This window comes from Psychrobacter sp. 16-MNA-CIBAN-0192, assembly GCF_040309565.1.
In the GTDB taxonomy this organism is placed as follows: Bacteria; Pseudomonadota; Gammaproteobacteria; order Pseudomonadales; family Moraxellaceae; genus Psychrobacter.
The window spans coordinates 173,014-288,356 of the sequence record NZ_JBEOOX010000002.1; the positions used below are offsets into that span (position 1 = coordinate 173,014).

A 115,343-nucleotide genomic window follows, 5' to 3' on the forward strand; every position below is an offset into this window, starting at 1 on the left:
CCTGACGAACTATTAAATAGTGTGTATGCCGATGATTGGCAAGTGATATTGCAACCTGAGCAATTTGAATCGGGCGTTGGTAGTCTTGCCACCGATATTATGGCGTGTAGTGTGGCAGTACATGTGTTGAGCCAATGTGTCACCCGTAAAAGTATCAATCAGAGTTATAGCGCTGAGCAAATTTGTCAGTATGTGCGTAGCTATATACTGAGCCAAGTTTGTCGCACGCCAGCGTTACGCTATCAATATCGTCAAATCCGACTGTTTGCTGGACATATTATCGTGGCAGCGCAGCATTTAGGTTGGGAGTTACAGATAGCGGAAGATGGTCAGTGTTATTTTAATCTCTCCTCACGCTGTGGTCTGCTCACGCGCTATGCCAATATGCAAGATTATGCTATCAATGGTTGGTCAAGCTGACCAATAATGCGTACAATAATGCAAAAATTTTCCCTATAGGAATGCCTTATGCACACCCCATCATTTACCGCTCATGATTTTATTCAACTCGCCTTAGACAACCAAGTTTTAAAATTTGGTGAATTTGTGCTGAAATCCGGTCGAGTCAGTCCGTATTTTTTTAATGCAGGCTTATTAGCAACGGGCGAGATGCTGTCGTTATTGGCGCGTGGTTATGCCGATGCTTTAGCGGAGCAAATGCAGAACTCAGGAAGTAACAGTAAAGAGTTGGTTATCTTTGGTGCTGCGTATAAAGGTATTCCCTTTGTCGCGGCAACCGCACAAGCATTATGGCTGCATCATAGTATCAATGCTGAGTGGGGTTATAACCGTAAAGAAGTGAAAACTCATGGCGAAGGCGGTAATTTGGTTGGCGCTGATGTGAGCGGTAAAGCCGTTTGGATACTGGACGATGTCATTACCGCAGGTACGGCAATGCGAGAAGTCATTGAAATTTTAGAAACCGCAGGCGCAAGTGTTGCCGGTATTCTCGTGGCATTAGACCGTAAAGAAAAAGGACAAGGCGAGCTTTCTGCCATTCAAGAACTGGTTGCCAATTTACAAGTGCCGGTAAGTGCGCTGGTTAATATGGATGACTTAATCGGTTATTTAGCCGATGAACAAAGCGCCCATCAAGACGCCACCGAAATTGCAGACCAACTAGCAAAAATGCAACATTACCGCACTCAATATGGCGTATAAATCACCGATTGTTTTTGCTTTATTATTTATAACTACATTATTCGTAACCACGGTACGCAAAACCACCACCCTTAAGTGAGCCGATCATGAGTCAAGCTGCCCCGTTAGCGTCAGATAGCCATTCTGTAAATAGCCGTTCTTTAAACATACTGGTCATCATGGATCCTATTGAACGGATTAATTATAAAAAAGACACCAGTCTGGCGATGATGTGGTCAGCGCAAGACCGCGGGCATACGTTAGGCTATTGTCAAATTCATGATTTGTGGCTTGACCGTGGTCAATTAATGATTGATTCGCAAACGGTAACGGTCAAACGTGACCCTGATGATTTTTATACCTTAAGCGAAAAAGCCACTTGTCCAGTTACAGACTATGATGTGATTTTAATGCGTAAAGATCCGCCGTTTGATATGCGTTTTACTTATGCCACTCATTTATTAGACCATGCCAAAGCAGCAGGCGTGCTCGTCGTCAATGACCCAAAAGCGATACGCGACTGTAACGAAAAGCTGTTTGCCACTTGGTTTAGTGACTATATGAGCCCAACGATTGTCACTAGTAAACAGGTACATATCCGTAAGTTTATCGCTGAGCAGCAAGATGTGATTGTCAAACCGCTTGATGGTATGGGCGGTACGGGTATTTTCCGCCTGACAGCTGACAGTCACAATATTGGCGTCACGCTTGAGATGTTGACTGAGCTTGAAACCTTACCGATTATGGCGCAGCGCTATTTGCCTGAAATTAAAGAAGGCGATAAGCGCGTACTGATTGTTGATGGTGTGGTCATTGATTACTCGTTAGCGCGTATTCCAACCAAAGGCGAAACGCGTGGCAATTTAGCGGCAGGCGGAAGCGGGGTAGCCATGCCATTGACCGATATCGAACGCCAAGTGGCGCATGTTGTCGCACCCATTGTCAAAGAAAAGGGATTAATGTTTGTCGGACTTGATTTGATTGGCGGACGTATTACTGAAATCAATGTCACCAGTCCGACTTGCGTGCGCGAGATTGACGACCAATGCGGCACCGATATCGCCACTGACTTTATCAAAGCCGTAGAAGCAAAATTTTAATTTATTACTAAACTTGAGCGCTAAAAGCTTACTCAATATGCATCGATATCTCTTAAGCGCTCATGTTATAAAGCGCGGCTGAATTCGAAACACTAGGAATATAGCAAATCAAGAATTAGACGCTTAATTCGCTATAAAACGCTACATGTCGCGCCTTGATTTCCTCTATACTATGCGGGCTTTACGGCAGGGCTTTTTATTGGACAAATGGTTCAAGAATAAGCATGGTAAAGCCACTGATTACTCATTAAAAAAAGATAAGAAAGGCTAAGAGCAATGAAGACACCGCATATACTAATGATGGCTGCCGGCACAGGCGGGCATGTGTTTCCAGCGCTGGCAGTCAGCGAATTGCTGGCTGAGCGCGGCGCGGTGATTCATTGGCTTGGCACAGCAAATGGCATGGAAAATCGCTTGGTTGCGCCAACTGATTATGATTTCCATGCGATTGCCATGCAAGGCTTGCGTGGTAAAGGGGTAGGGCGTTTACTAAAAATGCCTGTGACTTTATTATCTGCAACGATGGCGGTTATCAAGATTATTCGCAGTAATAAAATTGATATGGTAGTGGGTTTTGGCGGTTATGTGTCGGCTCCTGGTGGTATCGCCGCGCGCATGACCGGCACCCCGCTAATTATTCATGAGCAAAATGCTATTGCTGGCATGAGCAATCGCTATTTAGCTAAAATCGCCACTAAAGTTTTGCAAGCTTTTGAAAATACTTTTGCCAATAGCGAATTTAATTCAAAGTTAGAAACGGTGGGCAATCCGGTTCGCAATGCCATCACCGGCGTGGCGGCTCCGGCTGAGCGTTATGATATTAATGATGACTCGCCACTACGATTATTGGTCGTTGGTGGCTCATTAGGCGCACAGGTGCTAAATAGTACACTGCCTAAGGCGCTTGCGCTGCTAGAGCGTCCGTTTGAGGTGCGTCATCAATGTGGGCGTGATAATGAGGCAGTGACACAAGCCGCTTATGATGCTGAGGATTTGAGCGCTCATCAAACCACCGTACAGCCTTTTATTACTGACATGGCAGCGGCGTATCAATGGGCAGATATTATTGTGTGCCGAGCTGGTGCATTAACCGTGACTGAGATTCAAAACGTCGGTATTGCTGCGATTTTCGTACCTTTGCCAAGTGCTGTCGATGACCATCAAACCGCGAATGCGCGTACTTTGACAGAGCATAACGCTGCTTTATTATTACCGCAATCTGAACTGACACCGAAGCGATTAAGCGATGAATTATCGGTGTTGAATCGCCAGATCTGCTTAGATATGGCACAAAAAGGTCATGCGCTTGCTAACCGCAGCGCCAGCCAGCAAGTTGCCGATATTATTTGGCACGCCTTGTAAGCCTGCTTCTTAATTAAGCACGCTTTATCTATTGTTTTAATAACCTTATATACCGAATTTTACTTTATTTTAATTCTATGATGCTTTGATAACGAGAAACCCTTATGTCCACAACCGCTCTTGCTAATGACACTACCGCCACCCTCAGTGATAAAGCATCGCCAACCCGTCTGATTGAAATACCAGAAATGCGCCGTATTCAGCATATACATTTCGTAGGTATTGGCGGCTCAGGTATGTGCGGTATTGCTGAAGTCATGAGCAATCAAGGCTATAAAGTCAGCGGTTCAGACATTGCTGAGAGTCCAGTAACTAAGCGCTTGCAAGAGATTGGGATTGAGATATTTATTGGTCACGACTCCAAAAACATCGCTAAGACAGACGTGGTTGTTGTTTCATCTGCCATTGACCGCAGCAACCCTGAAATCACAGCGGCACTAAAAGCGCGTTTACCAGTAGTCCGCCGTGCCGATATGCTCGGTGAATTGATGCGTTATCGTCATGGTATTGCTGTAGCAGGCGCTCATGGTAAAACGACGACTACCAGTTTATTGACCACCATGCTTGCTGAAGGCGACCTCGATCCGACCTATGTGATTGGCGGAAAACTGAATGCGTCTGGTAAAAATGCAGCGCTAGGTAGCAGCCGCTTTTTGGTTGCCGAAGCGGATGAGTCCGATGCCTCATTTTTGACTTTACATCCAATGGCTGCGATTGTCACCAATATTGACCAAGACCATATGGAAACATACGGCAATAGCTTTGATAAATTAAAAGCGGCTTACATTCAGTTCTTACAAAATATGCCGTTTTATGGCTTAGCCGTCGTATGCGGTGATGATGCTGAACTATATGCAATGATTGATGACATCGGACGTCCCGTATTGACCTTTGGGCTAGAGCCGTTTAACGATGTGCAAGCAGTTGATGTCGTCAGTGAAGGGACTAAAACGCATTTTACGGTATTGCGCCGTGATCACGAACCGCTTGCTTTGACTTTAAATATTCCCGGCATTCATAACGTGTATAATGCGCTGGCGGCTATCACTATGGCAACCGATGAAGGCGTTGATGATGAAGCCATCAAGCGCGCGCTACAGAAATTCGAAGGGGTAGGACGTCGTTTTGAGCAACATGAGCCGGTCGCGATTGATGATGGCAATGTGTTACTCATTGATGATTATGGTCATCATCCAAGAGAAGTTGATGCCACGATTAAAGCGGCGCGTCAAAGCTTTCCAGAGCGCCGTTTGGTCATGCTATTTCAGCCACACCGCTACAGTCGTACGCGCGATTGCTTTGATGACTTTGTCGAAGTGCTATCATCAGTTGATGAGCTATTATTATTGGATGTGTACTCAGCAGGAGAAAGCCCCATTGCTGGCGCTGATACCAAGTCATTAGCGCGCAGTATTCGCTTGCGTGGCACAGTTGAGCCGACGATTATTGATAAAAATAATATTGCTCCCGTTATGCAGCGTTTATTGCAAGCCAATGACATGCTATTGACTCAAGGCGCTGGTAATATTGGACAAATCGCTATTGAACTGGCGGCAAATCAACTTTATCTCAAGTAGCCCTTAAAACAGCTTTTAGAAAATAGATCTTAAGCACAATTTTAGGAATGACCCTGATGACGCAAAATCATAATAGCCAAGCAAATCAAGCAGTAGACAACCAGCAAAGCTCAAACCTTGCGCCTACTCATAAAGATGCCTCCGTATTCGGTAAAGTTGCTGTCGTCTATGGCGGTAATAGTAATGAGCGCGTTATTTCTTTAGATAGTGGCGCTGCCGTCTTAAAGGCGTTGCAAAGCCAAGGTGTTGACGCCACTCATTTTGACCCTCAGGATCAAGACATTACCGAGCTGCGCAATTTTGATCGCGTCTTTAACGTCTTGCACGGTCGTGGCGGCGAAGATGGCGTCTTGCAAGGCGTGCTTCAGTGGCTAAATATTCCACAAACTGGCTCTGGTGTATTGGCATCCGCGCTAGGTATGGATAAAGTACGTACCAAGCAATTGTGGCAAGGTTGCGGCTTATCTACTGCGCCGTTCTCGTTACTGACTGCGGATACCGATTGGCAGCAAGTGGTGAATACGTTAGGGCTACCATTAATTATTAAACCTGTGCACGAAGGCTCTAGTATTGGTATGACTAAGGTCAACCATCTAGATGAGCTGCCTGCTGCTTATGCCACTGCGGTAAAATGTGGCGACGTCGTCATGGCAGAGCGCTGGATTACCGGACGCGAATTTACCATTGTCATTATTGATGACGAGGCTTATCCGGTTATTCGCTTAGAGCCTGCTGACATTACTAATTTTTATGATTTTGAAGCAAAATATAATCGTAATGATACCTCTTACTATATTCCTTGCGGTCTAAGCGCTAGTGAAGAGACGCATTTGCAAGCGTTAAGCTTGGCGGCATTTCGTGCGGTTGATGCAAAAGGTTGGGGACGTATCGACGCCATGCAGGACACTGATGGTAATTTCTGGTTGCTTGAGATTAACACGGTACCAGGAATGACCAGCCATAGCTTAGTGCCAATGGCGGCTAAAGCACGCGGTATGGACTTTGAAGCATTATGTTGGCACATTTTGGCTCAGACTATATAGTCTATCGTTTAATAAAGTCTATAGTGTAATAGTTGTTTTCGACTTATTAGAAAGCAGTTTAAGATAAAATCGCGATATTGATACTATTCATGTATCTAAAGTTGTGCTGAACAATATCTTAATGTAAATTTGTGTAAATTCGCCTTATCCTTCTGGGCTGGAGCTATTGTTTAGCATAAAAATACGTTAATATTGCCTTTACAACTTTACTTGAATAATATCAAGTAATTTTATATTTATTTAAAAATATAAACGTCTGTTTTATCGATGAAACCGCGTTTATCGCCTATAAAGCCCGCGTCTATTATTTTGAATAAAGCCATATTTTAACGCTTGCATAATAGGTAGATAGTAATTTAATAGTAATATAGCGATATATCTAGCAACTGCATATATATTTAGTAGATAGAGATTGAATCTATAAATATTTATGATAATTATCCCTTGAAGGCGTTGCAAAATTCGTGCAGCTGTTGAGCTAAGGTTTTACCCGTTCAATAATTGCTCTTATAGTAGGTTAGGGTACACACAGGAACAAATGCACTGATGACTCAAACTGTCAAAGACGCCACTGATTTGATGAGTGAGACTATGAATCGTCAGAAGCCATTGCCACACTCAGCTAAGTACTTTTTTATGGCACTGGTAATAGTGTTGTTATTACTCATCCTACTGATGGGCGGTAAAGCGTTACGTGATGCGCCTCCCGCTGCTATTGAAGTCAGTCATCAAGGGTTGACGGCAATGCAACATCAGGCATTGCAACAGACCATGAATCAGCAGTCGATTAGCAGTTTTTTTACGACAGATTTACAGGCATTACGTGATATCGCTGTTGATTTATCTTGGGTCGATCAAATCAGCGTGACCCGTGACTGGCAACGTGGTATTGTGATTACGGCTCTGCCGAAGCAAGCGGTGGCTAACTTTGGTACAGAAAGAGTGGTTGATGCTAAGGGTGTGGTGTTTGTGCCGGTAGATAGTGACGAGCTGACCCGAGCTGACTTTGCTATGCTACAAGGTGAGATTGAGCAAGCGCCTGTTATTATGCAGCAAATGCAGCAAATTAATCAGTGGTACGCGCCATTAGATATGCAAGTTGAAGATATTATTTTATCGCCCAGAATGACGTGGTTGGTGCGTTTTAACAATGGCTTACGCGTGATTGTGGATAATGAAAATACCGCGCAAAAGCTATTGAGTTTAAGTCAATTGCTTGGTAACCAGCTAAGCAAGCGTCGCCCTGAGATGCAGACGATAGATTTACGATACAAGAATGGTTTTAGCATAGCTTGGCAGCCAACAACGACTGCCCCAACCGCAACAATAGCCCAACCGTAAGAAATTAATTGCTAGTAGTAGTTTTAATACCTAATTTTTGCATTGTCAGTCGGCTTGTTAATGATACTTGCTTGGTAAGGTTTTTAGTGATTAGAGATAGAATCAGTATTTATTTAAGTTTAGTATGAATAGCGTGCTCTTGTTTGACCTTATTTTTTAATGATTTAATGGAGACGTCATGCAGTCTCCTGTTTAACAATGATTTGTCTGGTACCATGAAAAATACTGAAAATCTGGTGGTTGTCCATTTAAGTGCTACGGCAGTCTATGCTGTGATTGGTAGTGTTGTGTCTGCAACGGACATTCGCATTATAGGTATCGGGCACGTAAAAAACAGTGACTTTTATCAAGGTCAAATAAAACATCGAGAACGCTTGCAAAGTGCAATCAAACAGGCAATTCAAGAAGCAGAAGATACCGCTAATTGCCGAGTTCATAGCGTTTGGCTGACTTTATCGACGCCAGAGTTGTTGAGTAAAAACAGTGCCGGCCACGCGCAAGTTGACGGTGAAGTAGTGCGTACTACGGATATGGTAGGCGCGTTATCTGATGCAAAAAGGCAGGACTTACCATCGAACTGTTATTTGATGCATTGCTGTCAACAAGGTATCTATATTGACGAGCAAGAGAGTATTGTTGACGATGCCATTGAGATGGTTGCTGACGATATTACTGTTATGTATCACATGATGATGCTGCCAGTTGTCACTCGTCAAAATCTGCAAAAGCTGCTGCAAAGTTGTGATGTAGGCGTCGACCACGTAGTCTTTGATGCAGTAACCAGCGCAGAATATAGTCTGCTAACAGAAGAGCGCCAACAAGGCGTGTGTTTGATAGATATTGGCGCTAGCACCACTAGTATTTGCGTTTATAAAGAAAATAAACTGATTTTTACGCATTGCGTGGCGACAGGCAGCCATGAAGTGACCATGGATATCTCCGCAGATTTTGCTATCTCCATGATAGAGGCTGAGAAGCTCAAAAAATTGCATGGTACTGTCGATGTGCAAAGTATTGACCCCAGTGCTTTTTTTATATTTAGACCCCAAGGGTCAAGTGATGAGATTAATGTGAGTGTGTACAAACTTGCGCAAACGATAGAAGCTCGTTATGTCAGTATATTTACGGAAGTCATGCGTCAATTGCATCAAGCAGGACTCATAGGCTATATCGATCGCGGTATTGTGTTAACTGGTGGGGGCAGCGCTATTAAAGGTATGGTACCTTTTGCTAAAAAATTGCTCAAAATGCCAGTCGTATTGACCAACAGTCATCCACATATTAGTGCCTATAATCATACGGATAATCCAGAAGCCTCAAAACAGCTCAATGCGCATCTTAATGACCGAGCTTATCATACTGCTTTTGGTACGTTACTATATAGTCAAAGCGAGCAGTTCCGGCATAGTGAACAAAGTGAAGTTGAAGCCGTAGAAAAATCGGGCTTCAGCACCGTTTTTCAAGGTGTTGGACAACGATTTAGTGGCCTATTTAAAAAAATATTGTAAGTATTTGATTTAAAAAGAAGTGTCATGGTTTATTATGATCCCTCTAAGGGTCGAGATAAATCATGCTTTTTTTACCCTATTTTATTTATATACATTTATATATAGTACGTCGATAGCACGCCATGCGAGTGCCTAATTATCTATCGACCCTTATGCTATCTGCAACTGGAGAATCTTTTCTATGTCAAAATACACCATGCCAGATGATAATAAACCTCAAACTAATGGTCAAGCACGCTTTATCGTGTTTGGGGTTGGTGGCGGCGGCGGTAACGCCGTTGAGCATATGGTGCAACAAGGCATTAAAGGGGTCACGTTTGTCTGTGCCAATACAGATAAGCAAGCCCTTGATCGCCTGACCGCACCGCATAAATTACAGCTCGGCGCTAAGAGCAATCGTGGTCTAGGCGCGGGTGCGAATCCGGAAGTAGGTCGTGAAGCGGCTGAGAGTGAAGAAGAAGCAATTCGTGCGTTACTTGAACACTCAGACATGGTGTTTATTACCGCAGGTATGGGCGGCGGCACAGGCACCGGTGCGGCACCGGTTGTCGCTCGTATTGCCAAAGAGATGGAAGTATTAACCGTTGCTGTGGTCACCACCCCTTTTAAATTTGAAGGCGGCAAACGTATTAAAGCGGCTAAAGCGGGTATTGAGCAACTGACCAACTTTGTAGACTCTATCATTACCATTCCGAATGATAAGTTGATGAGCGTTTACGGCAACTTATCAATGCAAGATGCGTTCAAAAAAGCGGATGATGTATTAATGCATGCGGTACAAGGTATTGCTGAAACCATCGCCCGTTCAGGTTTGGTTAATATTGACTTTAACGATATCCGTACAGCAATGACCGCTAAAGGTCATGCAATGATGGGTATTGGTCGCGCCAGTGGCGACGATCGTGCTCGTGAAGCTACTGAAAAAGCCATCAAATCGCCGTTGCTTGATGATCTGCGTTTAGAAAATGCGAAAGGTCTATTGGTTAACGTTATCTCTTCACAAAGCCTATCGCTTGACGAATTCAGCAAAATCAGTGAAATCGTTGAAGGGATTACTGATACTGATGATGCCAACATTTTCTACGGTTCAGTCGTCGACGAAGATATGGGCGATGAGTTACATGTTACGGTGATTGCAACAGGTCTAACCTTAGATGAGGACGCCGGTCAGCAACAACAGCAGCCAATTCCTTCGGTTACCAGTACTCAATCGGTTGATCCAAGTCAGCATACCAGTGCGCTAAACAGCCAGCAGCAGACAAAAACTCAATTGTATCAAGACAGTATGACGCGTGCGCCAGCTATGCAAGAGCAACCACAGACCAAAACTAACAGTATCCAAGATTATCTTAAGCGTCAGCAAAATAGATAAATATTGGGAGCTACTTTATTTGACTGCTTAGCTCATTGTGTTAATGAGATACTCTGTCAAGCACATCTTAAAAAAGCCAGCATGAATAATGCTGGCTTTTTTAGCAAAACTATATGGTAATAAGCTCAGAGCTCGATAAATATAACGTAATTTAACTGAATAATGTTGATTAATAAGATGTAAAACACCTTAAAAAAAGCTAATTAATAGTGTTAATAAGTGTCACTAAACATTGATATGAGTAAATTAGCATTTTTTAACTATAGCGAATAAGTAGTCGCAAATGGTACACTAGGATAATTGTAACAAGATATGTGAGGAAGTAGCCATGAATCAACGAACTATTAATCAAATAATATCTGTAACAGGTATTGGTTTACATAGTGGCGAACCTGTTAACTTAGAGTTTCATCCGCAGCCTGTTAACACCGGAATCGTGTTTGAGCGTTCTGACATTGTTGGTAGCACCCCTATTCCTGCCAGTGGATTTTTGGTACAAGATACCATGATGTCCTCTAATTTGGTTTTTGGCGGTACTCGTGTGGGTACAGTAGAGCATTTATTGAGCGCTATTGCTGGTTTAGGTGTCGATAATTTATTAGTTCGTGTTTCTGCTGCCGAAATACCGATTATGGATGGTAGTGCGGCGCCGTTTGTGAATCTTTTACTGCAAGCTGGATTGTGTGAACAAGACAGTGCCAAGAAATTTTTAAAGATCATCCGTCCTGTACGGGTTAAGGTCGATGACAAATGGGCAGAACTACGTCCATATGATGGTTTTGAGTTGAATTTTGAGATTGATTTTGATCATCCAGCATTTAATAAAGACTTGCAGCACGCTCAGCTTTGTTTTTCGACTGAGAACTTTATCGAGCAGTTGAGTGCAGCACGTACTTTTGGCTTTTTAACCGATATCGAAGCCTTACGCCGCAATAACTTAGCGTTAGGTGGTAGTATGGACAACGCCATTGTTATTGATGAAGCTAAGATTTTAAATGTTGAAGGCTTACGCTTTGCTGATGAGTTTGTCCGTCATAAAATACTTGACGCTTTAGGTGATTTATACTTAATTGGCTATCCATTATTGGGTCGTTTTAACGCCTATAAATCTGGTCATGCGCTAAATAATTTATTGGTTCGCGAGATTTTATCGGACCCAAATAATTTCGAAGTTGTAACTTTTGATGACAATGTAACTTGTCCAATAGAATATTTGCCAGCATTGCCACTAGCTATTGAAGGGTAAATACACGTCTATACACGATGTATCGCAACATTTACGTAAGATTACATTGGCCATAATGGGGCGATGCCAACTTCGCTTTTGCCCCTTAAGTATCCTCTTAATATAATATCTTGAAGGCTAGTGTTCACCAACTCTTCAACCGATAAAAAAACGTCTATTGCTTAAATCCGATATAGTGATGTAAGCGATAGACGTTTTTTTTGTGGGCAATATTCTAAAAAACACGCCTTTTTAGTCGAATTTTCAGTACTTAATTTACTTAACTTTACATTGTAACTTGACGCCTTTTAGTCTTCTAATAGTTGTAAAAGTGCTTTTTGCAGTTTTTTATCAACCGTGACATGCTTTGCAGCCTGTGATATAGTCCGCTTTGTATTTTGACTCAGCCCCTTATTTGTACTGGCTTTAACCTTGTCTGATAAGGGTGAGAGAGATGTTAGTGACTCCTTACTATAAGGAGATTTAGCAGGAATTTTTGCTATCACGACATGGATATGCTTGAGTTGTTTAAATGTAATAGACTGTTTGGTTAACACTTCAAGATAAGCATTTTGTAAATATCGGATATGATTGGCTGCGGTCATTGAGGTCACACTCAGAGAAAGTTGCTCTGGTGTTAGACCCACAACCCAGCAGCTATCAAGTATCTCTTCTGGTAAACAGTCTACTAATAATGTTTTTACTTCATGGGTAGCTTGCGTATAAAGACGCACGTTATCAGCCAAACTTCGCGGTAGAGCGCTACCAGAGAATGCTTGGTGATCGATAAGTTGAGCGAGCCGATTAGGCTGTTTTTTTAACATCGTAAGCCCTCATCTATTAGGTGATGTGACAGCGAATGATTGAAAATTTGCTTAACCAAAAAGCGCACACTGTGAATATCAAGATTTTATCATGTTTATTTGATTGTAATCTCTTCTAAATTAATTACTGCTTTGTCATGGATGATGAGCACACTTGCATTAACAATAGGTAGTAAATTTATGAAAAAGGCTTTATTAATTTTGTCAGTATTGGGCATGGGCGTAGCACAAACGAGTGGTGCTGCGGTAAATACCATCTCAAATAGCACGCTGACTTATAGCAGAGCAAATATCGCTAATTCCAATTCCTACGGTTCATCGCAAAACATCTATAGTACCAATAATGGTGGGGTGCATGTTTCTAATAATAGTGAAATCACCCGCGCTATTAGAGTATTAAAGCAAAAAGGCAGCGAGCTTGATACGTTATCGCGTCGCTTATATGCTGAAAAACAGCAGCAGTTTAAAGCAGTATTAGATCAAAATTCAGCGCCTGCTATTGCTGCTGCCCGTGCGTCACGCGTGGCACTGTCTAGAAGCTCTGGTTATTGTGCACGTTATGTTCGTAAAGCATTGCAGTCAGCGGGTTATGAATTTACACCAAACCCATCTGCTTATCAGTACGCTACTCGCGGTACGCTTGCTCAAGCTGGTTTCACTAAGATTAGCAATAATACACCTACCCAAGTTGGTGATGTCGTTGTATTTGATCGCAGCTCAAAGCATCCGCATGGTCATATTCAGATTTTTGATGGTTCACATTGGATATCTGACTTCCGTCAAAATAGCATCAGTCCATATAGTAATATCTATGGCTACAGCACTTGGCGTGATTCACAATATGTTGATGATGCATCAAACCGTGGTATCTATTTAGCAATGGCAGATAATTAATTAGTAGCAGCCAAATACTAAACCTATATTATTAAATGCTTTTTAACCCAGTAATGGCAGTCGTCTATTACTGGGTTTTTTAATTTTAAGGTGGTTTTAACGGGATGATTGACATAATACTAACCATACAACATTGTCATTTACTGAATGTTAAAGCACGACTGGCTAAATTTTGAACGGTGACCAATAAACGCGTTGATGAAAGTCGGGGGGCGAAGCATGAACCGATGCATAATATAATGGCGTCTGACCAAACTGTAGAATGACACAGGGATGTATCAGCTTGATAAATTTATTCTGTTCGTGCTGCGTATGGCTTTTACCTAATGATACTGATAATTGTGCTACTGGCACGCTAAAGCTGCGCTGATAGCAATAACGTGGCATAAATATGAGATGACTTAAATCGCAGCTATTAGTAGGCTTATAAGCTAAACAAGGGGTAACGGCGCGCACGAGTTTTGATATCGTTTTATTATTAAAACCATCTGAATTATTATGCCAATCAATGTACGCGCGTATTTCTTTATCTGCCTGTAACAAAGGCGACGGTGGCAATAATGCAGGATTCCGATAACTCTCAAACTGATACAGCGCATAATGACCATTTGGACTGGCATTAATTTCGATATAACCTGCTGTCTCATTATGCTCATCAAATCCATTAGCAATAAAACATTCCAGACAAGTCTGTTCCCATAAAAAATCAGTAAAGCTGACGTTGCTAGCCTGCCACTCTGCCCAATTTAATTGTGCGGCTAAATGGCTGTTAGACAATCGAATATGATATGTAAATGATAAGCACGGTATAGGCTGTTGAATGAAAGTGACATCAACAATTACTTGAATATCCTGTAGCTGTGTCGGCGTGACGCCTAGCTGCTCTGCATCGGCTTCTAATGTTTCTGTGGCTAAGCATAATTTAAAGGTCTGAACCATAAGACAACGCCGTAAAGAATAAAAATTGAATAAGAATAGATATGAATAATGAGAAGTTGCCAAAAACAGATAGAGTAACTAAAAAAAGCTAGAGCTTGTCTAGTAATCAATATTGAGACAATATAAAAGCCGCGAGCACTCATGCACTGCGGCTTTTATAGTTTGCACTGCTATTGATGAAATACGTTATTTCAACTTAATCATCAATTAATCTTATCAAGACACGTAACTAATATACATAAGACTAAAATACATAAGACTAAGCATGACGTGATAAATTCGATAGCTTTGGATTGGCATTAGGGTTTTTACGTAACAATAATGCCATACGTCCGATGGTATGAACCACTTGTGCTTTAGCATTTTTGGCAAGCGCAGTCGTCACCGCATCACGTTCATCTTTACTGCCTGCTGGCAGCTTTACTTTAATCAGTTCATGATCCGATAAGGCGCGGTCAATCTCTTCAGTAATGGCTGGGGTGACGCCGTTGTTGCCAATCATGACGACCGGCTTTAGCTCATGACCAATACCTTTTAGGCGTTTAAGCGTAGCGTTATCAAGTTCCATAAAATTCCTAAGCGTTGAGAAATAAAAATATAAAAGTCAGGGTCAAACAGGGTGCTTATACCAATCCACTTATCATTAGCCTATTTATCTTTTTAACCATTAAGATTAACGGCACTGTTATAGCCAGCTAAACTGCTCATTTCTGAAAAGTAATAGTATTGATATTAGCTATTGGTAAATAATAGGTAGAAAGGTCTTGATATAAAATCAGCGGGATTCTGCACGATTTTATGCCATGAAAATGTTAAACTGACTTTAATAGGACATTATAAACGCTACGGGCTGATAAATCTGTTAAATCATTCATACTATCGTCAATTTAGACCATTCTATCGTTAATTTAGCAGATCAGCTTGCAGTCACTTATGATGACCACATATATGAATCAACTACTGACGTTGATATAGGTTCAACCTATTACCAAACCTGTTATCCTTTGATTAACTCTTTGATACTCGAAATAATTTATCGTTAAGTAGGAGCATCTATTTTGGCCACGCGTATTAAAAATAAAAGTCTTTCAAAAAGTAGTAGTGCTTGGATGAAAGAGCATCTTGATGACTTTTATGTAAAGCAAGCTCAAAAAGAAGGCTATCGCGCGCGTGCTGCCTATAAGTTACTTGAAATTAATGAGAAGACCAAACTGATTACTAAAGGTATGACGGTAGTTGATTTGGGCAGTGCGCCCGGGAGTTGGTCACAGGTTGCCGGCACACTGGTTGGTGAAACAGGCATTTTAATTGCCTCTGACATTTTGCCGATGGATAGGTTAGAGAACGTAACCTTTATACAGGGCGACTTTCGTGAAGCTGACGTTTTCGATAGCATTATGGCAGAGGTTGGTGATCGGCAAGTAGATGTTGTTTTGTCTGACATGGCACCCAATACTTCTGGTAATAGCGCGGTAGATCAGCCACGGATGATGTATCTGTGCGAGCTTGCGGTAGATTTTGCTTTAGCAACCTTGCCTGTAGGCGGTGCTTTGATTATGAAGATGTTTCAAGGTGCGGGCGAACAAGAGTTGCGCAAGCAGATGCAAGAAAAGTTCAGCAAAATTCGTAGTATAAAGCCTGATGCCTCACGTGCACGTTCAAAAGAGATATTTTGGATTGCGATTAAATAATGTGTAAATCCGTAAAATCAATGCACCTGTGTGGCGAATTATGATGTGATAAGTTATGTCAGAAATAGCTACATTTGTTAACCGAATAAACCACTGTTCTGCTTGAATTTTGAAAGTTAAAACCACATATCGTGGTATATTAACTTTGTTTTCGGCACTTTTAACAATAAATTGTTTTGAGCAAAGTCGTTTAAGAGAGAAGCATTTATTGCAGTCATTATATGTTTTCAGATAAAACGAAGTTTCTAGAGTGATTTAGATACTTATCTAAAAATAGTTTGAATGGGCAGTAGATCATCACTTTGAAGACGTCACGTGTTTAGTAAACACACCAATAAGTAAGGGATGGGAATAACTAGTGAGCGACATGGTAAAAAATACCTTATTGTGGCTGGTGGTAATCGGCGTTTTAGTGCTGGTGTTTAGCGGCTTTGATAAATCATCTGAGCCGGATAACCTTAACTACTCTGAGTTTGTGACCGCAGTGTCAGAAAAGCAAGTAGCCAGTGTTGAGATTGACGGCGAGCAGATCACCGGTGAGAAAAAAAATGGCTCTGCCTTTGAGACTATTCGTCCTGCTGTAATGGACGATCAGTTAATGCCATTACTGCGTGAAAATAAAGTTGAAGTCCAAGGTACTGCGCCTAAACGTCAAAGTGTGCTTATGCAGCTATTGATTGCCAGCTTCCCAATCTTACTGATTATTGGTCTCTTTTTATTCTTTATGCGTAATATGCAGGGCGGCGCTGGCGGTAAAGGCGGCGGTCCGATGAGCTTTGGCAAGTCGAAAGCTAAAATGCTAACCGAAGATCAAATCAAAGTGAACTTTGATGATGTTGCTGGTTGTGAAGAAGCTAAAGAAGAAGTAGTAGAAGTCGTTGAGTTTTTGCGCTCACCAGATAGATTTACAAAATTGGGTGCCACTATTCCACGTGGTATCTTGATGGTAGGTCCGCCAGGTACGGGTAAAACGCTATTGGCAAAAGCCATTGCTGGTGAAGCTAAAGTGCCGTTCTTTTCAATCTCAGGTTCTGATTTTGTTGAGATGTTCGTTGGTGTCGGCGCTTCACGCGTACGTGATATGTTCGAGCAGGCAAAGAAAAGTGCCCCATGTATCATCTTTATTGACGAAATTGATGCGGTCGGTCGTCATCGTGGTTCCGGTATGGGTGGTGGTAATGATGAGCGCGAACAGACGCTTAACCAGTTACTGGTTGAGATGGACGGCTTTGAAGGTAATGAAGGCGTTATTGTCATTGCGGCAACCAACCGTGCTGACGTGCTTGATAAAGCATTACTACGTCCGGGTCGTTTTGACCGTCAGGTACAAGTAGGCTTGCCAGATATCAAAGGGCGTGAACAGATTTTAAAAGTGCATTTGAAGAAACTGCCTAATACGACCAGTGTTGATGCGCATTCATTAGCGCGTGGTACGCCAGGCTTTAGTGGTGCACAGCTTGCCAACCTTGTAAACGAGGCAGCATTATTCGCCGCTCGTCGTAACAAGCGTAGCGTTGATATGAATGATTTTGAAGACGCAAAAGACAAGCTATATATGGGTCCTGAGCGTAAATCTATGGTGATTCGTGAAGAAGAGCGCCGCGCCACTGCATATCATGAGTCCGGTCATGCTTTAGTAGCGGAGTTATTGCCGGGTACAGATCCTGTACATAAAGTGACTATTATGCCGCGTGGCTTTGCCCTTGGTGTTACTTGGCAGTTGCCTGAGCATGATCAGACCAGTCTGTATAAATCTAAAATGCTAAGCGATATTGCTATTTTATTTGGTGGTCGTATTGCCGAAGAAGTGTTTATCAATCAAATGTCAACTGGTGCATCAAATGACTTTGAGCGTGCAACTAAAATGGCACGTGCCATGGTCACTAAATACGGTATGTCAGATGCGCTTGGCATCATGGTCTATGAAGATGATGACAGCTCGCAAGGTTACTTTGGTGGGGGCAGCCGTACGATATCGGAAGCCACACAGCAAAAAGTTGATGAAGAAGTACGCCGAATGTTAGAAGAGCAATATGATATTGCTCGTGAATTGATTGAAGCCAATCATGATAAGATGCATGCAATGGTTGATGCCTTGATGAAGTGGGAAACGATTGATCGCGATCAGTTGCAGGATATCTTAGCGGGTGAAGCACCTCGTCCACCTAAAGTCTATCAGCACACGGAAGTGAACTTATCGAAGAGTGATATAAAAACGACGGGTTCAACACCGCCACCACTTCCAGCAATGTAGAGTGAGCAGTTATTGTCTTATATAAAAAGCCCTTTTTATAAAGGGCTTTTTTGTGCGCACTAATTTGATGCGCTATTTTAAATAGTTAGCAGGTTTACTGATATGATGGGCTGACTCAATTTTCTCTACTGCTTATTTTAATGGATTGATTATGTCATTGTTCCAGCCGTTACCCAGTTTCAACATCAGCAGCCGTGGTAAATGTTTAGATTTATCCCAGCCTCATATCATGGGTATTTTAAATGTGACCCCAGATTCTTTTTCTGATGGTGGTCAATTTAATAGCGTTGCTCACGCAGTTGCTCATTGTAAAGAGATGATTGCGGCAGGTGCTACTATTATTGACATTGGTGGTGAATCTACACGTCCGAATGCCGAAACGGTAGCAACTGATGATGAGCTGCAACGGGTCGTTCCTATTGTTAAGGCAATTCGCCAGCAGTGCGGTAATGAGATATGGTTATCTATTGATACCAGTAATCCGGATGTGATGCAGGCAGCTTTTCAAGAAGGGGCTGATATTTGGAATGATGTGCGCGCTTTAAGCCGGGAAGGTGCAGCGCTAATGGCTGCAAAACTTGATATTCCAGTAATGTTAATGCACATGCGCGGTGAGCCGACCACTATGAATAATCTGGCGCATTATACAGATGTCACTAAAGAGGTTAAGGCAGAGTTAACATCTAGGCTTGATGAAGTCATCAATCTTGGCGTTAAATCTAACAATATTATTATCGATCCAGGATTTGGTTTTGCTAAAGATTATGCGCATCATTGTGCGCTATTAACTGAGCTAAACTCGCTACAGAGTCTTGGTTATCCAATCATGTTTGGTATCTCGCGCAAACGGTTTTTAGCTGAAGTGTTGACAAAAAGTGGCGTACCAGCCGTTGCAGAAACGCAAGCTTTTGAGCGAGACTCAGCAGGAACGGCTGCCGGTCTTTTTGCGTTGCAGCAGGGTGCCAGTATTATCCGTACCCATAATGTTGCTATGATGCAACAAGCCGTCGCGCTATGGCAGCAATTGGTAGCATATGATGAAACCAAAACTATTTAATGATTTAATATCAATACTATTTTATATCCAATTTCAATTATAACCTCAAATAAAGGTCATTGTTATGAGCGTCATGCAATCAGATAATCAATTATCACCTGCACCAACGGATGAGCAGCGCCGTATTATTTACCAAGCCCGCCGTGGACTTAAGGAGTTGGATTTTTACATCGACCCTTATGTAAAAGAGCTATATTTAACGGCAACATTAGATGAACAAGAGACCTTTGCTCAGATGCTCACCCATGAAGATCCGGATTTATTAGATTATTTTACCAATCAGAGTCAGCCTGAAGATGAGGCAATTTGGGCGCTGGTCAATAAAATTAAAATATGGCGTCATTCTAAACCGCTGTAATCTTAATAAATAGTGATTGATAATATGACTGATAAACATTCCTTACGTATTGATACGGCGATAAAGCCGTCTAGCCATTTACGAACCGCATTGTATGCCAGCTTGATAGTTGTAATGGGGTTATTGGCTTGGCTTGCCGAGTTATCACTTGCTCAAAATGTCTTGCTGCTCATTGTAAGCGCAGGGTTTGCATGTTATTTAGCGTTAATTCGTCCTATACTGCTACATATTAGCCAGCCGCCGTTGCAGCACCGAGTAGATCAGCATTGGCAATTACTCATGCGTACCAGTCGTGACGATGCGCTATGGCAAGCGCATTTATCTAAGCTGCACCGCTATCCGCTGTGTATTCACTTTGAATTTAGTATTATCGAACCGTATCAACGCAGCTTATCGTTCACTGTGTTTCGTGATCAAGTGTCCGCTCGGGAGTGGCGACAGCTTAACATTTTAGCTACCGTTGTCCCAATCACTGCTCATTAACTTTTTTTACTAATTCCTTTTTATTTATGATTAAGCTTTTATTATCTAGAGCTATTTATCTAAACTTATTTATATTAGAAAATATAGCTGCTAACGAAGCCATACATCCTATAACAAAACACCTATCTAGACGCTGAGTAGGATTTGCTATATTGGTTGATGATTTATTTACAATTGATAAATAATAATTTGAATAATAAAAGGAGAATATTATGAGTTTATTAGGGAACTTAGTATCGCAAGTTGCTCGCAGCGCCATTGATCCAGAAGACCATCAGCGTAATCCTATTAATCAGCGTATCACCCCACGTCGCACGGGCGGTCTTGGCGACATTTTGGGCGGTGTGCTGACTGGCAGTCGCAATCAGCCACGAGATTATAATCCTCAGCAATATGATCGCCAGCAAGACAATCATTTTGGATTAGAAGATATATTGGGCGGATTGGTTGGCGGCAATAATCAAAGTCGCGGCAATAGCCGTGCTGGTAGTCAGTCTGGCGGCTTGGGCGACATTTTGGGTAGTGTGCTTGGCGGTCAACGTACGCGAGGCGGCTTTGGTGGTAAAGGTATGCTGGTGGCAGCACTTATGCCAATGGTACTGAGCTGGATACAGCGTAATGGTGGCTTGAGCGGGGCGCTCTCTAAAATAACGGGTATGGGCTATGAGAAACAAGCACAGTCTTGGATGAGTAATCATGAGCTTAATGATAATCTTGACCCCAATGATGTCAATCGCCTATTTGATGAAAATGAAATTCAGCAGGTTGCCGCGCATACTGGCGCTAATGATATGGAAGTGCGTCAAGGTCTAGCCGAGCTATTACCTGAAGTGATGAATCAGCTGACGCCACATGGCAATTTGGACAATGAGCCTGAAGCCAATGAAGAAATCGATCAAATTATTAGCCAGCTGACGAGCCGACTAAATGCTTTGAAAAAGTAAATATTCCTTCGTAACCTGTAATTTCTTAACAGATTATATTTCGATAGATTTTGTGTGTATCAAATTTACTTTGATAAAGCGCTTGTTGAAAGTTCGATAAACCAAAAAGAGTACGTTCATCAACGTGCTCTTTTTTATGTCTGTTCGTTTTGTCATAAATAAGCTCAAACATATATTCCGATATAATGCTCAGCTGCTATTAAGAGCAATTTAATAAGGAGCTAAAAGATATGTTAAAAAAGGTGAGAAGAGATAGCGGTTATTAATAACTATTATATGATGGCATCATCATTCATTCTATTTTGCTTTATGACCAGTGCTAGGTTGTGAGTCAAGTCTGTTACAAGGAGGTTTTCCTGATGCCCTTTAAGCCTATTCCCGCTACCATTGCTGTATTAGTCGGTCTGATTATCTGGTTTATCATTCCCGTACCTACTGGTGTTACGCCAGAAGCGTGGCATATGCTGGCGCTATTTATCGCGACTATTGTCGCTATCATTGGTAAAGTGCTGCCCATTGGAGCGCTGGCAATCATTGCTGTGACCTTAGTTGCGCTCACCGGAGTCACTAATGAGAGTCCTGAAGCTGCGATAAAGGACGCGCTATCCAGCTATTCTAGCCCTTTAATTTGGTTAATTGGTATTGCCGTGATGATTTCTCGCGGGTTAATCAAAACTGGTTTGGGTCGCCGTATTGCTTATTATTTTATCTCTATTTTTGGTAAAAAAACGATTGGGGTTGCTTATTCTTTGACCGCAGCCGAGTTGATTATTGCGCCTATTACGCCCTCTAATACCGCTCGTGGTGGTGGTATTATTCACCCTATTATGAAGTCTATTGCTCAAAGTTTTCATTCAACGCCAGAGGAAGGTACGCAAAAGAAAATAGGTCGTTATTTAGCGATGGTCAATTATCATGCCAATCCGATTACTTCAGGTATGTTTATCACCGCTACGGCACCGAATCCATTAGTGGTAGACTTGGTTAATAAAGCCACGGGCAGTGAGATTGAGTTGTCTTGGACGACTTGGGCTGTGGCAATGTTTATTCCGGGAATGCTGTGTTTGCTTCTCATGCCACTGGTGATTTATCTTATTTATCCCCCTGAAGTCAAAGTGACGCCCGATGCTAAGGGTTTTGCTAAAGACAACTTAAAAGAGATGGGTCATGTCAGCCGTGATGAGAAAGTAATGCTGGGTGTGTTTGCACTGATGCTGATACTGTGGGCGAATATTCCTGAGCTTATCTTTGGTGAGGCCTTTGGCGTTGATGCAACGACGACGGCATTTATTGGTTTAACCACTTTAATATTAACGGGCGTGCTGACTTGGGAAGATATTCTTAAGGAAAAGTCGGCTTGGGATACTATTATTTGGTTTGGTGCATTGATTATGATGGCATCATATTTGAATAAGCTGGGCTTGGTAGGCTGGTTCTCAAATAATATTGAAACAATGATTGGCCTGACCGGGGTCGGCTGGATGGGCGCGGTTGCTATTTTAACCTTGGTTTACCTATATATTCATTACTTTTTTGCCAGTACGACTGCGCATATTACCGCGCTGTTTGCCGCATTTTATGCAGTCGGCTTAAGCTTAGGCGCGCCACCAATGTTATACGCATTGATACTGGCTGCAGCGGGTAATATTATGATGACCTTGACCCATTATGCGACGGGTACAGCACCGGTGATCTTCAACTCCAACTATGTGACGCTAGGAGAGTGGTGGATTATTGGCGGTATTATGAGTGTGGTCAATCTGGTAGTGTGGATTGGCGCTGGGCTGATATGGTGGAAGGTGCTTGGCTATTATTAAGCTGCTAGTAAACTATGGCTGATTTGTTGCCACTTGTATTTTAAAGAAATTTAACTGAAAAATATTGGCAACTCATATTTAATAAAAATGTTTAATTAAAAGCGCTCATCTAAAGTATCTAACGTATAGCTAAGCGCTTGAAAGCAAATATCCATATCAAAGCCGCGATATTGCAGAAAACGCAATTGTCGCGCTTTGGCTTTTTGCTCACTTGGAATGGTAGCACCATATTTTTTGGTACGAGCCGTGACCGCAAGTTTTAACCAATCGACGCCTCCTATTAAGCTGTCCTCGCTACCATCAACAAAATCTCTAAATTCATCAGACTCGGCGTTAGCCATATCAATAAGCTCATCGATGTTGCTAGGTACAACCACCTTTTTTTTATAAAACTCCTGCTTAATATGACCACGTCCGCGACCTTTACGGATACTTTCGCGAATCAGCATTAAGGTAGTTCGATAGTCACTTTGGTAACCTTTTTCTTCAAACTCGTCTAATAAAGCGTCGATTTTGTCAGGGTCTTGCTCTTTATCGAGCAGTTTTTGTCTAAGCTCGGCTTTGCCATATTCACGGCGTGATAGATAATAAAATGCCAACCAACGCAAACGGCTTTCTGCTTTTATCGCATCTATATCAGCTTGGCGTTGTTCAGGCGAGCGTAAATAGGCTTTTAGGGCTGAGGGTAGATTATCGGTATCGACATCGTGATTAATCTCGTTCTCTGCTTCAAGAGTAGGATCAAGTCGCTGATTTTGAGCAAGTGCGGTAGCATTATGGTTTTCGCTAATATCATTTTCACCGTGAATATCGCGCTTTACTTCGGCAAGCATCTCTTTAATACTTTGTGGCGCTGGCGGCTGATATGCAGGTGCAGCGGTAGGTTCTACAGTAAAGTGAGCGGCTGGATGAAAACGCTTTTTACGTTTTTTAGATTTTTGGTGATTTTTATTAGGGGTTGTTCCAGAGTGATTAGATGAGAAAGAATCATTAAAGGAATCAGAATCGGTATCATGGTAATTTTCGTAAACATCGGCGGCATGAACTTCTGAATTTATTGTAGAAACTGCCTTTTTGTTAGTACTTGGTTTTTTATGAGAAGATTTTTTTATTTTGGACACAGGCAAGTTAACCGAGTCAGTATCTGACTCGGTTAAAATTTCGGCTAATGTTTTAATTTCCATAACAGTCAATTAATAATTAGAATGCTAGTCATAAAAGATAATGGCTTATTGTAATGATGCAGATTCTAGCTCATCTTCCTCTTCTAACTTCTCAGGCGCTTGCTGCTCGCTAGGAACGCCTAATTTCTCAGCACGAATTTTGGCTTCGATTTCTTCAGCAATTACTGGATTTTCTTTTAAAAACAGCACTGAATTGGCTTTACCTTGACCGATTTTTTCATCGCCGTAGCTATACCATGAGCCTGCCTTACCAACAGCACCGATTTCCACACCCAAATCAATCACTTCTGCTAAATGATTGGTGCCTTCACCATAAGTAATCTCAAACTCAGCTTGACGGAACGGCGGTGCCATTTTATTTTTAATGACCTTCACACGGGTTTGGTTACCGATGATTTCATCACCATTTTTGACCGCACCAATGCGGCGGATATCCATACGCACTGAAGCGTAGAATTTGAGCGCGTTACCGCCAGTCGTGGTTTCTGGGCTACCAAACATCACGCCAATTTTCATACGAATTTGGTTAATAAATACCACCATACAGTTGGAGCGTTTGGCGTTACCGGTGATTTTACGCAACGCTTGGCTCATTAAACGTGCTTGTAAACCCATGTGCGAGTCGCCCATTTCACCTTCAATTTCAGCACGCGGCGTCAATGCCGCCACGGAGTCAATGACAATCATATCGACGGCACCTGAACGTACCAACATATCGGTAATCTCTAACGCTTGCTCACCGTTATCTGGCTGTGAGATTAACAAATCATTGGTATTGACCCCAAGCTTACGCGCATAAACAGGATCTAGAGCGTGCTCAGCATCGATAAACGCGCAAGTGCCGCCTTGTTTTTGACACTCTGCAATCGCTTGCAGGGTCATGGTCGTTTTACCAGAGCTTTCTGGACCGTAAATTTCAACGATACGACCTTTTGGTAAACCACCAATACCAAGAGCGATATCTAGACCGAGCGAACCTGTTGAGACCACATCGACATCAAGCGCTGCGGAACTATCGCCTAAATGCATGATGGTATTTTTACCAAATTGCTTTTCAATTTGACCGAGTGCCGCTTTAAGGGCTTTGGCTTTATTGTCGTCCATAATGGATACCTTGTCGTCAATGAAGAATATAAAAACGTAAAGAAATAGAAGTGAGTATGAGGAGTAAAGAGCTGCAGCAGAACTTTATTTTAAGGCATCATCGCCTATTTCAGCGTAACTGTCATAATAATAGTGCTAAGCAAACAGGCATAAAATCAACTCATCTTACTATAGTATAAATAATAAAAGTGAAATAAAGTCTAGTTTATCAGCAACTGCTTATATCGCTGTATGATGTTATTTATAGTGTTATCCATCGTTTGATGGGCTAAGGTTATTATATCAAAGTCCGTCCAAGATAGCAGGCTACAGGAAACGCTATACGACATTCATTGTCGTATGTAAATATATAAACGTGAAAGCAAAGTTATTTATTCAATTTCTCAAGTTTATTATTATTTGAATGCATTACTATTAAACGTTGCATTTATTGTGATAAGTTGAGTTGAGTGATGAGAGAACTGTTTTTAATTATCAACCCTTATAAATAGGCGCTCGTAGCCCATTATTGTGAAACATTAACGTATTTAAAAATAATTTAAAAATAATTAAGCTGTTATTTGAGTTATAGATAAGTTATTGATTTTATTAATTAAATATATTGTACAAAAAGTAACCAGTTTTATCTTAACCTTTGTCTTATCAAGTCAGCTGCATGTCAAGTAGATGGTTATCCACAAGGTTATCCACAGCTAATGTGGAGAACTCGTGTATCCCTTATGTTACCAAGCTTTGCACTTGCTATGATAATAATGCTGAGCTGCCCTGCGATTGAGATACTAGGATAGTAAGCTATTATTTCACAGTAAAACATAGCAGTTATAGTCATGTTTCACATCGTTGATGCTGATTACTAAGCAAAGATAAGCGTAAAATATAGTCTTTATTATCACTAATGCTTAGTAGCATATTCTTTAACAATTATAAAATTGCTATCTACAATTAACAATGGGTATGCAGAGAATAGGCTTGGATTGCTAATTAAGTTAACCAAATGATAAGTAGTTTAGACGTTACATGAAAATAGTTGATTAAGATTAAAATAATCCATGCCGCTTTTTAATCATGATTATTAATGTGAGAAAATGAGAGTTTCTCAGTCAATTTGCTATGAAAAAATATAGATAAGAGTAACGATAGCTTTTTTTGGAGTTTAGGATAATAGATAAAAGTACGTTGCTATAAAAAAGCGACTGTATGAGACAGTCGCCAATATTAAAATAATGGATGGGTAGGCATGATAAATTAATCTTTGCTATACATTAAATCCCAAACCCCATGGCCACGCTCCAAGCCGCGACGTTCAAACTTGGTCATCGGGCGAAAATCTGGACGAGGTGTGAAGTTGCCATTACCAGCTAGGTTGGTCAATCCTGAGATATTATCCAACACTTCGACCATCCAAAAAGCGTAATGCTCCCAATCGGTAGCTGTATGAAACCAGCCGCCTTGTTTGAGACTACGCATCACAATTGCCATACGCTCGGGGCTGACGAAGCGGCGTTTATAATGGCGCTTCTTTTGCCATGGATCAGGAAAATACAGCTGAATACGGTCGATATGGTTTTCAGGTAATTGCTTAAGCAGTTGAATGGCATCACCGTTGATGATTTTAACATTGCTTAGGTTTTGCGTACCTGCCATATAAGCGCATTTACCAATACCGGGCTCATGAACTTCAATACCGACGAAGTTACGTGTCGGCTCGGCTGCCGCCATTTCAATAAAGGAGTCACCAAGACCAAAGCCAATTTCAAGCGTCAGCGGTGCTTCACTACCATTTGGTGTGTCAGTAAATAAAATGCGTAAGTCATCAATACCATCAAGATTGCCATCGCCCACGCTATTATTGACCAGATACTGACTAAATTCTGGATCGGTCAATGCTTGCTCTGCATTTTTATTCATGTGCGTGCGACGTTTCATAAAGGTATTTACGATACGGACATGTTTACTGGATTCTGGAGCGCTGGTAGTCTCGGTATCAACACTGTGCGCTGTATGACTGTCGGTCTGAATGTCTGGATTGGTCAAGTTATTCATAAAGAGGCTAGGGCTTAATAAAGGGTTTGCATCTATTATAGGCGAAATCATTTCTAGTGTGAACGTCTATCCATCGCTCATTTATAGTCAGCATGATTTATCAATATTAATGACTATCAATATATCTCAATAGTATCGTCAGCTATACATAGTGCTTGGCATTATCTTATAATAAACTACTGATAATCAGATTTACGGTTTATCAACTTAATTTATCAGCCACATTTATTAGCCAACTGAGGTTGCTGCTATGTTATTCATTGAGACGGATTCACCGCCACCGTTTTACCAAGAAAAGCTGACGGCTGCCAAGCGCAAACAGTTAGACCAATGGTTTATTGGACATCGAACTCAGCGCTATTATTTAAAGCGCTTTGAGCAGTTCGATGCGCAAGGGTATCTGTCACCAAAATGGCATTGGGCAGCTTTTTTTATGACCTTTCCTTGGTTGCTGTATCGCAAACGTTATATGGATGCGATTGTTTACAGCGTGGCAGGGTGGTCTTTTATTCAGCTTAATGTGGCGTTGATACTGGTTTTTTTTGAATTTGCCGCGATGTCTTATATCCCTGATGCCTATCATATGGCAACGCGTGTGGGTATTGCAGCAATCATTTGGCTGTTTTGGTCGTTTATGGTGTCGCGCTGGACAGATGCCTATTATTACCGTATGGCGCGGCGCGAGATAGCCGATGCGATCAATGACTATCCGCGTGATGAAGCAGCACAAAAAGCGCATCTACAGCGTGAAGGTGGTGTTAGCTTGTATGGATTAGGATTGGGATTTGGGTTTTTTGCCTTTGTATTAATGGTCATTAATGTGCAGTTTTTACCCATTATTGCCAAGAAAAAAGAGCGTGAAGTGCTATTTGACGCTTATGATATTGCCAAAAATGCTCAAACGCGGGTAGCGCTTATTTATGAGCAGACTGGCAACTGTCCTGTCAATTTGCCATTAAGTACTGATGCACAGCAAGTGACGATGCATGTGAGTAATCAAGCAGACGGCGCACCGGTAACTGATTGCGCGGTGATTGCTACGGTACGAAATGTCCAATTCCCAACGCGCTATTTAAATGGTCAAACCTTGGTGTTTTACCACGAGGCAACCAGTGATAACTGGCAGTGCGTCAGCTCGCTCAATAAGAAACAAGCGCCTAAAAGCTGTACTAGTAATTAAGCGTTTTATTGGCAATTAAATTTTTTATTAACAATAATACGTTTTTTTCTTAGTTAAACATGGTTATTAGGAATATCTTTTTCCGTCACTTCAACAGGCGTTGCTTGTTGTTTTAATGCCTCATGAAATTCGCCCAAATCCATTTTGCGGGCTTTATCAATATCTTCATCAAATAAGCTCTCAAGCTCTGCCAGTGCGGACTGCGCCGACTCAATCATACTGGCTTCATCCCCATAAATGGCTTGTTGGCGTTCAATCAAGTCGTCATCATAATTGCGGAACGTTTGAATGGTTTCGCGTGCTTTTTGCGGTGATATACCTAGTAATTGCAAAGACTCGCGCGACATATCAAGCGATGATAAATAAGTTTCGCGCCAAATATGACGCACACCGACTTCACGCAATCGGTAATAATGCTGACGGTCACGGGCGCGCGCTAAAATAATAAGTTTGGGATAATTGCGGGTTAAATACTGAGCGGTGGTGATTGAGCGCTCTAAGTCATCCACTGCAATGATAAACAGACGGGCTTTTTTAATACCTGCTGCGCGCAAGATTTCAGGATTTTTTGGGTCGCCGTAATAGACTTGATTACCGAATTTACGCACAAAATCCACTCGATTTGCAGAACGTTCAATCGCGGTAAATTCAATATTGTGCAGCCGTAATACCCGCCCAATAATCTGTCCGACGCGTCCAAAGCCAGCAATAATGACCGCATGCTCCTCATCAGGAATGGTGTCGTATTCGCGGCTGGGTTTGCGCTTGGCAAAATAAGGCTCGCCAAATTTCTCTAATAGCACAAAGGCAACTGGGGTAAGTGCCATTGAAATGGTGACAATAAGATTCAGCATATTTGCCAGTTCAGGACGCAAGACATTTTGAGCAGACGCTACACTAAACAAAACAAAGGCGAATTCCCCGCCTTGTGCTAGCGTCACCCCCAGTCTAATACTGGTCGGCCAGCGATTACCTGATACCTTGGCAATGGAAGCGACGACACCAAACTTCAGCAGCATGAGCCCAATTGCACAGCCGATGATAAATATTGGCTGAGACATGACCAGTTTGACATCGGTCAGCATACCCACCGACATAAAAAACAAGCCGAGCAATAACCCTTTAAATGGCTCAATACTGGCTTCTAACTCATGCCGGTATTCAGAGTCAGCGAGTAATACGCCCGTTAAAAATGCGCCTAATGCCATCGACAATCCGATATGCTCCATTAATATGGACACGCCCATAACAATAAATAAGGCTACAGCAGTGAGCAATTCACTGGCACCGCTTAATGCCACAAATTTAAAAAATGGACGCACAATATAGCGGCTAGAGAAAATTAACCCTGCAAAGACAGCAAATACTTTACCAAAATAAATCAAATCGTAGCTTTGTTCACGTACGCCTGACAAAAACGGAATGACCGCCAGCAACGGGATAACCGCGATATCTTGAAATAGTAAAATGGTAAAGGCTTCACGCCCATGGGTGCTAGAGAGCTGCTGTTTTTCGGTCAAAATTTGCAACACAAAAGCGGTGGAGGAGAGAGCCAAGCCGAAACCAACAATGAAGGCGGTATCTAATTGTAGGGAGAAAAACTGATATAAAATCGCCATCAGCAGCACGCCAGTCAAGCCGACTTGCAAACCGCCAAGCATAAAGATAGACCGCCGTAGCGCCCAAAGACGAGAGGGTTGCAGTTCAAGTCCAATGATAAACAACAGCATGACCACGCCAAACTCAGAAAAATGCAGCAGGCTTTCAGCGTCGCCTACGATATCAAAGGCGCTGGGTCCCAGTATCAATCCAGTAATTAGATAACCAAGTACCGTAGCAATGCCAAACCGCTTGCCCAGCGGTACAAAAAGTAGCGCTGCACCCAGAAAAATAGTCGCTTGTAACATCAAGTTTGGTGAGCCGATAGCGGCAGCGAACATATGAGTTCCTTAGCAGTGTCTACAAAATGGTACAACAAAAAATAGTACAAAATTCTTAATAATCGCAATAACTATCATCAAAAAAAGACATCAAATGAGCCGTAATAAAAAATTATTTTTTACAATAGATTTTCCACTCGCCATTGTCCGCTAATGGATTGTTATAAGCATCATTACGGCGCTTACGCGGCGTTTGCCGACTGTCAATAATTTTAAAATCTGGCAGGGCGTGGACAATAAGTCCGGTACGGTAAAAACGCAGACGTTCAGGCTCTAGCATCTCGCCCTTATTATCACGGCAAAACACATAAGCACGCAAATCAATAAACTCTCGATGCGCCACCAAGCGCGCCTCATTATTAGCCTCAAATACGGCTGACATCCGCGCAATTTCTTGCGGCGTATAATCGCCACATTTATCTATCAGCGCACCAACAGAGCCAAAGCTTTTTGATTCTTTGGCTCGAGTTTTGGTGAGATGTAAGCGCTGCACATGATAAACAAACTGCGGAATCTCAAGGCTGGCAGGAAGCGGTAGATAATCTGGTGGCAGATACGCACTCGGATAAAACGCCATCGCCCGATCAATAAGCGCTTGCCAGTCTTCCTTATAGGCTTGGACTTCTGCCAAATTACCTTCATAAATGGGCATGTCACGGACTTGACGTAAAATATCAGGCGGAAAATGAGCATCCCGAAAACGTGCGATATCCTCTTGCAGCGTTGAGAGCAACAGTTTCGCATGTTTTTTGCCCTCTGTAGATAGAGGGTCAAGGATACTGTCCTCTAAATCTGGGGCGACAAAAGCGGCTGATCGTCTAGACATAGCAATAGGTCATCAAATGATAGTAAGTAAAAGGTTTTATAAAGCAAATGAATAACAATATTAATAATAAACCATAATCAAGCGCCTATTATTTTTATCATTTTTCCCATCCTAACACAACGCTATAAATGGGCGTGCGATTAATTTGTTGATAATTATTGAGCCTAGCAATTTTATATTGCCCATTTATCATATGGATATGTGAGTTTCTCTTTTAAAAAATTGGTTTAATAAGTGACGACTGTCTATAAAAAAGTCTTAAAGAAGTTATAGAAAGGTTATATTAAGCGCACGCTAGAATTGATAGGGAAAGACAGTTAGGGAGAGGAGTGTGTATAAGAATAGAGATAAAGAAACAACAACGACTTATCAAAAGTATCGTTTTATTTTGGATATTCTGAGTAAAGTGATACTAAATCTATTAAGTGCTGGATTGCTTTTAGGTTTCGGATTTTGGCTGCTTATGGCGTCTAATATGGGTCCTGCTTATTTACCTAACATTATGGATGGAGGGCTTGATATGAGTATTCGAGTTACTTTATTAGGTCTCGGCACGCTGGTTTGGCTGCTCACGCCGATTTGGTTTTTTTGGTCGACTATTCGTTATGGCTATCGTAAATACCACAATTATCAGGCTTATAAACGCATAAATTAAAAAGTCAAAGGAGTAAATGGTATGTTAAAGTTTTTAGCGCCTAAAAATACTGACAATTGGATAGATATCGTTTTAATAGTTTTTATACGGCTTGTCATTACCGGCTTTACGCTCATGTTTGGTTATCTTTTAGCTTTTGGTGCTACTATGGGTCCACCCATCGCTCCGCATGTTTGGAATGGTAATCTGGATTGGGGCATTAGAATAAGTATAATAATCATTGGTTTTAGCATCTGTATTGGCGTTTTAATTTGGTCACTGTTACCACTATTTCGATATATTTTTAGGAAATAATCGACTTCATTAATAATTCTCTAGATATATTGTTCAATGCGAATGCCCATGATGACCATCTTTATTTTTTATAGGACGGGCAGAAATATCGCAAACCAGCGTATCAGAATGGGCGACGGTTTGTGGGTGAGTGCCGCTTTCAATTTGTATAGTCGCATGGCTGATACCCAAATCTTGCAAGCGCTTTTCAAGCTCCGCAATGAGCACACTTGCTTCATGAATAGTCATATCACCATCGACAATCACATGACATGATAGCGCATGCAATCCACTGGTAATGCTCCAAACGTGGATATCATGCACTTTTTGTACCTGCACATGCTCAACCAAGCGCTGCTCAATTGTCTCTACTGATAAGCCTTTTGGCGTCCCTTCCATCAAGATATGTACCGAATCGCGCACCACGCGGTAACCACTGATTAATATCAATATTGCGACGATAACGGAAGCAGCAGCATCTGCCCATACCCAGCCCAACGTCATCATTAATAACGCAGCAATAATAGCGGCAACTGAACCCATTAAATCACTTAACACATGCAAATAGGCACTTTGCATATTAAGGTTAGCTGGTTTTTTTGTACGGGTTTTCTCGTTATGCGTGTCTTTGTTATCAACTGCTGCGCCATGTTGATGACCATGACCTTCATCATCGTGACTGCCACGATGCATCAGCCAAGCCACTAGTATATTTACCAACATACCGATGGTGGCGATAATAAGCATCCCTTGGGTGGCGATTTCTGGCGGTGAATTAAAGCGTTTAATGGCTTCGTAAAAAATCATTAGCGCGATAATGACCAGTGTCGCTCCATTAACCCCTGCCACCAATATCTCAAAGCGTTTATAGCCAAAAGTTTTTTGACTGGTGGCTGCTTTTTCACCGATTTTAAAAGCCAGTAGCGTTGCGCCCAAGGCAATGGCATCGCTCAGCATGTGCCCAGCATCAGACAGTAGCGCTAAGCTGCCAGTCAGCCAGCCGCCAATCGCTTCAACCACCATATAACCAGCAATGATAATAAAGCTAAATAATAAAGTACGCTGATAGCCTTTGGTACTCTGCTCAGCATTATGGTTGTCAGAATGACCGTCTAAATGTTCATCTAAGTGTTCATCTAAGTGTTCATCATTATTTGATTCATGCTGGGAAGGGTTTGGACTCATAATGTCACTCAGAATAATAAAAGTTAAAAATAGTGGATATCAGTAAAGCATCTAAAAAACTTAACATATCCGCTAATAAATAGCTGTAAACCACAAGTATCAGTTTTAAAGCCAACACTAATATAAAGTTAAATTTAAATAAAGAGAAAAATAAAGATAAAAACTTTACCAACCAACTGGGTCAATATCTAAAGTGAGCTTTAAATACTTTGCGCTGGGCAATGCAAGTACGGGTTGCCACCAATGGTGTAATACGTGATGTAATTGATTGCGGTTTTTTGCGAGTAATAACAGTTGCGCATGATAACGGCTGTTTTTTTTAGTCATAGGCGCATCGATAGGACCGAGTACCGCTAAATGATGTTCGGCTGGCAAGAGCGCAATGGCATCTTTTAACGCTTGGGTCGTAGCAACCAACGTTTTCCCTTCACAGCGAATCAAAGCCGCATAACTATAAGGCGGCAATCCCATCATTTTACGCTCTTGTAGTAACTCATGAGCAAAGGGTAAATAGCCCTCTTTAACCAGTTTAAGCAATAGGGGATTATCAGGTTGTAAGGTTTGAATAAGTACGCGTCCAGCTTTATCACCGCGTCCAGCACGCCCTGCGACCTGAATCATAAGCTGAGCCGTGTGTTCAGGCGAACGGAAATCAGCGGACAAAAAGCCGCGATCCGCATTGGGCAAACAAACCAAGGTAACATTGGGGAAATGATGCCCTTTAGCAACCATTTGCGTACCAACCAAGATGGCAGGTTTGCCGGTATTGATTTGCTGATAAATTTTTTCCCAGCTGTCCTTTTTGCGTGTGGTATCACGGTCGATTTGAATAATGGGATAAAGCTGTTTGCTGGTTTGTGGATTGGCAAAAATAGCATGCAAATTTTCGCTCAATCGGGTAGTGCCCATGCCTTTAGCGGCTATATTTTGACTGCTACAATCGGGACATACCGCAGGAATATACGCTTGCCAATCGCAGTGATGGCATTTAAGGTACGAATTGTGATTGGACTGATTGCTATAATGCACCGTTAAATGGGCATCGCAGCGTGGACAATCAGCTTGCCAACCACACGCTTCACAGAGTAAAACAGGGGCATAACCGCGCCTATTTAGAAAAATGAGTACTTGCTCACCAGCTTCCAAAGTTTGCTTTATTGCACCAATTAGCTGATCCGTTAGTCCAGTATCATAACGTGCCCCATCATCTTGATTTTGCTGATGGGTCGATTGCAAGCGCGCATCAATCAGCTGCATGCTGGCAAGCTTAGCACTACCTGCTCGCGTACGTAGTTGGCATTCTATTAATTTACCATCTACCACCAGTTTTAAATGCTCAAGAGTTGGCGTTGCCGTACCGAGCACTACCGGAATACGGGCTTGCGTACCGCGATATAATGCTAAGTCAGCCGCATGATAGCGCAGGCTATCTTGTTGTTTATAAGACCCATCGTGTGCTTCATCGACGATAATCAACCCAAGATTAGCGAAAGGATACAGCACTGCTGAACGTGTACCGATAATGATTTGCGCGTGACCCGTGCGGCAATCTTGCCAGCCTTGCAGCCGATACGTATCGCTCATGCCCGAATGTAACAGCACAATTTGCGCCGCAAAACGACTGGCAAAGCGTGCTCGGGTCTGCGGTGTCAGTCCAATCTCTGGCACTAAAATCAGCACTTGCTGACCCGCTTCTAATACCGCTTGCATCGCTTGCAAGTACACTTCTGTCTTACCACTACCGGTGATGCCGTTTAATAAAAATCCGCTATATAGCCCAGCACGATGCGCGTCAAGAATACTATCAACGGCTACTTGTTGTTCGTCATTCAATGTCAGCGGCATTTTAGCCAAGCTGACAGGTTTAGGGGCTGTCTTTAGCTCAATATAGCGCTCAATCAGCCCTTTTTCCTCTAACGTCGTTAAAAAACTGCGCTGCATTCCTTCTAATAATAAAACCTCTTCACTGGCACCGCGTACGCCATGCAGCTTTAACATATCAAATTGCTGCTTTTGCTTATTGGCATTGGCACGAAAATCAGTATCAGTCACATGCGGTAAAATGCGCCAATGGGTAATTAACAAATCCAGCGGTTTACCTTGACGTATTAACGTTGGCAACATAACAGCCAGCACATCGCCCAAAGGATAATGATAATAACGTGCCAGCCATGATGCCAATGCCAGCATATGCTCATCCAAAATAGGCCTATCGTCCAAGCATTGCGTAATTGGCTTTAGTTTATTGGCAGGCACGCTACTATCTTCTTCAGTAATATAAGCAACCACAATACCGATAAGTGTTTGACGTCCAAAAGAGACTTCAACGCGGCTGCCAATAGTAGGCAATACAGCGCACGTATCTGCCGACACGCTATAGTCAAATACTCGATAAAGGGGAACAGGTAGAGCGACTTGTACCAACATAACGCGCGGCAGCAGCCTCTTATAATGTGAAAATAATAGTATGGGGTCTAAAAGATAATAACCGAAATAAAGTAGCTAAAATATACGAACTAAAACATAGAAGCTGAAATATAAAAACTATTAAACCATGCAACGCAAATAAGCCCAAATAAATATATTTGGGCTTATTGATTCACGACAATAGCAGCAAGTTTTAAGTTAATAGCGGTTAGTAGGCTGTACCGAATAACTGAGTTATAAAGTCTTAAGCAATATATAAAATAGACTCAATCTCAACCACACCACCTTTAGGTAGCGCCGCTACTTGCACCGCAGCGCGTGCAGGATACGGCTCACTTAAATTTGCCACAAATACCTCATTAAGTGCCGCAAAATCATCTAAATCGGTTAAAGACACGTTAAATTTAACCACGTCATTTAAGCTACCACCAGCGGCTTCGCAAATGGCTTTGATATTTTCAAAAGCTTGCTTCGCTTGGGCTGCAAAGCCTTCTTTCAACTCCATGGTCACAGGATCAAGACCAAGCTGACCTGAGATGTAGACCGTATTGTCAACTTTTACTGCTTGTGAGTAAGTACCAACAGCGGCAGGGGCTTTATCAGTTGAGATGGTTTGACGAGTCATGATATGTCCTTTTGGGTTTAAAATAGGTTAACTTTTAATGTTGCTAACGTTTAAGCAGCTGGCTAGAGAGTTTATACCTAGCCATAATAAAGGGTTTTATCCTCTTTTTCATGGTTTATTTAGCAGCAATCGGACTTCATTTTAACTCAAATTTTTAAAACTCTTAACCTTTAAAACCTTCATTTAAAGTCAGCCATATTATAGTTGATACAAACGCATAATATTAGGGAAGCCTAATAACGAGCGCATACTACGAATACCTTGGGCTAAATGAATACGGCTACGAACGATAATATGCACAATAGTATCGCCACTGCGTACATCAACGGTTTCGATACCTATATTTAGCTGACGTAAATGATAAATGACCTCGCTGATTTGCTCATCACTGAGGGCAATGGACAGTTTTAAATAAGCAGGGAAACGGATTTTTTCATCATATTCGCCGTTATCATTACGTCGAATGGCTTTGTCATCACGCCAGCGCAATTGGATGATTTGATAAGGATTGTCTTTACGGATATCATCAAGAGAGAAGCATTTATGGCGATGGGCGACCAGTCCGTGGCGTGACAGATGCCCAACAATAGGGTCACCATAGATAGGATGACAGCAGTTGGCAAAGTTGAGCTCAACACCCGCAGCATTGGCGACCAGCTGCTGCGGTTGCACCATATCAGTGCCGTGCTCTTGGGCTTGGATACAGGCGACTTCATCACTAAATAAGCGCGAAACGACCAGCTGCGGCAGCAAAGTACCTGAGCTGATTTGCTCAAATAAAGCACTCTTTTCACTCAAACCGCGCCATTCAAGTAGATTGTCCCAATCGCTTGCGCTTAAGTCATCAAGGCTTTTCTGATACGTTTGTAGCGCACGGTCTAATGCTTGCTGTCCATGACGCTGCTTGCCTTCGGGTGCTAAATCTTTAAACCAACGCAAAATTTCTTCACGCGCTTTATTCGTCACTACAAAGCCAAGCCATTCCGCTTTTGGCTCCGCATCACTTTCAACATCAATCTCAACCGTTTGCCCATTTTTGACAACTGTGCCCAAACGTGCTTTTTTACCATCAATATTGGTACCGACCGCGACGTTACCGACCATAGGACCTACGGCATAGGCAAAATCGAGCGCGGTTGCGCCTTGTGGCAACTCATAAGCACGCCCTTGCGGACTATAACAAAGAATTTTACTAGAATGCAGGTAATCCATCAGATCGTTAATGGTCGACACCGCCGCTGAAAAGTCAGGGCTATTCTCATTTAACGTGTCTTCATCGACCAAATCTTTCATGTTACGCAGTGATGCTTGAATGACTGATTGGCTCACATCAGAAGCATGCTCGGCACCAATAACGCCAAGCCGTGCTGCATGTTGCATCTGCTTGGTTAAAATCGTGGCTTTAACAAAGTCATTATCGCGCTCATAAATCAGGGTCAGCGATTGATTGCCACCCGGTAGCGGACGGCGAATATTGTCTTGAATATGGGCATCATCAATTTGATATTTTTTAATCAAATAATACGCCAGCTTATCGCATTCTTCAATATTGTCGAGCACAATCTCAAACGCATAATGGCGCAATAAAGCATTGATTTCACCACGATTACGGAAAAATTGACGGAAAATAACCACACGATTGTCGAGCACTTTAACGTGTCCGCTCAGCCCTAGATTGGTCAATACTATGGTCAAATAACGATGAATAGCTTCTCGTTGAAAATTACGCCCAAGTCCATGTTGCAATAACTTATCAGACAATTTGTTATACATATCTGAATCAAGATTGCGATAACACAACACTTCGATATAATCGGCAATGTCATTTAGCCCCATCAAGCGAGCAAAAGGCACATAAAAATCCAATGTTTCTTGCGCCGTTGAGCGCTGTTTTTCAGGGCGTACCGAATCAAGGGTGGACATATTATGTAGACGGTCAGCGAGCTTAATAATCAATACGCGCGGATCATCAAGGGTGGCGGTCAATATCTTATGAAAGGTTGCTGCCTTATTTTCTTGCTTATTGTGCTTTGAGGATTTTAGTTTGGTTACCCCATCGACCAGCCGCGCAACCACTGCACCATAACGCTGCGCCACCTGCTCATCACTGACTTCCGTATCTTCTACCGTATCATGCAAAATCGCTGCAATAATCGTGTCGCGATCCAAGCGAAAGCCTGCCAATATTTCAGCAACCGCAATCGGGTGAGTGATATAAGGCTCTCCAGATTTACGCTTGTCTTTAATATGGGCAATATCACCGAACTCACACGCGTCAATAATATCGCGCCGTTCAGCCACACTCAGATAGCCGACCGAACGTAACAAATTATATTGAGCTTCATCAACCATATGATGACTGAGTTTGGGCAAGGTTTGGCTCATAGAGTGACTATCCTATTGTGTTTACGGAACCGCTGACAGGGACTATAAAGGTAAAGTTATCAATTAACTTAGAGGTAAATTAGATAACTTAAAAAGAAAATGAAATAAAACAGACATAGCACAATGATAAACGCAAGAAGATACAGCTGACATGGTTATTATTATAATTTATAAACCACCCTCTAATTAATCGCAAATTGACTTGAATGTCAACCACTAACCGCAAAGAGAGAGTAAATAAAGCTGAGGGTTGTTATAACTATTGGTTATCAATACCCTATAAACGGCAAAAACCACAGCATGATACTGTGGTTATTTAAATAAACGTTTGTCTATTTTCTTACCTAAATGGATAGATGAGTGCTTATCAGCGACTACCCATAAATATTCATCAGAGAATGCTTATTAATAAGCAACACTATTTAGAAGCCGTGATTGCCTGATAATGCCAAATCTAATGAGCTAGTAGCAAAATGATGCTCTGGCTGATTAAGGATATCACGTGTGATTTTACCGGCAGCGATTTCGCGTAATGCCAATACGGTTGGCTTGTCGTTATCAACGTCAACCAATGGCTCAGCAGTGCCTTTAGCCAATTGACGGGCGCGCTTGCTGGCGACCAATATCAACTCAAAGCGATTATCCACATTGTCTAAACAGTCTTCAATCGTTACGCGTGCCATAGATAGCTACCTCGGTTGTATTTATCAGGGTCTAAGCACGGTGTACAGGAGCACGTACTGCCTTGATAAAATATATCATAAAATGTAGGGGTAATAACGTGTCATTATAGCATTTTTTAGCCATACAAGCAGTGGCTTTTTAGCGCCATTTATTAAATGCTTTTAGATGACTACTGAGACTGACTGCCATCTTTTTGTAATAACGTCGCAATTGTCGTTTGATAGCGACTTTGTTGTCGCGCCAGCGTTTGTCTGTCAGCAACGATAATGGCTTTTAGTTCCGTTAGTGCGACTTCAAAATTATCATTAATCACCACATAATCTGCATGCACATACTGCGACATTTCATGTACGGAGCCGGCTAAACGCTGTTCAATGACGTCGGTGCTGTCGGTTGCACGCGTTGAGAGACGTTGGCGTAATGTTGCTACGCTTGGTGGTAAAATAAAAATCATAATGGCATCGGTAAACAGGCGTTTAACTTGTAGCGCCCCTTGCCAGTCAATCTCTAAAATAACGTCAATACCTGATTCCAATTGCGCGCGCACGCTGTGCTCGGATGTGCCGTAGTAATTGCCAAACACTTCAGCATGCTCTAAAAATTTGCCTTCATCAATCGCTGTGGTAAAAGTCTCCACATCCGTAAAATGATAATGCTGACCATCAATTTCACCCGGACGCGGGCTACGGGTGGTATGGGACACGCTGACTGTCAAGTCATTGGTGGTGGCAAGCAGCTGTTTGACCAGTGAAGTCTTGCCCGTACCTGAGGCGGCGGTGATAATAAATAATGAACCTGTCATGCAAAATGTCCTAAAAGAGGAGAGTGGGGTTGAAAGGTGCGGAAAAAGTGTGAATTATGCTAAAGTAGCAACTTATTAGCCTAATTTATTAGCCCAATCTAAATTATCCAATGATAGGTCGTCTTATGCAAATTTATCTTGCCAATCCTCGTGGGTTTTGTGCGGGTGTTGATCGCGCCATTGCCATTGTAAATCAAGCGTTATTGCGTTTTGCGCCGCCCATTTATGTTCGTCATGAAGTGGTGCATAATAAATTTGTGGTGTCAGATTTGGCAAATCGCGGCGCAGTCTTTGTCGAAGAGTTGCATGAAGTACCTGATGGTGCGATTGTGATTTTCTCTGCACATGGCGTATCAAAAGCCGTTGAAGATGAGGCAGCGCGCCGTGACTTAACCGTATTTGATGCGACTTGTCCGCTGGTGACCAAAGTGCATATGGAAGTGGCAAAGTTTGCTCATGACGGTATGGATGCGGTATTGATTGGTCATGCTGGACACCCTGAAGTGGAAGGAACGATGGGGCGCTTTAGTCATCTGCATGGCGGGCATATTCATTTGGTTGAAAATGAAGCTGATGTTGAAAAATTGACCGTGCAAGATGCAGAGCGTTTAGCCTTTGTCACTCAAACGACGCTGTCAATGGATGATACGGCTCGCGTTATCGATGCGCTACGGACTAAATTCCCCAGCATTCAAGGACCACGCAAAGACGATATCTGTTATGCCACTCAAAACCGCCAAGATGCCGTAAAAGATTTGGCGGGTCGTTGTGAGGTAGTGCTGGTGGTCGGTTCGCCAAACTCATCGAATTCTAATCGCTTGCGTGAGCTTGCTGAACGTATGGATTGCCAAGCTTATCTGATTGATAATGCCAGTGAAATGGATGTTAATTGGTTTAAAGGTATCCAAAGTGTTGGGGTTACCGCAGGGGCATCCGCGCCTGAAGTTTTGATTCAAGAAGTATTGCAGCAGTTACAAGATTGGGGCGGCGAAGTTCCTGATGAGCTGGCAGGCATTGAAGAAAATGTGACCTTTAGTTTACCAAAAGAGCTGCGTATTCCCGTAGCCCAAGTCAATCTCTAGGCGATATTTCCAATCAGCCTAAAATTCTAATCAGTCTAAATTTGGATTCAGCTAAATTAAGGACAAGTATGAGCGCGTACTATCAATGTATCAATCGCGAACGGCAAGCGGATGGCAGCCATATTGCGCGTTATCAGCCCACGCATCATACTCAAGGTACATGGAATCCAGATGACCAGCATATGGCATCGGCAACTGGGCTATTAACTTATGAGTTAAATCAATTTGCGCCACAAGAAAACATGCGACTTGCACGCATTAGCCTAGATATTTTGGGACGGATACCGTTAGCCGAAACGATAATTACCACTCATTTTATTCGAGCAGGCAAAACCATTGCGCTGATAGAAGCCGTGCTTAGCTGTGAAGGTCGCGCCTGCATCATTGCCCGTGCTTGGCAACTGCTGACCCAAGATACTCATGTGATTGCTGGCATTGAAGATTCAGTTGCGCTTTATCAGCCGGAGCAATTACCGGAGTGGACGGAGATGCACCGCTGGCCTGGCGGTTATATCCAAACGTTAAAGCTGGCATCAGTGCCCAATCGCCGTCCCGGTTGCGGCATGGTTTGGGTGACCACTGACATCGATATGATAGCAGGCGTGCCAACGGATGATTTAACTCATTTGATGGGTATGGTTGATACAGCGAATGGCATTGTGCCGCGTACGGGTTTGGGCTTGGAGGAGGCACAATGGATGTTCCCCAATACCGATTTACAAATTCATATGCACCGTATGCCAGAAGGGCGCTGGCTTGGGCTAGAGGCAGTGCAGCAATACGGGAGTGATGGTATCGGATTAACCAGTGCCATATTGCATGATATTTATGGACCCTTTGGACGCAGTGAGCAAATACTTACCGTGCGCCCAATGCCGTGCTAAATACTCAGTATTATTTAATCGAGTCGATACCTTATGCAAGATAATGACAGATTTAATAGACATGGTTAACGCAGAAGCCTTTGAATGAAAAAATGAATGAAATGAAAGTAAAAATAAATATAGTTGTTCTGAAAAATAAAACAAAAGCATGTGATTAATTAATTATACAAATCAAAGCCAATCGGTTGTAATAGTAATTAATCAGACGACAAGCACGGCAATATTGGTGCACGGATAGGTTACTATGAAAGAGAAGCACCGTTTTTCAAGCAAGCTGACGACTATTCTAGAACTATCGCTAGACGCTTATTCAGAATAGATTTTGTACTTTCATCCATTTGCTATTCAAAGGAATATAACCATGAGCGATAACAACACTGATAATAGCAACGATAAAAAATGTCCGTATGCACCGACCCAATTGACCATGGGCAATGGCGCCCCAGTTGCAGACAATCAAAACAGTCTCACCGCAGGTAAACGTGGTCCATTATTAGCACAAGATATTTGGCTCAACGAAAAGCTCGCTAATTTTGCCCGCGAAGTGATTCCTGAGCGCCGTATGCACGCTAAAGGCTCTGGTGCATTTGGTACCTTTACGGTGACCAATGACATTACTAAATATACCCGTGCTGATATCTTTAGCGAAGTTGGTAAGCAAACGGAAATGTTTGCGCGCTTTAGTACCGTCGCAGGCGAGCGCGGTGCCGCTGATGCTGAACGTGATATTCGCGGTTTTGCCCTTAAGTTTTATACCGAAGAAGGCAATTGGGATATGGTGGGCAACAATACTCCAGTATTCTTTTTACGTGACCCACGTAAATTCCCAGATTTAAATAAAGCGGTTAAACGTGACCCACGTACCAATATGCGCTCGGCGACCAATAACTGGGATTTCTGGACGTTGCTGCCAGAAGCCTTGCATCAGGTCACTATTGTCATGAGTGATCGTGGTTTGCCAGCTTCCTATAGAAATATGCATGGTTTTGGTTCGCATACCTATAGTTTTTGGAATACAGACAATGAGCGCTTTTGGGTCAAATTCCACTTCCGTACTCAGCAAGGTATCAAAAACTTAACTGATGCCGAAGCAGCAGATATCGTTGGTTCAGATCGCGAAAGTCATCAAAAAGATTTGTACGATGCCATTGAAAATGGTGATTTCCCGAAATGGAAAATGTATGTGCAAATCATGCCAGAAGCTGAGGCGGATACCGTCCCTTATCATCCGTTTGATTTAACCAAAGTATGGCCAAAAGGCGACTATCCGCTGATTGAAGTTGGCGAGTTTGAATTGAATAAAAATTCTGACAATTATTTCGTCGATGTCGAACAAGCAGCATTTGCCCCAAGTAATCTAGTACCCGGTATCAGCGTTTCACCGGATAAAATGCTACAAAACCGTTTGGTAAATTATGCCGATGCCCAGCGTTATCGTGTTGGTGTCAATCATCAGCAGATTCCAGTGAACAAACCACGTTGCCCTGTGATGAGCAATCATCGTGATGGTGAAGGGCGTGTCGATGACAACTATGGTAGTCGTCCGCATTATGAGCCAAACAGCTTCAGTCAGTGGCAAGAGCAGCCTGATTATGCTGAGCCACCATTAAAAATTGACGGTGATGCGGCGCATTATGATTTCCGTGAAGACGATAGCGATTATTTCAGTCAGCCACGCGCATTATTTAACTTAATGAATGCTGAGCAACAACAAGCTCTGTTTGACAATACCGCGCGAGGAATGGGTGACGCATTAGTCTTTATCAAGTATCGTCATATTCGTAACTGCAACTGGTGTGATGCCGCTTATGGCGCAGGGGTGGCAAAAGCCCTAGGCTTAAGCGTTGAAGATGCAATGGCAGCACGTGATTCAGATCCAGCTCGTCATTTACCTAGCTGCTTATAATGGATAAGATTTATATATAAGCAGTTAATCAGCTAAATGTCATGACAATGACACCGTCTTAGGAAACTAGGGCGGTGTTTTTTATGCAATAAAGTTTTTACGCTTGAAATTTTCTTGTGCGCCCCTATTAGTATAAACAGCTTAGCAGTGTTCAAACGTGAGTTCTCTGATATTGATTGAGTACCTTTGGTTTGATGACTGCTATCTTATAATAAGTTTTTAACATAAAGCGAAGGAGTTTTTTATGAGTGAACAGAACCCAGTTGATAACCAAAAAGTTGATAGCATCAATGTCAACAAAAGCAGCCCAGAATTAAAAAAACATACCTTTGAAGCAGAAGTAGCCCAATTATTACATCTAGTGACGCATTCACTCTATTCTAATTCCGATATTTTCGTACGTGAGCTCGTGTCAAACGCCTCTGATGCTTGCGATAAATTGCGTTTTGAAGCCACCAATGATGACAGTCTTTATGAAGATGATGGTGAATTAAAGATTCGAATTGCGGTCGATGAAGACGCTAAAACCATTACCTTTACCGATAATGGTATTGGTATGAATGAAGCTGATGCAATCGAAAACTTAGGTACGATTGCAAAATCTGGCACCAAAGCATTTTTAGATAAATTATCCGACTCACAAAAGCAAGACGGTCAGCTGATTGGTCAATTTGGGGTTGGTTTTTATTCAGGCTTTATCGTCGCTGACACCATCAGCGTTGAAACCCGCAAAGCGGGCGAGCCTGCTGAAAATGGCGTGCGCTGGGTATCTGATGGCACGGGCAGCTTTACGGTTGAGAACATTACTAAAGAAGAACGCGGAACCGCTATCACTTTGCATTTGAAAGAACAGTATTCTGAAGGCGAAGACAGCTATTTAGACCGTGGCAAAATTAAGCAGTTAGTGAATAAATATTCTGACCATATCAGTTTGCCGATTCAGATGCGTAAAGAAATCTGGCAAGAAGACGAGGTTGAAGAAGGCAGCGACACGCCTGCCAATGGTCAAATGGTCTTAACGGACGAATGGGAAACTATCAATAAAGCCAGCGCTTTATGGACACGTACGGCATCTGACGTTGAAGATGATGAATATGTCGATTTTTATAAAAACATCACTTATGACATGGACGCGCCGCTCACGTGGACGCATAACCGTGTTGAAGGTCGTGTTCAATATACTCAATTGCTATATATACCGAAAAAAGCGCCCGTTGATTTATATACCCGCGAGCAGCAGCATGGCTTAAAGCTATACGTGAAGCGCGTCTTTATTATGGATGACGCTGAGCAATTACTGCCAATGTACCTGCGCTTTGTAAAAGGGGTGATTGATTCAGCCGATTTACCATTGAACGTCAGTCGTGAAATTTTACAAGAATCGCGCGATGTTAAATCAATCCGTGATGGTAACGCCCGTCGTATTTTGACCTTGCTTGCAAGCCTGGCTAATAGCGAAGATTCGGACAAACAAGAAAAATTTGCGCAGTTTTACGCTGAATTTGGTGATGTTATCAAAGAAGGCGTGGGCGAAGACATGGGCAATCAAGAACGTATTGCCAAATTGCTGCGTTATGCCACCAGTACTCAGGATAGTGTGACGACCAGCTTTGAAGACTATAAAGCGCGTATGAAAGACGGTCAAAAAGCTATTTATTATCTAACGGCTGACAGTCTGGCAGCAGCAAAAAATAGCCCACAACTAGAGCTATTTAAGAAAAAAGGTATCGAAGTTATTTTGATGACCAGTCGCGTTGACGAATGGGCGATGAACTTCTTAACCTCGTTTGATGAGACACCGCTACAGAATATCGCTAAAGGTGCAGTAGATTTGGGCGACTTGCAGGACGAAGCCGAAAAAGCCGAAGCTGAAAAGGCCCAAGAAACCATGAAGCCAGTCGTTGATAAGCTAAAAACGGCGTTAGGCGAGCGTGCCAAAGACGTTAAAGTATCGACACGTTTGGTCGATAGTCCAGCGTGTCTAGTCGTTGGTGAAGGGGAGCTGTCGCCACAAATGATCCAAATGCTGAAGCAAATGGGTCAAGATGTACCAGAGAGCAAACCGACATTAGAAATTAACCCTGACCATCCACTCATTAAAAAATTAGAAAGCAGCGAGCAATCAGATGTCGATTTTGACAAGCTTGCACAAGTTATTTTTGACCAAGCACTGCTAGCAGATGGCGGTCAGTTAGATGATCCAGCAGCTTATCTTAAACGCGTCAATGAGTTATTAATGAGATAGTTTTTTTGAATTAAATAGGGCGGTTAATTCTTTATCTCCTTATTTTCTATATTTAAACTCTAAAAAGCGATCTTCTTAGAAGGTCGCTTTTTTAATGGGCAAACTTAGTACTCAATATCTCAAATGGATGCAAAGCACAACTATCCTTTTATGATATAAAAACGATTATCAATTATTAAAATACTCTCTAAATCCAAGTTACAAATCAGTCTTATCGTCTTCACTCACAATCCGTTACAATTGAGACAAATTAGCAGGATAAACTGTTAAATAGTGTGAGCACTTCTCTGCTAACACTTCTTTTTTCTCGTCTGACCAGAGGTGTAAGTCTTTGTCACTTTCGTCGCTCAAAACCATCTCTCTTCAGCGTTTTTCGCTTAATTTTGCTGCCAATATTATTGCTTCGTTATGGATGTTGGTGGGGTCAACTCGTGCCTTTTCTTGGGTTAAGCCTACCTTTATGCAGTTTGCTACTTTTGCGTTATTAGCGCTCGGTAGTAATGTCTTGTTTTCATGGCTGGCTGCCGAAAGTGGTAGCGTGTTTAATGAGCAAGGGCTGGTTAGCTATCTCATTTGGCCAACGATTATTCTACTTGGCGGTATTATTTTAGCGCGCCGAGCGGGCAATCAGTCGCTAGTATTTGTACCAGTAATTTTATGGTTGGTAGCGGATACCTTATCAGCGCTGCTGCAAAGCGCGGTGCAGTTTTTGGGCAGTCATGGTTGGTTGCCTGAGTGGAGTTATTCTTTTTTACCCATACTATTTTTAATATTGTTTTTATGGCAAACGCTGGCATTATTGTGGTTATTCGCTCGTCGTTTGCGAACCCCGTGGTGGGAGCGGTTAATCGTTTTGGTGGGTGCGGTGGCACTATTGACTATTTGGCAGCGTAATATTGCCGATCAGCCTATTTTTAAACAAATTCCAGTACAGCCCGTATTGGAAGAGGCGGCACTATATAAACAACCGCAACTGTTAGCGCAAGCATTAGCGAACATTGAGCCGAACATACCGGGAAAAAGCGACTGGTATTTTATGGGTGTTGCCGGCTTTGCTGAACAAAATGTCTTTCGCTCCGAGATCAATCGCGTTCGTGAGTTATTTGATGTGCGTTTTGGCACCAGTGGCAATTCGCTCACTTTGATTAATAATACCTATAGCTGGCTTGATGAGCCAATTGCTACGAAAACCAGTATTTTGCAAGGGTTAAAGCGTATTGGTCAGCAAATGAATGCTGATGAAGACGTGCTGCTATTAACCTTGTCGTCACATGGTACGACGGATATTGTGCAGCTTGCTAATCCACCTATTGAGATGGAAGATTTAGATCCAGCATGGCTGCGTCAGGCGCTCGATGCGTCAGGTATTCGCTGGCGGGTGATTGTGGTGTCTGCTTGTTATTCAGGCTCATTCATTGATGAATTGCAGTCACCAACCACGGTAGTCATTACTGCTTCCGCTGCAGATAAAATGTCATTTGGCTGCACCAATACGGCGGAAATGACTTATTTTGGACAAGCCTTTTTTGCTGAAAGTCTACGTGAAAATACCAGCTTTGCCGCTGCATTTAAAGATGCCAGCTTACGGGTTCGTGAGCGCGAAGGCTTTATGGGTTTTGAGCCATCAAATCCACAAATGGTTATTGGCAGCTTAATGAAAACTGCGTTACCTGCATTTGAGCAAGTATTATTTGATAAGACCCGTCCGCCTACTGTTACTATTAATGACCATCCTACACTTGATAGTATGGTCATAGAAAATGATAATAATGACGTAACGGGTAGTCAGATCCGCATTGTACCTGAGGCAATACGGTAACCCGCAGTCGTTATAAATATAGCGCTCATAAATGCCGTGAAAACTTTGGGCAGTAGTCTAATATAAATACTCAAGGTTATATAAAGCCTTAACAAGCTCTTATATAAAGCCTACAGTTTTATGGCACTAAGTTTGTATAATAGAAGTTTAGCCTTAAGGTTAACTCTAAAAATAATAACAAATCAGATTAAGCCTATATTTCGTACGCGCTATGCACTTAAGTGTTAGCGCCTTTTTATTAACTGCTATTTTTGTTTTTTGCTAATTTTAATAATTGCGATTTGTATCATTACGCTTTATATCATTGTCATATAAAAGGATTATCTATCATGAGTATCCCTCAAGCCCATAGTTTGCCTGCCAATACTAAGCTGACTACGATTAGTACAAACCGTTGTTTTGATGGTGAGCAGCGCTATTATCGTCATCAGTCTGAAGCCACGAAAACGCCGATGACCTTTAGCATTTATTTGCCCGATGAAGCGCTTGCCGGACACTTATGCCCTGCGATTTTATATCTGTCGGGTCTAACTTGTAATGCAGATAACGTCACTCATAAAGCACATTTTCAACAAAAATGTAGTGAGCTTGGCATGATATTCATTGCGCCAGATACTTCTCCTAGAAGTAGTGATGAGCAAGATGTGCCAAATGATGAGCGTTATTTCGTCGGGCAAGGGGCAAGCTACTACGTTGATGCGACGTGCGCGCCGTGGTCAGACAACTTTAATATGCAAAGCTATATTGCCGATGAGCTATATGATTTGTTGCGTACCGAATTTGGTATTGCCAGTATTGGGATTATGGGTCACTCAATGGGTGGACATGGCGCGCTACTATTAGGCTTTACCTTTCCTAGTAAATTCGTCAGTGTTTCAGCCTTATCGCCGGTTTGCGCCGCCAGTGAATCTGCATGGGGTCAAGCGGCGTTTACAGCGTACTTCGGCGATGATAAAGAAAAATGGCAAGCGTCCGATGCCGCTCACACTATTGAAACTGTCGGTCAGCAATATACCAGCATTTTGGTAGACCAAGGCGCTGCTGATGAGTTCTTAGCAGATGGGCAATTACAAACGTCAAAGTTGCAGCAAGCGTGTGCGAGGGCAGAGCAGCCATTAACACTACGTTATCAAGCCGGTCATGACCACAGTTACTACTTTATTCAGTCGGTAATTGGCGATCATATTGAACATCATTGGCGCATGGCACAGCTTAGCAATTAGCGGCTATGTTTTAAGTAAACAATGAAATAACAATGTTTATACTTCCTTAAAGGCTAAATTGTTATGGCAAACTCTCCATCATCGCTTGCTACCATGCAAGCGGACATAGACACAGCATTGCAAGCAAAACTTCAAACTAACGCTGAAACCTTAATTACCGTTAAATCAAGTGAGCGTCTGTCAAAGTCAGAAAATGTATCGGATAATAAGATACTTTCAGCGTCTGATCTATCACGTGTGATAGAGATGGCGTGGGAAGACAGAACACCGTTTGCGGCGATAGAGCACAGTTATCGGCTTAATGAAACTGCTGTGATTAAATTGATGCGTCAGGAGTTAAAGTCTTCTTCTTTTCGTTTGTGGCGTCAGCGGGTAAGCGGTCGCGTGACCAAACATCAAGCAAAGCGTTCCTTTGTAGTGGGTCGCGCTTATTGTAAAACGCACTATAAGTCACAATAATGGTATGATTACGCCATCTTAAAGGTTTGAACATACTTATCTTTTCTAAGATTTAATTTGTCTACAATCTTTAGCAAACCCTAACTAGGTAGCTCAATTATGATTTGTCCTTCGCAGCCTTATTTAATCGCCCCTTCTATCTTATCTGCTGACTTTGCTCGTTTAGGTGAAGAAGTGGAAACTGTTTTAAAAGCAGGGGCGGATATCATTCATTTTGATGTGATGGACAATCATTATGTGCCTAATTTGACATTTGGTAGCATGATTTGTAAGGCGCTGCGCGATTATGGCATTGATGCGCCGATTGATGTGCATCTGATGGTGTCGCCCGTTGATGGTATGATTGAGCAGTTTTTAGAGGCAGGTGCAAGTGTGATTACCTTTCATCCAGAAGCCAGCGCTCACGTTGACCGCTCATTGCAACTGATTAAAGATGGCGGCGCAAAATGCGGTTTGGTGCTTAATCCTGCCACCTCGTTACATCATTTAGACTATGTGATGGATAAAGTTGACCAAATCTTATTGATGAGCGTCAACCCAGGTTTCGGTGGTCAGTCCTTTATTGAGAGCACTTTAGATAAAGTACGTGCAGTTCGCAAACTTATTGATGCCAGTGGTCGCGATATTCGCTTAGAAGTCGATGGTGGTATTAAAGCCAGTAATATCCGCGCTATTGCTGAAGCAGGTGCGGATATGTTTGTCGCTGGTTCTGCTATTTTTAATCAGTCTGATTATCGTGCTGCTATTGACGCCATGCGTGAAGAGTTGGCATTGGTGAACACTACCAGTAGTAAATAAAGACGTTATTGAACTATTGGTTTATGAGCATATTGCCATATTAAAGTATTAATCGACATCATAATGGTATGCTCAACAAAGCTACGTTATAGAAGGTAAATTATGGATACGCAAAACACAGTGACCTCGTCCGCCTCTACAATAGCGCAAGGTAAGCAACAGCCCTCTAAAAAGCGCAGCCTCGTACCTAAGGGTATTACCATAGGCTTGGCTATATTTGCCCTTATATTAAGCCTTGCAGGTTACGGCTTTCGAATAATAGCCGGTGATGATGTTGGCGATGTGCTGCGCCATGCTGCTGTACTAGTTCCTGCGTTTGTTGTCGGCATTCCATTCCTGTTTTGGCTGGGTTCAAAGGTGTTTAATAAGCTAAATGGCGTGCATATTGAAGGTTGGAATGCAATTAGTCTTGGCTGTTTAACCTCTTGTATTGCTATGCTTTGGTTGATGGGTGGCTACAGCTGATTGGTTGTTAAATACTTTTTTTTAACCTTATTAATGTTCCTAATCGATGTGATGTGCATACGTCATGCGTGATTATTTTTGGAAATTTGCATGCGAATCGTACCGGCAGCTATTGCCAATATTATCTATCCTAAAGACTTGCCGAACGGTCTCTTTACCAGCTTAATTATCGGCTGTCTGCTACTTGGTTTAGCGTCATTACGTCATGGCACCGACTTACAAGGTTGGCTCAATGTCATTGAAAACTGGCTATTGATGTTACTAATATTACCGACGGCTACTGCAACGGTCGCATTACCGTTTAAATATCGTGACCCTAGTTTAGAGTTAAAACTGGTCTACTATTTAGGCATGTTTGTCGCGTTCTTATTTACTATAGCTAAGTTACGCTACTGGCGCTAAGCCAACTATTAACGTTAAGGTGCCTATTAGCATTAAATTGGCTATTGCATTCATTGTTTTTGCTGGCTTATACAGAAGACTTATCAGTACTCCCTTGAATTTGGCAAGCAACGCATCCATTGTAAAGGTAATGTATTTGCCCCTTTTTGTCGTAATGTAAGGCGCTATATAAAATGATAAAACGGGATAATAAGGAAAAACACTGAATGCCATATGATAATGAGATAGAAGTAGATAATGACAGTCCAGATCCATTTGCAGGCTTTGCCAAAGAAACCACGCTTGAGTTGGTAGAGGCAGAAGATGGCAAGCTGGTATTGCGTGATGCCGAAAAGAGCGATGAGCCTTTAATGACCATTGATTTTTCTGATAAACTGAGAGAGATACTTGGTAGTGATACCCAGTCGATAGGTCAGCATATGATTCATGCCGCTATTCAAGTCATTATGAAAAAGCAAATGAGCCAATGGCATGCCCATGTCTATGATAAAGAGCCAACGCATTATAGCTAATAAGTTAACCTTTGTTTGATATTGCAAATGTTAATAAAAGTCAGTAAGTTATGATTAAAGATTTTAATAATAAACAACAGGCAATAAAAAAGGGTTTATCAATCGATAAACCCTTTTTTTACGTTAAATAATCAATAAAGATTATTTAATTTTTGCTTCTTTAAACATCACGTGTTGGCGAATTTTTGGATCGAATTTCTTCATCTCCATTTTGCCAGGCATCGTGCGCTTGTTTTTGGTGGTGGTATAGTAATAGCCAGTACCAGCCGTTGATACCAATTTGATTTTATCTCTCATGATAGCTTTCCCTTAAATGATGGCATGCAAGCGCGTGGCTTAAACTTTTTGACCTTGTGCGCGCAAATCTGCTAACACTTTATCAATACCTAATTTGTCGATAATACGCATACCTTTAGTAGAGATACGTAGACGTACAAAACGGTTTTCAGATTCTACCCAAAAACGATGGTGATGAAGGTTTGGTAGAAAGCGACGACGGGTTTTGTTGTTTGCGTGCGAAACATTATTACCCACCATAGGGCGCTTTCCAGTCACTTGGCAAACTCTAGACATGGCGAACTCCTAATCTATGAGGTATGAGGTTTTCTCATACCAGTCTGGGCAAGTTGCACGTATTTGCGGCATGGACACAGCAAGCGGCACCGTTGCACCAAACAAAACTATATGAAGGTTGAACTGATATAGCTGTTATCTAAAGGCTAATAACAGCCATACCAAATCAGAAAATTTTAAAGCCGACATTTATACCACAAATTTTATGAATATTCAAATTTTTTGTAATAGTGGCGGCTATAAAGGCGCTCTATTATACCCTGAATTTAAGTGGTTATGTTGTTGATTATATGATGTCAGGAATGATTCTTTGGTTGTAAGTTACAACAAAAGTCAGTAAAGTTGCTGTTATAAATACTGTACACTTTGTTACTCAATGCGTGATAACAAAAAAATAGCTGTTTGTGCTGCATAGTTGCCTAACTACAGGCATTTCTACTTATCTCTATATTTATACTTCCTTGTTACCTTATTCTATTCTCGCTGCCGCGGAGCCCCAATCATGTCCTATAGTACCTTGCCTCTTGCTTCTAAATTGTTTCAACTCACCTTTTTAACTTGCGCACTGGCATTAGCAGGTTGTGGCGGTGGTGATACGGTGGATGTGATTACGCCTGCGCCTGGTACAGGTGGTAATACGGGTGGTGGTAATGGTCAACCCCCTGTGCCTGTCGAGTCATTAAATATTAAAGAGAGTGGGCTGGTTAATGTAGATGGGAACCCTGTTACTACGGTTAGTCTCGATGGGGCTTATTATGAAGTCAAAGTAACTGATGCAAAAGGGCAGCCAGTCAGCAATGCGAAGGTTAGCTTTGCAGTTGATGCAGATGGGATAGCATTATCACAAACCACTTCGGGCTCTATGCTCACGGATAGTGAAGGTAAAGCACGTATATTTTTGAAACCTAATAGCCCTGAAGTCTTGGGTGCTTATACTATTTCGGCAACAGCTAGTTTTAATGGTAATACGGCCACTAATGAGATTACTTTTTCAGTGCAAGCCACCAATGTTGCCCTCAGCGCGTTAATAGTAAAAGAGGCGCAATTACCTTCGGGCGGACAAACTGCCTTATCTTTAAAGGTGACTGATACCAATGGTAAAGCGTTAAGTGGTGTGTTGGTCAATTTAAATGCCAGTTGTGGTCAAATTCCGGCTCAAATGAGCTCTGACTCTGATGGTATGGTCGAAGTGGTTTATAAAGCCATTAATCCAGATGACACTCTATGCAGTGGCTCTGTTAACATCTCCGCAAGCTCAGGCAGAGCTGTACAGTCTACTAGAGTTAACGTACAGCTTCCTGAAGCAACCTCTATCGTCTATACCTCAAACCCGTTAACACTTGGTATTCAAAATAGTGGCTCTTCTGCGACAGGTTCGGTGGAGTTTACGGTTTACTCAAATAATACACCTTTAGCCAATGCAAACGTTAGCTTGTCGTTAGAGAAGTCACCTTTGGGGCTGACATTTGGCGTTTTAGGCAATAGAAATTTGATACCTGCGACCACAGATGCAAACGGTAAAGTCTCTGTAAATATCTATCCGGGATCGACACCGGGACCCGTTGAGATTAAAGCTACGCTAGTGAGAGATAGCCGTATCAATGCCTTATCAAAAGACATCTCAATCGCCAGCTCGCGGGTTACGCAAGATGGCTTAAGTATTTCCATGGAGAAAAATGCTTTAGATTGGGGTTTAGATGGCGACCAATCAAAAGTTTTTGCTCGTATGGTAGACCGTAATGGTAACGCCGTACCCAACGGTACTGTCATTAATTTTACAGCAGGCGGTGGTAAAGTATCTCCAGCAAGTTGTTCTACTATGAATGGCGTCTGTGAAGTTATATTTTCAACTCAGAATCCTCGTCCAGGTTCTGGTCGTGTGAGTATTCTCGCGGTTGCTGAAGGTGAAAAATCATATATTGATATGAATCAAAACAATGCTTGGGATAAAGGTATTGACGTTTTAGTTCATAATATCGGTGATACATTCCGTGATGATAATGAAGATGGCGTGTTTCAGTTAGGTGAGTTTACATATCCATTAACGACGCAGGCAAATCAAGTTTGTGAAAACAATATTAAGCAGTTTATCCAGCTTAAGTTTCCGACCGCCAGTCAAATTCAGAAGAACGATTTTGAAAATAATTATATTGCAAAATATGTAAGCCCTAATAAGCCAATGTCCTGTAACTCGGATCTTGATACTGTCGTACGTTATCAGGTTACTCAGCTCATATCAGAAGGTAAAAAGGCAAATTTTGCTTTGGTTGATAGTAATGGTGGTCAAATCATTCCACAGTCGATAAAGACAACAGATAGTGAGGTGAGAGTGCGTATCAATAGTGATGGATTTTTGGGCTTAAATCCTATGCCGTCTGGAACGACTATTTCTGGTACTATTATTCCTAGACAAAGTCCCGTAATAACTATTTCTAAAGGTAGTACCTTAAAAGCATATGAAATTAAAATAACAAACTTGAATAAGCTTCAAGAATATACATTCACAGTTGCAGGTAATGAATATTCAAAAGAAACAGATGCAAACGGTGTTCTAACAAAAAGTATAGAACTAGAGAAAAAGCCTGAAGTTTCTGATATCGTGCTTAAACAGTCACAAGGTGAATGTAGAGCAACGTTGGAAACTGCTCCAAAAGTTCCAAATAACGTAAGTACTGGTATTCCAGGTATGAATGTAGGTACTATTTCTAGATTCTCTATTGAAAACTGTCAGGCTGGTGATAAGTTCAAGATAACTGCTACTTCGCCTAATAATAATGTGAGTAGTGAAATCTTTAACATTAGATAAATATTAAGAAACTATAAAAAACCCCCGATATCATATCGGGGGTTTTTATTTGTGCTTATGAAATCTGTACTAACTTATAAATTAATCATTACATTACGCTTAAAATACCAAATAAGCCTGCACCCGCAATCGCAACGCCACTGGTTTTAAGTGCCATAGATTGCCATTTGCTCGTGCCAATGCTGGCAAGTGCGCAGCCTGCTAAATGTAGAGCAATAGTCGCTAGCATAAAGCCTGAGACATAGCTTAGTGCTGCTGCATTTGCTGGTAGTTCTATACCGTGCGCATTACCATGCAATGTACCAAACAACGCACAGCCTACTGTTAAGGCTGGTAGATAGCTTGCGCGACCAAAGGCAAGTAACGCGCCTAATGCCACAAGTGATAATAAGATGCCCGTTTCAACTGCTGGGATTGCCAAACCATTCATGCCGAGCAACGCGCCAACCAGCATAAAGCTGACAAATGCCACTGGCAACTGCCATGCAATCTTTTTGCGTCCCATTACTGCCAACATACCAACGGCAACCATGGCAAGCAGATGATCCCAGCCTAATAACGGATGCAGCACCCCTGAGAGCATACCCGCAGTTTCATGACCAGGGTGAGCAAACGCGACTGATGGCAATAGACCAAAAGAGGCAAGTAGTAGAGCGTGACGCATTTTATGTGTGTTCATAAGAGTTCCTAAATATAGATGCCTAAATATAAATGTCAATATTTAACTATAGACAATAGGGCAATGGTAAACGTGCTATTAGATTAAATAAACTATTTATTAAGTGTCTATCTACGCTTCACTGGTGACCACTGAAAAATCAGCAGGCAACGGTGCAAGCATACCTTCACGTTGAATAAACTTAATAATCTCAAGCACCCCATCACCGCGCTCTAAATTTGCAAATACAAAAGGACGCTCGCCACGCATGAGCTTGGCATCGCGTGCCATCACTTCAAGTGACGCATTAACCATTGGCGCTAAGTCAGTTTTATTAATAATTAATAAGTCAGACTTGGTGATACCCGGACCGCCTTTACGCGGAATCTTATCACCGGCACACACATCAATCACATACAGAGTAAGGTCTGATAGCTCAGGGCTAAAGGTGGCGGATAAATTATCACCGCCACTTTCAACCAATACCAGTTCTAAATTTGGGTGGCGCTCTTGTAGGGTGTCAATAGCAGCCAAATTCATCGAAGCATCTTCGCGAATCGCGGTGTGCGGGCAACCACCTGTCTCAACACCCATAATGCGATCGTCAGATAATGCCTGATGGCGCAATAAAAACTGCGCATCTTCTTTGGTATAAATGTCATTGGTTACTACTGCCAAATTGTAATGACCGCGTAACGCTAAACATAGCTGACGCAAAAGCGCTGTTTTACCTGATCCAACAGGTCCGCCGACACCGACTCGTAAACATTGAGTTGTCATGATTGTCTCCAAAATAAATAAGGGTGAAAAATCTGCTGATAAAACATGGGTAATAAACGTTGGTGATAAAACGGTGGTGATAAAGCAATGCGCGTTATCACCAAAAATTGTTTTATAATGAAATCAGCTGCGAAACAAACGCGAATATTGCGTTTCATGAATGCAGCTGGCGTGTACTTGCCCAAGCAAGCTTAAGCCAAGTTGTTCATCTTCGAGCTGTTGCGCCACGGCAAAATGTGCCAATAGTGCAGGTTTTAGGGCAATCAGTAACCGCTGGGCGGAAGTTTGTCCTAACGGAATGGTTTTACTGGCTACCGTCAGCTGATTTTCAAGCCAGCTCCATAAATAGCCAAGCGCCGCCCATGAGGCATTTAGACCCCAGTGCTCAGCGGCAAGGCTATAGACTGCCATAAAGGCAGGCTCAGTCGGCAATGAGCTGACATCTAGTGATTGCCCTTTTAGCAGTCGTACCAATGCCAATGCGAGTTGTTCATCTTCAAATAATAACTCATGACTTTCTCGATTAGCACGTAAAAAATCACTCCAATATTGCATCTGTTGCGTATCATTGTCAGCTCGAGCAGCACACAAGCGCAGCAATACAGGAATATCCAAATGCGCCAGTCCACTTAACATCCCGTCCAGCCAACTCTGTAATTCCGCTTCGGTTTTTACCCAACCAAGTTCAATGGCTGACTCTAAGCCGCTAGAGTAGGCAAACGCACCGATGGGCAAAGCGGGGCTAGATAGGTGCAATAGCGCCAGTAATTGCTGCGCATCATTGTCTATAGCCGCCTGTTTAGTGGCACTCATATCAGTTTTCATATCAGTTTTCATATTAGTGTTCATGGTGATGATTGTGGCTGTGCTCAGGACTGTGGGCATGACCATGATAGGCACCTGCTTCCGGATGGAAGGGCGCATCTTCAGTGCTTAAGCGCAAACCTAAATGCTCCGCCAAATGTTCAAGCACATGATCGGGTTGAAAGCGTAACCAGCGCTCGCCTAATTGCAAGGTAACGTGACGGTTGCCCAAGTGATAGCAGGCGCGCGCAAAGCTTGCCCAATCATCAGCATGCGCGGTGACCACGTTTTCAGGCTTAGCTACCACGGCAAAAATTTGCCCATCTTCTGCTTGCAGTTTGTCGCCATCAGCTAACACTTGACCACGCTCTAAAAATACGCCCAATTCAGTACCGTTCTCGCTCACCGCTTTAAAGCGACCTTTTTGGCGCACTTCAAACGGCAAGGTCACGCTATCGTCGACCGCTTGCGTCGTTTGTCCTAAATAGTGAATAATTTTTAACATAAGTTTTCCCCATTAGGCATCTTAAAACAACATATATAATTGTGCCATTGGCAGCACTTCAGCAGGCTCGCAGGTCAACAATTCTCCATCACAGCGCACTTCATAGGTCTGAGCATCGACTTCAAGCTCAGGGGTTGCGCCATTATGAATCATGTCTTGCTTTTGAATCGAACGGGTATTAAAACAAGCATTGAGTTCACGAGTTAATGCTAGCTTGGTTTTAATATCACGATCGAGTGCCGCTTGGCTAACAAAGGTAATGCTAGTAGCAGCTGCACCGCGACCTTGAGCGCCAAACATCGGACGGTAATGCACCGGCTGCGGAGTAGGAATAGAGCCATTAATATCGCCCATTGGCGCATAAGCAATCATGCCGCCTTTTAAAATCAGCGCAGGCTTGATACCAAAGAATGCTGGATCCCATAAGACCAAATCGGCAAGCTTACCAATCTCAATAGAGCCGACCACATGCGAGATGCCATGGGCAATCGCAGGATTGATGGTGTACTTAGCAACATACCGCTTAGCGCGGAAATTATCGCAGCCCAATTCTATATCTTCAGGTAATAAGCCGCGCTGTTGACGCATTTTATGAGCCGTTTGCCACGTGCGGCAGACCACTTCGCCCACACGTCCCATCGCTTGACTGTCAGATGAAATCATTGAGATCACACCTAAGTCTTGTAAAATATCTTCAGCGGCAATGGTTTCTTTGCGAATACGCGAGTCTGCAAACGCCACATCTTCTGGAATATTGGGGTCTAAATGATGGCAAACCATCAACATATCTAAATGCTCATCAACGGTATTTACCGTATAAGGGCGTGTTGGGTTGGTTGACGAAGGTAAGACATTAGATAGGCTACAGGCTTTAAGAATATCGGGAGCATGACCACCGCCTGCGCCTTCGGTATGATAGGTGTGAATAGTGCGCCCTTTAAATGCGCCTAGTGTGTCATCGACAAAGCCGGACTCATTTAGCGTATCCGTATGAATGGCAATTTGCACATCATATTCTTCAGCAACCGATAAGCAGCAATCAATCACCGCAGGGGTTGAACCCCAATCTTCATGAATTTTTAAGCCGATAGCGCCAGCGTCAAGCTGTTCGCGCAATGGGGCAGGCACGCTAGCACTGCCTTTACCCATAAAGCCAAAGTTCATTGGTAGCTCATCGGTGGCTTGTAGCATACGCGAGATATGCCATGCGCCAGGCGTACACGTGGTTGCTTTACTGCCTGTTGCTGGACCTGTGCCGCCACCAATCATGGTAGTAACTCCAGAACATAACGCTTCTTCAATCTGCTGCGGACAAATATAGTGGATGTGTGTATCGACGCCACCAGCTGTTAAGATTTTACCTTCACCTGCAATCACTTCACTACATGCGCCCAAATTAATAGTCACGCCGTCTTGAATATCAGGGTTGCCCGCTTTACCAATGGCAACGATACGCCCGTCTTTAATACCGACATCGGCTTTGACAATACCCCAATGGTCTAAAATCACCACATTGGTAATCACCGTATCGACGGTATCGGCATCACCAAGTTGGCTTTGACCCATACCATCACGGATGACCTTACCGCCACCAAAGCTGACTTCATCGCCATAAATGGCATGGTCATGCTCAATTTGAATCCATAAATCGGTGTCCGCCAAGCGAATTCTATCGCCCGTGGTTGGACCGAACATCTCAGCGTACGCGCTGCGACTGATTCTAGACATTTTGATCTCCTAATGCGCCCATAACCTCACCGCGAAACCCATAAACGCGGCGCAATCCACCCAGCGCCACTAAGGTGACCTCGCGATTTTGACCGGGCTCAAAGCGAATGGCGGTACCGGCTGCGATATCAAGGCGAAAGCCAAGTGCCAGCGCACGGTCTAATAATAGTGCTGGATTAACTTCAGCAAAGTGATAATGTGAGCCGACTTGAATGGGTCGATCACCGGTATTAGCGACTATAATAGTGCGTTTTTCACGTCCGACATTCAGCTCAATATCGCTTACGCCCAGCTGTAATTCTCCTGGTTTCATAGCTATTCCTTTTACTGAATCGGATCATGTAAAGTAACCAGTTTAGTACCATCTGGGAACGTGGCTTCCACTTGCACCTCATGAATGAGCTCAGGCACGCCATCCATCACTTGCTCGCGGGTGAGCCAATTACGACCGCTGCCCATTAATTCTGCCACCGTACGACCATCACGTGCGCCTTCCAAAATAGCTGCAGACAAATACGCCACCGACTCTGGATAATTTAACTTTAAACCACGTGCCAGACGGCGCTCTGCGACCAAACCTGCGGTAAATAACAGCAGTTTGTCTTTTTCTCTTGGCGTTAATTCCATAATGCATATCCTTGCTAGAAAGCCATTTTTTAGTTCACCAAATGTAGGTGAATAAAACAGCGGTGTTAAAAGGCGTTGGTTTTTTAACTCATTGCTAAAATAATTACTAAAATTATCAATAAAAATTATGTTTTAAAGTTAATCGTTGCTAATCAGACCAGTAATGATATTTTTAAGAAAAAAAAGGATTAGCTTGCAAATAAATCATGATTAAGTAGAGTTTTATTACGTCAACCAAATACGTGGCGTACAAGCTGGTCGTCCTAATAATGGCGGGCGAATCAATGCCCATGCGTGCCACATACCCGCGCGGCACTCATTCATATCTTCACCCAAGTAGCGTACCAGTAATACGCCCAAGCGCTGGGTAACCGTAAAGTCTGGGCTGGCAAGCTCAGTGCGAAGCGTCGTTATCAGCTCGGGGTTGAAATCTGCGCCATACGCGACTAGCGTGCCAAAAACAGTCTTATTATGTAATCCTACGCGACTGTGGTGCAAGCCACTATCGGCAACCAATTGTAAATGCTCATTAAATAGTAAGCGTCCATCTCGCAATAAGCGAATACGTTGGCTTAATGTGCCTTTAGCAAAGCGTGCATCAGAGGCGGGACGACCCAAACAGACCAAGTCCCAACCGATAAACCGTGCGCCAGATTCCAGTTCAATAGTAGTGTCTAATACGGCATTGGCATCACTATAGACGATGGTTTCTTGTGGCAACCATTCGCATTCCGCATTATCCGCCAGCGTGATATGAACAGACTGACCTTGTACCACGCCATCGCTGTCGCGCCCGTAGACTTTGCCCGCAGACGGTGTGGTCAGCAGCGTTTGACTGTCCGCTGCGCCATGTACATTGATATTAAGCCGATCACCAGATACCAGACCACCGGGCGGATGCAGCACATAAAGATGACAGACACCGCCTTCCGGATAAAAAGGGCGCTGAATGCGTAAAGGACCAATAAAAGCCAGTTGTTTAAGGTAGGTTTTAGCGCCTGTTGGTACCAACTTCAGATCAAGCTTGGCAAGCCATTGTCTATCGGCACCGTAACCACGGGCGGCGGTGGGGCTGGACACTGTATTCATGGTCATAACCGTGTGGTGATTTTAAGATAAAAAGGGCAGTGGATAATCGGTAACATTCTTTTGATTGCTAGCGTTTAAGACTATAAACGCTTAAGGCTATGAACGTTTAAGATTATTGACTTTTAAGATTATTATTATGGAATAAAAATGCGTGTTAGCTTGAGTATAGGTTGCCTATAATGGAAGTCAATCGTCACGCTTGTCACTGGTATGATGCATAAAGAGGGAAAGCAACCTCAATATACCCGTCTTAAGATGACAGGTTTACGATACAAGTAGATAAGACAAAGTGATTAATAAATGATAAGGATGTTTTTATAGTTATTTTTAATATGGCAAACTACTCGATGAGCAACGAGCAAAAACAGCACATGCTGGCTTAAGGCGATACCTTTGGTCTGACCATGTGTAGCAAGGTATAGCAGCCAGCGCTACAACGCCTTTGATATTCCATTATCGATGAATTTTACGCCTATCATTTCTGATTGAACAGCAGAAAATAAAAAAAATATTGTACTCTCAACAAAGTTAAAGTAATAATTCCAGCACAAACTTACTGCCGACAAAACCAACGGCCAGAAGGATAAAGGCATAAATGGTAATATTTGCCGCTTGCTTACCGCGCCATCCTGCACGCCAATTGCCAACCAACAATACCCCAAATAATAACCAAGATAACACACTAAATACCGTCTTATGGGCGATGTGCTGTGCCATTAAATCTTGGACATAAATCAAGCCCAGACCCAACGCGATGCTGAGCAGCACAAAGCCGACCATAATCATATCGAATAATAATGCCTCCATACTTTGTAATGACGGCAGCTTATTGACCCAAAAACGGTGAATGGTGCTTTGTTTAAGCTCGCGAATTTGTAAACGTAAGAAGAGTGCTTGCACCGCTGCCATGAGTAGCACACAATAAGCGGCAAGTGAGAGGATAATATGTGCCTCAAGCCCCATACTGACATTGGTTAACGGCTGATAAGGCGCACGACCAAAATAACCGATAGTGACACCAATAAGTGCGGTTGGCGCAGCAAGAATACCTAAGCTGACAATGGGTCGGTATAAACAAAATAGCCCATAAAACAATAAGAAAAATAAGCTGATTAAACTTAACGTATTGAATAAATTGAAATTTAGCCCATACAAAGTCACGATATAAGGATAGAGCAGAATCGCGTGCGCCAGCATACCGATGAGCAGCACACTTAGCGTGCCCCATTTATGAATTGGTCTATCGGTTGCCAACGCCCAACCCAAATAGATACTGACCAAAATATACGCCATACTAGCGATTAAAAACGCAACGACCACAGGCAAGCCTCATTGAATAGCAGGAGCATCCTTAACTTATGGATATGGTCACTTACGGACGCTCAAGTTAATGCTAAAATGGTATGATTAGAACAAACATTCAATTTATCATAAAATAGACCTTTTTTGAGAATCATTTTCATTGTTATACTTTAACAAAATTATTTATCTTATATCTTTAACAAGAAGTGTTTAGCCCAAGTCACTTCTTATAAGTTACTCCTTATATATTATAAGCCGCATTTATTAATCCATTATTTTGACCCATTATTTATTGAGAGTTATTTATGTTTGATACCTTAACCGAACGCCTTACCTCCAGCCTGCGCAATATTTCAGGCACAGGACAGCTGACTGAAGACAATATTAAAGACACGTTACGCGAAGTGCGCATGGCGTTGTTAGAGGCGGACGTGGCATTGCCAGTAACGCGTGATTTTGTAAAACGCGTGAAAGAGCAAGCGATGGGCGCAGAAGTGCTCAAAGAGTTAGCGCCCGGACAAGCCTTTGTAAAAATCGTTCACGATGAGCTGACTGAAATGATGGGCAGCGCCAATCAGCAGTTAGAAATGACGGGTAAGCCGCCAGTGGTTTACTTGCTGGCAGGTTTGCAAGGTGCAGGTAAAACCACAACTGCGGGTAAGTTGGCAAAATTTTTACAAGAGCGCCATAAAAAGAAAGTCATGCTGGTGTCAGCTGACGTTTATCGTCCAGCAGCGATTGCCCAGTTAGAACAAGTCGCCGGTCAGGTGAATGCTAAGTTCGTCAATTCAACGACTGATGAAAACCCGATTGATATTGCGCTACGTGCTATTGAAGAAGCCAAAATCCAATATCAAGATATTTTGATTATTGATACCGCGGGTCGCCTAGCGATTGACGAAACCATGATGGCTGAGATTAAGGCATTAACCGCTGCCGTTAATCCTTCTGAGACCTTGTTCGTCGTTGATGCCATGACTGGTCAAGATGCGGCAAATACTGCCAAAGCCTTTAACGATGCGCTGCCATTAACCGGTGTGATTTTAACCAAAACCGATGGTGATGCGCGTGGCGGTGCTGCGTTATCAGTACGCGCCATTACTGGTAAGCCGATTAAATTCTTAGGGCGCGGTGAAAAATTAGATGCGCTAGAATTATTCCATCCTGAACGTATCGCTCAACGTATTCTTGGCATGGGTGACGTCTTAAGTTTGGTTGAAGAAGTCGAGCAAAAAATCGACCGTGAAAAAGCCGAAAAAATGGCGAAAAAGATGCAAAAGGGCGGCGAATTCGACCTTGAGGATCTCTTGACCCAGTTTCAGCAAATGAAAAACATGGGTGGCATGGCAGGTTTCCTTGATAAAATGCCCGGTATGGGCGGCTCGGATATGCAAAAAGCCGTCGAAGATGCCAAACCAGAAGAAAAAGTGCGCGAGATGGAAGCATTGATTAATTCCATGACCCCGTTTGAGCGTCAAAATCCGGACAAGATCAACCCAAGCCGTAAGCGCCGTATCGCCGCTGGTTCTGGTCGTGAGATTCAAGACGTCAATCGTTTGCTCAAGCAACATAAGCAAATGGCAAAAATGATGAAAATGATATCGAAGCCGGAAGGCATCAGTAAAATGATGAAATCCATGCAAGGATTGATGGGCGGTGGTGGTGGCGGTGCGTCAGCTGCCGCAGGTCCATTATTTGGCGGCGGTGGTCAAGCACAAGGCGGCATGAAAGATGTCAACCAAGCCCAAATCGCCAAGCAAATGGGACTGGATCCAAATAATTTGCCAAGCAGCGAAGAGATGCAAAAACAAATGCAAGCGTTGCAAAACCAAGCCCCGAAAAACTTTAAAAAGCGCTTTTAAACCATGGTGTCTATTTAATCATTTTAACTATCCTTATTTTACGAAAATCCCAAAGCTAGCATTAGTTTTGGGATTTTTTATGGGCAAACCAAACGAGATAAGTGAACGAGGAAAAACATAGTAAGTAATAAAACTTGCCAACCCTAAATGCTATGCTAAATGCTATTATAGGCGCTATTTATTTTGGGTAATGCCAGACGTATCAGCCGAGGTCATGATGTTTTTAGCAATGGATACCGTATTTGATCAGTGCTCAATTGCGATTCTTGATAGTGATGGCAAGGTGATATCTTGCCAGACTGAAACGGGCAAGCGCATGCAGACGCAACAAATACTGCCGATGATTGATGCCGCATTATCGGCATCTCAGCTGAGCCTTGCGGATATGCAAGCCTTAATATTCAATCGTGGTCCGGGCGCGTTTAGTGGTATCCGTATCAATACCGCTGTGGTACAAGCGCTGTCTGTTGCCCATGATGTGCCGTGCGTGGGTATATCAAGCTTGCAAGCCATTGCTCAAACTGCGTATCAACAATACGGTTTGACCGAGGTTTATAGCGCTCTTGATGCGCGTATGCAGCAAGTTTATTTTGGGCATTTTGTTGTCATAGATAATTTTATGCAGCCTGTCCATCAAGAAAATAGCGAAGACCCCGAGCAGCTGCTTGATTACGACTGTCCAACCTTATTGAATATTCCTATTGTTGGCGATGGTGCGAGCTTATTAACTCTGCATGATGGTCAGATAACCCATGCGGATATCCGTCCGGATGCCGCGATTATTGGGCAGCTGGGTGTGGCGGAATTTAAACATGCTGGCGGTACGGATGCGGCACAAGCTTTACCAAAATATCTGCGCAATCAAGCTTGGAAAACGCTTAAAGAGCAAGGCAAAGCGTAATACTGCCACAAAAATAAAAAACACATTGTACATACAACCTTATTTATAACGGCAAGACGCTTTATCCAAAATTGCTAAACGTCTGAGCACAACTCTATTACGATAATATAAAGCGACCAGCAGGTCAGTTTTCAGGAAAATATTTGTGGATATCATTTTATTAATTCAAGCCGTCATCATGGGTATTGTTGAGGGTGTCACCGAATTTTTACCCATTTCTAGTACTGGCTATTTGATTCTCTCAGCAGATATCATGGGCTTTTGGACCAAAGAAAAAGTCGATTTATTCGTCGTCGTGGTACAGCTGGGCGCAATCTTAGCAGTCATTTATGATTATTGGGGCAGACTCTGGCACGCGCTGGTTGGTTTAGTAACAGGGAAAGCAGAAGGGTTGAAAAATCCGCGTCAGCTTGGCCTTAGCATTATTGTAGCAACCATTCCTGTAATGATACTTGGCTTTACCTTTGCCGATGAAATTAAGCTGTATTTATTCAATCCAGTGACCGTCGCTATTATGCTCATTATCGGTGGCTTATTGATATTTTATGTAGAAAATCGCCCAAAAACTATCATTGCAGAAGAAGCAGAAGATGTCAGCTTAAAGACGGCATTAATGATTGGACTGATTCAATGCTTCGCCTTAATACCGGGAACATCACGTTCAGGAGCGACCATTGTAGGCGCATTGTGGCTTGGCGTATCGCGTAAGGCGTCAGCAGAGTTCTCATTCTTTTTAGGTATTCCGGTTATTGTGGGAGCCGCGTTACTTGATTTAATCAAGCATGGCGATGTGATGACTAGCAGCGAGGATTGGCTGGTGCTTGGCGTTGGCACCGTAGTGTCCTTTATCGTCGCTTTACTATGTATTCGCTTACTAGTTGCTTGGGTTAGTCGCCGTGACTTTAAGGTTTTTGCTTGGTTGCGTATTATTACCGGTATCATTGTGTTGATAGCGGCTTGGGGTTTTGGCTATCAGATGGCGGGTTAAACTATTATTAATTTTAGCGCTATAAATGGGTAATAAAAGAAGCAGGTATGACCAAATGAGCGAACCATTAGTGTCTAAAGTTGATACTATCTGTAATGCAGATATCGCCTTAAACCACTGTCGATTGTTGTATATTGATGAATCCCAGCAGCCTCACGTTGAGCGTTTGATGGTATTGGCAAGTCAGCATCAATTGCCGTTGAATCTAACCGCAGAACTGGTCGCGGTTAAGTTGAATCAAAAGCGCCGCGAGCAAATATGCGCAGAATCTATGCAGCCGATTTTATTATTAGACGATAAAAATAAGCTGTCATGGCTGAGTAATGGTCTCAGTGTCGCGCCGGAATGGGATAAATTGCAACGGCGGGTGGTCAGCGCGGGTCGTAAGACGGAGCTGCTATTACAAGCGGCAAAAATCACCGCTGACAGTCAGGTGATTGATGCGACCGCTGGCTTTGGGCATGACAGCTTAATACTGGCGAGTACCGGCGCGCAGGTCATTATGCTTGAGCAGCAGCCTATTATGGCATTGTTGTTGCTCGCCGAACAGCAGCGCATGAGTACGCAGCCCAATTGGCAAAAGCTAATGGCGCGGCTGCAAATTATTAATACCGATGCGCTTAGTTATTTTGCTGATTTTCAAGGTAATGCAGCAAATAATAAAGCTATCGATGTGATATATCTCGATCCTATGTTTCCCGATGATAGCTATCAGGACAGCAAAACGGGGAAGGGCGCTAAAGTGGGTAAACGTATGCAGGCATTGCACCATCTAGCCAGTCCGCCGACAGCCGCGCAGGAATTGCAATTGCTACAAGGTGCACAAGTGATGGTCAGTTCTCTTATTGATGAGCATAAGCAGCAAGGTCGCGTTATCGTCAAGCGTCCCAAAGATGCGCCCTTATTTGCCAATCAACTGCCAAAAGAGAGCTGGCACAATGAAGCGGTGCGTCTTGATGGCTATTTCTTATAACTGTTTTTATCATTGTAATAAGTAAATGACACGCAAGCTTGAATAGTCGAAAAGGAGAAAAAGATGTCAACCATCATTATTTGGGTAGTAGGTGCAGGCTTGCTTATTATCAATATCTTGCTACGCACCCGCATGCTGCGATTAGAAGCCGCGTTAAAGCAGGCACGCAGTGCAGAATATATGACGTATTTACGTCAGCTACCTGCGAAGAACGACAAAATTGCGGCGATTAAAGCATTACGCAAACAGTATTTTGAACTGTCGCTGTTAGAAGCTAATAAACTGTGGCAGCAAAGATAGAAGCTAGAGAGATAAATATTATAAAGATTATAAAGATTATAAATATAGAAACCATAAACCAATGATATCTAAGCGCTCATCCATGACATTTAACGATAAACTTCATGCCTATATGCAGCTGACGCGCTTTGATAAGCCGGTTGGCATTGAGCTGTTGCTTTGGCCAACGCTGTGGGGCGTATTGTTAGCAGCGATGAGCCAAGCCCAGAAACAAGGGGTACATGCCGGTCTACCCAATTTGAAAGTATTTGTGATATTTGCATTGGGTGCTATTTTAATGCGGGCGGCAGGGTGTGCGATTAACGACTTTGCTGACCGTAAAGTGGATGGTCATGTAACTCGAACCAAAGGGCGTCCGCTCGCTGATGGTCGTTTATCGGGTAAAGAGGCGATTGCGGCGTTTTTAATCTTGGTATTACTTAGCGCGAGTTTATTATTATTTTTACCCATTCAAGTGTTTTACTGGTCGCTTGGTGCGGTAGTGCTCGCGTTTATTTACCCCTTTATGAAACGCTATACCCATTTGCCACAAGTATTTTTAGCGGCGGCGTTTGGTTGGGCAATACCAATGGCATATGTGGCGATACAAGGTGCACCGGATATCTGGTGTTGGTTGTTGTTTGCCGCGTATATGTGTTGGACGGTGGCGTACGATACCCAATATGCTATGGCAGATCGCGATGATGATTTAAAGATTGATGTGAAGTCGACGGCGATATTATTTGGTCGCTATGATGTGGTCATTATTTCAATATTGCAAACGCTTTTTTTACTGCTTATGGGTGTGGTATTATGGCATTATTTTGCGCCAACGAGCTTAGGAATTACACCGATATTTGGTTTGGCACTGGTGGCAATGATGTTTACCAAGCAAAATAATGCCTGCGCCAGTCGCCAGCCTATTGCTTGCTTTCAAGCGTTTTTAGCCAATGTATGGGTAGGGCGTTATGTCTTTATTTTGGTGGCGGCTTCTTGTATTTGGACAAGCTTAAATGGATAAGCCGCCAAATATGAAACTTGTCAAACCAATAGCAAGCCAATCCACGGCATACTATCAAGCTAAGCTTGCAGAGCAGGGCCTCACCCGCGCGCAAGTGATTGCCACTGAGCGTAAGTTAGCCAAGTTTGCCAATGCTATGGATTCGGTCGTGCGTATTCCGTTTACCAAGCAAGGTGTGGGTGCGGATGCGGCATTATCAACGATACCGCTGGCAGGAGATTTAGCGGGACTCGCGTTAACCAGTTATGCCTTTATATTGGGCCGTCAATTGGGCGTACCCGTGCAAAAGATGCTGCCAGCAGTTAGACTGGCGCTGATTGATACGGTCGTTGGTGTTGTGCCCGTTGTCGGCACGCTATTGGATATTTTTATTCGACCCAGCCGTAAGACGTTGAGCATCGTTCATCAGCATTTGCATGATGAATATGGCATCACTGAAACCACGCATATGGATCGCCCATTTTTACATCAGCAGTTAGAAGACAAACAGCAACGTAGCCATTTTTGGCGCAACCCTTTCATTGCTTGGTTATATTTACATCTTCCTGATTTGCTTGGCATCGTGGTGATTGCTTTGATCGGATGGGGACTTTGGAATGTCATTGGTTGGCTAGTAAATTTGTTTGGCAATATGACTGGTTTTAATTGATCGTACTAGCTGAGCTTAATAAGAATTTCAGCCTTAACTCTCTCCTTTAAACGCTGCAATGGCGAATTGCCGAGCCGCTTTATGCTCGACTATTGGTAAAGGATAATCAATGCTGGCAAACTTACCACCTTTTGCTAGTTCCTTACGCATTTTATCTTCGCTATGCAAGATACTGGCAGGAATATTTTTTAGCTCAGGTAGCCACGTTTTGATAAATATGCCATCAGCATCATGGCTTTTGGCTTGGCTAAAAGGATTCATAATACGGAAGTAGGGCGCTGAATCTGTACCTGTTGACGCGCTCCATTGCCAGCCGCCATTGTTTGAGGCAAAGTCGCCATCTATTAGCTGCTGCATAAAATAGCGCTCACCCCAGCGCCAATCTATGAGTAAGTCTTTGGTTAAAAACATCGCCGTGACCATACGCAAGCGATTGTGCATAAAGCCGGTGGCATTCAGGCAACGCATGGCTGCATCTACCAGGGGCACACCTGTTTTGCCCTGACACCAAACTGTAAAGTCATCTTTGTTATATGACCAATTAATCTTGCTATCAGTTTCATGTTTATACGCTTGATAACGAATAAGCTCAGGTTTATAGTCTAAAACATGCCGATAAAAATCGCGCCACGCCAGCTCGCTTATCCAGCGATTGATATCGTTGTTATCAGAGCTGTTGTCAGAGTTATTTTCAGAACTGGCATCAAAGCTATTAGTATTGTCCTTATTAAAGTCTTGCAAGGCTTCGGTTGCTTTTAAGTAGCAAAGCCTAGGACTAATCGCGCCAATCGTTAGATAAGCGGATAGTTGACTGGTTGCCTGTAGACTAGGTACGTCACGGCTGACATCATAGTTGTCAATATCATCTGCAATGAATGCGTCTAGACGCTGGCACGCAGCATTTTCGCTAGCAGGATAGGCATTACGGGCATGACTAAGCTGGGATTCTGTATTAATATACTGGTAAGAAGCATGACGTTGTAAACACTGTTGATAATCGATAACGACTTTTTTGCATAATTCTTGTATATCTTCAAAGGTGTCCGCACTGACTTCTGACGACTTTTTCTCCGTTAATAGCTTTAAAGCACTGTTTTTATGGTTAATAATGGCATGCGCGTGATGAATTTGTAGTTCACCAACTTCCAAGGTATGCCGCCACTTTTTATAAAATGGGGTAAAGACTTGATACATACTGCCATCATTAGTGGTGATGCTTTGTGGCGGTAAAATACATTGGTCATGGTAGCGGATAAATTCAATATTATTTTTGGCGAGCTGTTTGGTTAATTGTTCATCACGGGCAATCTCGTTGCCCTCGTACTCATGATTTGCCATAACAACATCGATATTCTTAGTGCGGCAAATATCAATAATGGCATTGGTGCAATCAGAAAAATTATCACAAACATAAACTGCTAATGGGATGTTTAATTGCTCTTGTAAATTTTGTGCCAATAGCGGTAAGGTGCGTGCAATATGATCAACTTGTGCTAAAGAGGTATTATGAGCGCGCCATTGTTCAGGGGTGCAAAAAAAGATAGCCGAGACCTGCGCGTTTTTTTCATTAGCACGTTCGCAAAGTACAGTCAGCGCTGTATTGTCGTGCAGACGCAAATCACGGCGAAACCAAATCAGATAATGAAGTGTACTAGAAGAGTCGTTTTCTTGAGCTACTTCCTTACTGTCAAAGCGTATATCGTCAGTTAAGGGCATCTTTATTGCCATTTACGTATCCTTTTTTTAATCATAAACAAAACTATGAATAAAAGTATGCTAGGATAAGTTTTTGTATGCAATCAATTTACCATTTGCTTAACAAATTACTATCTTTCCTATTATCAATCTTTATCCCTATTCTTTTTATGTTACTTCTGTTATATGCTTAATCAGACGCTTGATAACTCGCGGTCTTTTTTAGGGTCACAACATGCACGTTAAGTTTTGTGGTTTTACTCAGCTTGCTGATATTCAGACTGCTGCCCAATTGGGTGCGGACGCAGTGGGTTTGGTATTTTATCCGCCAAGCCCACGTGCTGTAACGTCTGAACAAGCGCGAGTTTTGGTGAAAGCGGTGCCTGCTTTTGTCACTGTGGTGGCGCTGGTGGTCAACATGCCTCAAGACGAGCTGATAGAGCTGGCAAACAACGTCCCTTTTGATGTTATTCAATTTCATGGCGATGAAAGCCCTGAACACTGCCAACAGCTTGCCAAAATAGTCAATAAACGCTGGATAAAAGCCCTGCGTATCAATACCGATATCGACACTCCAGACAGTGTATGCGCTCAGATTAATGACTTTGCTCTGGCAGGTGCGAGCAGTATTTTACTTGATGCCTATCATCAACATAAATATGGTGGCACAGGCGCACGTTTTGATTGGAGTTTAATCCCGCATGACAGTGCACTGCCGATTGTTTTAGCAGGCGGTTTGAATGCGCAAAACGTGGTAGCAACCCGTGATTTGCCCATTTATGGTGTTGATGTCAGCGGCGGTATTGAAGTTGGAAAAGGTAAAAAAGACACTGCAAAAATGCGCGCCTTTATGAAAGCGGTCAAGCATGACCGATGGCAAAATGTGACGGGTGTTGACGTCAGCTAAGCCAGCTTGTGTAGCGTGCTCTTTTGCCAATACTTTAGCCTTACCTGTTCGTCATTCCGAACCTTCTTGTTAGTCCTAATCTGTTAGTCCTTAGTTACTTTTCTCCTTACTTCCACAGCCTTAATTTTCATTAAAAAATACCACTTATCGTAGGAATTATCATGAGTCATGCCAATAATAAAACTGCAGATGCTGCCCAATCTTCAAACACAACGGCGCATTCTGTAAATACTTTTAGTAATCCAAAAGACGTCAAAGACTTTAATCAGTATCCCGATGCGCGTGGGCATTTTGGCGTTCATGGCGGGCGTTTTGTTTCGGAAACGTTGATGGCAGCATTAGAAGAGTTAGAAGTTTTATATAACAAAGTGAAGGCAGACCCTGCATTCTGGGAAGAGTATCATACTGATTTGGTCAATTATGTCGGTCGTCCAACACCGCTGTATCATGCCAAACGTTTGAGCGATGAGATTGGCGGCGCGCAGATTTATTTTAAACGTGAAGACTTAAACCATACGGGTGCTCATAAGGTCAATAACACCATTGGGCAAGCGTTACTGGCAAAAATGTGTGGCAAAAAACGAATTATCGCTGAGACTGGTGCAGGTCAACATGGTGTTGCAACCGCAACGATTGCCGCCCGTTTGGGGCTAGAATGTATCGTTTATATGGGTGCTGACGATGTTGAGCGCCAAAAAATGAACGTTTATCGTATGCGTTTATTGGGCGCGACCGTCGTTCCAGTAACCTCTGGCTCACGCACACTAAAAGACGCGATGAACGAAGCCATGCGTGATTGGGTCACTAACGTTGATACTACTTATTACATTATTGGTACGGTTGCCGGTCCGCACCCTTATCCATTGCTTGTCCGTGATTTTCAAGCGATTATTGGTAAAGAGGCGCGCATTCAGCATTTAGAAAGAACCGGTAAATTACCTGATGCCTTAGTGGCGTGTGTGGGTGGCGGTTCAAACGCTATTGGTCTGTTTTTTGACTTCCTAAATGATACTGATGTGAAAATGTATGGTGTTGAGGCCACTGGTGACGGCATCGAAACCGGTCGCCATTCAGCACCGCTTGCTGCTGGTCGTATCGGCGTATTACATGGCAATCGTACTTATTTGATGGCAGATGATGACGGTCAAATTCAAGAAACACATTCTATCTCAGCAGGTCTGGATTATCCGGGCGTCGGTCCTGAGCATAGCTTCTTAAAAGACATGAAGCGCGTCGAATATGTCGGCTGTACGGATAAAGAGTCGTTAGAAGGCTTTCATGAAGCCACACGCAAAGAGGGCATTATCCCTGCGCTAGAGTCTGCTCATGCTGTAGCTTACGCCCTAAAGCTGGCTAAAACCATGACACCTGATCAGACCATTATCGTTAATATGTCTGGTCGTGGCGATAAAGATTTACATTCTGTTATGAAAGCGGAAGGTATTGAGTTTTAGAATTTAACACCCTTTAGCGATGGTAAATGGGGTCTTTACGGCATTAGTAACTGCCCCATTTATCAGTATTAATATCAGAGACTATTTAAGTCAAAGTCATTTTAAAAAGTATTTAAAAATAATAAGAGAACACTATGACCCGAATGACGACCCGCATTGAAAGCACGTTTGCAACTTTAAAAGCCCAAAATAAAAAAGCCTTAATTCCTTATTTTATGGCAGGCGACCCCAATCCGAGCGTGACCGTTAATCTACTCCATGAGTTAGTGACGCATGGCGCGGATATGATTGAGATTGGTCTACCGTTTTCAGACCCTATGGCAGATGGTCCAACGGTCGCACTTGCTGCTGAGCGTGCATTGGCAGCTGGCACGAGCACCCGTGACGCCCTAAAAATGGTTGCAGAATTCCGCAAAAATGATACGCAAACGCCGATAATCCTAATGGGTTATTTGAATCCTGTTGAAATTATTGGTTATGATAATTTTGTCGCGCTATGTGAGCAGTCCGGCGTTGATGGTATCTTGATGGTTGATTTGCCACCAGCAGAGGCGGGCAGCTTTACTCAGCATTTAACTGACCATGCGATGAATGAGATTTTCTTATTATCACCAACCACGTTGGCAGAGCGTCGTCAGCAAGTATTGACCCATTGTGGCGGTTATATTTATTATGTGTCGCTTAAAGGTGTGACTGGCTCAGCGACGCTCGATACCGATGATGTGGCGACCCATGTAAAAGCGATTAAAGCCGAAACAGATTTGCCAGTATGTGTTGGCTTTGGTATTCGTGATGGCGCATCGGCAAAAGCCATTGGTGCGCATGCGGACGGTGTGATTGTTGGTAGCGCGTTGGTTGAGCATTTTGCAAATATAGATGCACATGATAATAAAGCGATTGCGATTGCTCAGCAAAAAATCATGGCAAAAATGGATGAGCTTCGTGCAGCTTTAGACAGCTTAACAGCATAATTTTAAATGACGCCCGCTATATTTTATTGTGAATGATGTGGAATGACTTTGCTAAATCTAGTTTACGTGTGTAAACTAATATCATGTATAAGCTATAATATATAAACGATTATCCGCCGCGCAAGATTAGCGCGTGCCTGTCTCATAATGGCTCATGTGATGACAGAAGGTTAGACCCTCATTCACTCCCAATGACAAGGCGATGAGCCAACTTGTTACTAAGCCTCTGATAATGGCGAATAATATGACTGATACCATAACAACTTCTCAAAACAATAATGCGACTACTGATAATGATAATAGTAACGTCGCAGGTCATTCTTGGTTTAACCGTCCCGTTCCGGGTGTTAAACAGCAACTGTCTGCGCCTTTGACGGCAGTTGAGACTGAACCATCAACCGAGTGCAGCAGCTGTCATTCGATGATTACCAATACGGCGCTGATTTTTAACTGTTACGTTTGCCCGCATTGCGATCATCATCTGCCGATGTCAGCACGCGAACGCTTACAATGGTTATTAGAGCAAGTCGATGGCGAGCTTGGTCAAGAATTTGTTGCCAAAGATCCGCTACGCTTTGTGGATAGTAAACCTTATCCTGAACGTATGAAGGAAGCCCAAACCAAAACGGGCGAGTCTGAAGCACTTATCGTCATGTACGGTAAATTGCGTAATTTGGATATCGTGGCTTGTGCCTTTGATTTCCGCTTTATGGGTGGCTCTATGGGTTCGGTTGTGGGTGACCGTTTTGTGCAAGCCGCAGAAAAGGCATTGGCAGAACGTAAGCCATTAGTATGCTTTGCGGCATCGGGCGGCGCGCGTATGCAAGAAGGTCTACTGTCACTCATGCAAATGGCGCGTACGGCTGCTGCCATCGAGCGCTTGCGTATCGCTGGCGTTCCGTATATCGTGGTATTGACCAATCCTGTATACGGTGGTGTAACGGCATCGCTTGCTATGCTTGGCGATATTCATTTAGCAGAACCAAAAGCGATGATTGGCTTTGCTGGTAAGCGCGTGATTGAGCAAACCGTGCGTGAGACATTAGAAGAACCGTTCCAACGCGCTGAGTTCTTGCTAGAGCATGGCGTAGTCGATGAGGTGGTACATCGTCATCAATTGATTGACACCATTTATCGCTTGTTAGCGAAATTATGCAGTCAGCCAAACGTTTCGGCTTAATTTTTAGTATTTAGCGTTATTTATTAAGATATAGAATTACTTATTTCGTTTGGCTTTATGAATAAAATAAGTCGTGATTAAATAACCAGATAGCATTTATCGTCGATGGACGGTAAGTGCTATTTTTGGTTTTTGCCTTTGGTTTTTTGTGGGCTTGTTATACACTTGCCTAAGTAGTGAATGTTGTATTGTTTTTTCTATTATTTAAGAATTTTATCTTACTGCTGCTACGTTTTTGACGCGCTATTGTTTATTCCTACTTATTTTCCATTTTTATTATAGGTTTTGTTCATGTCTGTCTCTTTATCATCTCAAGCTGTGCATACACCTACCAGTCACTCTAACTTAACAGAATGGCTCGATTATATGCAGCAAATCCATGTATCTGCTATCGATATGGGATTATCACGCGTGTTGCCCGTGGCGGAATATTTGGGCGTGGTGCAATCGGCGAAAGATGATGCGTATGTGTTCACGGTTGCAGGCACCAATGGTAAAGGTTCAACCACGGCGGTTATTGCCCAAATGTGCCAAGCGGCAGGCTATAAAACAGCGCTTTATCAATCGCCGCACTTAAGTCGTTTTAATGAGCGCGTACGCATTGATGGTGAGATGGTGAGTGATGAAACCTTAATTTCGGCTTTTAGTAAGGTTGAAGATGCACGGCTGCATTGTGAGTTGACCTTATCGTTTTTTGAGATGACAACCCTAGCCGCGCTCTTAATCTTTGCGACCGCGGATTGTGATGTGTGGGTGTTAGAGGTGGGCTTGGGCGGGCGCTTAGATGTGGTCAATATCATTGACCCTGATATGGCGGTGATTACCAATATCGGTATCGATCATGTCGATTGGTTGGGTGATAATGTCGAGGCTATCGGCGCGGAAAAGGCAGGCATTTTACGCGATGATATTACCTTAATTTACGGTGCAGCTGAGATGCCTGACAGCGTACAACAGCGTATCACAGCACACAATGTCACTTGTTATCAAGCAGGACAGGATTTTAGTTATCGCGTAGATAATAGCGCGACATGGCACTATAGTAATGCCGCAGTGACCTTACAGTTGCCACGCCCAGCATTGTCGTTAATAAATACTACCAATGCCTTGTCTGCAGTAATGGCAAGTCCGCTTAAGGTCGATATAGCTGCAATAAAGCACGCGCTGACCACCGTTAAATTAGCGGGGCGTTTTGATTATCGTGAACTTGTTCATCGTCATTGGTTGTTTGATGTGGCGCATAATGAGCAAGGAGTAAGTTTTTTATTAAGCCAGTTAATTCCACTTTGGCAACAGCATAGTGCCCAGCAAGCCAATAAAACCGGCACGATTAAAATGCTGTTTTCCATGTTAGGCGATAAAGATATCGAGCTGGTGGTGCAGCGTTTGACTGCTGCCGATTTACCAATTAGTGAGTGGTTTATTGCCGAGATTGATTATCCTCGTGCAGCAACTGTTGACCAATTACAAAGTGCCTTAGCAGAATATGTTGACCCAGCTCAAATACAGGTGCTGCCTACCTTACACCAAGCCACGCATGCGGTTATTAATAACAGTCAGGCAACAGACTTAATTGTCGTTTGTGGCTCTTTTCATACGATTGGCGAAGCGTTATCAGCACTTGACGTTGAATAATGTAGAATAGTAAACAAATTGTTTCTCGTATTATATTAGTAGCCCTTTGACAAGCACAGTCTAATAGCAGACAGTATGAAAAATATGTCTTATAATCAAGCGGTTTAGGTACAAGATTATATTAATCATAGCTACTTAGTTTTGCTTGCTAAGATGTGCAAATGATAGATACTCCGAACAATCGACCTTATTATCAGCTAAGAGATGGCAACAAATGAATTTTTCAAGACAGGCATTATTGGGCGTTGGGATGATTGTAGGTGGCATTGTAATGCTATTTGCTATGGTGCAACAGCTGGGTAATCATGAAGAAAAAGACTTAGCGCCTACTACTGTCAGTACAGCAGACACCTATATATTGCCATCAACACCGTTGACCATAGATGTAGAAACTGAAAAGCGGCTGTTGGCACAAAAGCAACGAGAGCGGGAGCAGCGGGTTGCCAATCAAGAAAAACAAGCTGAACTGTTCTCAGAAGCCCAAGCCAGTGCCGAATCACAAGCCTTGGCAAAAGCGCGTTCGGAGAATCAACAATATATCGATAGCAGCAAGCCAGTAGCAGAAGACGTTGAGCCTAAAATTGAGATTAGCCAGCCAAAACTGCAACCGCGACCGGCTGCTACCGTTACGCCTACTGACACTACATCTGTTACTGCTGCTCAAAAAGAGGACGCTAAAAAAGTAGAAGATAAGAAAGAAGCTCCCAAAGCCGCGGTTGACTATACTATTGAAAAGGGCGATGGTTTATTAAAATTATCGAAGCAATATAATGTTTCTGTAGCGGCGTTAGCACAAGCCAATAAAATTGAGCCATCTGCAACCTTGCAGATAGGGCAGGTATTAACCGTTCCCTCACGTAAACAAATCGAGCGTCTAGAACGTGAAGCCGCCGCAGCTGAAAAAGTACGCGCTGAAAAACGTGAAGCAAAGCGTAAGAAAGAAGAAGCTTTAGCCAAGAAGTCGGTAGATGCCAGACAAGATGCTCAAAAAAAGTTGAGCGCCGCGCGTAAAGAGGTCAAAGAAACCGATGCCAAAGGTAGTTTTGGTGTACAGGTGGCATTGGCATCAAACCAAGCATCAGCTGATGAGCTGGCCAAGAAGTTTAAAGCAGCAGGATATGAGGTAAAGACCAGCAAAACCAGTCGCGGCGTACGCGTGGTCGTGGGACCTGAACGCGGTAAACTTGCTGCGTTGGCACTAAAAGACAAAGTAAATAGCGATCCAGATGTCAATACTACCAGTGCGTGGGTGCTGTATTGGTAATTATAGCTTATCTTTAGATATATTCTTAATAATTTTTACTGATTAAATTCAGAGATAAATTTCTCAAAACACGGCTGTTATGGTCGTGTTTTGTGCGTTTTATACTGGCATTATTTATGTCTGCGCAACTGCCCATTTCCGCTCTTATTTTCCTCTTTCTGTTATAAGGTAAAACCATGCTCGTTGGTCTGGTATTTCTAATATTCGCGCTTATATTTTTATGGCTCATTGTACGTTCAAAGACTGTGCCCGAATCTGAGGCGACTGTTAAAAGCGTAGAGCATGAATTTGATTCTTTAACTGATTCTGAGCCTGTGCGCGGTGATGAGCTTACTATTTGGCCGTTTGCGCCAATGCCCATCATGACCGATACCGAAGTCTTGTTTTTTGATAAGCTTAAAGATGCGCTACCGGATTATCATATTTTTGTGCAAGTTCAGCTTTCACGTATTATTGCAGGTAATAGTGATGACGTTGCTGAGCGCCGTTTTTGGTTTAATCGAATTTGCCGTCAAAGTGTGGATTATGTGATTGTTGATAATGATGCGCAGACTACTTTGATTGCCATTGAGCTTGATGACTGGACGCATAACAATAAAGCGCGGCAAAAAGCGGATGATAAAAAGGATAAGGCTTTAGCCAGTGCGGGTATTCCTATCGTGCGTTTTCATGCTGAGCGCATGCCGACGACCGCGATGATTAGACAAGAATTGCTGCAAGTGATTGAGACTTATTCTATGAATAGATTCTAGTTTAGAAAAATAAAGGAAGTGATGAATATGGTAAGAGAGACATTAGTTTATATTTATGTAACATTAGCGTTATAAATACTTACTTTATATACTAATTTGACAAATAAATGTATTATTCTATGAATGGTAGTAAACATAAGTTTTATAAAACGTCTGATACATATATAAGGGATTATACGATGAAAATATTTCAGCTAACGGCGTTAGCACTTGCCAGCACGCTATTATTGGCAGGTTGTGGCAGTGATAACGACAGTAACATTGGTTCTAACAATAATTCTGGCTCTCCTTCTGTTCCTCCTAAACCACCAGTTAATAATAATGTTACTGAGCTTAATCAAGCTAAGGATATTATTAAAACCGCTCAGCAGTTCGTGTTAGATAATAAAGCCATTACTGACGCCTATAAAGGGGCTAGTGATATTTTGACAGAGCGTCAGCAGCAACGTATTAATGCAACCTTTGAGCTGCCAAGTGTGCTTTATTATTACATGAAAGAAAAAAATATCACCACCTTAAATGCAGCCAGTATCAATGCCTTAGCCAAGAATACAGAGTTTAACAATTACTTAAACGGTATCACGTTGCTACCAAAACCTGACTTTGTTGCCACTATAAATAATAAAGGACAACTCAGCCTAACAGGCGCTAGCAATGTCAAAACTGAGACATTCGACTATTATGATTATGTTCTTAACCCACAAACGGGTCAGTATGAGCCTACAATGTCTACGGATAACTTTGATGTGGTCTATAAAGGTTTTGTAGATGCACTGACTACCACGGAAAGCGCCACTAGCTTTACAGGTAAGTTTGGTTTTGACAGTATTAATATCGGTTCAGGAGCGGATGCAGTCGTATTTACTTCCCCATCCAAAGGCATCACAGTTACGGGTCAGTTCAGCGATAAAGTCACTGTTGATGACGAGTTTGACTTAGATGATATCAATAGCGCTGGCATCACCCTTGAAAAGGCCGTTATGAAGCTTGGTAGTGTCAAAGTGCAAGCCAATGACAGCATAATCGAAGCTAAAGATTTTGAGCTGGCATTTTTAGGCATGAGTCATAAGCGGGCAGATGGTCAGTTAGTGACACTCACGTTGCCAACGACTATCAAATTGACGGGTCATCTGATTAAGGGCATGCCAGCGACCAATGCGAGCATCACCTTAAATGCAGTGGCTAACGAAGCTGATATCAAAAACATTGTTAAAGTCACGGCACAAGGTAATCTCACAGAAGAGACCAATCGTTTTGTGGGTATGGATGTGTTATTAGCACTCAAAGGCACTGTGGCTAAAAAGAATGGCACAACGACCGCCACTATTCCTCTTGATATTCAAGCAAATTTAAAGCGAACTGCGCGTAACGTGATTGAACTACAAGGTTTGAGTGCCTGGGTTGATGGCAAAAACTTATATGTGACTGGCAAAACGAATTTAGATGCTAATTATAACGTGGTAGGTAGTCAGCTTAAAATCACTCAAAATAATGCTGTTATCGTGCTGAACGTTGATGCGAATAATGAGTTCATAAAAGATAGCATGGGTAAATTGTCTGACATCATGGTGAATGGTAAAGATTTTGGTGACTTATTAGAGAATAATGGCAAGCTCAGTGCGAAGTTCACTGATAATAGTGTTATTCCACTAGGGTAGATTTATCCTTTATTTTGTATAAAAAGAGACAGCTAACCCTGTCTCTTTTTTATGCTTGAGACCTTTTTTAATACCAGTGAGAGTACTATGTCTATAGATTATACCTGCCGCGCTAAACCATCAAGGCGGATAGAACAATCGCCTAAGATTATGCAAAAGATTATAAAAAAAAGTAGCCCTTATCTTCAAAGCACTTTATCCATTAACTTATTAGTGCTGATGAGTATGGGTATCAGCACCTCTGCTATGGCGCAATACCCCAATCTTGCATTTATCGAAGCTCCGGCTGTGGCAAGTAAATGGAGAGCACCGCAAGTGGCTAATGAGATAACGGCAGAGGTTATGATTACCGCGCATAGCCCAGCGCAGCCGATTGCAGCTTTTATTAAAGAGTGGGATGCGCCATTAGATTCAGGTGAGCATGCCTATGCGCAAGGTCGCATGGCGGTAGAGGTGCGCCCAGCCGACAGTGCAATTAGTTATGGGTTGGGCTGGCGTTATGATTATATGATGCGTTTTAATCAAGACACTGCCGATTTATACTGGCAATATAAAAATAAACAAATTCCCAATAATGATCAGATATATCCTATCTATCTAGAGGCGAAGCATAATGAACGTATTGGCGCAAACATAGGTTTTACCCAGCACGTTGCGCCTAATTGGCAGCTGACGGCTTATGCGAATCTTTGGAAAGGACTGCATGCGCTTGAAGGCGATGCGATAGGGACATTGACCTCTCAAGTAGCTCTTGAGGGCGAAGCGGTTAAGAATATCGATCGATTAAATAGCATTAAAACCGATTTAAATTATTATTACGACAAGCCTGCTCTTGGTGAGGAAGACTTAAATTGGTATCCCGATAAACCGGCAGGTTACGGCTATTCAGTAGATATTCAGCTGGCAGGGCAGATAACGGATAAGACGGCGCTCATGCTTCGTGGTTATGATGTGCTTGGGCGCATGCACTGGCGAGACATGCCGAGTACCGAGTATGTCTTAGATTATGATGTCAACAGACGCCCAACCAACGATACGCGTGGTCAATTGGACACCAACAATATTATTCAAACGCTGCCTTGGCGTATCGAAGGCAGTCTGTCTCATCAATTGACAGATAAATGGCAGCTTGGTGCTCATGCCCAAGCGAACGACATTGAAACTCTGTATCAGCTGTCAGCCGGCTATAAGCTAGATAATCCGTCTATGCCCATACCTATCATTGTGACTGGATTAATAGAGCCACAAACACGGGCACTTGGCTTAGCGATAGACAGCAAATACGGCGGGATTAAATTATTGACCGATGATATTGATTCTGAAAAAGCCAAACGTAGTGAGATTAGCTTATATGGGCGTTATAACTGGTAAACCTGCGTTAACGGCAAGGGATAGTTAGTGAAAATGCGTACTTTAATCCTGAGCTAAATCGCTATTCTGATATCGAGGATAAATGACGAGCGGTGTACTACCATCAAAGTATTGCCCAGTCTGAGGCAGCGAGTGCGGTTGCCAAAGGGGCGGGGTCAATATGGCATCATCATAACACGCACGCTGAGTAAACCACTCTATATAGCGAGCGCGGCGCAATCTACTCATATTAATATGAGCAAGGTGAGCGCTGTCGCGACTGTCATACCAGCGATGCTGTGGGAATGTTGGGCTAAGCCAGTCAGGACGATGAAACTCAGTGAGCGTAATAGGTGAAAAAAATCGTCCTTTTATCACTGCATAACGTTTATCAATAATAACGTTTCCATGATTTTTGGTATCCACCGCCAAAGTACGAAATTGCTTAGTCTGCATATGAGTCATTTTGCGCTGCAAATTATCATTAGAATTAATCCCCACCCAATTCACCGGTGCAAATGGCGCTGACCCCATAAAGAACTTAATTGCTAACTCCCAATGTTCCGTCAGCTTTTCTTGATGGTTATACAAAACTATGTCTAGCTCCCCAGACGTTTGCTTGCCGCAATATAACTGCACATTGCTTGCCAGTATCTCGTAAGGATGGTAACCGTAGGTGAAGCCATCCGTTAACCAAAACGACAATAATCCTTCAAAATGAAACCCCAACCGACTGGGACTGGGTCGAGCCAGCAAGTAACGGGTTAGTACTTGATAAGCATTGGTGCTATCAAGTATCTCTAAACGCTCTTGATATGCCTTATATTGGGCGTTCCAAAAATCTGCACTATGTACCGAAATTTCAGCGGTACTTTTATCAGTACTATTAACACTGCTTTTATTATGGCTTCCATCATCGTTTTCATTATCAGTAAAATCAATCCAATGGGTAAGCACGTTTGGGCAGGCAAGTGCAAAAGCTAAATCGCGGACATACGGGCGCTGATACTGCTCCCAAGGGGCATCATCGCTAATATTTGAGTGATTGCTAAGCGTCGGTAAGGGGAGAGCGGTTGGCTCAGACATAGGTCAAACCATGATAATAGGAAAGCAATTACCCTAACGCCTTGTTGAATAAATGTCTAGCTGTCATGCATATGAGTTAGGGTAAATGAGGTTCTATTATCTTTACAAAATAGTCGTGATGATATAAATATTTAAATGAAGAGTGGATGGGTTTATCAGTATCGGAATGAGAATAGGCAGTAAAAAGGTGAGGGCGTTAATTTGCCATTTTGCGGATTTATAGAATTTTAGCTTGGCAGGTTTGTTTTGTTGGGTCATTGGTATAGCTCCATGTTATGCCGTAACGGTCTACGGCGGTTGATGGTTGCTAGCGTCTAGGTTATGTCTATGAAATAGTTCTATATAAGAATGAAGGAGGCATAACTCATATTATGAGATAATTCAGGCAGATCGTTCTCCATTCATCATTGCGCTAAAAAAATGTTTATGCTCATGTCTTTTTGATAGGATTCAGATGAAGGCTGTAGCCAGAGGAGTCGATTATCATGTCCATCGAATAGTTTTTGAATGTGTTCGTTGTTAGGAAGTCGAATATCATCCGTCACAATCAAATATTTGGCTTTGAGGCAGTGTGTGTTTGTATAAGTAGTAGAATATGCTGCGCTTAATACTCTGCTTAAAGTGATCAAGCACAAACAGCATCTTGCCATAGAGAGCACCAATGACGTTAATTCGCTTTTCTGCTTGCCAGTTGTAGCTATTAATACAAGGTTTGCCTATCAGGGCGTAGCCATAAGGACGAATAGTTTCAGCCTCAAAGCTACTTTCATCCATATAAATAATGGGACAGCCTTGCTGCGTAAAGCTATTAAGCTTATTCTGATATATCGCTCTTTTTATCGGGCAGGATTTTGGGTGTTCCAAGATGTTTTTTAACTGATGCCAAGGCGATTTAAAACCGACTCAATGCCTGATTTGCTGTACCCTAAACGCTGCGCTTGCTCGTACATATAATCGTCTGGATTAGGCGTTAAATTCTGCTGCCAGCTGTGGATGGTGATGGTGCTAAGCTCGTAAAAAGAAGCAGCTTCTCTAACGGCCATGCCATCAGCGATGCTAGAAAGCACCTGTTTGCGAAAGTCTATTGAGTAAGTTATATTTTATTTAGTTAATGGTTTTGGTCTATATATTGTATCGATTTTATGTGAATTAGACTATATACCGTAATGAAATCCAGATTTTTAATTTAATTGCTAGCTTTTTTGTTTGAATATTTAGGTAGTCACAAAGTTAAAAAAGTAGGGCTTGCTATACTTATACTTACAAAGGTTATATACTGCTAACATTTTTTACTACGGTTCTTGGTAATTAATCATATGAAATTTAGAAAAGATATCAATGGCCTGAGGGCAATAGCAGTAATCGCTGTTGTGCTATTCCACTTCAATGCTTCTTGGATGCCAGGTGGCTTTGCTGGGGTTGATGTTTTCTTTGTAATTTCAGGATTCTTGATGACAGGGATAATATTTAGAGGTGTCGAACAAAAAGAGTTTTCTATCTTGAAGTTCTATGTCGCCCGGGCAAATAGAATTATTCCTGCTTTAGCACTGCTATGCTTTATATTAATGGTTTTCGGTTGGTTCTATCTCACACCACTAGAATACAAAGCATTAGGTAAGCATGCTGCCAGTAGTGTAGGTTTCTTATCTAATTTCATATATTGGTCAGAAGCAGGTTATTTTGACGCAGCTTCTCATGAAAAATGGCTATTGCATACGTGGTCATTATCGGTGGAATGGCAGTTTTATATAATCTATCCGTTAATCTTGGTTGCTATGCGTAAGCTTATGTCTATCAAGACAATGAAATCGATGCTTGTATTAGGGACAGTACTAGGTTTTATATTTTGTGTGATTGCTTCTTACAGATGGCCTGGCGCTTCTTACTACCTATTACATACTAGAGCATGGGAGATGATGATTGGTGGAGTCGCTTATTTATATCCTTTCACCTTACAAGAAACGAGAAAAAAGCTTTTCGAGTTAGTGGGTTTAGTTTTAATTATAGGTTCTTACTTTCTTATATCAGCCGATAACCCTTGGCCCGGTTACTTAGCACTATTTCCTGTTATCGGCTCTTTCCTTATTATTCAAGCACAGCGTAATAACAGTATCATCACAAGCAATATAATCTTCCAGAAAATAGGGATATGGTCTTACTCTATCTATCTTTGGCATTGGCCTCTTGTGGTGGTTATTTATACATTCTCCCTTCCTGAATATTATATTTATTTAGGCATGGTACTTTCCATACTTCTTGGCTTCTTAAGCTATAAGTATGTTGAAAAAATCAAGTTCCGAAATGATTTTTCCAGTTTGCGTAGCTGTTTTAAAAGTAAGCCGATATATATTGCTGGAATTATAGGAATATTAGCAATAATAATTTTTCTAAACTCTGATGCATTTATGACTTACCGTTTATCAACAGAGCAAGTTACAATAGTAGAGCAACAAAAAAGGGATTCTAGGGAAGCTATATGTGGAAAAGTAGAAAACGGAGTATCTCCAAACTGTACTTATGGGGATGGTCCAGTGAAAGCAATTGTCATAGGCGACAGTCATGCGAATGCTCAAATGGTTGCCATTGGTAATAGAGCAGATTTAGCGGGTGGAAGCGTTTTGAATTTAGGACTCGATAGCTGTCCCACGATAAAAAACGTATATATGGTTGATGAGCATGGAAAAAATCCAGATTACAACTGCGGTCAATTAGTAAAGAACGCTATCCTCATGTCATCTATAAAATATCCAGGTGTTCCCATTATAATCATAAATAGAATGTCAGCATATTTGTATGGAAACATTGAAAAAGAGAATTATCAATTAGAAGCACCACGTTATTTTATTAATCAGTTGTTTAATCACATAAACAGTGAATATAGAGATAATCTAAGTAAGCATATGACACAGACTATATGTGAGTTCAGAAAAACTAATCCTGTTTATCTAGTAAGACCAACTCCTGAGATGATAGAGAATATACCATCGACTATGTTTCGATCTATTCAAATTAATAATAACAAATCGATTCAGATAAATCGTAGTGAATATGATCAGCGACACTCTTTCTCTTTTGAAATACAGGATAAATCTGTGGAAAGATGTGGTGCAAAGATATTAGATCCTATTCCTTATTTATGTGATACTGAGAAATGCTATGGAGATATTAATGGTATTCCACTTTACTATGATGACGATCATTTAAGTGATTATGGATCAGCACTCATTTCGCCTATTTACGATGAAGTATTTAAGTAAGAATAAAAAATATACTACTTCTTTATCCTTTAAGTTTATTTATATTAGGCCGTATCTTTAATTTGAAAAATTAAAGATAAATCTCTTTAAGATATGCTAAAGACATAAAACATATCAAATTTTTTAGAAAGGAATGAGCAATACTAAAAGTATTCTACCACGTATTTTTCTAGATACGCTTTTATAAAAAAGAATATAGATCTTTACAATCGTAAGTATGTGTAAACTATTCACTGTTAATCTTTTAAACTATTGTAGTAGAGTTCAGATAAAATACATAAAAATTAATCAACTATTCAGATAGTCGATTAAATAGGTCATCGTTTATTTCATTAAATGCGATTGTTAATAGGATTGTATCGATTTTATTTAGATTAGACTATAGTAACAAATAACTGTCTTAAGTAAAAGGTTTTAATAATTGGCTCTGTGAGCGTTCGCTCTTGGATTCAATGTATTTTTGAATGAACTTCTTTAATATATAATGAGCATCAAGGTTAGTAATACCACTTTCATTTAAAATTGCTCTAATATTTAAATGATCTTTATATACAAAATCATAATATGTAAACTCAATTTCATTCTCTGAGTTACGCTCTATTGCATCTATATCAGGATAATCATTAACTGAAAGTTGGAGACTTTCATCAATATTTAGAAAATGTTCATAAACATGAATAGCAGTAGTAAAGTCCATATCACACCCCTACACCCTTAAATCAAAGTAGGTGCAAGGCAGTGACAGCATAAGGGTGTGAATAGCTGTCGTTCGGGTAATTAGTCCTAGCCTTACATGGTCGTCACTTGCTCAGTTTTTGGCAAATATTCTTTAGGTTCTTAATAAAATCTTGTGTATCTAAAAAGTAGTTGGGATAAGCTTTTTTAATGTCCTTTAAGTTACCTGCTGCTATCAGTACCACCTCTATATTAGGCGTATGCTGGGTCGCTATTTCACGCAGTTTGTAAAAGCTTTCGGCAACTTCCAACTGTGACTTAGTAAAGGGAATCAGGCTTACGGCTGGGCTGTCCTTACTGGTGTCTAGCTCCATCAAATGATATTCATCACTCTTGCTGCTACTGGTTTCAATGTGCTTAGCAGTGATCAGTAAACCTGTAAGATTGGCAAATATCTGTAATTCTTGTTCAAGGGTCATTAATTCATCTGCCAGCTCATGAATGCTTTTACTTGCCAATTCCTCAATGATGGGCTGCTTCTCATGGTGGGCAAATAAAGCACTTACCAGCTTAAAAAAATGCTTAAATTCTTCCGCACCCTCACCCGTTTTGAATGATGATTTTTCAACTAGTCCTAGCGTTTCCACAGCGGTTGCCCATGAATGTTGTAGCTTGGTTCTTATCTGTAGTTCAATGAATAAGCCGTCCAATTCGGGCATATTCGGGTTTTTATACTTAAAGATTTGATGCAAGCTTCTATAACCATCAGGTTTAGGCAACTGAATATAATCATAAGGCGGTAGTAGGGCTTCATGCTCAAACCGTCCTTTGCTCTTTACAATGTCATCATGCAAGCGGTAAACGTCATTAACAGTAGGTAGCACTACGCGTATGCCACCAATATCTTGCATTCGTGACAGGCTCATACTGGGAAAACGGGTAAGCTTGCGAACGATAGAGGGGGCACGTTTTAGGCGCTGAGCAATGATAGGGGATTTAAAGCCCAGTCTTTTTACCTTACCTCTTAGCATGGCTTGAAAGGTATTGATCGGATAACTGTGTAATGACCGCCATTGCGACATGACCGCCATTGCTTGCTCAAATTCATCAGCGGTAGCATCAACATTAATTAATACTTTACCTGCCTTTTTTACCTTTTCTCGGCTTGGTACGTCATATGCCATAGTCTTAGCCCTCATACCTGATTATTAGAATTAGCCTAGCTTTTGCGCTTGTTGTTTGAAGTTGCCGTGTATGACGTTATCAATCTTGCCAGCGTGCGCCTTATCAATAATTATGATGCTCTAATGGCATCCTAAATTTGGTGTAAACTTTTTTTGCTGGCTTACCTGCGTACACATCGCTAATAAAGTCAGCCCATTTGTGCATCATGTTAATTCTATAATGTAAATACTGCGCCCCGTTGTATGGCTTGCTGATCTTGCTCCCTTTTTCATGTGCCAGCTGTAGCTCTATCGCTTCGTGCATGTATTGTTATTCGTGTAGGGTAATGCTGGCAAGTCCACGGAAACCGTGCCCCGTCATTCTGCCTTTATAACCCATGCGCCATAGTGCCGTGATAAAAGCGTTTTGACTGTAGGGCTTACGGGTTGAGGTATTAAAGAAAACGTATTGATCCGAAAAACATAACGCCTTGATTTGCTCTAAGATTGTCATTGTTTGCGGTGTAAGCGGTACTAAATGCGGTCTATCCATTTTCATCTTGTCGGCTGGTATGCGCCATACCTTAGCTTTGTAATCTATCTCGCTCCATTCCATAAATCGCAGTTCTTGCGTTCTTACAAACGTATAGCATAAAAACCATAAGCCAAGCTTCACCAATAGATCATCATCATAGGCATTAATATCTTGAAGTAGTTTAGGTAGTTGCTGGCTGGTGATACGGCTATGGTGCTTCACCTTATGCGGTTTTAAGGCTTCGTTTAGGTCATTGGCTGGGTTATGGGTTATCAATCCCTCACGTACGGCTTGCTTGAATATCTGCCCCGTTTGACGTATCGCACGCCTAGCCATATCAGTAGCGCCCCGTGCTTCTACTGACTTACCAATAGCCAAAATATCAGGGGCGGTTATGTTCTCTATGCTCATGTGACCAATAACGGGCTTAATATCGCGTTGGTACTGTGAATAGTCACGGCTGTAGGTAGTGGGGGTAATGTGGGCTTTGCGGTCGTCGTGCCAGCGTTGCGCTAGGGCATCAAATGCTTTTGTACCGTCAATGTCTGCTTGTTGACGCTTCTTATCATGCTTTGGGTTGATACCTTGCCCTATGAGGTCTTTTATCTGTTGGTTACGCTGGCGTGCATCGGCTAGGCTCATGGCTGGATATTTGCCAATAATCAGGCTCTGGCGCTTGGTTGCATACTGATAGTCACATACCCATACTTTGCTGCCTGTACTACGCACCCATAAGCGTAGGTTATTACCATCACTATATTTATCAGGTCGGCTAGGGGTGCAAGTATCGCTAGGTTTAAAGCGTTTGATTTGGCTATCAGTTAATGACATGACGGTATATTTCCATGACGGTATAAAATATACCGTAAAATATACCGCATTATTACATGGATTACCATGCTTTATGATGGGCTATCGTGTAGGGCATAACGTTTGAAACGCCCATAGAAAAAGGGCAGACGGTCAATGACGGTCTGCCCTAATATAATGTTTGGTCGGAACGGCAGGATTCGAACCTGCGACCCCTACACCCCCAGTGTAGTGCGCTACCAGACTGCGCTACGCCCCGAATGACTGACTATTTTACGCAAAATCGTACATATTGCAAGGGTTAATTCTTCCCTACGTTGATTACTCAGTATTGCCGTCTGATAGTCAGTTTATAGCGCACGATATTGGCTTAACCCAATAACTCTTTTAGGATTTGATTAACCTGTTGCGGATTGGCGCTACCGCGACTGGCTTTCATCACTTGACCGACCAGACCGTTAAAGGCCTTTTCTTTACCGCCGCGATATTCTTCGACCATCACTGCATTCTTAGCGATGACCTCTTCAACGATGGCTTTGATTGCGCCCGTATCGGTTTCTTGCTTTAGACCTTGAGTTTCAATAATCTGATCAGCAGCGTCATCAGCATCGCCACCTGCGCGTTCATATAAAGCGCTAAAGACTTTTTTGGCAAGCTTACCTGATAGGGTGTCATCATTGATACGTTTGAGCATATTTGCCAATTGTATGGCGCTAATGGGCGAGTTGATGATATCAGTATCGTCTTTATTTAGCGCACCTAGTAAGTCACCCATGACCCAGTTAGCCGCCATCTTCGCATTTTGTTGACCAATTTCAGCGACGACGGCTTCAAAATAATCCGCAAGTTGACGGCTGCCAGTTAAGATACGCGCGTCGTATTCTGATAGACCAAATGCTTCTTCGAAACGCGCGCGACGGGCAACTGGTAGCTCAGGCATCGCTGCACGAATGCTATCAACGGTGTGCTGTTCAATGCGCACCGGTAGCAAGTCAGGGTCAGGGAAATAGCGATAGTCGTTGGCGTCTTCTTTGGTACGCATCACACGAGTTTCATCGCGCTCTGGATCATAGAGCATTGTTGCTTGCAGAACTTTGCCACCATCTTCGATGATGTCGATTTGACGCTCAATTTCGCGGTTGATGGCGCGTTCAATATTACGGAAAGAGTTTAAGTTTTTCAGCTCAGTACGCGTACCCAAGTCAGCGCCAGGCTCGCGGATAGAGACGTTACAATCACAGCGGAATGAGCCTTCTGCCATAATCGCATCGGATATACCAAGCCAAGTGACCAGCTGATGAATCGCTTTAATGTAGGCAAGCGCCTCGGCAGCAGAACGCATATCCGGCTCAGAGACGATTTCAATCAAAGGCGTGCCAGCACGGTTAAGGTCAACGCCGGTCATACCTTCGACAGCATCATGTACTGATTTGCCCGCATCTTCTTCTAAATGCGCGCGCGTGATGCCCATGCGTTTAGGATATTCGTTTTTCTCGCCTTCATTTACCACAACGTCGATATAACCTTCACCGACGATAGGGTTTGCCATTTGGGTAATTTGATAACCTTTTGGCAAATCAGGATAAAAATAGTTTTTACGATCAAAGGTGTTAAATAAACCCAATTCAGCATTGACGCCAATGCCGAATTTGAGGGCGCGTTCAACCACGCCCACATTGAGTACAGGCAAAACGCCCGGTAATCCTAAGTCGACAATACTGGCTTGGCTGTTCGGCTCATGACCAAAGTCAGTTGGAGCGCTTGAGAATATTTTACTTTCTGTATTTAACTGACAATGGATTTCAATGCCGATGACCACTTCATAACCGTCAACGAATAGCTCGCGACGCACGGTATGATTACTGCTCGTTACTGCATTCATTATACCGTCTCCTTGGCGATGGTAGAGTGTTGTAAATGATGGTCGGTGTGCTGCTGGAATAGATGCGCGGTAGTAAGCAGTTGGCTCTCACACCAATGCTGACCAATCAGTTGTAAACCAACAGGCAAGCCATTAGCTGTCAAACCGACTGGCTGACTAAGGGCAGGCAGACCGGCAAGATTGACCCCAATCGTATACACATCACCCAAATACATAGACGCAGGATCTAAATTTTCGCTCAGCTTATATGCTGCGGTCGGTACAGTTGGGCTAGCAATGACATCACAATGAGCAAAGGCATCAGCGAAGTCTTTAACAATAATACGGCGAATTTTTTGTGCTTTAGTATAGTAAGCATCAAAATAACCAGCGGATAGGGCATAAGTACCCATCAAGATACGGCGCTGTACTTCAGGACCGAAGCCTTCAGAGCGTGAGCGCGTGTATAAGTCGGTTAAGTCTTTTGGGTTTTCACAGCGATAGCCAAAGCGTACGCCATCAAAGCGTGATAGGTTTGAGGAAGCTTCAGCAGGGGCGAGCATATAATAAGTCGCAAGGGTGATTTCTGGGTCAGTGATATTGACTTCCACAATCGTTGCGCCAAGCTCTTCATATTGCTGTAATACAGCGCGTACCAATTGATTTACTTCGGCATTTAAACCCTCACCGAAATATTCTTTTGCCACCCCAATGCGTAATCCAGCAAGCGGCTTATCACCGGCTTTTACCGCTGCGTCATTCATATCTTGCACATAATCTGGCATATCATATTTAATAGAGGTTGCATCACGTGGGTCATGACCAATCATCGGTTGCAGTAGATAAGCACAGTCTTTAGCACTACGCCCTAAACTACCTGCTTGGTCAAGGCTTGATGCATAGGCAATCATCCCAAAGCGTGAAATACGTCCATAAGTGGGCTTAATACCTGTCAAACCACAAAATGATGCTGGTTGACGAATCGAGCCGCCTGTATCACTAGCGGTTGCAACGGGCACAAAGCCAGCGGCGACGGCGGCAGCACTACCACCTGATGAGCCACCCGGTACGTGCTCAAGATTCCACGGATTTTGCACCGACCCATAATAAGAGCTGCTATTATCAGAGCCCATTGCGAACTCATCCATATTCAGCTTACCAAGGCTAATCATGCCTGCTTTATCAATATTGGTAACGATGGTCGCATCATACGGCGAGATAAAGTTATGCAGCATTTTTGAGCCACATGTAGTCAACACACCTTGGGTACAAAAGATGTCTTTGTGCGCCATAGGTACACCAAGCAGAGGACGCATATCGCCTTGCGCGCGCATCTCATCTGCTGCTTTCGCTTTGGCACGTGCCGTCTCAGAAGTATGGGTAATAAAGCTATTAATCTTGCCATCTAGCGCATCAATACGCTTAATAAAATGCTCGGTCAGCTCAAGGCTGCTAAATTGTTTGTCTTGTAAGCCTGTAATCAGCTGCTCGGTACTTAAATGATGTAACTCAGACATAAGGGGTCGTCCGTCAAAATGTTAACTGCATAAGATAAGACTAAATGAGGAGAGACTAGCGATGGGTTACTCAATCACTTGCGGCACTAAGTACAAGCCTTGCTCAACTGCTGGTGCCATCGACTGATTGCGCTCGCGATTGATATCATGCTTGGCGACGTCTGCGCGCAGCTCTTGGCAAGCTTCATGAATATTCGCTAAGGGGGTTAGCTCGCTCGTATCTACGGCTGCTAAAGTATGCATCAAACCTAACACCTTGCTGATGTCATTGGCGTAGCTATCAGCGGTTGCCTCATCCACCCCAAGCCGCGCAAGGTTGGCAACTTCGAGGATTTCTTGACGGCTGACACTACTGTCAGTCGAGGGCGTTTGCTGGGACATATTTGACATGGTTTCTCCAGTAAAAGACAGTATTGATAAGAACAATAGTGATAAAAATAGTATTAATAAAAACAATGTTAATAAAAACTGAAATTGGTGATATAACACCAGAATTGTTTGATAAAAGGAGCGCCAATGCTGCGCTTTACGTTCTATACCCTCATTAATGGCTTATTATAAAGCATCTGACCCAAGTTTACAGAGTGCGACGTACGATTGCTGCACAAACCGTCAACCTTATAGCAGCCTCAACTTGACATAGTAGCGAACAGGCATGAGCTGAGCCTTACTATTTTAAGAGACAAATCAAGTTCTTAGTAAAATGATAGAATGCCACTCAAGTTTATAAGCCTATGTTAATAAGCATTTTATGCTTAATGGTGATATTTATAAAAAGTAACGAGCCTTCGCTGGGTAAAGACCTATGTTTTTGTACCTTAAGTCGGTATAATTTAGCCCATTTTTAGCATTATCGTTTAGGTTCAATAGGTCAGGCAGGTCAAGTGTGGCAATGCTAAATATAGCGCCCGCTTAATCCTTTTAATCCTTACTGACGGATAATGCTCAAATCTCTCATTCGCCTTATATGCAAGACGCTGGATACATTAGTCATGAACCTATTTGGATTTTTATCAAATAATATCGCAATCGACCTTGGTACTGCCAATACGCTTATTTTTATTCCTAATAAAGGCATCGTGTTAAATGAGCCAACGGTCGTGGCGTTACGCTCTCAGCCGATGCAAAACCCGGTAGTTGCTGCCGTTGGTGCTGATGCCAAGCAAATGCTTGGGCGCACCCCAGCCAATATTACTGCCATTCGTCCGCTAAAAGACGGGGTGATTTCTGACTTTGATGTGACCCAGCAGATGCTCAGGCATTTTATTGCCAAAGTAAAAGCCAAGCGTTTTTTAGCACAGCCCAAAGTAGTGGTTTGTGTGCCTTATAAATCAACGATGATTGAGCGCAAAGCCATTCGTGCCGCCGTATTATCCGCCGGGGCAAGTCGAGTGTTGTTATTAGAAGAACCAATGGCAGCAGCGATTGGCGCAGGCTTGCCGGTTCATGATGCCAGTGGCTCAATGGTGGTTGATATTGGTGGCGGCACGACAGAAATTGCGGTGATTGCCTTATCCGGTTGTGTGTATGCGCAGTCTATTCGTATCGGTGGCGATATGTTTGATGAGGCGATTATTAGTTATGTGCGCCGTAATCATGGCTGCGTGATTGGTGAAACCACAGCTGAGCGTGTCAAGCAAGAAGTCGGCACTGCGATTAATGATGAGCGCCAGCAAATAGAAGTGGAAGTTCGCGGACGTAGTATTGCAGACGGTATGCCCAAAACATTAATGGTCAATTCAGCGGACATTCATAGTGCGTTGCGCGAGCCGTTAAACAATATTATCAATGCCATTAAATCTGCATTGGAGGACACGCCACCTGAATTATCGTCAGATATTGCTGAGCGCGGTATTGTCTTAACAGGCGGTGGGGCATTGTTGCGCGATTTGGATACCTTTATCTCTAAAGAGACAGGCTTACCGGTGAGCGTTGCTGAAGACCCATTAACCTGCGTTAGTCGCGGTGCTGGTACGGCGCTTAGCTTTATTGATAATAAAACTCTAAGTAGCATTTTTGTCTAAAACGTTTTAATAAAGCCATTTGTTGTTATTCTTGTTTTGATTAAATGGCTGTCTACATGCTTAGCACTATTTACCTTATTATACGCACACTGTACATCGACTTATTAGAACCTTTATGACGCCAAGTATGTTTGCCCGCCAGCCATTATCTCTGCGTATGATTGCAATCGCTTTGGTAGCAGCAGTGATTTTAATGTGGATGGATTATAAGAATCCTGCATGGTTTGCGCCCATTCGTCATACCAGTCAGGCAGCGCTCCAGCCGATTTATGAATTGTCACTGCTACCCAGTCAGGCAACTCATTGGGCAAGTGGACGTACGGTATCAAAAGAAGCTTTACGCCGTGAAAATGTGCAGCTTAAAGCGCAACTGCTGCATGCCGATGCCAAGCTGCAACAGCAAGATTATATCGTGGCAGAAAACACCCGTTTGCAAGCAATGTTATCGACCACCATTCCTGAACAATTTACCTTACATTTAGCCCAAACGATTGGGACAGATACCAATCCGCTTAAACAAATTGTGGTCTTGAATAAAGGCGCGCAAGATGGGGTAAAAGTTGGGCAAACGGTTATTGATGAGTCGGGAATTCTTGGGCAAATTATCACCGTTTATCCTAATACCAGTCGCTTGATGTTAATCACAGATGAGCAGCAATCGGTAGCAGTGATGGTCAAGCGTACCGGTCAGCGTGGTATCGTGACTGGTAAAGGGATACCAACGGCTTTAAGGCTCAACTATGTGTTTAAAAGCTCGGATATACGCGTGGGTGATGAGCTGATATCGTCAGGGCTTGGCGGACGTATGCCGGCAGGTTATCAAGTTGGGCGTATCGCTCGGGTTAAAGACACCCAAGCGGATAACTTTAGAAGCATCGAAGTGACGCCAGCAGCTAATTTTATGAATAATGCCTACGTGCTAATTTTACAACCTAAGCCGGTGGCAACTACCGAGCCAGTAACTGAATAAGTGACTGAATAAGTAAATGAATAAACTTTTAACTTAGTTATAAGGTAAATATCCATTACGATAGCTACTGCATTATCCTTATGAAACTAAGCCGTTAAAGCAAGTAATGAAAGTAATTATTTAAAGCAGGCAGTTGTTACAACAGACCGTTAAGGCACATCGTTATGGCGCATGCTCACTCTGAGTACAGCACTGATTCGTTATTCAGCGTTATTTTTCTAAGTTTTATTATCGCCTCAGCGCTTAGTGTGTATCCACTCAGTCCCAGCGTTGCCGAGCTGCGCCCCATATTGATGGTAATGGTACTGATTTTTTGGCTGATATTCCAAGCCCGCCATGTTGGACTAAAGACCGCATTTGCCATTGGTATTATTATTGACTTATTGATGGATAGCCGCTTGGGTCTGCATGCTTTTGCAACGGTGCTGGTAGTGTTGGTTATTAATCTTTTAAGTAGACAACTAAAATCATTAACAATGGCAACAGCGTGGTTGATGGCGGCAGTAGGACTGTTGAGTTATCAGCTTTGCCTATGGTTGTTACTGCCGATGCTGCAAAATACTGCGGCAACTCAATCAGCGTTGCCGTTGCTTTCAAGTATTATTAGCTGGCCAATAGTATTGCTGCTGTTGCGCCGCTTTCGCTGATTAGCTCACAGTTAATCAATTAATTCATTAAACATTTTGCTTTTAGAAGCTTTTTATAATTAACATGTAAGTCACTATTTATTAAGATATTTATTAACTGATAAATTACACTTTTAACTGTTGTGTTCTTTACCAAATAAGATAAAAGAGAGTCATTATGGATATCCTATTGGCTTCTGGTTCGCCGCGCCGCCGCGAACTTTTGACCAGCGCCCAGCTCGACTTTACTATCATTAGCGTTGATATCGATGAAACACCGCATCAACAGGAAAGTCCACAAGATTATATTGAGCGCATGGTAGCAACCAAAGCTGAGGCAACGGTTGCTCAATTACAGGCGGAGTGGGGTAACACTCACTCAAAGCCTTGTCTATCGTCAGATACCCATTACTCACCGTTACTTATCCTGACCGCCGATACCATTGGTGTGCTGCCGGATGGCAAAACCGTTTTGGTCAAGCCTACAGACCGCGAACACGCCTATAGCATGTGGCAGCAAATGTCTGACGCTACGCATCAAGTATGGACAGCAGTACAAGCAACCGTGCTGGCTAGATGTAGTGTTAATCACGATAATGAATATACTAATGATAACGGTGATGATAAGGGCGTATTGTCAATCATCTGGCAACAACATATTATCGAACGTACCGATGTTACCTTTGTACCATTAACTACAGAGATGATGGCAGGATATTGGCATACTGACGAACCTGCTGATAAAGCGGGCGGTTATGGTATTCAAGGTTTAGCAGCAGCATGGGTGACGCGCATTAATGGCAGCTATACCAATGTTGTTGGTTTGCCCTTAGCGCAAACCCTAGCCTTAGTACATCAAGCGCAACACGAATGTGAAGCGCTGCTAAATTACTCAAGCCGTGCAGACACATAATATCACAGCAGGATAGTAAGCAGAGTTAGGGCGCGTTTGCTACACTAGGCTGCCTTTATGACTGCTATTACGTGATGAGTATTACTCGCTAAATATAATAGTTGTTTAGTAAAATAATTCGTTAATTTATAGACAGTCATATCGTAAAGAAATCCCCTTAATAATATCTATGTTGATAAAACGATAACAAGAGAAGAAGCACTATGTCTGAAGAGCTGCTGATTAATGTCAGTCCGATGGAATCCCGTGTGGCAGTCTTAGATAATGGTGTACTGGGCGAGATTTATATCGAGCGCCACCATAAACTGGGCTTGGTGGGTAACATATATCTGGGCACTGTAGTACGTGTGTTACCTGGCATGCAGGCAGCGTTCGTTGATATCGGACAATCGCGCACCGCATTTTTACATGTTAATGACATGCAGCGTGAACCGCGTCCGGTTGTCAATAAAAAAGTGAAGGCAGACGTCACCGAGGGTACGGCAGCCGTTATCTTGGATAGCGACTTAGCTGTAACTCCGCCCGTCGTAAGTGCTCAGTCTACTGATGTTGTCACCACAATTAGCACTGTGACGACCTCAGGTAAAAGTTTAATTCAGCACAGACTTCATGAAAGCCAGCGTATTCTTGTGCAAGTCACCAAAGATCAGTTGGGCAGTAAGGGCGCACGCCTGACTACCAATATCTCTTTGCCATCCCGTTATCTGGTCTACTTACCGTCAAGCGACCATATTGGTATCTCACAGCGGATTGATGGGGATGAAGAACGCAGCCGCTTAAAGACTGAACTGACGAGCCTGATGCAGACTGTCAATCTCAAAGGCGGATTGATTGCCCGTACCGCTGCTGAGCGTGTACCGGTAGATAAGCTTGAAGAAGATATCTATTATCTGGTGCAACTGTGGCGTACTATCTGCGCCCGCCGTCAAGAAATCAATCATCAAAGGAGCTCGGAGCTCATTTACCAAGAGTTGTCTTTGCCGTTACGTTCCATCCGCGACTTGGTTCATGGCGATACCGAAAAGGTCATTATTGATAATGAAAAAATATATACCGAAGTAAGAGCGTTTGCTAAAGAATTTGTGCCTTTTGTTTATGATCGGATTGTCCATTATACCGCTGAGCCTGCCTTGTTCGATGTGCACCGCGTTGAAGACGATTTACGGGATGCCCTAAAACGCCGTGTTGATTTAAAATCTGGTGGTTATCTGATTATTGATCAAACCGAAGCCATGACTACTATTGATGTCAATACCGGCTCTTTCGTCGGTGGTCGCTCCTTAGAAGATACGGTTTATAAAACCAACTTAGAAGCCACTCATGCGATAGCCCGTCAATTGCGTCTGCGTAATCTAGGCGGGATTATTATTCTAGATTTTATTGATATGCTAGAGCAGCCGCATAAAGATGATGTTTTAGAAAGTCTGCAAGTACAATTAGCCCAAGATTACGCCAAGTCTAATATTACCCAAGTGAGTGAGCTGGGCTTGGTTGAGATGACCCGTAAGCGTACCCGCGAATCGCTGGGGCAGCAGTTATGTGAGCCGTGCTCTACCTGTCAAGGTCGCGGCTTTGTTAAAACAGCAGAAACCGTCTGTTTTGAGATATTTCGTGAAATCATGCGCTGTGCCCGTACCTACAATTCGCCTAAAAAGTTCACGGTCGTGGCTCATGCTGCCGTTATTGACCTATTACTCACCTCAGAAGCAGATACCGTCGCTGACTTAGAGTATCTTTTAGGTCGAGTGATTACCTTTGAGGTAGAAAGCCTATACACCCAAGAGCAATATGACATCGTATTAGATTAGCGTTAGCTTAAGTTTGCTCACTAGAATTATGACGGTTAATAACAGGATAAGATAAAGATATTACAGAGGAAAATGTTTATTAATAAAGAGTGATACCTCAACTCGCTATCGATATTATCCTTGCAATGAGCTAAATACTATGTATAATACAGACCACTGAATTATATATGCGCAGCCAATCAAACAGCTGGCGCTATGACAGCTAGAGCATCGTTTCTGGCACTATTTCATTATGCCTTTGCTGACATCCTATAACGGAAGGGTCGGCGGGGCTTTAAACTATTTTGCTTTTGGCATGCTATAAGTTCAATTAAAAGAACTCATTCTGGTTAAGATCAGAAGGCCGCTTAAAGTGAATATTTAACCAAACGGCTTTTGTTCATATCTTTGCAAAGCAAGAATGACAAAAACCCATATTAGGAGCTTGCTGGCATGGCTAACCAGAGAATCCGTATCCGTCTTAAGTCTTTTGATCATCGTCTGATTGATCAATCTGCACAAGAGATCGTTGATACTGCAAAGCGCACCGGTGCGCAAGTTTGTGGTCCTGTACCGTTGCCGACTCGCATCGAGCGTTTCAACGTTTTGACCTCTCCACACGTCAATAAAGACGCACGTGACCAGTATGAAATCCGTACTCACAAGCGCATGGTTGATATCGTTCAGCCTACTGACAAAACTGTGGACGCGTTAATGAAGCTTGATTTAGCGGCGGGTGTCGACGTTCAAATTGCTTTGGGTTAATGCACATTAAACACCCAAACCATTAATAGAAGATATAAAGAGGTTTAAAATGGCGATTGGTTTAGTCGGTAAAAAATGCGGCATGACCCGTGTCTTCACTGAAGCAGGCGCATCTATCCCTGTAACAGTAGTTGAGATCAGTGCGAACCGCATTACTCAAGTAAAAAATACTGATGTAGATGGCTATCAAGCCATTCAAGTTACCACAGGTACCCGTCGTGACAGCCGCGTAACAGCCGCACAAAAAGGTCACTTCGCTAAAGCTGGTGTTGCAGCTGGTCGTGGTGTTTGGGAATTTCGTGCCAATGATAGCGATCTTGAAGGTCGTGAAATTGGTGGTGAGATCCTAGCTGACTTGTTCGAACAAGGTCAGATGGTTGATGTCACTGGAAACAGTAAAGGTAAAGGCTTTCAAGGCGGCGTGAAGCGTCACAACTTCAGCATGCAAGATGCCACTCATGGTAACTCAGTATCTCACCGTGCCATTGGTTCAACTGGTCAAAACCAGTCACCAGGTAAAGTCTTCAAAGGCAAGAAAATGCCAGGTCAGATGGGTAACAAACGCGTTACCGTTCAAGGCCTAGAAGTGATATCGGTTGATGTTGAAAAAGGGTTACTTGTCATCAAGGGTGCTATCCCAGGTGCCACCGGTGGCGATGTCATCGTACGTCCGTCAGTCAAAGCCTAAGCAAGGGGATTAACGTGGATTTAAAAACAGTTACAGGGGCGGCAGTTGAGCTTTCTGATACGGCTTTCGGTCGTGAATTCAACGAAGCGCTAGTGCATCAGGTTGTCACCGCATATCTTGCTGGTGCTCGCCAAGGTACACGTGCACAAAAAACCCGTGCCGAAGTTTCTGGCGGTGGCATTAAGCCATGGCGCCAAAAAGGTACTGGTCGCGCTCGTGCAGGTTCTATTCGTAGCCCAATCTGGCGTGGGGGCGGACGTGCATTTGCTGCCAAACCACAAGATTGGTCACAAAAAGTTAACCGTAAAATGTATCGCGGTGCTATGCAGTGCATTCTAGCCGAATTGATTCGCCAAGAGCGTCTGATTTTGGTTGAAGAATTGACCATTTCTGCACCTAAGACTAAAGAGCTGATTGCGAAGCTAAGTGAATTGAATGCACCACGTGCATTAATCATCACCAAAGAAGTTGATGAAAATTTATACTTAGCGGCACGCAACATTCCACATGTCAATGTACTTGATACAAGTGAAGTGGATCCAGTGAGCTTGATTGCTTTTGATAAAGTAATCATGTCAGTTGAAGCTGCGAAACAATTTGAGGAAGCACTAGCATGAATAACGCAAGACTTTATCAGGTCTTAAGAGGACCTGTATTCTCAGAAAAATCTCAAATGCTTGGTGATTCACTTGGCGTGCAGGTATTTAAAATTGACTCTAATGCTACTAAGCTTGAAGTCAAAAAAGCAGTTGAGCTAATGTTTGAAGGTGTTGAAGTTTTAAAAGTAAACACTTTGAATGTTAAAGGTAAGACAAAGCGTTTTGGTAAAAACATCGGCCGTCGTAATGACTACAAAAAAGCCTATGTCACCTTAAAAGCTGGTCACGATGTACAAATGGCTGATGCTGGTGAAGAGGTCGCGAATACGACTGCTTCTACTAGTGAAACAGCGAACAACGAATAAGGATAACACTCATGCCTATCGTAAAAGCAAAGCCAACATCACCAGGCCGTCGTTTTGTTGAAAAAGTAGTGCATCCGCACCTATATAAAGGTCGCCCGTTTGCAGCGCTTCTAGAATCAAAAAGCAAGACAGGTGGTCGTAATAATAATGGTCGTATCACCACTCGTCATATTGGCGGCGGTCATAAACAACATTATCGTATTATTGACTTCAAACGTACTAAAGACAATATCCCAGCCACGGTAGAGCGTATCGAATACGATCCTAACCGTACTGCACATATTGCATTACTTAAGTACGCTGATGGCGAACGTCGTTATATCATTGCTGCTAAAAAGCAAGCAGTAGGCGATACAGTAATGTCAGGTGAAGCATCACCAATTCGTCCAGGTAACTGCTTACCGCTAAAAAATATCCCATTGGGTACTGTGATTCACAATATCGAACTTAAAATCGGTAAGGGTGCACAGATTGCTCGCGCAGCGGGTACAAGCGTTCAGTTACTAGGTCGTGATGGTATTTATGCAATCATTCGTTTACGTTCAGGCGAGACTCGCCGCGTTCACGTGAATTGCCGTGCCGTTATTGGTGAAGTATCTAACACTGAAAACAACTTGAAATCACTTGGTAAAGCTGGTGCTTCACGTTGGCGTGGCATTCGTCCATCAGTTCGTGGTGTGGCGATGAACCCTGTTGATCACCCACATGGTGGTGGTGAAGGTCGTAACAAAGGTCGCCATCCTACTAGCCCTTGGGGTCAGAAGTCTAAAGGACTTAAAACGCGTCATAATAAGCGTACTGACAGTATGATCATCCGTCGCGCCAAGAAGAAATAAAGGAAGAATTTCATGCCTCGTTCATTGAAAAAAGGTCCATTCATAGACGCGCACCTGTTTGCTAAAGTTGAGAATGCATTAGACACCAACTCACGCAAGCCAATTAAAACTTGGTCGCGCCGCTCAATGATTCTGCCACAAATGGTTGGCCTAACTTTATCAGTTCATAATGGCCGTACTCATGTACCGGTTATCGTAAGTGAACAGATGGTTGGTCATAAACTAGGTGAATTTGCCCCGACTCGTACGTATCGTGGTCATGGCATTGACAAAAAAGCTAAGAGATAAGGTGCTCACCATGGAAGTAACTGCAAAATTACGCGGTGCCGCCATTTCGGCACAAAAAGTTCGACTCGTTGCTGATGAAGTTCGTGGCAAATCTATTGAGCGTGCTTTGGATATCCTGACGTATAGCAATAAAAAAGGCGCTGTCTTTGTTAAGAAATGTCTTAACTCAGCCATCGCTAATGCCGAACATAATCACGGCTTAGATATTGACGGCCTAAAAGTCGCTACTATTTTTGTTGATGAAGGCATCACGCTAAAGCGTATCCTACCACGTGCTAAAGGTCGCGCTGACCGTATCAGCAAGCGTACCTGTCACATCACTATAAAGGTAGGAGAATAAGCTATGGGTCAAAAAGTACATCCAATCGGAATTCGTCTTGGTGTTGTCAAGAAGCATAACGCAAACTGGTATGCTAGCCCAAAACAATACTCAGAATACCTAATCAACGACATTCGTGTACGTGAATATCTACGTAAAAAACTAGCTAGTGCTATGATCAGTCATATCACGATTGAGCGTCCTACTGGCGCCGCTAAAATTACGATTGCTACTGCGCGTCCTGGTATCGTCATTGGTAAGAAAGGCGAAGATATTGAGAAGCTTCAAAAAGAATTGACCAAAATGATGGGCGTACCTGCTCAGGTCAACATTGAAGAAATCACATCTCCTGACCTTGATGCTCGCCTAGTAGCTGATGGTATTGGTAGTCAGCTTGAGCGCCGTGTTATGTTCCGCCGTGCAATGAAGCGTGCGGTACAGAACAGCATGCGTTCTGGTGCTAAAGGTATCAAAGTTGAGCTGTCTGGCCGTCTTGGCGGTGCTGAGATTGCTCGTACTGAATGGTATCGTGAAGGTCGTGTACCATTACATACGCTACGTGCCGATATTGATTATGCATCAGTACGTGCGGAAACCACTTACGGCACCATCGGTGTAAAAGTTTGGATTTTCCGTGGCGAAATCCTTGACGGTATGAACAGTGTATACAATCCCGTCAAAGAAGAGCCGCGTGCGCCAAAACGCCGTGGTCGTGGTGGAAACCGTCGAAACTCAGACAGAGGTTAAACTATGTTACAGCCAAAACGTACCAAGTTTCGTAAAATGCACAAAGGTCGTAACACAGGGCTTGCTCATCGTGGAAGCACCGTTGCATTTGGACAAATTGGTCTAAAATCTTTGACTCGTGGTCGTATGACAGCGCGTCAAATTGAAGCAGCACGTCGTACCATTACTCGTAAAATTAAGCGTGGTGGTAAAATCTGGATTCGTGTTTTCCCAGACAAGCCTATCACCAACAAGCCTCTAGAAGTGCGTATGGGTAAGGGTAAAGGTCCTGTAGAGTATTGGGTATGCGAAGTCAAACCTGGTAAAATGCTATATGAACTCGAAGGGGTCTCAGAAGAGCTTGCTCGCGAAGCCTTAACGCTTGCTGCAGCAAAACTGCCCTTTAAAACTACCATTGTTAAGCGGACGATAATGTAATGAAGATCAGTGAATTACGTGATAAATCATTAGAAGAACTGACTCAGTTACTTGATGAAAAGCAACTTGATGCTTTCCGTATTCGTATGGCTAAAGCAACCGGTCAGTTGGGGAATACCCATGAAGTACGTGTCAATCGTCGTGCGATTGCTCAACTTCAGACTTTGATTAACGAGAAACAACGAGGCGACTCATGAGCGATAACAATCAAGCAACGACCAATGCTAGTGTTCTGACAGGACGAGTTGTCAGTGACAAGATGGACAAGTCCATCACGGTTTTGATTGAGCGTCTGGTTCGTCATCCTTTATATGGCAAGCAGCTTCGTCGTTCTACTAAGATCAAAGCCCATGATGAGAACAATGTTTGCCAACAAGGCGACCTTGTCCGCATCAAAGAAACGCGTCCAATCTCAAAAACTAAGTCTTGGACTTTAGTTGATGTGGTTGAAAAAGTAGAGAAAATCTAAGTAAATTGCATTAAAAGCCAGAAGCTGTTAAAATGTCCGCCTTTTTAAGAATGCTGATTGCGCCGAGCGTATATGGTATATATTAAGAGTAAGCTGCGGTTATTATTACTACAATGCCGCCGACTCATACTGTGCTCGCGGCAGCAACTGGCTTTCATTGCTCATACGTGTGGAGTAACGCTATGATTCAGGTTGAATCTATGCTGGAAGTTGCAGATAATAGCGGTGCAAGACGAGTTCAGTGCATTAAAGTACTGGGTGGCTCTCATCGTCGTTATGCATCAGTCGGCGACATCATTAAAGTAACGGTTAAAGAAGCCATTCCTCGCGGTCGTGTTAAAAAAGGCGATGTGATGAATGCGGTAGTTGTACGTACCAAAAAAGGCGTTCGTCGTCCTGATGGTTCGGTTTTACGTTTTGATGACAATGCTGCGGTATTGTTGAACCAAAACAAAGCACCGATTGCAACTCGTATTTTTGGACCGGTAACTCGTGAACTACGTGGTGATCAGTTTATGAAAATTGTATCCCTAGCACCAGAAGTATTGTGAGGTAATCCATGGCTAAATTACGAAAAGGCGATACAGTTATTGTGATTGCTGGGAAAGACAAAGGCAAGCAAGGCACTGTTCAAGCCGTAAAAAATGACCGCATCAAAGTTGAAGGCATTAATATTGTCACTAAACATCAGAAGCCAAATCAGGCAACTGGCGTTGAAGGCGGCATTCTTAAGCAAGAAGCTTTCTTGCATATCTCAAACGTCGCAATTCTAAATGCGCAAACCCAAAAAGCAGACCGTATATCTTACCAGACTGGCGAAGACGGTGTTAAAAACCGTGTTTACCGCTCAAATGGTGAAGTTGTGGCGACTGCGTAAGACACTAAGGGTGTAATGGTAATGGCAAGATTAAGATCTTTATATAACAACGAACTAAAGCAGCAAATCAAAGAAGAGCTTGGTTTAGACAACGTGATGCAAGTGCCTAAAATCACTAAAATCACACTTAACATGGGTGTAGGCGGCGCGTCTCAAGACAAGAAATTGCTTGAAGGTGCAGTAGCTGATATGACCGCTATCGCTGGTCAAAAACCTGTCGTCACCAAAGCACGCAAATCAATAGCTGGCTTCAAGATTCGTGAAGAATGGCCAATCGGCTGTAAAGTAACGCTACGTGGCGAGCAAATGTACGAATTTTTAGATCGTCTCATTGCCGTTGCAATTCCTCGTATTCGTGACTTCCGTGGTTTTTCACCTAAAGCTTTTGACAGTCGTGGTAACTACTCACTGGGTATCAAAGAACAAATTGTATTCCCAGAAGTAGACTTCGATAAAATTGATCGTATCCGCGGTATGGATGTGACCATTACCACGTCAGCAGCTAATGATGATGAAGGTCGTGCGTTACTTAAAGCATTCGGCTTCCCATTTAAATAAGGTAAAGACGTTATGGCAAAGAAAAGCATGATTAATCGCGAATTGAAGCGCGAAAAAGCAGTGGCTAAATACGCCGACAAGCGTATGAAGCTAAAAGAAACCATCAATGATATTAATGCAACTGACGAAGCGCGTATGGATGCCATGTTAGAGCTTCAAGCTCTACCACGTAACTCATCACCAGTACGTTTGCGTAATCGTTGTGCTATCACTGGTCGTCCTCATGGCTACTTCCGCAAGTTTGGCTTATCACGTAATATGCTACGTGAACGTGTCATGCAAGGCGATGTGCCTGGTGTTCGTAAAGCTAGCTGGTAAGGGGTAACTACATGAGTATGCAAGATACAGTTGGGGATATGCTAACCCGTATTCGTAACGCACAAATGGCTAATAAAGTTTCTGTAGCAATGCCAAGCTCAAAACTACGTAAATCAATTGCTGATTTATTGGTTAGCGAAGGCTTTGTAGCAAATGCTGTTGTTACTGAAGAAGCAAATAATAAAGCCACTCTATCTATCGAACTAAAATATTTCGAAGGTAAGCCGGTTATCGAAACCATCCAACGTTTTAGCCGTCCTGGTTTACGCCAGCATCGTGGTAAAGACGCTATCCCTACTGTTAAGCAGGGTATGGGTGTTGCTATCGTTTCTACCAGCCAAGGTATCATGAGCGATCGTGCTGCCCGTGCTGCTGGTATCGGTGGTGAAGTCGTTGCATTTGTAGCGTAAGCTATACAACGATAAAGTCTATTTGGCTTTACTTAGACGTCTATTAATTGGATAATAATTAATTATTTCATATTGATAGGTGTCTAACGCGGTCAACTATGCTAAACTAACACGCTTTTTAGCCTGTTAGTTTTTTCGCTAATAAAAGCAAGTTAATTTTTTAAGGAATACTCCTATGTCTCGTGTGGCTAAAGCCCCAGTGACGCTGCCAAACGGCGTGAGCGTTACTTTGAACGATCGGCAGGTCGAAGTTAAAGGCAAGAACGGCAATATGTCTTTACGCCTGCATGAATTGGTCGAGCTAAAACAGGAAGATGATGCAATTCTTCTCTCACCTGTAGCCGACTCAAAAGAAGCCATGATGCATACTGGCACCATGCGCTCTTTACTAAATAATTTAGTAATTGGCGTTAACGAAGGCTTTGAAAGACGCCTTCAGTTAATTGGTGTTGGTTATCGCGCGCAAGCTACTGGCAATAAAATTACCCTAAACGTGGGTTATTCACATCCAGTAGAATATACGTTACCTGAAAGTGTATCGGCTGAAACCCCAACGCAAACTGAAATCGTTCTAAAATCTAACGATAAGCAGCAGCTTGGTCAAGCAGCGGCTAAAATCCGCGGTTTCCGCCCACCAGAGCCTTATAAAGGTAAAGGTATTCGCTATAGCGACGAACATGTGATTCGTAAAGAAGCTAAGAAAAAATAAGGTGAGTTGAAATGTTTGATAAAAAAGCAGCTCGTCTGCGTCGAGCTAAGAAAACCCGCGCGCATATCCGTTTTTTAGGCGTTCATCGCTTGACGGTTACTCGCACGCCAAGACATATTTATGCCCAAATTATCTCTCCAACCGGTGGTGAAGTGATTGCTCAGGCATCAACCTTAGACAGCAGCTTGCGTTCAGGCGCGACTGGTAATGCTGAGGCTGCTACTTCTGTAGGTCAAATGATCGCAGAACGTGCAAAGGCCGCTGGCATTATTAAAGTTGCTTTTGACCGTAGTGGTTTTAAATATCATGGTCGAGTTAAAGCTTTAGCTGAAGCCGCTCGCGAAAACGGATTGGAGTTTTAATCATGGCTAGAAATGATAAAAATGATAAAAATGAACAGACTGACGGTCTAGTAGAACGCTTAGTTACCGTTGATCGCGTTGCAAAAGTTGTTAAAGGTGGTCGTATTTTCTCTTTCACTGCATTGACTGTAGTGGGTGATGGCAATGGTCGCGTTGGTTTTGGTCGTGGTAAAGCACGTGAAGTTCCAGCTGCTATTCAAAAAGCACTAGAAGCTGCCAAACGCAATATGATTACTGTTGAATTGAATGAAGCGACTTTGCATCATCCAATCAAAGCACGTCATGGTGCAAGTAAAGTCTATATGCAACCTGCATCTGAAGGTACTGGCGTAATCGCTGGTGGCGCAATGCGTGCTGTATTGGAAGTTGCTGGTGTCAAAGACGTTTTGACTAAATGTTATGGTTCTACCAACACTGCTAACGTTGTTCGCGCGACGTTCAATGGTTTACGTGATATGTCAACTCCAGAAAAGATGGCAGCGAAACGTGGTAAATCTGTAGACGAAATTTTGGGCTAACTTAGACTAGGTGAGTTACAATGAAAACAATGAAAGTCACTCAAGTGAAATCAGGTGCCCATCGCCTCAAGAGCCACAAAGCGAGCTTGAAAGGATTGGGTTTACGCCGAATTAACCATTCAGTTGTAGTTGAAGATACTCCTTCAACTCGTGGTATGGTCAATCGCGTTAACTACTTGGTAAAAGTGGAGGAAGCGTAATGGGACTTAGATTAAATGAATTATCACCAGGTGTTGGCGCCAAGAAAACTGCCCAACGTCGTGGTCGTGGTATCGGTTCAGGTCTTGGTAAAACAGGTGGTCGTGGTGTAAAAGGTCAGAAATCACGTTCAGGTTCTAGCGTTCGTTCAGGATTTGAAGGTGGTCAAACACCATTATATCGCCGTCTACCAAAATTTGGTTTTACCAGTAAAATGGCAATGACGACTGCTGAAGTCCGTTTGTCTGAACTGAATAAAATTGAAGGCGATGTGGTTAGCATTGCAACATTAAAAGCAGCCAACCTTATTCGTCACGACATGAAACGTGCGCGTATCATGTTATCAGGCGATGTCACTAAAGCTTATACTTTTAAAGGTATCAAAGTGACTAAAGGCGCTAAGCTAGCAATCGAAGCTGCTGGTGGTAGCATCGAGGAGTAACAACGTGTCAAAACAATCAATGTCCTCGGCTGGTATTCCGCTAAATCCTTTTGCTTTTATACGTAAGTATGACGAGCTTTGGACACGCTTACTGTTTTTGATTGGTGCATTGATTGTCTATCGTTTAGGGTCTCATATACCAGTACCTGGTATTAATCCAGTTAGCTTGGCAGATCTGTTTTCGCGTAATGAAAATACCATATTAAGCATGTTTAACATGTTCTCTGGTGGTGCGCTTGAGCGAATGTCTATCATGGCGCTTGGGATTATGCCTTATATTTCAGCATCTATTATTGTGCAAATGATGTCGGCGGTACTACCGTCGCTTGAAGCATTAAAGAAAGAGGGTGAGGCAGGGCGACGTAAGCTTAACAAGTATACCCGTCAGGGAACGCTTGCTTTAGCACTAATACAATCCCTTGGGATGTGTGCCGGACTTATTAGTCAAAACCTAACTTTATCTTCTGGTCTTACCTTTTATATTCCAGCAGTTACCTCATTGGTAGCGGGCGCTATGTTCTTAATGTGGCTCGGCGAGCAGATTACAGAACGCGGCGTAGGAAATGGTATTTCAATGCTGATCTTTGCCAGTATTGTTGCCGGTATGCCAGGTATGATTTCACAGTCTATTGAACAGGTCAATCAAGGTCAAATGAACCTTATTGTCCTTTTCATATTTGTAGTATTGGGTATCGCGGTTACCGCGGGTATCGTTTATATTGAACGTGCTCAGCGCCGCGTACCGGTAAACTATGCACAAAAACAGCAGCAAGGTCGCAAAATTTATGCTCAGCAGCAGTCACATTTGCCACTGAAGATAAATATGGCAGGGGTTATTCCTGCTATTTTTGCAAGTTCTTTGTTATTGTTTCCTGCGAGTTTAGGGCAATGGGTTGGTCAATCGCCAGATCCGACGCTTATGCAAAAAATACTACAAAATATGGCTTTAGTATTGTCTCCAGGACAACCGCTTTATCTGGTGTTGTTTGGGGCAATGATTATTTTCTTTTGCTACTTTTATACTGCATTAGTCTTTAGTCCACGTGAAGTTGCTGAAAACCTTAAACGTAGCGGTGCGTATATTCCCGGTATTCGTCCCGGACAACAAACTCAGCGTTATCTTGATCATGTATTAAATCGCCTAACTTTTATTGGAGCGATATACATGACGGTTATTTGTTTGATGCCGATGATTATCCAGTCCTCATTTGGAGTACCGTTCCACCTTGGTGGTACCTCGTTACTCATTATGGTAGTGGTGGTCATGGACTTTATCTCACAGATTCAAGCGCATTTGATGACCCATCAATATCACGATCAGACGTTAATCCAATCGCCCACTCAGCCTTAAATGAGCGGTGTGATCTCTCAAGGAGTATGCTATGAAAGTTCAAGCATCAGTTAAGAAAATCTGTGGTAGCTGTAAAGTTGTACGTCGTAAAGGCCGTGTGCATATTATTTGCACAGCAGAACCGCGCCACAAGCAACGTCAAGGTTAATAATTTAAGCAAAATAGCTTTAAGTAGCTATTTCACTAATTAAATTAATACTTGAAATATAACGGCGGATGCGATATCATCCGCCACTTGCCGTAGTTTATATCGATAATTTTTATACCTTAACGTTTTTTTCTAGCTTGTTATACAAGTTAGCTGATAATAATAGTAATAAGAATATAGATATTGACAGCAACAAATCTGAGAAATAAGGCGTTGTTGTGTCATCAACAAGACTTATTTTTCTTTAATGGAGAGAAATGAATGGCTCGTATTGCCGGCGTAAACATTCCGGATAATAAGCATGCTGTTATTTCACTAACTTACATCTTTGGTGTAGGCCGTACTACTGCTCAGAAAATCTTAGAAGCAGTTGGCATTGCCCCTACTACTAAAGTCAGTCAGTTAGATGATACACAGTTAGATGCTATCCGTGCACAAGTTGCAGAATACACGACTGAAGGTGATCTTCGTCGTGAAGTGTCAATGAATATTAAGCGCTTGGTTGATCTTGGTTGTTATCGTGGCATTCGCCATCGTCGTAACTTACCAGTTAGAGGTCAGAATACCAAGAATAACGCTCGTACTCGTAAGGGTCCGACACGCCCTCTCAAAAGATAATTAACTTAGGAAGCTAAAAGATGGCAAAAGACACTCGCAGTCGCAAAAAGGTGACTCGTCGTTCGGTATCGGAGGGCATTGCCCATATCCATGCGTCTTTTAATAACACCATTGTTACGATTACTGATCGTCAAGGTAATGCTTTGGCTTGGGCCACTTCAGGTGGACAAGGCTTCCGTGGTTCACGTAAATCTACACCATTTGCAGCTCAGGTTGCAGCTGAAGTCGCTGGTAAAGCGGCTCAAGAATATGGTGTTAAGAATATCGATGTTTTGGTCAAAGGACCAGGACCGGGTCGTGAGTCTGCGGTAAGAGCGCTAGGTGCATTGGGTTATAAAGTAAATAGCATCTCTGATGTAACCCCAATTCCACACAATGGTTGCCGTGCGCCGAAAAAGCGCCGCGTCTAATATTAAAGACGAAGCTTTTTATAATAAAAGCTTATAGGAGACATAACAATGGCCCGTTATATTGGACCAAAACTCAAATTATCACGTCGTGAAGGCACGGACTTAGGTCTTAAGTCTGGTGTTAAACCTTATGACGTAAAAACGAAAAAAGCTGGTCGTCCACCTGGTCAACATGGCGTTAGCCGTAATAAGACTTCGGAATATGCATTACAGCTGCGTGAAAAACAAAAAGTTAAGCGTATTTATGGTGTTTTAGAACGCCAATTCGCTAACTACTATAAAGAAGCGGCTCGTAAGCGTGGCGCTACAGGTGAAAACTTACTGGCTATGCTAGAAAGTCGTCTAGACAACGTTGTTTATCGCATGGGCTTTGGCTCAACACGCGCTGAAGCACGTCAGCTAGTCAGTCATCGTACTGTTATGGTAAAAAAAGCTGGTCGTGATGAATTTGTTCGTGTGAACATTCCATCAATCCAGTTGCAAGATGGTGATGTCATCGCTATCCAAGAGAAGTCTCGCGAGCAGTTACGTATTAAAAACGCAATTGAGCTGGCTACCCAACGTGGTATTCCAGAATGGCTAGATGTTGATCACAGCAAACTTCAAGGCACGTTCAAAAAAGCGCCTGATCGTATCGATCTACCTGCTGAAATCAACGAAAGCTTAATCGTTGAGCTATACTCTAAGTAAATAACGTATTGCTCAATGCTGTATTTACAGCGTTGGGCAATTAGCGTTAATTAAACCAGTTAAATAAATCGAGGTGACATCATGATGCTAAATGCAACTGAGTTTCTAACGCCTAACGCCATTAACGTGGACACGGTTAATGAAACGATCGCGAAAGTCACACTCGAACCGTTAGAGCGCGGCTTTGGGCACACCTTAGGTAATGCCTTACGTCGCATCTTGCTATCTTCATTACCTGGTGCTGCTGTTATTGAAGCTGAGATTGATGGTGTTAACCATGAATACTCAACTCTTGAAGGTTTGCAAGAAGATGTATTGGACTTACTTTTGAATCTTAAAGGTTTGGCCATTACGCTTCATGACCAGAATGAAGTATTTTTGACCTTGGACAAACAAGGTCCAGGCACTATTACTGCTGCAGATATTGCCTTACCGCACAATGTGGACATTATCAATCCAGAATTGGTATTGGGTACATTAAGCGAGCGTGGCCATTTAAAAATGCGTCTGCGTGTGGTGATGGGTCGTGGATACGAGCCTGCAAATCAACGCCGTGAAGATGGTGATACCAAAGCTATTGGTCGCTTAAAACTTGATGCAAGTTTTAGTCCAGTACTGCGAGTCGCTTATCAGGTTGAGAACGCACGTGTAGAACAACGTACTGATCTTGACCGTCTTATCATTGAGCTTGAAACTAACGGCACTATCGATCCAGAAGAAGCAATTCGTAAAGCAGCTACTATTTTACAACAACAGATTTCTATCTTTGTTGATTTAGAAGCTGAAGAAGCGCCTGAGCCTGTGAAAGAAAAAGAAGAGGTCGATCCAGTGCTATTACGCCCTGTTGACGATCTTGAACTAACGGTTCGCTCAGCCAATTGTTTAAAAGCTGAAAACATTTACTATATCGGTGATTTGGTCCAGCGTTCAGAGACTGAACTACTTAAAACCCCAAATCTTGGTAAGAAATCATTAACAGAAATCAAAGACGTACTAGCATCTAAAGATTTAGAGCTGGGCATGCGCCTTGATAATTGGCCACCAGCTGATTTACGTGTTGATGATCGCTTTTCTTATCGTAGCCGTTAAACTTTAAGGATATTTGACCATGCGCCATCGTAAGAGTGGAGTCAAGCTGGGTCGTACCAGCAGTCATCGTAAGGCAATGTTCCAGAACATGACCAACTCACTATTTGAGCATGAACTGATTAAAACAACATTACCAAAAGCGAAAGAATTACGCCGTGTTGCTGAGCCACTAATCACTATGGCTAAAGAAGACAGCGTTGCGAATCGTCGTCTAGCTTTTAGCCGTATGCGTAGTAAAGCTATGGTAGGCAAGTTATTTGGCACGTTAGGTCCTCGTTACCAAACGCGTCCAGGTGGTTATTTGCGTATCGTAAAATGCGGAAATCGTGATGGCGATAATGCACCAATGGCTTATGTAGAATTGGTCGATCGCGACTAATTTTATTATAAATATAAGCTGTGTACAAAAAAGCTCCAATTCGATTGGAGCTTTTTTGCATGTGTTATTTAGCCGACTATGATATTTGCGACGTTATAATAGCAATGACTCAACGTTAGCAGCTCCTTGTCTGATAATTTCAGGTTGGCTACTGGTCATATCAATAATAGTGGTGAGCATAGTGGTTTTGATACCAGCATTGATAAGCACGTCTATCTGATTACCTAATAGCTCTTCAATCTCGAAAGGATCATCTAGAATACCATCATGATTTGGCAGTATTAATGAGCTGGTTAAAATAGGCTCATCCATCGCCTCTAATAGTGCTTGAGCAATAGCATTGCTTGGTACCCGAATACCGATGGTTTTTTTCTTTGTATGAGCCAATCTTTTTGGTACATCTTTGGTTGCATTTAAAATAAAGGTAATTGGCGCAGGTGTATGTGCTTTAAGCTGTTTAAATTGCACATTGTCTACTGCAGCATAATTGGCAATCTCACTTAAGTCACGACATAGTAAGGTAAATTGATGTTTATCATCAAGTTCACGGATACGTTTAAGTTTTTCTAACGCATCCTTTGCACCTAAGCGACAGCCAAAAGCGTAGCTAGTATCCGTTGGGTAAATGATTAACTGATCCTTGCGTAACAATTCTGCCACTTGTTCAATCAGACGTGGCTGTGGGTTTTCTGGATGAATATAAAATATTTGCATAACAATTCCTTATTTTATAATTATTAGATTTTGGTTATTAAAGATATGATGATAAAATGCTTTTAATATAGATATTATTAGCTTTGCTAATGTGTAAACTACTGCTATTCCTAGATAGTATAGCGTAAAGCAAATATAAGTTTATAGTTAAGGCATTACTGTGAGTAGAGAACCAGTCATATTGGCAGATAGGCTAAGAAGTTTTGCAAACTTTTAATAAACCATGTAGCAAAGTTTTAGCGTCAGGCGGTAGGGTGTCTGGTTTAGCAAGATAGGTTTGGGCTTGTTGGTAAACATCCTGAGCAAAGGTGCTGGCGCTAGTATCAAAATCTGCAAATAGATTGTCTTGTGACACCTGAAAAAGGCGTCCACAGACTAAGGTAAATA

121 protein-coding genes and 1 tRNA gene (2 of these 122 only partly in view) are annotated in these 115,343 nt (G+C 42.7%); 83 read left to right on the forward strand and 39 right to left on the reverse strand.

Translation table 11 applies throughout. From position 1 onward, the window contains the following. The 10 genes from AAEY78_RS02595 to lpxC all read left to right on the forward strand — a co-directional run. A protein-coding gene (locus tag AAEY78_RS02595) for a hypothetical protein (RefSeq protein WP_352337068.1) crosses the window boundary here: on the forward strand, window positions 1-420 show its final stretch. It extends 579 nt beyond the left edge of the window; only the last 420 of its 999 coding nucleotides appear in the window; the start codon falls outside the window, past its left edge; it ends in the stop codon at window positions 418-420. Between the two features lie 48 nt (window positions 421-468). Next, the gene (gene pyrE / locus AAEY78_RS02600; protein WP_352337070.1) at window positions 469-1,161 is read left to right on the forward strand and encodes an orotate phosphoribosyltransferase; all 693 of its coding nucleotides are present in this window, start codon (window positions 469-471) and stop codon (window positions 1,159-1,161) included. A gap of 86 nt (window positions 1,162-1,247) precedes the next feature. Next, entirely contained in the window at window positions 1,248-2,240 is a 993-nt protein-coding gene (gshB, locus tag AAEY78_RS02605; protein WP_352337072.1) for a glutathione synthase, read from the forward strand. Between the two features lie 276 nt (window positions 2,241-2,516). Beyond that, window positions 2,517-3,602: an undecaprenyldiphospho-muramoylpentapeptide beta-N-acetylglucosaminyltransferase gene (murG, locus tag AAEY78_RS02610; RefSeq protein WP_352337074.1), complete on the forward strand. Its 1,086-nt coding sequence runs from the start codon at window positions 2,517-2,519 to the stop codon at window positions 3,600-3,602. Window positions 3,603-3,706: 104 nt separating this feature from the next. Further along, window positions 3,707-5,179 (forward strand): UDP-N-acetylmuramate--L-alanine ligase, encoded by a 1,473-nt coding sequence (gene murC / locus AAEY78_RS02615; RefSeq protein ID WP_502943618.1) that lies wholly within the window; start codon window positions 3,707-3,709, stop codon window positions 5,177-5,179. Between the two features lie 56 nt (window positions 5,180-5,235). Continuing rightward, window positions 5,236-6,222 (forward strand): D-alanine--D-alanine ligase, encoded by a 987-nt coding sequence (locus tag AAEY78_RS02620; RefSeq protein WP_352337076.1) that lies wholly within the window; start codon window positions 5,236-5,238, stop codon window positions 6,220-6,222. Window positions 6,223-6,768: 546 nt separating this feature from the next. Beyond that, the gene (locus AAEY78_RS02625) at window positions 6,769-7,563 is read left to right on the forward strand and encodes a cell division protein FtsQ/DivIB (RefSeq protein WP_352337078.1); all 795 of its coding nucleotides are present in this window, start codon (window positions 6,769-6,771) and stop codon (window positions 7,561-7,563) included. A gap of 215 nt (window positions 7,564-7,778) precedes the next feature. Further along, complete coding sequence (ftsA, locus tag AAEY78_RS02630) at window positions 7,779-9,071, forward strand: cell division protein FtsA (protein ID WP_352337080.1); 1,293 nt, start codon at window positions 7,779-7,781, stop codon at window positions 9,069-9,071. Window positions 9,072-9,252: 181 nt separating this feature from the next. Beyond that, on the forward strand, window positions 9,253-10,443 hold the full coding sequence (ftsZ, locus tag AAEY78_RS02635) for a cell division protein FtsZ (RefSeq protein ID WP_352337082.1): 1,191 nt from the start codon (window positions 9,253-9,255) through the stop codon (window positions 10,441-10,443). Between the two features lie 328 nt (window positions 10,444-10,771). Then, the gene (gene lpxC, locus AAEY78_RS02640) at window positions 10,772-11,689 is read left to right on the forward strand and encodes a UDP-3-O-acyl-N-acetylglucosamine deacetylase (protein WP_352337084.1); all 918 of its coding nucleotides are present in this window, start codon (window positions 10,772-10,774) and stop codon (window positions 11,687-11,689) included. A 287-nt stretch (window positions 11,690-11,976) separates the two neighbouring features. On the opposite strand, the gene AAEY78_RS02645 is transcribed toward lpxC, so the two are convergent. Continuing rightward, window positions 11,977-12,492, reverse strand: coding sequence for a hypothetical protein (locus AAEY78_RS02645; protein WP_352337086.1), 516 nt, complete (start codon window positions 12,490-12,492; stop codon window positions 11,977-11,979). 180 nt (window positions 12,493-12,672) lie between these two features. Between AAEY78_RS02645 and AAEY78_RS02650 the strand changes: the two genes are divergently transcribed. Further along, window positions 12,673-13,386, forward strand: a complete 714-nt coding sequence (locus tag AAEY78_RS02650; protein ID WP_352337088.1) for a CHAP domain-containing protein — start codon at window positions 12,673-12,675, stop codon at window positions 13,384-13,386. Between the two features lie 165 nt (window positions 13,387-13,551). Here the strand turns inward: AAEY78_RS02650 and AAEY78_RS02655 are convergent, their stop codons facing one another. Next, window positions 13,552-14,325, reverse strand: a complete 774-nt coding sequence (locus AAEY78_RS02655) for a DOMON domain-containing protein (RefSeq protein WP_352337090.1) — start codon at window positions 14,323-14,325, stop codon at window positions 13,552-13,554. Between the two features lie 259 nt (window positions 14,326-14,584). Continuing rightward, window positions 14,585-14,893 carry a YhbY family RNA-binding protein gene (locus AAEY78_RS02660; RefSeq protein ID WP_352337092.1) on the reverse strand — a complete coding sequence of 103 codons (309 nt, stop codon included), beginning with the start codon at window positions 14,891-14,893 and terminating at the stop codon, window positions 14,585-14,587. A gap of 490 nt (window positions 14,894-15,383) precedes the next feature. Here AAEY78_RS02660 and AAEY78_RS02665 point away from each other — a divergent pair, with 490 nt between their 5' ends. The 7 genes from AAEY78_RS02665 (at window position 15,384) to AAEY78_RS02695 (ending at window position 22,929) form a co-directional block, all read left to right on the forward strand. After that, on the forward strand, window positions 15,384-16,016 hold the full coding sequence (locus AAEY78_RS02665; RefSeq protein ID WP_352337094.1) for an RlmE family RNA methyltransferase: 633 nt from the start codon (window positions 15,384-15,386) through the stop codon (window positions 16,014-16,016). A 358-nt stretch (window positions 16,017-16,374) separates the two neighbouring features. Continuing rightward, entirely contained in the window at window positions 16,375-18,270 is a 1,896-nt protein-coding gene (ftsH, locus tag AAEY78_RS02670; RefSeq protein ID WP_352337096.1) for an ATP-dependent zinc metalloprotease FtsH, read from the forward strand. Window positions 18,271-18,421: 151 nt separating this feature from the next. After that, window positions 18,422-19,327 carry a dihydropteroate synthase gene (gene folP, locus AAEY78_RS02675; RefSeq protein ID WP_352337098.1) on the forward strand — a complete coding sequence of 302 codons (906 nt, stop codon included), beginning with the start codon at window positions 18,422-18,424 and terminating at the stop codon, window positions 19,325-19,327. A 64-nt stretch (window positions 19,328-19,391) separates the two neighbouring features. Then, window positions 19,392-19,685: an FAD assembly factor SdhE gene (locus tag AAEY78_RS02680; protein WP_502943621.1), complete on the forward strand. Its 294-nt coding sequence runs from the start codon at window positions 19,392-19,394 to the stop codon at window positions 19,683-19,685. 24 nt (window positions 19,686-19,709) lie between these two features. After that, complete coding sequence (locus AAEY78_RS02685; protein ID WP_352337100.1) at window positions 19,710-20,168, forward strand: hypothetical protein; 459 nt, start codon at window positions 19,710-19,712, stop codon at window positions 20,166-20,168. 212 nt (window positions 20,169-20,380) lie between these two features. Continuing rightward, entirely contained in the window at window positions 20,381-21,112 is a 732-nt protein-coding gene (locus AAEY78_RS02690) for a YidB family protein (protein WP_352337102.1), read from the forward strand. 359 nt (window positions 21,113-21,471) lie between these two features. After that, a complete protein-coding gene (locus AAEY78_RS02695) occupies window positions 21,472-22,929 on the forward strand; it encodes an anion permease (RefSeq protein ID WP_352337104.1) in 1,458 nt (485 codons plus the stop codon). Between the two features lie 95 nt (window positions 22,930-23,024). Here the strand turns inward: AAEY78_RS02695 and AAEY78_RS02700 are convergent, their stop codons facing one another. From AAEY78_RS02700 to trmB, 3 genes are all read right to left on the reverse strand, one after another. Beyond that, the gene (locus AAEY78_RS02700) at window positions 23,025-24,113 is read right to left on the reverse strand and encodes a regulatory protein RecX (RefSeq protein ID WP_352337106.1); all 1,089 of its coding nucleotides are present in this window, start codon (window positions 24,111-24,113) and stop codon (window positions 23,025-23,027) included. Between the two features lie 45 nt (window positions 24,114-24,158). Continuing rightward, the gene (gene recA / locus AAEY78_RS02705) at window positions 24,159-25,217 is read right to left on the reverse strand and encodes a recombinase RecA (RefSeq protein ID WP_352337108.1); all 1,059 of its coding nucleotides are present in this window, start codon (window positions 25,215-25,217) and stop codon (window positions 24,159-24,161) included. 1,245 nt (window positions 25,218-26,462) lie between these two features. After that, a complete protein-coding gene (gene trmB / locus AAEY78_RS02710; RefSeq protein WP_502943624.1) occupies window positions 26,463-27,260 on the reverse strand; it encodes a tRNA (guanosine(46)-N7)-methyltransferase TrmB in 798 nt (265 codons plus the stop codon). Window positions 27,261-27,510: 250 nt separating this feature from the next. Between trmB and AAEY78_RS02715 the strand changes: the two genes are divergently transcribed. Then, window positions 27,511-28,440, forward strand: a complete 930-nt coding sequence (locus tag AAEY78_RS02715) for a pilin (protein WP_352337110.1) — start codon at window positions 27,511-27,513, stop codon at window positions 28,438-28,440. Window positions 28,441-28,493: 53 nt separating this feature from the next. Here AAEY78_RS02715 and AAEY78_RS02720 read toward each other — a convergent pair whose 3' ends face one another. Both AAEY78_RS02720 and AAEY78_RS02725 read right to left on the reverse strand, forming a co-directional pair. Then, a complete protein-coding gene (locus AAEY78_RS02720; protein ID WP_352337112.1) occupies window positions 28,494-30,380 on the reverse strand; it encodes a monovalent cation:proton antiporter-2 (CPA2) family protein in 1,887 nt (628 codons plus the stop codon). 112 nt (window positions 30,381-30,492) lie between these two features. Continuing rightward, on the reverse strand, window positions 30,493-31,206 hold the full coding sequence (locus tag AAEY78_RS02725; protein WP_352337114.1) for a hypothetical protein: 714 nt from the start codon (window positions 31,204-31,206) through the stop codon (window positions 30,493-30,495). Between the two features lie 331 nt (window positions 31,207-31,537). Here AAEY78_RS02725 and AAEY78_RS02730 point away from each other — a divergent pair, with 331 nt between their 5' ends. Together AAEY78_RS02730 and AAEY78_RS02735 are read left to right on the forward strand one after the other, a co-directional pair. Then, entirely contained in the window at window positions 31,538-31,861 is a 324-nt protein-coding gene (locus AAEY78_RS02730) for a hypothetical protein (protein WP_352337116.1), read from the forward strand. A 21-nt stretch (window positions 31,862-31,882) separates the two neighbouring features. Further along, complete coding sequence (locus tag AAEY78_RS02735; protein ID WP_352337118.1) at window positions 31,883-32,155, forward strand: hypothetical protein; 273 nt, start codon at window positions 31,883-31,885, stop codon at window positions 32,153-32,155. A gap of 33 nt (window positions 32,156-32,188) precedes the next feature. Here the strand turns inward: AAEY78_RS02735 and AAEY78_RS02740 are convergent, their stop codons facing one another. The 6 genes from AAEY78_RS02740 to gmk form a co-directional block, all read right to left on the reverse strand. Next, window positions 32,189-33,319, reverse strand: coding sequence for a cation diffusion facilitator family transporter (locus tag AAEY78_RS02740; protein ID WP_352337120.1), 1,131 nt, complete (start codon window positions 33,317-33,319; stop codon window positions 32,189-32,191). A 165-nt stretch (window positions 33,320-33,484) separates the two neighbouring features. After that, window positions 33,485-35,746, reverse strand: coding sequence for a primosomal protein N' (locus AAEY78_RS02745; RefSeq protein WP_352337122.1), 2,262 nt, complete (start codon window positions 35,744-35,746; stop codon window positions 33,485-33,487). A gap of 244 nt (window positions 35,747-35,990) precedes the next feature. Beyond that, a complete protein-coding gene (locus AAEY78_RS02750) occupies window positions 35,991-36,371 on the reverse strand; it encodes a RidA family protein (protein WP_352337124.1) in 381 nt (126 codons plus the stop codon). 198 nt (window positions 36,372-36,569) lie between these two features. After that, entirely contained in the window at window positions 36,570-38,756 is a 2,187-nt protein-coding gene (locus tag AAEY78_RS02755) for a RelA/SpoT family protein (protein WP_352337126.1), read from the reverse strand. A gap of 422 nt (window positions 38,757-39,178) precedes the next feature. Further along, a complete protein-coding gene (rpoZ, locus tag AAEY78_RS02760) occupies window positions 39,179-39,439 on the reverse strand; it encodes a DNA-directed RNA polymerase subunit omega (protein ID WP_352337128.1) in 261 nt (86 codons plus the stop codon). Window positions 39,440-39,609: 170 nt separating this feature from the next. Next, the gene (gmk, locus tag AAEY78_RS02765; protein WP_352337130.1) at window positions 39,610-40,242 is read right to left on the reverse strand and encodes a guanylate kinase; all 633 of its coding nucleotides are present in this window, start codon (window positions 40,240-40,242) and stop codon (window positions 39,610-39,612) included. Between the two features lie 125 nt (window positions 40,243-40,367). On the opposite strand from gmk, the gene ispH reads away from it, so the two are divergent. From ispH to AAEY78_RS02820, 11 genes are all read left to right on the forward strand, one after another. Continuing rightward, window positions 40,368-41,324: a 4-hydroxy-3-methylbut-2-enyl diphosphate reductase gene (gene ispH, locus AAEY78_RS02770; RefSeq protein WP_352337132.1), complete on the forward strand. Its 957-nt coding sequence runs from the start codon at window positions 40,368-40,370 to the stop codon at window positions 41,322-41,324. A gap of 68 nt (window positions 41,325-41,392) precedes the next feature. Beyond that, window positions 41,393-42,208, forward strand: a complete 816-nt coding sequence (locus AAEY78_RS02775; RefSeq protein ID WP_352337134.1) for a thioesterase family protein — start codon at window positions 41,393-41,395, stop codon at window positions 42,206-42,208. A 361-nt stretch (window positions 42,209-42,569) separates the two neighbouring features. Continuing rightward, on the forward strand, window positions 42,570-44,114 hold the full coding sequence (locus AAEY78_RS02780; RefSeq protein WP_352337136.1) for a catalase: 1,545 nt from the start codon (window positions 42,570-42,572) through the stop codon (window positions 44,112-44,114). 244 nt (window positions 44,115-44,358) lie between these two features. Further along, window positions 44,359-46,359: a molecular chaperone HtpG gene (gene htpG / locus AAEY78_RS02785; RefSeq protein WP_352337138.1), complete on the forward strand. Its 2,001-nt coding sequence runs from the start codon at window positions 44,359-44,361 to the stop codon at window positions 46,357-46,359. A 331-nt stretch (window positions 46,360-46,690) separates the two neighbouring features. Beyond that, on the forward strand, window positions 46,691-48,178 hold the full coding sequence (locus AAEY78_RS02790) for a C13 family peptidase (RefSeq protein ID WP_352337140.1): 1,488 nt from the start codon (window positions 46,691-46,693) through the stop codon (window positions 48,176-48,178). A 329-nt stretch (window positions 48,179-48,507) separates the two neighbouring features. Further along, window positions 48,508-49,401, forward strand: a complete 894-nt coding sequence (fghA, locus tag AAEY78_RS02795; RefSeq protein ID WP_352337142.1) for an S-formylglutathione hydrolase — start codon at window positions 48,508-48,510, stop codon at window positions 49,399-49,401. Between the two features lie 210 nt (window positions 49,402-49,611). Then, window positions 49,612-49,860 carry a TIGR03643 family protein gene (locus AAEY78_RS02800; RefSeq protein ID WP_502943633.1) on the forward strand — a complete coding sequence of 83 codons (249 nt, stop codon included), beginning with the start codon at window positions 49,612-49,614 and terminating at the stop codon, window positions 49,858-49,860. 99 nt (window positions 49,861-49,959) lie between these two features. Beyond that, the gene (gene rpe, locus AAEY78_RS02805) at window positions 49,960-50,658 is read left to right on the forward strand and encodes a ribulose-phosphate 3-epimerase (RefSeq protein ID WP_352337144.1); all 699 of its coding nucleotides are present in this window, start codon (window positions 49,960-49,962) and stop codon (window positions 50,656-50,658) included. Window positions 50,659-50,760: 102 nt separating this feature from the next. After that, a complete protein-coding gene (locus AAEY78_RS02810) occupies window positions 50,761-51,123 on the forward strand; it encodes a hypothetical protein (RefSeq protein ID WP_352337146.1) in 363 nt (120 codons plus the stop codon). Window positions 51,124-51,213: 90 nt separating this feature from the next. Beyond that, window positions 51,214-51,525 carry a hypothetical protein gene (locus AAEY78_RS02815; protein ID WP_352337149.1) on the forward strand — a complete coding sequence of 104 codons (312 nt, stop codon included), beginning with the start codon at window positions 51,214-51,216 and terminating at the stop codon, window positions 51,523-51,525. A 206-nt stretch (window positions 51,526-51,731) separates the two neighbouring features. Continuing rightward, window positions 51,732-52,037 (forward strand): hypothetical protein, encoded by a 306-nt coding sequence (locus AAEY78_RS02820; protein WP_352337151.1) that lies wholly within the window; start codon window positions 51,732-51,734, stop codon window positions 52,035-52,037. A gap of 141 nt (window positions 52,038-52,178) precedes the next feature. Here the strand turns inward: AAEY78_RS02820 and rpmG are convergent, their stop codons facing one another. Next, window positions 52,179-52,334 carry a 50S ribosomal protein L33 gene (rpmG, locus tag AAEY78_RS02825; protein ID WP_045444249.1) on the reverse strand — a complete coding sequence of 52 codons (156 nt, stop codon included), beginning with the start codon at window positions 52,332-52,334 and terminating at the stop codon, window positions 52,179-52,181. A 39-nt stretch (window positions 52,335-52,373) separates the two neighbouring features. Then, on the reverse strand, window positions 52,374-52,610 hold the full coding sequence (rpmB, locus tag AAEY78_RS02830) for a 50S ribosomal protein L28 (RefSeq protein ID WP_352337154.1): 237 nt from the start codon (window positions 52,608-52,610) through the stop codon (window positions 52,374-52,376). Between the two features lie 502 nt (window positions 52,611-53,112). On the opposite strand from rpmB, the gene AAEY78_RS02835 reads away from it, so the two are divergent. Next, a complete protein-coding gene (locus AAEY78_RS02835; RefSeq protein WP_352337156.1) occupies window positions 53,113-55,416 on the forward strand; it encodes an Ig-like domain-containing protein in 2,304 nt (767 codons plus the stop codon). 88 nt (window positions 55,417-55,504) lie between these two features. On the opposite strand, the gene AAEY78_RS02840 is transcribed toward AAEY78_RS02835, so the two are convergent. The 9 genes from AAEY78_RS02840 to AAEY78_RS02880 all read right to left on the reverse strand — a co-directional run bounded on the left by AAEY78_RS02840 (window position 55,505) and on the right by AAEY78_RS02880 (window position 62,927). Continuing rightward, complete coding sequence (locus AAEY78_RS02840; protein WP_352337158.1) at window positions 55,505-56,095, reverse strand: HupE/UreJ family protein; 591 nt, start codon at window positions 56,093-56,095, stop codon at window positions 55,505-55,507. A gap of 111 nt (window positions 56,096-56,206) precedes the next feature. Continuing rightward, entirely contained in the window at window positions 56,207-56,854 is a 648-nt protein-coding gene (gene ureG / locus AAEY78_RS02845; protein WP_352337160.1) for an urease accessory protein UreG, read from the reverse strand. Window positions 56,855-56,977: 123 nt separating this feature from the next. Then, entirely contained in the window at window positions 56,978-57,679 is a 702-nt protein-coding gene (locus AAEY78_RS02850; RefSeq protein WP_352337162.1) for an urease accessory protein UreF, read from the reverse strand. A gap of 13 nt (window positions 57,680-57,692) precedes the next feature. Further along, complete coding sequence (ureE, locus tag AAEY78_RS02855) at window positions 57,693-58,163, reverse strand: urease accessory protein UreE (protein ID WP_352337164.1); 471 nt, start codon at window positions 58,161-58,163, stop codon at window positions 57,693-57,695. 21 nt (window positions 58,164-58,184) lie between these two features. Further along, complete coding sequence (gene ureC, locus AAEY78_RS02860; RefSeq protein WP_352337166.1) at window positions 58,185-59,891, reverse strand: urease subunit alpha; 1,707 nt, start codon at window positions 59,889-59,891, stop codon at window positions 58,185-58,187. Next, window positions 59,884-60,204, reverse strand: coding sequence for an urease subunit beta (locus AAEY78_RS02865; protein WP_352337168.1), 321 nt, complete (start codon window positions 60,202-60,204; stop codon window positions 59,884-59,886). The genes ureC and AAEY78_RS02865 overlap by 8 nt, the downstream gene beginning before the upstream one ends. 11 nt (window positions 60,205-60,215) lie before the next feature. Then, window positions 60,216-60,518, reverse strand: coding sequence for an urease subunit gamma (locus AAEY78_RS02870; protein ID WP_062533700.1), 303 nt, complete (start codon window positions 60,516-60,518; stop codon window positions 60,216-60,218). Between the two features lie 225 nt (window positions 60,519-60,743). Next, the gene (locus AAEY78_RS02875) at window positions 60,744-61,607 is read right to left on the reverse strand and encodes an urease accessory protein UreD (protein WP_352337171.1); all 864 of its coding nucleotides are present in this window, start codon (window positions 61,605-61,607) and stop codon (window positions 60,744-60,746) included. Window positions 61,608-62,135: 528 nt separating this feature from the next. Continuing rightward, entirely contained in the window at window positions 62,136-62,927 is a 792-nt protein-coding gene (locus AAEY78_RS02880) for a cytochrome C assembly family protein (RefSeq protein WP_352337173.1), read from the reverse strand. 287 nt (window positions 62,928-63,214) lie between these two features. On the opposite strand from AAEY78_RS02880, the gene ffh reads away from it, so the two are divergent. The 7 genes from ffh (at window position 63,215) to AAEY78_RS02915 (ending at window position 69,582) form a co-directional block, all read left to right on the forward strand. Next, window positions 63,215-64,771 (forward strand): signal recognition particle protein, encoded by a 1,557-nt coding sequence (gene ffh, locus AAEY78_RS02885; RefSeq protein WP_352337175.1) that lies wholly within the window; start codon window positions 63,215-63,217, stop codon window positions 64,769-64,771. Between the two features lie 217 nt (window positions 64,772-64,988). Continuing rightward, the gene (gene tsaB, locus AAEY78_RS02890) at window positions 64,989-65,672 is read left to right on the forward strand and encodes a tRNA (adenosine(37)-N6)-threonylcarbamoyltransferase complex dimerization subunit type 1 TsaB (RefSeq protein ID WP_352337321.1); all 684 of its coding nucleotides are present in this window, start codon (window positions 64,989-64,991) and stop codon (window positions 65,670-65,672) included. Between the two features lie 145 nt (window positions 65,673-65,817). Further along, complete coding sequence (locus AAEY78_RS02895) at window positions 65,818-66,660, forward strand: undecaprenyl-diphosphate phosphatase (RefSeq protein ID WP_182407032.1); 843 nt, start codon at window positions 65,818-65,820, stop codon at window positions 66,658-66,660. 70 nt (window positions 66,661-66,730) lie between these two features. Beyond that, on the forward strand, window positions 66,731-67,633 hold the full coding sequence (locus AAEY78_RS02900) for a class I SAM-dependent methyltransferase (protein ID WP_502943634.1): 903 nt from the start codon (window positions 66,731-66,733) through the stop codon (window positions 67,631-67,633). A gap of 63 nt (window positions 67,634-67,696) precedes the next feature. Beyond that, window positions 67,697-67,933 (forward strand): hypothetical protein, encoded by a 237-nt coding sequence (locus AAEY78_RS02905; RefSeq protein ID WP_352337180.1) that lies wholly within the window; start codon window positions 67,697-67,699, stop codon window positions 67,931-67,933. A gap of 82 nt (window positions 67,934-68,015) precedes the next feature. Beyond that, window positions 68,016-68,933 carry a 4-hydroxybenzoate octaprenyltransferase gene (ubiA, locus tag AAEY78_RS02910; protein WP_352337182.1) on the forward strand — a complete coding sequence of 306 codons (918 nt, stop codon included), beginning with the start codon at window positions 68,016-68,018 and terminating at the stop codon, window positions 68,931-68,933. A gap of 10 nt (window positions 68,934-68,943) precedes the next feature. Then, a complete protein-coding gene (locus AAEY78_RS02915; protein ID WP_352337184.1) occupies window positions 68,944-69,582 on the forward strand; it encodes a DUF4112 domain-containing protein in 639 nt (212 codons plus the stop codon). A 33-nt stretch (window positions 69,583-69,615) separates the two neighbouring features. On the opposite strand, the gene AAEY78_RS02920 is transcribed toward AAEY78_RS02915, so the two are convergent. After that, window positions 69,616-71,298, reverse strand: a complete 1,683-nt coding sequence (locus AAEY78_RS02920) for a cryptochrome/photolyase family protein (protein ID WP_502943635.1) — start codon at window positions 71,296-71,298, stop codon at window positions 69,616-69,618. 214 nt (window positions 71,299-71,512) lie between these two features. On the opposite strand from AAEY78_RS02920, the gene AAEY78_RS02925 reads away from it, so the two are divergent. The 9 genes from AAEY78_RS02925 (at window position 71,513) to AAEY78_RS02965 (ending at window position 82,469) form a co-directional block, all read left to right on the forward strand. Next, window positions 71,513-72,184, forward strand: a complete 672-nt coding sequence (locus AAEY78_RS02925) for a phosphoribosylanthranilate isomerase (RefSeq protein WP_352337187.1) — start codon at window positions 71,513-71,515, stop codon at window positions 72,182-72,184. 161 nt (window positions 72,185-72,345) lie between these two features. Further along, entirely contained in the window at window positions 72,346-73,638 is a 1,293-nt protein-coding gene (gene trpB / locus AAEY78_RS02930; RefSeq protein WP_352337189.1) for a tryptophan synthase subunit beta, read from the forward strand. Window positions 73,639-73,781: 143 nt separating this feature from the next. Then, entirely contained in the window at window positions 73,782-74,609 is an 828-nt protein-coding gene (trpA, locus tag AAEY78_RS02935) for a tryptophan synthase subunit alpha (RefSeq protein ID WP_352337322.1), read from the forward strand. Window positions 74,610-74,841: 232 nt separating this feature from the next. Then, the gene (gene accD / locus AAEY78_RS02940; RefSeq protein WP_352337324.1) at window positions 74,842-75,789 is read left to right on the forward strand and encodes an acetyl-CoA carboxylase, carboxyltransferase subunit beta; all 948 of its coding nucleotides are present in this window, start codon (window positions 74,842-74,844) and stop codon (window positions 75,787-75,789) included. A 291-nt stretch (window positions 75,790-76,080) separates the two neighbouring features. After that, window positions 76,081-77,424 (forward strand): bifunctional folylpolyglutamate synthase/dihydrofolate synthase, encoded by a 1,344-nt coding sequence (locus tag AAEY78_RS02945; RefSeq protein WP_352337191.1) that lies wholly within the window; start codon window positions 76,081-76,083, stop codon window positions 77,422-77,424. Window positions 77,425-77,638: 214 nt separating this feature from the next. After that, window positions 77,639-78,688 carry a LysM peptidoglycan-binding domain-containing protein gene (locus AAEY78_RS02950; protein ID WP_352337193.1) on the forward strand — a complete coding sequence of 350 codons (1,050 nt, stop codon included), beginning with the start codon at window positions 77,639-77,641 and terminating at the stop codon, window positions 78,686-78,688. Between the two features lie 176 nt (window positions 78,689-78,864). Continuing rightward, window positions 78,865-79,440: a DUF2726 domain-containing protein gene (locus AAEY78_RS02955; RefSeq protein WP_352337194.1), complete on the forward strand. Its 576-nt coding sequence runs from the start codon at window positions 78,865-78,867 to the stop codon at window positions 79,438-79,440. A 179-nt stretch (window positions 79,441-79,619) separates the two neighbouring features. Continuing rightward, window positions 79,620-81,098 (forward strand): hypothetical protein, encoded by a 1,479-nt coding sequence (locus tag AAEY78_RS02960; protein WP_352337196.1) that lies wholly within the window; start codon window positions 79,620-79,622, stop codon window positions 81,096-81,098. Between the two features lie 87 nt (window positions 81,099-81,185). Next, window positions 81,186-82,469, forward strand: coding sequence for a hypothetical protein (locus tag AAEY78_RS02965; protein ID WP_352337198.1), 1,284 nt, complete (start codon window positions 81,186-81,188; stop codon window positions 82,467-82,469). Between the two features lie 42 nt (window positions 82,470-82,511). Here the strand turns inward: AAEY78_RS02965 and AAEY78_RS02970 are convergent, their stop codons facing one another. From AAEY78_RS02970 to AAEY78_RS02985, 4 genes are all read right to left on the reverse strand, one after another. After that, entirely contained in the window at window positions 82,512-83,534 is a 1,023-nt protein-coding gene (locus AAEY78_RS02970; protein WP_352337200.1) for a DUF1853 family protein, read from the reverse strand. Window positions 83,535-83,636: 102 nt separating this feature from the next. Continuing rightward, window positions 83,637-83,792: a hypothetical protein gene (locus tag AAEY78_RS02975; protein ID WP_352337202.1), complete on the reverse strand. Its 156-nt coding sequence runs from the start codon at window positions 83,790-83,792 to the stop codon at window positions 83,637-83,639. A 276-nt stretch (window positions 83,793-84,068) separates the two neighbouring features. After that, window positions 84,069-84,308 carry a hypothetical protein gene (locus AAEY78_RS02980; protein ID WP_352337204.1) on the reverse strand — a complete coding sequence of 80 codons (240 nt, stop codon included), beginning with the start codon at window positions 84,306-84,308 and terminating at the stop codon, window positions 84,069-84,071. Window positions 84,309-84,406: 98 nt separating this feature from the next. Then, complete coding sequence (locus AAEY78_RS02985; protein ID WP_352337206.1) at window positions 84,407-84,577, reverse strand: hypothetical protein; 171 nt, start codon at window positions 84,575-84,577, stop codon at window positions 84,407-84,409. 273 nt (window positions 84,578-84,850) lie between these two features. Here AAEY78_RS02985 and AAEY78_RS02990 point away from each other — a divergent pair, with 273 nt between their 5' ends. After that, window positions 84,851-86,791: an acyltransferase family protein gene (locus AAEY78_RS02990; RefSeq protein WP_352337208.1), complete on the forward strand. Its 1,941-nt coding sequence runs from the start codon at window positions 84,851-84,853 to the stop codon at window positions 86,789-86,791. A 400-nt stretch (window positions 86,792-87,191) separates the two neighbouring features. Here AAEY78_RS02990 and AAEY78_RS02995 read toward each other — a convergent pair whose 3' ends face one another. The 7 genes from AAEY78_RS02995 to gatC form a co-directional block, all read right to left on the reverse strand. Beyond that, entirely contained in the window at window positions 87,192-87,488 is a 297-nt protein-coding gene (locus tag AAEY78_RS02995; protein ID WP_352337210.1) for a hypothetical protein, read from the reverse strand. Window positions 87,489-87,591: 103 nt separating this feature from the next. Continuing rightward, window positions 87,592-88,650, reverse strand: coding sequence for a RelA/SpoT domain-containing protein (locus tag AAEY78_RS03000; RefSeq protein ID WP_352337211.1), 1,059 nt, complete (start codon window positions 88,648-88,650; stop codon window positions 87,592-87,594). Between the two features lie 310 nt (window positions 88,651-88,960). After that, window positions 88,961-89,995, reverse strand: coding sequence for a tyrosine-type recombinase/integrase (locus AAEY78_RS03005; RefSeq protein WP_352337213.1), 1,035 nt, complete (start codon window positions 89,993-89,995; stop codon window positions 88,961-88,963). A 161-nt stretch (window positions 89,996-90,156) separates the two neighbouring features. Beyond that, window positions 90,157-90,233, reverse strand: a tRNA-Pro gene (locus AAEY78_RS03010). Window positions 90,234-90,344: 111 nt separating this feature from the next. Further along, the gene (gene gatB, locus AAEY78_RS03015; protein WP_352337215.1) at window positions 90,345-91,856 is read right to left on the reverse strand and encodes an Asp-tRNA(Asn)/Glu-tRNA(Gln) amidotransferase subunit GatB; all 1,512 of its coding nucleotides are present in this window, start codon (window positions 91,854-91,856) and stop codon (window positions 90,345-90,347) included. Next, the gene (gene gatA / locus AAEY78_RS03020) at window positions 91,856-93,352 is read right to left on the reverse strand and encodes an Asp-tRNA(Asn)/Glu-tRNA(Gln) amidotransferase subunit GatA (RefSeq protein WP_352337216.1); all 1,497 of its coding nucleotides are present in this window, start codon (window positions 93,350-93,352) and stop codon (window positions 91,856-91,858) included. Before gatA ends, gatB begins: the two co-directional genes overlap by 1 nt. Before the next feature lie 66 nt (window positions 93,353-93,418). Continuing rightward, window positions 93,419-93,733: an Asp-tRNA(Asn)/Glu-tRNA(Gln) amidotransferase subunit GatC gene (gatC, locus tag AAEY78_RS03025; RefSeq protein ID WP_352337325.1), complete on the reverse strand. Its 315-nt coding sequence runs from the start codon at window positions 93,731-93,733 to the stop codon at window positions 93,419-93,421. A gap of 611 nt (window positions 93,734-94,344) precedes the next feature. Between gatC and AAEY78_RS03030 the strand changes: the two genes are divergently transcribed. The 33 genes from AAEY78_RS03030 to rplQ all read left to right on the forward strand — a co-directional run bounded on the left by AAEY78_RS03030 (window position 94,345) and on the right by rplQ (window position 114,242). After that, window positions 94,345-95,376, forward strand: a complete 1,032-nt coding sequence (locus AAEY78_RS03030; RefSeq protein WP_352337218.1) for a rod shape-determining protein — start codon at window positions 94,345-94,347, stop codon at window positions 95,374-95,376. Between the two features lie 115 nt (window positions 95,377-95,491). Further along, on the forward strand, window positions 95,492-96,346 hold the full coding sequence (gene mreC / locus AAEY78_RS03035) for a rod shape-determining protein MreC (protein WP_352337220.1): 855 nt from the start codon (window positions 95,492-95,494) through the stop codon (window positions 96,344-96,346). Window positions 96,347-96,510: 164 nt separating this feature from the next. Further along, window positions 96,511-96,993, forward strand: coding sequence for a rod shape-determining protein MreD (mreD, locus tag AAEY78_RS03040; RefSeq protein ID WP_352337222.1), 483 nt, complete (start codon window positions 96,511-96,513; stop codon window positions 96,991-96,993). A gap of 157 nt (window positions 96,994-97,150) precedes the next feature. Further along, window positions 97,151-97,885 carry a Maf family protein gene (locus AAEY78_RS03045; protein ID WP_352337224.1) on the forward strand — a complete coding sequence of 245 codons (735 nt, stop codon included), beginning with the start codon at window positions 97,151-97,153 and terminating at the stop codon, window positions 97,883-97,885. A 203-nt stretch (window positions 97,886-98,088) separates the two neighbouring features. Beyond that, window positions 98,089-99,693 carry an Rne/Rng family ribonuclease gene (locus AAEY78_RS03050; RefSeq protein ID WP_352337226.1) on the forward strand — a complete coding sequence of 535 codons (1,605 nt, stop codon included), beginning with the start codon at window positions 98,089-98,091 and terminating at the stop codon, window positions 99,691-99,693. Between the two features lie 432 nt (window positions 99,694-100,125). Next, window positions 100,126-100,437 (forward strand): 30S ribosomal protein S10, encoded by a 312-nt coding sequence (gene rpsJ, locus AAEY78_RS03055; RefSeq protein WP_010196670.1) that lies wholly within the window; start codon window positions 100,126-100,128, stop codon window positions 100,435-100,437. Between the two features lie 49 nt (window positions 100,438-100,486). Next, window positions 100,487-101,125 (forward strand): 50S ribosomal protein L3, encoded by a 639-nt coding sequence (rplC, locus tag AAEY78_RS03060; RefSeq protein ID WP_062533677.1) that lies wholly within the window; start codon window positions 100,487-100,489, stop codon window positions 101,123-101,125. Between the two features lie 14 nt (window positions 101,126-101,139). After that, the gene (gene rplD / locus AAEY78_RS03065; protein ID WP_182407051.1) at window positions 101,140-101,742 is read left to right on the forward strand and encodes a 50S ribosomal protein L4; all 603 of its coding nucleotides are present in this window, start codon (window positions 101,140-101,142) and stop codon (window positions 101,740-101,742) included. Then, window positions 101,739-102,089, forward strand: a complete 351-nt coding sequence (gene rplW, locus AAEY78_RS03070) for a 50S ribosomal protein L23 (protein ID WP_182407052.1) — start codon at window positions 101,739-101,741, stop codon at window positions 102,087-102,089. Before rplD ends, rplW begins: the two co-directional genes overlap by 4 nt. Window positions 102,090-102,100: 11 nt before the next feature. Continuing rightward, complete coding sequence (gene rplB / locus AAEY78_RS03075) at window positions 102,101-102,925, forward strand: 50S ribosomal protein L2 (protein WP_182407053.1); 825 nt, start codon at window positions 102,101-102,103, stop codon at window positions 102,923-102,925. Window positions 102,926-102,937: 12 nt separating this feature from the next. Continuing rightward, on the forward strand, window positions 102,938-103,213 hold the full coding sequence (gene rpsS / locus AAEY78_RS03080) for a 30S ribosomal protein S19 (RefSeq protein WP_010196682.1): 276 nt from the start codon (window positions 102,938-102,940) through the stop codon (window positions 103,211-103,213). A 10-nt stretch (window positions 103,214-103,223) separates the two neighbouring features. Beyond that, window positions 103,224-103,553, forward strand: a complete 330-nt coding sequence (rplV, locus tag AAEY78_RS03085; RefSeq protein WP_182407054.1) for a 50S ribosomal protein L22 — start codon at window positions 103,224-103,226, stop codon at window positions 103,551-103,553. Window positions 103,554-103,556: 3 nt separating this feature from the next. Beyond that, window positions 103,557-104,279: a 30S ribosomal protein S3 gene (rpsC, locus tag AAEY78_RS03090; RefSeq protein ID WP_352337230.1), complete on the forward strand. Its 723-nt coding sequence runs from the start codon at window positions 103,557-103,559 to the stop codon at window positions 104,277-104,279. Between the two features lie 3 nt (window positions 104,280-104,282). Next, on the forward strand, window positions 104,283-104,696 hold the full coding sequence (gene rplP / locus AAEY78_RS03095; RefSeq protein ID WP_079690995.1) for a 50S ribosomal protein L16: 414 nt from the start codon (window positions 104,283-104,285) through the stop codon (window positions 104,694-104,696). After that, window positions 104,696-104,893, forward strand: coding sequence for a 50S ribosomal protein L29 (gene rpmC / locus AAEY78_RS03100; RefSeq protein WP_011279794.1), 198 nt, complete (start codon window positions 104,696-104,698; stop codon window positions 104,891-104,893). The genes rplP and rpmC overlap by 1 nt, the downstream gene beginning before the upstream one ends. Then, entirely contained in the window at window positions 104,890-105,165 is a 276-nt protein-coding gene (rpsQ, locus tag AAEY78_RS03105; protein WP_011512856.1) for a 30S ribosomal protein S17, read from the forward strand. The genes rpmC and rpsQ overlap by 4 nt, the downstream gene beginning before the upstream one ends. A 182-nt stretch (window positions 105,166-105,347) precedes the next feature. Next, on the forward strand, window positions 105,348-105,716 hold the full coding sequence (gene rplN / locus AAEY78_RS03110) for a 50S ribosomal protein L14 (protein WP_010196702.1): 369 nt from the start codon (window positions 105,348-105,350) through the stop codon (window positions 105,714-105,716). Window positions 105,717-105,724: 8 nt separating this feature from the next. After that, a complete protein-coding gene (gene rplX / locus AAEY78_RS03115; RefSeq protein ID WP_182407058.1) occupies window positions 105,725-106,042 on the forward strand; it encodes a 50S ribosomal protein L24 in 318 nt (105 codons plus the stop codon). Window positions 106,043-106,063: 21 nt separating this feature from the next. Continuing rightward, window positions 106,064-106,600 carry a 50S ribosomal protein L5 gene (gene rplE, locus AAEY78_RS03120; RefSeq protein ID WP_182407059.1) on the forward strand — a complete coding sequence of 179 codons (537 nt, stop codon included), beginning with the start codon at window positions 106,064-106,066 and terminating at the stop codon, window positions 106,598-106,600. 12 nt (window positions 106,601-106,612) lie between these two features. Continuing rightward, window positions 106,613-106,918 (forward strand): 30S ribosomal protein S14, encoded by a 306-nt coding sequence (gene rpsN, locus AAEY78_RS03125; RefSeq protein ID WP_352337234.1) that lies wholly within the window; start codon window positions 106,613-106,615, stop codon window positions 106,916-106,918. A gap of 11 nt (window positions 106,919-106,929) precedes the next feature. Continuing rightward, window positions 106,930-107,328 carry a 30S ribosomal protein S8 gene (gene rpsH, locus AAEY78_RS03130; protein ID WP_352337236.1) on the forward strand — a complete coding sequence of 133 codons (399 nt, stop codon included), beginning with the start codon at window positions 106,930-106,932 and terminating at the stop codon, window positions 107,326-107,328. Between the two features lie 175 nt (window positions 107,329-107,503). Beyond that, window positions 107,504-108,037: a 50S ribosomal protein L6 gene (gene rplF / locus AAEY78_RS03135; protein ID WP_182407062.1), complete on the forward strand. Its 534-nt coding sequence runs from the start codon at window positions 107,504-107,506 to the stop codon at window positions 108,035-108,037. An 11-nt stretch (window positions 108,038-108,048) separates the two neighbouring features. Continuing rightward, window positions 108,049-108,399, forward strand: coding sequence for a 50S ribosomal protein L18 (gene rplR, locus AAEY78_RS03140; protein WP_352337238.1), 351 nt, complete (start codon window positions 108,049-108,051; stop codon window positions 108,397-108,399). A 2-nt stretch (window positions 108,400-108,401) separates the two neighbouring features. Then, the gene (gene rpsE, locus AAEY78_RS03145; RefSeq protein WP_182407064.1) at window positions 108,402-108,917 is read left to right on the forward strand and encodes a 30S ribosomal protein S5; all 516 of its coding nucleotides are present in this window, start codon (window positions 108,402-108,404) and stop codon (window positions 108,915-108,917) included. 20 nt (window positions 108,918-108,937) lie between these two features. Next, complete coding sequence (gene rpmD / locus AAEY78_RS03150) at window positions 108,938-109,117, forward strand: 50S ribosomal protein L30 (protein WP_182407065.1); 180 nt, start codon at window positions 108,938-108,940, stop codon at window positions 109,115-109,117. Beyond that, on the forward strand, window positions 109,117-109,557 hold the full coding sequence (rplO, locus tag AAEY78_RS03155; RefSeq protein WP_352337240.1) for a 50S ribosomal protein L15: 441 nt from the start codon (window positions 109,117-109,119) through the stop codon (window positions 109,555-109,557). The genes rpmD and rplO overlap by 1 nt, the downstream gene beginning before the upstream one ends. Window positions 109,558-109,576: 19 nt before the next feature. Beyond that, a complete protein-coding gene (secY, locus tag AAEY78_RS03160; RefSeq protein WP_352337327.1) occupies window positions 109,577-110,908 on the forward strand; it encodes a preprotein translocase subunit SecY in 1,332 nt (443 codons plus the stop codon). Between the two features lie 31 nt (window positions 110,909-110,939). Then, window positions 110,940-111,056 carry a 50S ribosomal protein L36 gene (gene rpmJ, locus AAEY78_RS03165; protein ID WP_010196721.1) on the forward strand — a complete coding sequence of 39 codons (117 nt, stop codon included), beginning with the start codon at window positions 110,940-110,942 and terminating at the stop codon, window positions 111,054-111,056. Window positions 111,057-111,317: 261 nt separating this feature from the next. Further along, on the forward strand, window positions 111,318-111,674 hold the full coding sequence (gene rpsM, locus AAEY78_RS03170) for a 30S ribosomal protein S13 (RefSeq protein ID WP_182407067.1): 357 nt from the start codon (window positions 111,318-111,320) through the stop codon (window positions 111,672-111,674). A 20-nt stretch (window positions 111,675-111,694) separates the two neighbouring features. Then, entirely contained in the window at window positions 111,695-112,084 is a 390-nt protein-coding gene (gene rpsK / locus AAEY78_RS03175) for a 30S ribosomal protein S11 (RefSeq protein ID WP_045454458.1), read from the forward strand. 48 nt (window positions 112,085-112,132) lie between these two features. Then, complete coding sequence (gene rpsD, locus AAEY78_RS03180; protein ID WP_058025563.1) at window positions 112,133-112,774, forward strand: 30S ribosomal protein S4; 642 nt, start codon at window positions 112,133-112,135, stop codon at window positions 112,772-112,774. Window positions 112,775-112,855: 81 nt separating this feature from the next. Continuing rightward, complete coding sequence (locus tag AAEY78_RS03185; protein ID WP_182407068.1) at window positions 112,856-113,863, forward strand: DNA-directed RNA polymerase subunit alpha; 1,008 nt, start codon at window positions 112,856-112,858, stop codon at window positions 113,861-113,863. A 19-nt stretch (window positions 113,864-113,882) separates the two neighbouring features. Continuing rightward, the gene (rplQ, locus tag AAEY78_RS03190; RefSeq protein ID WP_182407069.1) at window positions 113,883-114,242 is read left to right on the forward strand and encodes a 50S ribosomal protein L17; all 360 of its coding nucleotides are present in this window, start codon (window positions 113,883-113,885) and stop codon (window positions 114,240-114,242) included. A gap of 93 nt (window positions 114,243-114,335) precedes the next feature. Here the strand turns inward: rplQ and AAEY78_RS03195 are convergent, their stop codons facing one another. Further along, window positions 114,336-114,956 (reverse strand): L-threonylcarbamoyladenylate synthase, encoded by a 621-nt coding sequence (locus AAEY78_RS03195; protein WP_352337243.1) that lies wholly within the window; start codon window positions 114,954-114,956, stop codon window positions 114,336-114,338. A gap of 193 nt (window positions 114,957-115,149) precedes the next feature. Continuing rightward, window positions 115,150-115,343, reverse strand: the 3' end of a protein-coding gene (locus AAEY78_RS03200) for an elongation factor P hydroxylase (protein WP_352337245.1). The gene runs 595 nt beyond the window's last position; the window shows 194 of its 789 coding nt (coding positions 596-789); its start codon lies off the right edge, out of view — the gene reads right to left on this strand; the stop codon is at window positions 115,150-115,152.

Coding starts and splice junctions, on each gene's coding strand:
- pyrE (WP_352337070.1), top strand. CDS start 469: ATGCACACCCCATCATTTACCGCTCATGATTTTATTCAACTCGCCTTA.
- gshB (WP_352337072.1), top strand. CDS start 1,248: ATGAGTCAAGCTGCCCCGTTAGCGTCAGATAGCCATTCTGTAAATAGC.
- murG (WP_352337074.1), top strand. CDS start 2,517: ATGAAGACACCGCATATACTAATGATGGCTGCCGGCACAGGCGGGCAT.
- murC (WP_502943618.1), top strand. CDS start 3,707: ATGTCCACAACCGCTCTTGCTAATGACACTACCGCCACCCTCAGTGAT.
- AAEY78_RS02620 (WP_352337076.1), top strand. CDS start 5,236: ATGACGCAAAATCATAATAGCCAAGCAAATCAAGCAGTAGACAACCAG.
- AAEY78_RS02625 (WP_352337078.1), top strand. CDS start 6,769: ATGACTCAAACTGTCAAAGACGCCACTGATTTGATGAGTGAGACTATG.
- ftsA (WP_352337080.1), top strand. CDS start 7,779: ATGAAAAATACTGAAAATCTGGTGGTTGTCCATTTAAGTGCTACGGCA.
- ftsZ (WP_352337082.1), top strand. CDS start 9,253: ATGTCAAAATACACCATGCCAGATGATAATAAACCTCAAACTAATGGT.
- lpxC (WP_352337084.1), top strand. CDS start 10,772: ATGAATCAACGAACTATTAATCAAATAATATCTGTAACAGGTATTGGT.
- AAEY78_RS02645 (WP_352337086.1), bottom strand. CDS start 12,492: ATGTTAAAAAAACAGCCTAATCGGCTCGCTCAACTTATCGATCACCAA.
- AAEY78_RS02650 (WP_352337088.1), top strand. CDS start 12,673: ATGAAAAAGGCTTTATTAATTTTGTCAGTATTGGGCATGGGCGTAGCA.
- AAEY78_RS02655 (WP_352337090.1), bottom strand. CDS start 14,325: ATGGTTCAGACCTTTAAATTATGCTTAGCCACAGAAACATTAGAAGCC.
- AAEY78_RS02660 (WP_352337092.1), bottom strand. CDS start 14,893: ATGGAACTTGATAACGCTACGCTTAAACGCCTAAAAGGTATTGGTCAT.
- folP (WP_352337098.1), top strand. CDS start 18,422: ATGTCATTGTTCCAGCCGTTACCCAGTTTCAACATCAGCAGCCGTGGT.
- AAEY78_RS02680 (WP_502943621.1), top strand. CDS start 19,392: ATGAGCGTCATGCAATCAGATAATCAATTATCACCTGCACCAACGGAT.
- AAEY78_RS02685 (WP_352337100.1), top strand. CDS start 19,710: ATGACTGATAAACATTCCTTACGTATTGATACGGCGATAAAGCCGTCT.
- AAEY78_RS02690 (WP_352337102.1), top strand. CDS start 20,381: ATGAGTTTATTAGGGAACTTAGTATCGCAAGTTGCTCGCAGCGCCATT.
- AAEY78_RS02695 (WP_352337104.1), top strand. CDS start 21,472: ATGCCCTTTAAGCCTATTCCCGCTACCATTGCTGTATTAGTCGGTCTG.
- AAEY78_RS02700 (WP_352337106.1), bottom strand. CDS start 24,113: ATGGAAATTAAAACATTAGCCGAAATTTTAACCGAGTCAGATACTGAC.
- recA (WP_352337108.1), bottom strand. CDS start 25,217: ATGGACGACAATAAAGCCAAAGCCCTTAAAGCGGCACTCGGTCAAATT.
- trmB (WP_502943624.1), bottom strand. CDS start 27,260: ATGAATAACTTGACCAATCCAGACATTCAGACCGACAGTCATACAGCG.
- AAEY78_RS02715 (WP_352337110.1), top strand. CDS start 27,511: ATGTTATTCATTGAGACGGATTCACCGCCACCGTTTTACCAAGAAAAG.
- AAEY78_RS02720 (WP_352337112.1), bottom strand. CDS start 30,380: ATGTTCGCTGCCGCTATCGGCTCACCAAACTTGATGTTACAAGCGACT.
- AAEY78_RS02725 (WP_352337114.1), bottom strand. CDS start 31,206: ATGTCTAGACGATCAGCCGCTTTTGTCGCCCCAGATTTAGAGGACAGT.
- AAEY78_RS02735 (WP_352337118.1), top strand. CDS start 31,883: ATGTTAAAGTTTTTAGCGCCTAAAAATACTGACAATTGGATAGATATC.
- AAEY78_RS02740 (WP_352337120.1), bottom strand. CDS start 33,319: ATGAGTCCAAACCCTTCCCAGCATGAATCAAATAATGATGAACACTTA.
- AAEY78_RS02745 (WP_352337122.1), bottom strand. CDS start 35,746: ATGTTGGTACAAGTCGCTCTACCTGTTCCCCTTTATCGAGTATTTGAC.
- AAEY78_RS02750 (WP_352337124.1), bottom strand. CDS start 36,371: ATGACTCGTCAAACCATCTCAACTGATAAAGCCCCTGCCGCTGTTGGT.
- AAEY78_RS02755 (WP_352337126.1), bottom strand. CDS start 38,756: ATGAGCCAAACCTTGCCCAAACTCAGTCATCATATGGTTGATGAAGCT.
- rpoZ (WP_352337128.1), bottom strand. CDS start 39,439: ATGGCACGCGTAACGATTGAAGACTGTTTAGACAATGTGGATAATCGC.
- gmk (WP_352337130.1), bottom strand. CDS start 40,242: ATGACAGGTTCATTATTTATTATCACCGCCGCCTCAGGTACGGGCAAG.
- ispH (WP_352337132.1), top strand. CDS start 40,368: ATGCAAATTTATCTTGCCAATCCTCGTGGGTTTTGTGCGGGTGTTGAT.
- AAEY78_RS02775 (WP_352337134.1), top strand. CDS start 41,393: ATGAGCGCGTACTATCAATGTATCAATCGCGAACGGCAAGCGGATGGC.
- AAEY78_RS02780 (WP_352337136.1), top strand. CDS start 42,570: ATGAGCGATAACAACACTGATAATAGCAACGATAAAAAATGTCCGTAT.
- htpG (WP_352337138.1), top strand. CDS start 44,359: ATGAGTGAACAGAACCCAGTTGATAACCAAAAAGTTGATAGCATCAAT.
- fghA (WP_352337142.1), top strand. CDS start 48,508: ATGAGTATCCCTCAAGCCCATAGTTTGCCTGCCAATACTAAGCTGACT.
- rpe (WP_352337144.1), top strand. CDS start 49,960: ATGATTTGTCCTTCGCAGCCTTATTTAATCGCCCCTTCTATCTTATCT.
- AAEY78_RS02810 (WP_352337146.1), top strand. CDS start 50,761: ATGGATACGCAAAACACAGTGACCTCGTCCGCCTCTACAATAGCGCAA.
- AAEY78_RS02815 (WP_352337149.1), top strand. CDS start 51,214: ATGCGAATCGTACCGGCAGCTATTGCCAATATTATCTATCCTAAAGAC.
- AAEY78_RS02820 (WP_352337151.1), top strand. CDS start 51,732: ATGCCATATGATAATGAGATAGAAGTAGATAATGACAGTCCAGATCCA.
- rpmG (WP_045444249.1), bottom strand. CDS start 52,334: ATGAGAGATAAAATCAAATTGGTATCAACGGCTGGTACTGGCTATTAC.
- rpmB (WP_352337154.1), bottom strand. CDS start 52,610: ATGTCTAGAGTTTGCCAAGTGACTGGAAAGCGCCCTATGGTGGGTAAT.
- AAEY78_RS02835 (WP_352337156.1), top strand. CDS start 53,113: ATGTCCTATAGTACCTTGCCTCTTGCTTCTAAATTGTTTCAACTCACC.
- AAEY78_RS02840 (WP_352337158.1), bottom strand. CDS start 56,095: ATGAACACACATAAAATGCGTCACGCTCTACTACTTGCCTCTTTTGGT.
- ureG (WP_352337160.1), bottom strand. CDS start 56,854: ATGACAACTCAATGTTTACGAGTCGGTGTCGGCGGACCTGTTGGATCA.
- AAEY78_RS02850 (WP_352337162.1), bottom strand. CDS start 57,679: ATGAAAACTGATATGAGTGCCACTAAACAGGCGGCTATAGACAATGAT.
- ureE (WP_352337164.1), bottom strand. CDS start 58,163: ATGTTAAAAATTATTCACTATTTAGGACAAACGACGCAAGCGGTCGAC.
- ureC (WP_352337166.1), bottom strand. CDS start 59,891: ATGTCTAGAATCAGTCGCAGCGCGTACGCTGAGATGTTCGGTCCAACC.
- AAEY78_RS02865 (WP_352337168.1), bottom strand. CDS start 60,204: ATGAAACCAGGAGAATTACAGCTGGGCGTAAGCGATATTGAGCTGAAT.
- AAEY78_RS02870 (WP_062533700.1), bottom strand. CDS start 60,518: ATGGAATTAACGCCAAGAGAAAAAGACAAACTGCTGTTATTTACCGCA.
- AAEY78_RS02875 (WP_352337171.1), bottom strand. CDS start 61,607: ATGAATACAGTGTCCAGCCCCACCGCCGCCCGTGGTTACGGTGCCGAT.
- ffh (WP_352337175.1), top strand. CDS start 63,215: ATGTTTGATACCTTAACCGAACGCCTTACCTCCAGCCTGCGCAATATT.
- tsaB (WP_352337321.1), top strand. CDS start 64,989: ATGTTTTTAGCAATGGATACCGTATTTGATCAGTGCTCAATTGCGATT.
- AAEY78_RS02905 (WP_352337180.1), top strand. CDS start 67,697: ATGTCAACCATCATTATTTGGGTAGTAGGTGCAGGCTTGCTTATTATC.
- ubiA (WP_352337182.1), top strand. CDS start 68,016: ATGACATTTAACGATAAACTTCATGCCTATATGCAGCTGACGCGCTTT.
- AAEY78_RS02915 (WP_352337184.1), top strand. CDS start 68,944: ATGAAACTTGTCAAACCAATAGCAAGCCAATCCACGGCATACTATCAA.
- AAEY78_RS02920 (WP_502943635.1), bottom strand. CDS start 71,298: ATGCCCTTAACTGACGATATACGCTTTGACAGTAAGGAAGTAGCTCAA.
- AAEY78_RS02925 (WP_352337187.1), top strand. CDS start 71,513: ATGCACGTTAAGTTTTGTGGTTTTACTCAGCTTGCTGATATTCAGACT.
- trpB (WP_352337189.1), top strand. CDS start 72,346: ATGAGTCATGCCAATAATAAAACTGCAGATGCTGCCCAATCTTCAAAC.
- trpA (WP_352337322.1), top strand. CDS start 73,782: ATGACGACCCGCATTGAAAGCACGTTTGCAACTTTAAAAGCCCAAAAT.
- accD (WP_352337324.1), top strand. CDS start 74,842: ATGGCGAATAATATGACTGATACCATAACAACTTCTCAAAACAATAAT.
- AAEY78_RS02945 (WP_352337191.1), top strand. CDS start 76,081: ATGTCTGTCTCTTTATCATCTCAAGCTGTGCATACACCTACCAGTCAC.
- AAEY78_RS02950 (WP_352337193.1), top strand. CDS start 77,639: ATGAATTTTTCAAGACAGGCATTATTGGGCGTTGGGATGATTGTAGGT.
- AAEY78_RS02955 (WP_352337194.1), top strand. CDS start 78,865: ATGCTCGTTGGTCTGGTATTTCTAATATTCGCGCTTATATTTTTATGG.
- AAEY78_RS02960 (WP_352337196.1), top strand. CDS start 79,620: ATGAAAATATTTCAGCTAACGGCGTTAGCACTTGCCAGCACGCTATTA.
- AAEY78_RS02965 (WP_352337198.1), top strand. CDS start 81,186: ATGTCTATAGATTATACCTGCCGCGCTAAACCATCAAGGCGGATAGAA.
- AAEY78_RS02970 (WP_352337200.1), bottom strand. CDS start 83,534: ATGTCTGAGCCAACCGCTCTCCCCTTACCGACGCTTAGCAATCACTCA.
- AAEY78_RS02975 (WP_352337202.1), bottom strand. CDS start 83,792: ATGACCCAACAAAACAAACCTGCCAAGCTAAAATTCTATAAATCCGCA.
- AAEY78_RS02980 (WP_352337204.1), bottom strand. CDS start 84,308: ATGGATGAAAGTAGCTTTGAGGCTGAAACTATTCGTCCTTATGGCTAC.
- AAEY78_RS02985 (WP_352337206.1), bottom strand. CDS start 84,577: ATGGCCGTTAGAGAAGCTGCTTCTTTTTACGAGCTTAGCACCATCACC.
- AAEY78_RS02990 (WP_352337208.1), top strand. CDS start 84,851: ATGAAATTTAGAAAAGATATCAATGGCCTGAGGGCAATAGCAGTAATC.
- AAEY78_RS02995 (WP_352337210.1), bottom strand. CDS start 87,488: ATGGACTTTACTACTGCTATTCATGTTTATGAACATTTTCTAAATATT.
- AAEY78_RS03000 (WP_352337211.1), bottom strand. CDS start 88,650: ATGGCATATGACGTACCAAGCCGAGAAAAGGTAAAAAAGGCAGGTAAA.
- AAEY78_RS03005 (WP_352337213.1), bottom strand. CDS start 89,995: ATGTCATTAACTGATAGCCAAATCAAACGCTTTAAACCTAGCGATACT.
- gatB (WP_352337215.1), bottom strand. CDS start 91,856: ATGAATGCAGTAACGAGCAGTAATCATACCGTGCGTCGCGAGCTATTC.
- gatA (WP_352337216.1), bottom strand. CDS start 93,352: ATGTCTGAGTTACATCATTTAAGTACCGAGCAGCTGATTACAGGCTTA.
- gatC (WP_352337325.1), bottom strand. CDS start 93,733: ATGTCCCAGCAAACGCCCTCGACTGACAGTAGTGTCAGCCGTCAAGAA.
- AAEY78_RS03030 (WP_352337218.1), top strand. CDS start 94,345: ATGAACCTATTTGGATTTTTATCAAATAATATCGCAATCGACCTTGGT.
- mreC (WP_352337220.1), top strand. CDS start 95,492: ATGACGCCAAGTATGTTTGCCCGCCAGCCATTATCTCTGCGTATGATT.
- mreD (WP_352337222.1), top strand. CDS start 96,511: ATGGCGCATGCTCACTCTGAGTACAGCACTGATTCGTTATTCAGCGTT.
- AAEY78_RS03045 (WP_352337224.1), top strand. CDS start 97,151: ATGGATATCCTATTGGCTTCTGGTTCGCCGCGCCGCCGCGAACTTTTG.
- AAEY78_RS03050 (WP_352337226.1), top strand. CDS start 98,089: ATGTCTGAAGAGCTGCTGATTAATGTCAGTCCGATGGAATCCCGTGTG.
- rpsJ (WP_010196670.1), top strand. CDS start 100,126: ATGGCTAACCAGAGAATCCGTATCCGTCTTAAGTCTTTTGATCATCGT.
- rplC (WP_062533677.1), top strand. CDS start 100,487: ATGGCGATTGGTTTAGTCGGTAAAAAATGCGGCATGACCCGTGTCTTC.
- rplW (WP_182407052.1), top strand. CDS start 101,739: ATGAATAACGCAAGACTTTATCAGGTCTTAAGAGGACCTGTATTCTCA.
- rplB (WP_182407053.1), top strand. CDS start 102,101: ATGCCTATCGTAAAAGCAAAGCCAACATCACCAGGCCGTCGTTTTGTT.
- rpsS (WP_010196682.1), top strand. CDS start 102,938: ATGCCTCGTTCATTGAAAAAAGGTCCATTCATAGACGCGCACCTGTTT.
- rplV (WP_182407054.1), top strand. CDS start 103,224: ATGGAAGTAACTGCAAAATTACGCGGTGCCGCCATTTCGGCACAAAAA.
- rpsC (WP_352337230.1), top strand. CDS start 103,557: ATGGGTCAAAAAGTACATCCAATCGGAATTCGTCTTGGTGTTGTCAAG.
- rplP (WP_079690995.1), top strand. CDS start 104,283: ATGTTACAGCCAAAACGTACCAAGTTTCGTAAAATGCACAAAGGTCGT.
- rpmC (WP_011279794.1), top strand. CDS start 104,696: ATGAAGATCAGTGAATTACGTGATAAATCATTAGAAGAACTGACTCAG.
- rpsQ (WP_011512856.1), top strand. CDS start 104,890: ATGAGCGATAACAATCAAGCAACGACCAATGCTAGTGTTCTGACAGGA.
- rplN (WP_010196702.1), top strand. CDS start 105,348: ATGATTCAGGTTGAATCTATGCTGGAAGTTGCAGATAATAGCGGTGCA.
- rplX (WP_182407058.1), top strand. CDS start 105,725: ATGGCTAAATTACGAAAAGGCGATACAGTTATTGTGATTGCTGGGAAA.
- rplE (WP_182407059.1), top strand. CDS start 106,064: ATGGCAAGATTAAGATCTTTATATAACAACGAACTAAAGCAGCAAATC.
- rpsN (WP_352337234.1), top strand. CDS start 106,613: ATGGCAAAGAAAAGCATGATTAATCGCGAATTGAAGCGCGAAAAAGCA.
- rpsH (WP_352337236.1), top strand. CDS start 106,930: ATGAGTATGCAAGATACAGTTGGGGATATGCTAACCCGTATTCGTAAC.
- rplF (WP_182407062.1), top strand. CDS start 107,504: ATGTCTCGTGTGGCTAAAGCCCCAGTGACGCTGCCAAACGGCGTGAGC.
- rplR (WP_352337238.1), top strand. CDS start 108,049: ATGTTTGATAAAAAAGCAGCTCGTCTGCGTCGAGCTAAGAAAACCCGC.
- rpsE (WP_182407064.1), top strand. CDS start 108,402: ATGGCTAGAAATGATAAAAATGATAAAAATGAACAGACTGACGGTCTA.
- rpmD (WP_182407065.1), top strand. CDS start 108,938: ATGAAAACAATGAAAGTCACTCAAGTGAAATCAGGTGCCCATCGCCTC.
- rplO (WP_352337240.1), top strand. CDS start 109,117: ATGGGACTTAGATTAAATGAATTATCACCAGGTGTTGGCGCCAAGAAA.
- secY (WP_352337327.1), top strand. CDS start 109,577: ATGTCCTCGGCTGGTATTCCGCTAAATCCTTTTGCTTTTATACGTAAG.
- rpmJ (WP_010196721.1), top strand. CDS start 110,940: ATGAAAGTTCAAGCATCAGTTAAGAAAATCTGTGGTAGCTGTAAAGTT.
- rpsM (WP_182407067.1), top strand. CDS start 111,318: ATGGCTCGTATTGCCGGCGTAAACATTCCGGATAATAAGCATGCTGTT.
- rpsK (WP_045454458.1), top strand. CDS start 111,695: ATGGCAAAAGACACTCGCAGTCGCAAAAAGGTGACTCGTCGTTCGGTA.
- rpsD (WP_058025563.1), top strand. CDS start 112,133: ATGGCCCGTTATATTGGACCAAAACTCAAATTATCACGTCGTGAAGGC.
- AAEY78_RS03185 (WP_182407068.1), top strand. CDS start 112,856: ATGATGCTAAATGCAACTGAGTTTCTAACGCCTAACGCCATTAACGTG.
- rplQ (WP_182407069.1), top strand. CDS start 113,883: ATGCGCCATCGTAAGAGTGGAGTCAAGCTGGGTCGTACCAGCAGTCAT.
- AAEY78_RS03195 (WP_352337243.1), bottom strand. CDS start 114,956: ATGCAAATATTTTATATTCATCCAGAAAACCCACAGCCACGTCTGATT.